Consider the following 115,343-nt stretch of genomic DNA (forward strand, 5'->3'; position numbering starts at 1 on the left):
AGGCGAAGTATCTTCGGCAAAGCCAAAATACGAAAAGCCGAGCGCAATGCCAAATTTATTTGAGCATTGCCGAGGCGAAGTATCTTCGGCAAAGCCAAAATACGAAAAGCCGAGCGCAATGCCAAATTTATTTGAGCATTGCCGAGGCGCGAGTATCTAAAACGCAGAGTACATACTTTCCCGAAAAAACCAAAATCAATCGGTCACAACGAGAATCTGCTGGCGCAAACGGTTGTCGGGACGCAACGGGCTGTCGTCCTCCAACTCGTCGATGAGGACGTCGGCGACCTCGTCGTCGAGGATGGCCCCGCCGTCATATTCGAGCCCCTGGTAATTCTTGAAAATATAATCGCTCGAAGCGAGCCTGTAAACCCTGCCCTCGCGCAGCTCGGGGAACCGCACGTCGAAAGCCCGGTCGGATTCGTCGACGAGGATGGTGTAAGGCGTGGTGAGAATCAAATCGAGCCGGTGCCCCTCGCGGGTGGGCTCGTTATACTTGGTGACGATCATGCGACGAATCTGCCCGGGGGTCATCTTCATGGTGGCGATGCGGGTGCCGAAAGGCTCCAAATCGTAGATACGCGCCCGGCTGACGTCGCCCGCGGGAATGGCGTCGAGCCGCACGCCGCCGACATGGTACACGCCTATGTCGGCGTCGGCCTCGTCGGCAATGGCTTCGGCCATCCAGTTGGCAAGCCCGGCCTTGTCGGCCCTGGCAGCGAAACTGCCGATGGACCTGTTGAGTTCGGCATCGGCGTAATAACCCTCGACTTGGGCAGCGAACGCGGCGTCGGGCGCATAATCGTCCAGCGGCACCACGCGGAAATCGACGCTCTGGACCTTATGCCCCCGCAGCCGGACGGTGGAGACGCCGAGGTTCTTCAGATTCTTGCCGGTCTGGGTGAGCAAAGTACCGTTGATAAGCGTATCGAGAACGACATGGGTATGACCTCCTATAACCAAATCGAACAACTGGGTCTTGCCGAGCAGCTCCATGTCACGGTCGTCGCCCATGTGGGAAAGGAGAATCAGCACATCGACCTTGGGCCGCAGGATAGCGGCATACTTGACGGCTTCGGCCTGCGGGTCGGGAAAGGCGAGCCCGACGAACGACGAACGGTTGCCGGCCGGATGGCCGGGCCCCTCGTAATTGGTGACGGCGCCGATGACCCCGATACGGACCCCGCCGCGCCGGAAAACGGCATAGGGAGCGGGCTGGGGAAAAGTGAGGGTATCGGAGAAGATGTTGGCGCTGACGACCTCGAACTCCATACTGTCGAGCATCCGGCCGAGGTAAACCTGCCCGTGGTCGAACTCGTGGTTGCCGAACGTAGCGACGTCGTAATGCAGGCGGTTCATCAACTCGATGATGGGCTTGCCGGGAGCGGGAACCTTGTCGACGAAAGCGTTGCCGGTCCAACGGTCGCCCGCGTCGACGAGCAAAACCAAATCGGTCGTATCGCGGCATGCCTGGACGGCGGCGGCCAACAACGGGAAACGCTGGATTTTGGCGTGCATGTCGTTGGTAGAGAGGACGACGAGCGTCCGCTCGCGCGGAGCGCAAGCCGCCGCGAAAAAGAAGACCGCGAAAAAACACGAACGGAAGAAATGTCTCATATTTGCAGTATTGTGGTCAATATTGGTTTGCGATGGCCAAAATTACGAAATAATTTCTATCTTTACATGCTGTAACAATGAATAATCCGCACCTACCCATGGCCGACACCATCCGCATAGTCTGCGACAACCTCGGCGGCGAAACCGAAGTCGCGGCGGGCACCCCGCTCTCGGAACTGGCCGCACGCCTCGCCCCGGGCCGCCACCCGTTTCTGGCGGCCGAAGTGAACAACCGCATCAAGGAACTCGACTACCGGATATACACCCCGGTGACGGTGCGGTTCGTAGACGTCACATCGTTCGCAGGCATAAGGGTCTACCAACGCACGGCGTGGTTCATCCTGCAAAAAGCCGTGGGCGACCTCTACCCGGGCCGGACGCTCCACATCCGCCACTCGCTGGGCCGCAGCGGATTCTACTGCGAAATCGAAGGCACGGACGAAATCGGGACGGAAGAAGCCGAAGCACTGCGCCGCCGGATGCACGAAATCGTCAGGGCCGACCTGCCGATACGCCGCACGCGGGCCCTGACGACGGAAGTGCGCAACCGCTATGCCGAATCGGGCTACGCGGACAAAATAGAACTGCTGGACACGCGCCCGCGGCTTTACAGCGAATACTACACGCTGGGCGAAACGGTGGGCTACTTCTACGGAGCGCTGGCCCCCTCGACGGGCTACATAGGCCTGTTCGGGATAGAACCCTACTACAACGGATTCTACCTGGCGCTGCCGCTCCGCACAGCCCCGGACCGCATACACACGGACTACTACCAGGAAAAGATGTTCGGCATATTCCGCGAATACCAATCGTGGGTGGAAATCATGGGCGTGCCGACCGTGGGAGCCGTGAACTCGAAAGTACTGGCGGGCGATGCGGGAGGCATGATCAAACTGGCCGAAGCGTTCCATGAACGCAAATTTGCGTGGGTGGCCGACGAAATCTACGAAGCGAACCTAAGGCGCGGAACGCGGATGGTACTGATTTCGGGCCCCTCGTCGAGCGGCAAGACGACCTCGGCGAAGCGGCTGGGCATCCAATTAGGCGTACTGGGACTAAAGCCGGTGATGATTTCGCTGGACGACTATTTTGTGGAACGCGAAAAGACCCCGCGCGACGAACACGGCGAATACGACTACGAAGCGCTGGAAGCCATCGACCTGGAACTCTTCAACGACCATCTGCGCCGTCTGATGGCGGGCGAGAGCATCGACATCCCGCGCTACGACTTCATCACGGGCAAGCGGACGAAACACGAAACGCCGCTGACGCTGGACGAGAGGTCGATACTGATCATCGAAGGCATACACGGACTGAACCCGCGGCTGACCCCCTCGATACCGGACGCGCAGAAATTCCGCATCTACATCTCGTGCTTCACGTCGGTGGCGATGGACAACCTGACGCGCATATCGACGACGGACAACCGCCTGCTGCGCCGCCTGGTCCGCGACCACGAACAACGCGGCGCCGACGCGCTGGCGACCCTGGGCCGCTGGGCGAGCGTGAGACGCGGCGAAGAAAAACACATATTCCCGTACCAAGAAAACGCGGACGTGATGCTCAACTCGTCGCTGTTCTACGAAATATCGGTCCTGCGCCCCTATGCGGAGAAGATGCTGCGCGAAGTACCGGACACGGTGGCGGAATACGACGAAGCACGGCGGATGCTGAAATTCCTGGACAACTTCATCCCGATACCGCCCGACGAAATCCCGCCGACGTCGATTCTGCGGGAATTCATCGGCGGGAGCAGCTTCAAATACTAAGCGAAACATGCGAAGCGAAAGGTGAAAAGTATGGCAAGCGCCGATGAAAGCCCTCCCACCTTTCACCTTTAACTTTTCACCTTGATTATGACATCAAACCCTTGCTAAAATATGTTCGACAATTTTTCCGCACGCCACATCGGCGTCAGCAATGAAAAGGAACTGAGCGAAATGCTCCGGACCATAGGAGTGAAGACGGTAGACGAACTGATCGGACAGGTCATACCCTCCTCGATCCGCCTGAAGAAACCGCTGGCCCTGCCCGAGGGGATGAGCGAATACGAATTTGCGGCCCACATCCGGGCGCTGGCCGACCGCAACCGCCCGCTGCGCTCGTTCATCGGCATGGGCTACTACCCGACGGCCGTGCCGGCGGCGATAACGCGCAACGTATTCGAGAATCCGGCGTGGTACACCTCGTACACCCCCTATCAAGCGGAAATCTCGCAGGGCCGCCTGGAAGCGCTGCTGAACTTCCAGACCGCGGTCATCTCGCTGACGGGCATGGAAATCGGCAACTGCTCGCTGCTGGACGAAGGCACGGCGGCGGCCGAAGCGATGGCGATGATGTACTCGCTGCGCACGCGCGAAGCGGTGAAAGAAGGCCGCAACCAACTGTTCGTAGACCGCAACATATTCCCGCAGACGCTGGACCTGCTGCTGACGCGCAGCGAACCGTTCGGCATCGAACTGATCGTAGACGACTACGACCAATATGAATTCACGGGCCGCGAATTCGGCGCGATAATACAATACCCTGCGGCTGACGGTTCGCTGCGCGACTACACGGACTTCGCGGCGGCGGCCCATGCCAAGGGAGCACTGGTGACGGCCGTGGCGGACCTGCTGGCGCTGGCGCTGCTGAAAGCTCCGGGCGAATGGGGCGCCGACATCGCGGTGGGCTCGGCCCAGAGACTGGGACTGCCGATGGGGCTGGGCGGCCCGGGTGCGGGCTACATGACCACGCGCGAAGCCTACAAGCGCAACATGCCGGGCCGGATAATCGGCGTATCGGTAGACCGCCTGGGCAACAAGGCCCTGCGCATGGCGCTCCAGATGCGCGAACAGCACATCAAACGCGAACGCGCGACGTCGAACATCTGCACGGCGTCGGCGCTGATGGCCTCGATGGCGGGCTTCTACTGCGTGTACAACGGACCGGAGAGACTGCGCCGAGCGGCGGAAACGGCCCACCGGGCCGCGGTGACGGCAGCCCGGGCGCTGGAAGCGCTGGACTACAAACTGACGTCGCGGGAATTCTTCGACACGCTGGAAACGGAAGCGGAAGCGGCCGTAGTACAATCGCTGGCGCTGGAATGCGGCATCAACTTCTACTATCCGACGGAAGGAACGGTGCGCATGTCGTTCGACGAAGTGACGACGGCGGCGGAAATCGAGGAAGTGGTGCGCATCTTTGCCGCAGCCAAGGGCAAACGGGTCAAGGCGGTAAAACCCGCCACGGATAACGCCCTGCCGCCGACGCTGCGCCGCACGACCGCCTATCTGCAAGAACCCGTCTTCAACAGCTACCGCTCGGAGAGCGCGCTGATGCGCTACATCAAGAAACTGGAACTGCGCGACATATCGCTGGCTAACTCGATGATTTCGCTGGGCTCGTGCACGATGAAACTCAACGCGGCGGCGCTGATGCAACCGCTGTCGCTGGCGGGGTTCCAGAACATGCACCCATTTGCCCCGGCGGACCAAGCCGAGGGCTACATGCAACTGATCCGCGAACTGGAACAAGACCTGGCGACGATAACGGGGCTGGCGGCCTGCTCGCTGCAACCCAACTCGGGCGCGGCAGGCGAATACGCGGGACTGATGGTCATCCGGGCCTACCACCAAAGCCGCGGCCAAGGCTACCGCAACATCGTACTCATACCGGCCTCGGCCCACGGCACGAACCCGGCGTCGGCGGCGATGGCGGGAATGAAAATCGTGACGGTAGCGTGCGACGAAAAAGGCAACATCGACGTAACGGACCTGGAAGCCAAGGCGAAAGAACACGCCTCGGAACTATGCGGCCTGATGGTGACCTACCCCTCGACGCACGGCGTATTCGAGAGCCGCATCCGCGACATCGTGGAAATTGTACACGACGCAGGCGGCCAAGTTTACATGGACGGGGCGAACATGAACGCGCAGGTGGGTCTGACGAACCCGGGCTACATAGGCGCAGACGTGTGCCACCTGAACCTGCACAAGACCTTTGCGATGCCCCACGGCGGCGGCGGACCGGGCGTAGGCCCGATCTGCGTGGCGGAACACCTGCGGACGTTCCTGCCCTCGCACCCGGTGATGCCGACGGGCGGCGAAGAAGGCATCACGGCGGTGGCGTCGGCCCCCTGGGGCTCGGCGATGCTGCTGCCGATCACCTACGGCTACATCCGGATGCTGGGCGGCGAAGGACTGCGCCGTGCGACGGAAATGGCCATCGTGAACGCGAACTACATGTCGTCGGCACTGGCGCCCGAATACCGGACCTACTACACGGGCGAAACGGGCCGTGTGGGCCACGAAATGATCCTTGACCTGACGAACTTCAAGAAAGACTACAACATCGACTGCGGCGACATAGCCCACCGCCTGATGGACTACGGATTCCATGCTCCGACCCTCTCGTTCCCGGTACACGAGACGCTGATGGTGGAACCTACGGAATCGGAACCCAAGGCAGAGATGGACCGCTTCGTGGAAGCGCTGGTACGAATCAAACGCGAATGCGAAGCGGCGGCGGGCGAAGCGGACAACGTAGTGGTGAACGCTCCGCACACGGCCGAAGAACTGGCGGGCGACTGGACCCACCCCTACACGCGCGAAGAAGCGGCCTACCCGCTGGCGTGGGTGCGCGAAGCGAAATTCTATCCCCATGTGACGAAGATAGACAACGGCTACGGAGACCGGAACCTGTGCTGTGTGAATGTGGAATAAATTTTGAAAGCGGAGGAATTTGGACTACCTTTGCGACCTAAAAAACCGAAAAGCAATGAAAGCAGAACAAAACAAGATGGTCGGTGTGGACTACAAACTGACCGTAGACGGACAAATCGCCGACCAGTCGCGCCCGGGACAACCCCTCGAATTCATCTTCGGAACGGGGATGCTGCTGCCGAAATTCGAGGCGGCTATCGAAGGCAAGGAACCGGGCGAGAAAGTGACGTTCACGCTGGAACCCAAGGACGGATACGGCGAATACATGGCCGAAGCGGTGGTGGACCTGCCGAAAAACATATTCATGGTGGACGGAAAGGTAGCCGAAGACATCCTGTTCGAGGGCTCGCAGGTACCGATGAGCGACGCCCAGGGCAACCGCATGATGGGCGTGGTGAAAGAAGTGGGCGACGAAACGGTGAAGATGGACTTCAACCACCCGATGGCGGGCAAGACGCTGAACTTCGAGGTGGAAGTGGTGACCGTGCGCGACGTGACGCCCGAAGACCTGCAAAGCCACTGCTCGTGCGGCTCGTGCGGAGGAGACCACGACTGCGGCGGCGAATGCGGCCATGACGACTGCGGCTGCGGCGGCCACGAACACGACGGCCACTGCAACTGCCACTAAACACACGAAGACGGGCCGGAGCCCGAAAGAAAAAGATGAGAGGAAAAACCTTTCATCTTTTTTTATTGACGACGAATCGCTATATTTGCACGAATCAAACCACACGAATGTCCCGACTGAGAAAGATGACCGCGGCGGAAATCGCGGCAGCGGAAAAAAACGGCACGACGGCCGAAGACTGGTCGCAAATCGCTGTAAGCGAAGGCTTCGACCCGGCGCAAGTAGAACGGAGCCGACTGGAAGGGCGTGTGGAAATCGGAGAGGGAGCCCGCATTGTCCGCTCGCGGGTGAAGAACTACCGGATAGGCCCGGGCACGCTGGTCGAAGACGTGACGGCGCTGGAATGCCGCCGCCGGACGACCTTCGGAAACGGAGTGAAAGCGGCGACGATGAACGAATGCGGCGGCCGGGCGGTAGCCATCTGCGACCGACTGTCGGCGCAAACCGCCTACCTGCTGGCAGTCTACCGCCATCGGCCGAAACTTATAGAAACGCTGGAAAAAATCATCGGCGACTACGCCGAAACCCGGGCGTCGGAGACGGGCGAGACGGGCCGCGACTGCCGCATAAGAGGCGCCCGGTTCATCCGCGAAACCCGGCTGGGCGACGGCGTGGAAATAGACGGGGCGTCGATACTGGAAAACGGGACGCTGTGCGACGGAACGCGGATAGGCCCGGACGTGAAAGCCTACGACTTCATAGCGGCGGAAAACGCGCGAATAGACAACGGAACGACGCTGGAACGCTGCTTTGTGGGCGAAAGCTGCCGTCTCGACAAGGGATTCACGGCGGCGGAATCGCTGTTCTTCGCCAACTGCCACTGCGAAAACGGCGAAGCAGCGTCGATATTCGCAGGCCCCTACACGGTATCGCACCACAAATCGTCGCTGCTGATAGCGGGCATGTTCTCGTTCTTCAACGCGGGCAGCGGCTCGAACCAAAGCAACCACCTGTTCAAGAGCGGAGCCGTACACCAGGCGGTGCACCTGCGCGGCTGCAAATTTGCAAGCGGCGCCTATATCATGTCGCCCGCCATCGAAGGAGCCTTCACGATGGTCAAAGGAAACCACGCCGACCACCACGACACGGCGATATTCCCCTACTCCTACCTGATGGAAAAGGAGGGCCGCTCCCACCTGCTGCCGGGAGCCAACCTGACGAGCTACGGCACGGTGCGCGACCTGGAAAAATGGCCCGCCCGCGACCGCCGGACGGTAGGCCGCGACGTGATAAACTTTGAAGAACACAACCCCTGCGTGACGGGAACGATGCTGCGGGCCGTAGACACGCTCCACATGCTGCGCGACCAAGACCCGGCGGCGGGACAATACGCCTACGGCAAGACGGTGGTCCGCGCGACGGCCCTGCAACGCGGCATCAAACTCTATGACAAAGCCATCGTAGCGGCGCTGGGCGCGATGCTGGACGGCGGAACACCCGACCCCCGCTACGACGGAACGGGCCGCTGGATAGACGTGGCGGGCCAATACATCACCAAACGCGAGACGGAAGCGATAGCGGACGACATAGAAACGGGCGCGCTGCGGACCCTGGAAGAAATCGACAACCGGTTCCGGGTATTCCATGTACACTATGGAACATACGCCCGCAGCTGGGCCGAACAGATCTATGCGTCGCTGCTGGGCCACACCCCCACGGCCGAAGAGATCCGGGAAGCCATCGAAGCGGGCCGCAACGCCCACGCCGCGATGCGCCGCACGACCGACGCCGACCGCGACCGCGACTGCTCCCTGGCGCTGGCGGTGAGCTACGGAGCCGACAGCGAAGACGAAACGGAAATCCGGGCGGACTACCGGGCGGTGAGAGGGCTGAAATAGGAAACGTTTGCGGTACGCGGAGTGCAGAACCGAACCTATTCGGGCTGCCGTGACGGAAAAACCTGCGAAAATCGAACACAAAACAAAACGACGAAAATATGGAACCCGAAAGAATCAAGGTACTGATAATAGGCAGCGGCCCTGCGGGCTACACCGCGGCCATCTACACGTCGCGGGCCAACCTCGGACCGGTGCTCTACGAAGGCATCGAACCGGGCGGCCAACTGACGACGACGACCGAAGTGGAGAACTTCCCGGGCTATCCGGAGGGAGTGGACGGCAACCAGCTGATGGCCGACCTGCGCAAACAAGCCGAACGCTTCGGAACCGAAATCCGCACGGGCACGATAACGACGGCGGACCTGTCGTCGAGGCCGTTCCACATCGTAGTGGACGGGACGAAAGAAATCGAAGCCGAAAGCATCATCATAGCGACGGGCGCGACGGCGAAATACCTGGGGCTCCCCTCGGAGACGAAATACCGCGGCCAAGGGGTGAGCGCCTGCGCCACGTGCGACGGCTTTTTCTACCGCAAGAAAGACGTGGCGGTAGTGGGCGGCGGCGACACGGCCTGCGAAGAAGCGACCTACCTGGCGTCGCTCTGCCGCAAAGTCTACATGATAGTCCGCAAACCCTATCTGCGGGCCTCGAAAGCGATGCAGGAACGGGTATTCAACACCCCCAACATCGAAGTGCTCTTCGAGCACAACACGGCCGAAGTGCTGGGCGACGAAACGGGCGTGACGGGAGCCCTGCTGCGCAAGAACGACGGCACGGAGACGAAGATAGACATAGCGGGATTCTTCCTGGCGATAGGCCACCATCCGAACACGGAACTTTTTGCGGACCAGCTGGAACTGGATACCGAGGGATATATAAAGGTAGAAGCCGGAACGTCGAAGACGAACATCGAAGGAGTATTCGCGGCGGGCGACGTGAAAGACCCCCACTACCGCCAAGCCATCACGGCGGCGGGCTCGGGCTGCGTGGCGGCGCTGGACTGCGAACGGTTTCTGCTGAGATAAATGCGACGGGTGAGCTTCGCAGTCACCATACTGGGGTCGTCGTCGGCCAAACCGACCGCCACGCGCCACCCGTCGGCGCAGGTGGTGAACATACACGAACAGCACTACCTGGTCGATGCGGGCGAAGGGACCCAACAACAGATGGCGCGCGCGGGCATCAACCCGCTGAAACTGCGGGCCGTATTCATATCGCACCTGCACGGCGACCATGTGTACGGACTGTTCCCGCTGCTCTCGACGCTGGGCCTCTACGGCCGCCGCACGCCGCTGCCGATTTATGCCCCGGCGCCGCTGGGCGAAATACTGACCGCCCACCTGCGCTATTTCGACAGCGACCTGCCCTACGAAACGGAGTGGCACGAAGTACGGACGACGGAGCACACGCTGCTGCTGGAAAACCGGACGCTCGAAGTGTGGAGCATTCCGCTGCGCCACCGGATAGCGACGGCGGGCTATCTGTTCCACGAGAAAACACCGCCGCTGAACGTCGACAAATTCAAGATTGCGAAATACGGCCTTACGATTGCGCAGATTGCGGCGGCGAAACGGGGCGAAGCGGTGACGCTCGACACGGGCGAGACGATTCCGAACGAAGAACTGACCTACCTGCCCTACCGGCCGCGAACCTATGCCTATCTGTCGGACACGGCCTACTCGGCCAAGGCGGCGGAACTGGCGGCGGGAGCGGACCTGATGTACCACGAAGCGACCTATGCGGCGGCCGAACGCAAGACGGCCCGGCAACGGGGCCACTCGACGACGGAAGATGCGGCCAAAGCAGCGCTGCGGGCGGGAGCCGGACGACTGATAATCGGCCACTACTCGTCGCGCTACAAGGACGAACAGGTGCTGGTCGACGAAGCCCGCGAACTATTCCCGGAGACCTACCCAGCCGTCGAGGGAAGCACGTTCATGATAGAAAAGAGACGCCCCGACAGCGGGGCTGACAAAAACCGATGACGAAAGCAGAGATACAACTGGTCCGGGCGCTGGCCGACAAACGGGGCCGGACGGAACACGGGCTGTTCGTGGCCGAGGGCGAAAAACTCGTAAGCGAACTGCGCGCCTCACGCCTGCGAATCCGCAAGATATTTGCGCTGGAAGGAGTGTTCGAGGGACCGGAAGTGGAGACGGTAAGCCCGCATGACATGGAACGGCTGTCGCTGCTGAAGACGGCCAACAACTCGCTGGCGCTGGTGGAGATACCCCGCCATGACCTCGGAACGGTACATGCAGACGAAGAACTGGTGCTGGCGCTGGACGAAGTACAGAACCCCGGCAATTTGGGGACCATCGTCCGGCTGGCGGACTGGTTCGGGATAACCGACATCGTCTGCTCGGAAAACTCGGCCGACTGCTTCAACCCCAAGGTGGTGCAGGCGACGATGGGAGCGATTCTGCGGGTACGGGTCCACTACACGAACCTGCCGCAGTTCCTAAGCGAAGCTGCGAAACGGGGCACGGAAATCTACGGCACTTTCCTGGAGGGCGAAAACCTCTACGACACGCCGCTGACGCCGACGGGAATCATTGTGATGGGCAACGAAGGCCGCGGGGTGACGGAAGCGACGGCCCGGACGGTGACCCGCAAACTGTTCATCCCACCCTACCCGGCCGACCGCCGGGGCTCGGAATCGCTCAATGTGGCGATGGCGACGGGAGTGGTATGCGCTGAATTCAGAAGAAGAACCGCGAAACCGAAACAGACTTAGATTCTTCGCTGCACTCAAAATGACACGCACAGGCCAAGGCTGTGCCGGGATGAGAAAACCGACACGAAAACAACCGATAAATTTGGCATTGCGAGCGGGTTATCGTATATTTGTTGAGAAAAACGAACGACCATGTCGGAACACAAACTCAAGATAGGAATCACTCAGGGCGACCCGAACGGAATCGGCTGGGAAATCATACTCAAAGCGCTGGCGGACACCCGCATGACCGAAGTCTGCACTCCGGTCGTCTACGGCTCGGCCAAAGCGGCGGACTACTACCGCAAGACGCTGGCGGAACCGACCGAGACGACGTTTCACGCGGTTACATCGGCCCATGAAGCCCGCCGCGGCAAAATCAGCATAGTGGACTGCGGAGAAACGGAACGCATAGAACCGGGGCAGGCGACGCCCGAAGCAGGCCGGGCAGCAGTGGAAGCACTGCGCCGTGCGATGCAAGACCTCAAGGAGGGCTATCTGGACGCCTTGGTGACAGCACCGTTCGACAAAGAGACGGTACAGAGCGACGAATTCCGCCACACGGGCCACACGGAATATCTGGGTGCCGAACTGGGCGGGGAACCGCTGATGATCATGTGCAGCGAAATACTGCGCATCGGACTGGTGACCAAACACATCCCGGTCTCGGAAATCAGCCGCAACATCACGAAAGAAAAAATCGTCCGCGACCTGGAGACAATGCGCCGCACGCTTATCGAAGATTTCGGGATAGTAGAACCCCGGATAGCGGTCATGGCGCTGAATCCTCATGCGGGAGACGGCGGTCTGCTGGGCACGGAAGAGACGGGAATCATCAAACCGGCGATAGTAGAAGCCTATGGCAAAGGCATATTGGCATTCGGTCCGTTTGCGGCCGACGGTCTGTTTGCGGGAGGCGGCTACACGCGCTATGACGGCATCTTGGCGATGTACCACGACCAAGGGCTGGCGCCGTTCAAGAGCCTGTCGCCGGACGGAGTGAACTTCACGGCGGGCCTTGGAGCGATCCGCACGTCGCCCGACCACGGAACGGCGTTCGACATAGCTGGACAAGACAAAGCCGACCCGCAGTCGATGCGCAACGCGATTTACACGGCCATCGACATCACAGGACACCGCCGAGCCTGGGCTGCCTGGACGGCGAACCCGCTGCCCCATGCGGAACGCGAACGCGGCCACCGCGACAACCCGGGGCGGGAAACAGGCCGGGCGGAACGCGAAGAATAAGACGTTACATGTTCGGGCGATGCTGAGGAGAAAAGCGGCGCGAACATGAACGATTCAAAAAACCGAACCGAATTCAAGCCCTGCCGAGACGAGAAAAAGCGCGCGAACGTGCCCGAAATCGGAAGAATATTATAACTTTGCAACGTAAAAACGGACAACCCAAGGCGTATTCCGTCTCGTAATTGTGGAAGCGCCGACGGCCCGAAACCAAACCGATACGAAAATGATCAAAATCACCTTTCCCGACGGCTCGGCGCGCGAGTACGAAAAGGGAACAACGGCCTACCGAATCGCGGAGAGCATCAGCCCTCGTTTAGCTGCCGACTCTCTGGCCGCCTCGGTAAACGGCGCGACGGTCGACATGACGCGCCCGATCGAAGAAGACGCTTCGGTCCGATTCTACAAATGGGACGACGCCGAAGGCAAACACGCATTCTGGCACACGTCGTCGCACCTGCTGGCCGAAGCGCTGGAAGCCCTCTATCCGGGCATCAAATTCGGCATAGGCCCGGCCATCGAAAACGGCTTCTACTACGACGTGGACAGCCCGGCGCCGATAACGGAAGCCGACCTGGAAAAGATAGAACAAAAGATGCAGGAACTTGCGCGCAACAAGGAAGAACTGGTGCGCCGCGAAGTCCCGAAAGCCGAAGCCCTGAAAAATTTCACGGAAAAAGGCGACCCCTATAAAGTCGAACTGATAACCGACCTGGAAGACGGCACGATTTCGTTCTACACGAACGGCTCGTTCACCGACCTGTGCCGCGGCCCGCACATCCCGAACACGGGCTACATCAAGGCGATAAAACTGACCTCGGTGGCGGGAGCCTACTGGCGCGGAAACGAAAAGAACAAGATGCTGACCCGCATCTACGGCATTGCGTTCCCGAAGAAGTCGATGCTGGACGAATACCTTGCGATGATGGAGGAAGCGAAGAAACGCGACCACCGCAAACTGGGCAAGGACCTGGAACTGTTCACGTTCTCGCAACGGGTGGGCCAAGGCCTGCCGCTGTGGCTGCCGAAAGGAGCCGCCCTGCGCGACCGTCTGGAACAATTCCTGCGCGGAGTACAGAAAGAATACGGCTACCAACAAGTAATCACGCCGCACATCGGAAACAAGGAACTCTATGTGACGTCGGGCCACTACGCAAAATACGGCAAAGACTCGTTCCAACCGATTCATACCCCGATTGAGGGCGAAGAATACCTGCTCAAACCGATGAACTGCCCGCACCACTGCGAAATCTACCGCTCGAAACCCCGCTCGTACAAGGAACTGCCTGTGAGACTGGCGGAATTCGGAACGGTATACCGCTATGAACAATCGGGCGAACTGCACGGACTGACGCGCGTACGCGGATTCACGCAAGACGATGCGCACCTGTTCGTACGGCCGGACCAACTGCTGGAAGAATTCGAGCGCGTAATCGACATTGTACTCTACATCTTCAAGACGCTGAAATTCGACAACTATACGGCACAGATTTCGCTGCGCGACCCGAACAACACGGAAAAGTACATCGGCTCGGACGAAAACTGGGAAAAAGCCGAATCGGCGATCATGCAAGCGACCAAGGAAAAAGGACTGAACACGGTAGTGGAATACGGCGAAGCAGCCTTCTACGGCCCGAAACTGGACTTCATGGTCAAAGACGCCATAGGCCGCAAATGGCAGCTGGGCACGATTCAAGTAGACTACAACCTGCCGGAACGCTTCGACCTGACATACAAGGGAGCGGACGACAAACTACATCGCCCGATTATGATTCACCGTGCGCCGTTCGGCTCGATGGAACGCTTCGTAGCCGTACTGCTGGAACACACGGGCGGCAAATTCCCGCTGTGGCTGTCGCCGGACCAAGTAGTGGTACTGCCGATTTCGGAGAAGTTCAACGACTACGCGCAAAAGGTAACCGACTATCTGAACGCCCACGACATCCGTGCGCAGATAGACGACCGCAACGAGAAAATCGGCCGCAAAATCCGCGACAACGAACTTAAACGAATCCCCTATCTGCTGATTGTAGGCGAAAAAGAAGCGGCGGAAAACCTGGTATCGGTCCGTGCCCAAGGCGAAGGAGACCAAGGCCAGATGCCGCTGGAAACCTTCAAAGACCGCATAACCGACCAGGTGAAAGCGGAAATGGAAGCCAACAAACTGAAGAGAGAATAACGGAAGCGGCGAAAACCGCGGCCCATTGTAACACAAACCAAAAACACATACAACTATCGCAGCACCGAAACCGTTCCCGCCGAGGCCGTTCAACCCCGGGGACAACCGACCGAAACCGGCAATGGGCGGACGCCGTCCGCCTGTCAAGGAAAATCCCCACCGCATCAACTCGGAGATAACAGCCCCCGAAGTACGTGTGGTAGGCGAAAACATCGAACAACCGCAAGTCCTTCCGCTCCGCGAAGCCCTGCGCCTTGCGGACGAAATGGAATTGGACCTGATCGAAATTTCGCCCAAAGCCGACCCTCCCGTCTGCCGGATTGCCGACTATCAGAAATTCCTGTATCAACAAAAAAAGAAAGCCAAGGAACTGAAAGCCAATCAGGTGAAAGTTACGATCAAGGAAATCCGGTTCGGACCCCAAACCGATGACCATGACTACAACTTCAAACTGAAACATGCGACGAACTTTCTGAAAGAAGGCTCGAAAGTCAAGGCCTATGTATTCTTCCGCGGCCGCTCGATCGTATTCAAGGAGCAAGGCGAAATCCTGCTGCTGCGCTTTGCCACCGACCTTGAAGAAGTAGCCAAAGTAGAGATGATGCCCAAACTGGACGGCAAGAAGATGAACATGATGCTTGCCCCGAAAGGAAAGAAATAACCCCCTTTCGACAACCGCAACGTATGAGAAATTCATAATCGGAGAATCGTGCCGATTATGAATTTCTTGTATCTTTGCAAAACGACATACCGCCTGCGCGCTCTACCTGCAAAAACGCTCCGCATGTACACCCCACCGTTCAAAATAACCACCCGAGCCATCAACCTCATTGCCGAAATATCGGCGATGGTGGAACGGTTTGCTATCCGGATGGAACAGGACGATGCACTGCTATTGCGGAAAATCAACCGCATCAAGACGATTCAAGGCTCGCTGGCCATTGAAGGGAACACACTGACGGAAAGCCAGATAACCGACATCATAGACGGGAAACACGTTGTAGCACCGATTCGCGAAATCCAAGAAGTAAGGAACGCCATCAAAACCTACAACCTCTACTCGCAACTCGACCCCTACTCGGTGAAAGACCTACTGCGAGCGCACGGAGTAATGATGGAAGCCCTGGCCGACGATGCGGGGCATTTCCGCAAAAGCGGCGTCGGAGTATTCGCCGGAGCGAAAGCGATTCACATAGCACCGCCTGCAAACCGAGTTCCGACGCTGATTGCCGATCTGTTCGAGTGGCTGAAAAAAGCGGATGACCACCTACTGATTAAAAGCTGCGTATTTCATTACGAATTCGAGTTCATCCACCCGTTCAGCGACGGAAACGGACGAACCGGAAGACTATGGCAATCGCTGATACTGGGCCAACTACATCCCGTATTCGAGCACTTGCCTATCGAAAACATGGTATATGCCAACCAACAAGGCTACTACGATGCCATCAACCGTAGCTCGGCCGAAGCCAACAGCGGAATCTTCATAGACTTCATGCTGGAAGAAATATTCAAGACGCTGAAAAAGAGACAAGGCAAACCCCTGGACGAAACATCGTATCCCGTCGACACCGATATACCCAAATTGGAAGTTCACGATATAGTCCATGAATTCAACCATGATATTCCTATAATAACCAGATACCCCCAAGAAATACCAAGCAACACCCAAGAAACAAAACATATCACCCAAGAAAAAGAAATAAACACCCGAGAAATTAATGACTTCACCCAAGAAAACCCAAGAAACACCCAAGAAAAGATACTGACGGCGATACAAAATAACCCAAGAATAACCCGCCGAGAACTGGCCGTACTACTGAACCGCACCGAAGACAGCATCAAATACCAACTGCTGAAACTCACCCGACAAGGAATCATCAAACACGTCGGAGCAACCAAGGCAGGCGAATGGCAGATTCTAAAAGAAAACCACCGATGAACAACGCGTGCGAAATATTCGACATAAAAACCGAACTGGAATTTGAACGCGCGGCGCTGGAACTATTCCGGAAACAAGCGGAAAAATGCCCGCCCTATCGGGAATATCTGTCGCTGATAGGAGTAAATCCTGAGGAAGTAGACGAATACGGAAAGATACCGCATCTGCCGATAGAACTATTCAAGACCCACGACGTCTACTGCGGAGACGACAAACCGGAGGCGGTTTTCACGTCGAGCGCGACGACGGGAATGACCCCGTCACGCCACCCGATGCACTCGCTGGCCCACTACGAACGAACATTCCGCACGGCATTCCGGACGTTCTATGGCGAACCGTCGCGCTGGAGCCTGTACGCGCTGCTACCGAACTACCTGCGCCGCCAAGGCTCATCGCTGGTCTACATGGCCGACCGATTGATAAGAGAATGCGGCTCGGGCGGCTTCTATTTAGACGACTGCGACCGTCTGCTGCACGACATGGCTACCGACCCGAAACCGAAAATCCTGCTGGGAGTGAGCTATGCACTATGGGACCTTGCCGAAAAATATGCACCGAAACTACCCGACACGATAATTATGGAAACGGGCGGAATGAAAGGCTACCGCGAAGAACTGCCCAAAGAAGAATTCCACAAGATACTCTGCACGGCATTCGGCGTGCAAGAAATCCACTCGGAATACGGGATGGCGGAACTCACCTCGCAAGCCTACTCCGAGGGCGGGAACCGCTTCCACTGTCCGGCATGGATGCGGGTAACGGCCCGCGACATCAACGACCCGCGCGACCTGCTGCCTGCCGGCACTCGCGGAGGACTGAACGTAACCGACCTGGCCAACCGCTGGTCGTGCGCATTTATCGAAACACAGGACGCAGGACGCGTATTTCCCGACAGCTCGTTCGAGGTGGAAGGCCGCATCGACCATGCGGAAATCCGCGGCTGCAACCTGTTAGTACAATAAACCGATGAAAACCGTAGCATTCGTACCCATCCGCCTGAACAGCCAACGTGTCGAGGGCAAGAACCTGCGACGATTAGGCGGCGAACCGCTGATGTGCCACATCCTTGAAACGCTGCTCCGCACGGAACGGATCGACGAAGTGTACGTTTATTGCAGCAACGAAGAAATCCGCCCGCTGCTGCCGGAGGGAGTGAAGTTGCTGCGACGCGCCGAAGAACTGGACCGCGACACGACGCTGGGCCGCGAAATATACGACGCCTTTACGGCCGAAGTGGAAGCCGACTACTATGTACTGGCCCACGCGACCTCGCCTTTCATCCGCCCGAAGACGATAGACGACGCGCTGGAAAAAGTACTTACGGGCACTTTCGATTCGGCATTCAGCGTGGAAAAGATACAGACGTTCGCATGGTACGAAGGCCGACCGCTGAACTACTCGCCGGATAACGTACCCCGCACGCAGACCCTCGAACCGGTCTACATAGAGACGAGCGCGTTTTTCATCTTTCCGCGCGAACTATGGTGCGAACGGCATCGGCGCATAGGCGACCACCCCTACATGGCGGTGGTGGACCGCATCGAAGGGCTGGACATCGACTACCCGGAAGATTTTGCGATGGCCGAAGTAATTGCGGCAGCGAGAGGAATAGATTAGGTAAAAATCAACGGAATGAAACACACGCAGCGGGCCACCTTGGGCGGCAAACTGAGCGCCGTGCTGGTTGCGGCGGGGAGCTCGGTCGGGCTGGGCAACATCTGGCGCTTTCCCTACGTAGCGGGAGACAACGGCGGCGGCGCCTTTCTGGCGATATACATCCTGTGCGTACTGATAATAGGACTGCCGCTGATGATTGCCGAATTCTCGGTAGGCCGCGCGTCGCACAAAAACGCCGTAGGCGCCTATCGTGCACTCGACCGCAAATGGAGCTTCCTGGGCTACAACGGAGTACTGGCGGCATTCCTGATTCTGGGCTTTTATTTTGTGGTCTCGGGCTGGACGGCGGAGTACATGGTCCACTCGGTGACGGGCGAACTGGCTCGCTACACCACGGCCGAAGAATACACGGCCATGTTCGAGCGGTTCATCGGCAACCCGTGGCGACCGCTGCTCTACACATCGGTGTTCATCCTGGCGACCCACTTCATCATCGCGCTGGGAGTACAAAAGGGCATCGAACGCTCGGCCAAGGTACTGATGCCGCTGCTTTTCGTCATCTTGGTTGCGCTGGCCATCCACTCGCTGCTGATGCCCAACGGAGCCGAGGGGCTGAAATTCTTCTTGAAACCCGACTTCTCGAAAATTGGCCCGGCAACCGTACTGACAGCCTTGGGACAAGCGTTCTTCTCGCTTTCCATCGGCATCGGAACGATGGTGACCTATGCGTCGTACTTCAAGCCCGAAACCAACCTGCGGCACACGGCCCTCAACGTGACGATACTGGACACGCTGGTGGCTCTGCTGGCGGGAATCGTCATCTTCCCGGCCGTCTTCAGCGTGGGCATCGAACCCTCGTCGGGGCCGTCGCTGGTATTCATCACCCTGCCGGGAATCTTCAACGGGATGCCGTGGAGCATGGTCTGGTCGTCGGTTTTCTTCCTGCTACTGATCGTAGCGGCCCTCACGTCGACGATTTCGCTGCACGAAGTCATCACGGCTTACATGCACGAAGAATGGCACCTGAGCCGCAAAGCCGCGGCATGGGCCACGACGGGAGCCACGATGGTATTGGCAGCCTTGGCATCGCTGTCGCTGGGCGTGCTGAGCGGCTGGAAAATCTGCGGGCTGAACCTTTTCGATTCGCTGGACTATCTGACGGCCAACATCCTGCTCCCGGCAGGCGGATTCTTTACCTGCATATTTGTCGGCTGGCGGCTCGATCGCAAAGTGCTCGAAGCACAGGTCACCAACGACGGACACTTGCCGTTCCGCATCCGGAAAGTCTTCGTTTTCCTGCTGCGCTATCTCTGCCCGGCGGTACTGCTGCTTGTCTTCCTGGATAACTTGGGAGCATTCTGAGCCGAACACAAAAAAGAGTTGTCTGCTTACAGACAACTCTTTTTTATCGGGGATTCCGGACCGTCTAATTGATGTTGCGGCGGTCGGGCTCGCGGTCGGGCGAAGCGGCATCCATCTCGACCTGCAACTTCACCATATTGATAGCCGTAGCGGCGGCTTCGTCGCCCTTGTTGCCCAAACGACCGCCGCAACGGTCGAGGGCCTGCTGCATGTCGTTGACGGTCAGCACGCCGAACGCGACGGGCATGTTCCACTGCAACTGCAACTGCGTGATGCCCTGCGTGACGCCCTGGCAGATGAAATCGAAATGACGCGTATCGCCCTGCACGACGCACCCGAGCACGATGACGGCATCGACATCGGTATACTCGGCGAAGAACTGGGCACCCAACGCCAGCTCGAACGTACCGGGAACGTACTTGATCTGAATGTTCAGATCGGAACACCCGGCGGCCCGCAAGGTACGCACAGCACCTTCCAGCAAGGCCTCTGTGACCTCGCGGTTCCATTCGGCCACCACGATGCCGAAGCGCATGTCGGCGGCCGACGGCAGCGGAGCGTCGAATTTGGAAAGGTTATGATTCCGGGTTGCCATCCGCAGTTCAGTTTACGCCGCCCAACAGCTTCTCGGCCTGGCTGGCCTCCATGGACATGGGGTAGTCGGCCAAAATACGCTCGCAGAGAGCGGCGGCCTGCGTGCGGTTGCCCGCAGCCTGCTCGGCCAACGCCTGCTTGTAGAGGTACAGGGGTGCCGTCAAATTGTTGTCCGAAGCCTTGGCGGCCTTGGCGAACAGCTTGGCAGCCTTGGCATAGTCCTGCTGCTCGACAGCGACATCGCCCTGCAAACCGAGATTCTGCGCGTTGATGATTTGCCCGGGCAGCCCCTTGACGGGCGAGAACTTGGCCAGGTAAGCGGCGGCGTTCTCCAAATCGCCCATGTGCAGGTAGCAGATACCGGCGTAGTGCTTGGCGAGGTTGCCTGCCGGAGTGGCCCCGTAACGCTCGATGACCTCGAGGAATCCGGCGCCGCTGTCATCGCCCAAAAGCGCCAGCTCGTAATCGGGCGTCTCCTGCTCGAAACGGTTCTGCGCCTCGGCGATCAAGGCCGCTGCCTTCTCGGCACGCGGAGCGACGACAAGCGCCCGGTAACCGAAGACCAGCGCCGCCACGACGAACAGCGCGAGAATCAGATAAGACATCGTCCGGCCGTGCTTCTCGAGGAAGGACTCGGTCCGGTTCATTGCTTCGCCGAGCGATTCCTGCCCGGCAGTCTGCTGATTTGCCATAATGTATGCTATTGTTAGTTCGTAATCCGTGCGAAGCGGCGACGGGCCGCAGCAATCCGGACAAAGATACGAAACTATTCACAATGTACAAGGCCGTGTCGGGGATTTTTTGTAACTTCGCCCCACGAAACACCGCCATTCCCATGCGTCTGAAAAAACTATCGCTGCTCCACTTCAAGAACATCGCCCGGCAGGAACTGGAATTCTGCCGCGGGGTGAACTGCTTAGTGGGCGACAACGGCGCAGGCAAGACCAACGTGATGGATGCGATATACTACCTGTCGATGTGCAAGTCGTCGCTGCCGATGACCGACACGCAGAGCATCCGGCACGGCGAAGAGGGCTTCCTGGTCGAGGGCCAGTACGTCTCGGACGAGGAGAAGAACGAACGCATCGTCTGCTCTTTCACGCGCAAGGGAGGCAAGGTGCTCAAACGCAACGGCAAGGAATACGAACGGCTGGCCGACCATGTGGGGCTGGTGCCCGCGGTCATCGTTTCGCCTGCGGACAACGCGCTTATCAGCGATGCGGCCGAAGAACGGCGCCGCTACCTGAACGCATGCATCTCGCAGCTGGACCGCCCCTACCTGGCGAACGTCATGCGCTATAACGCAGTATTGGCCGAGCGCAACCGACTGCTGAAGATGCAGCCCGACGAAACGATGCTGGCGATTTACGACGACCAGCTGACCGACTACGGCACGAAGATACACGCCGCGCGCCAAGCCTTTGCCGAACGGCTGCAACCCGTGGTGGCGGAGTACTACCGCATCCTCTCGGGCGACCGCGAAGAAGTGGAACTGCACTACAAATCGGAGCTCGGCGAACGGCCTTTCGATGAAATCCTGCGTGCCGCCCGCCAAAAAGACCTGGTGAACGAATACACGACCTCGGGCATCCACCGCGACGACCTGACGCTGCGCATCGGCGGCTATCCGCTGCGCAAATACGGCTCGCAGGGGCAGCAGAAATCGTTTCTTATCACGCTCAAACTGGCCCAATATGCCGTAGTGGCCGAAGCGTGCGGCGAAAAACCGATTCTGCTGCTGGACGACCTGTTCGACAAGCTGGACGCAGGACGGGTGGAACAACTTATCCGCCTGGTGTCGGACGAAGCGTTCGGCCAGATATTCATCACCGACTGCAACCCGACGCGGCTGAAATCCATCCTCGACGAAGCAGGCGGCGAATATGCGCTGTTCACCGTAGCAAACGGCGAAATCGCATCGGAACACGGCCCGACGAACGAAGCTCCCGACGAAGCATGAGACGCACGAAAACCATGCTGATGGGCGACCTGCTGGAAGAATTCTTCCGCCGCCCCCATATAGCGGCCAAGGTAGCCGAGGGAAAACTGCCCGATACCTGGCGCGCCATCGTGGGCGACCGGGCCGCCGACCTGACGACCGAACTGCGGCTCGAAAGGCATATCCTGCATGTGCGCATCCAATCGAGCGTCCTGCGGCAGGAACTGTTCTGCCAACGCGAAGCCCTGCAAGAAGAAATCAACCGCCGCTCAGGCATACGGATTGTCCATGCGGTAATTATCCGCTGACCCGAAAAGGGGCTGTCTGACAAATCGCAGACAGCCCCTTTTTCATAATCCGGCAGCAAGCGGCATCAACCGCACTTGGAATAACCGCACGACATGCAGGTGAGACACCCGTTCTGGTAGGCCATATTCTCCTGCCCGCAGGAAGGACACTTGCCCTTGGACTTGGTACCGTCGGCGATATACTGCTTGATTGCCCGGCAGACGCCCGTTTTCCACGTATTGATGGACTCGCTGTCGAGGTGCAGCGACTCGATGAGCGACACGGTTTTCTCGATGGGCATGCCGTGACGCAGAACCCCCGAAATGAGCTTGGCGTAATTCCAGAACTCCTCGTCGAAGAGACGCGAGATGCCGCCGATGGTGTTGGTGTAACCGTAACGGTCCTTATACTGGAAGTCGTAGCGCTTGGAACCGTCCTCCTCGCGCACCTTGATGATGAAACCCTTGGTAATCTTACGCGGAATGTACATGGCGTCCTCCTCGATCTTGCCGGTGAAGACCTCGTAAGGCCGGCCGTCCTGCAAACCGACGAACGCAATCCAATCCTCGGAACCGTTCTTGAACCGCACGATGTCGGCGGGAATCGACTTGGGACGCTTGGGCGCCTGTCCGGGGTGCTCCTCGCACTTGCGCTTGGACTTGGCCCCTTTCTCAATCAGCACGCCCTCGCGGCATCCGTCGCGGTAGACGGTGACGCCCTTGCAGCCGCACTCCCACGCGGTCCGGTAGACGTCGGCAACCAACGCCTCGGAGACATTGTTGGGCAGGTTGACCGTGACGGAAATCGAATGGTCGACCCACTTCTGGATGGCGCCCTGCATCTTGACCTTGGCCACCCAGTCGATGTCGTTGGCCGTGGCCTTGTGATAAGGCGATGCCTCGACCCACTTCTGCAACTCGCTGTCGGAAATGGAAGCGAGCTTCGAGGTGTCGTAGCCGTTGGCTTCGAGCCACTTGACGAAATTGTGGTGGTAGACGTTGTACTCCTGGAACTTTTCGCCGGTCTCGTCCTCGAAATCGACGTGCGTGTCGTGGTCCGAGGGATTGATCTTGCGGCGCCGCTTGTAGACGGTGCGGAACACGGGCTCGATGCCGGAAGTGGTCTGCGACATGAGCGACGTGGTACCCGTAGGAGCGATGGTCAGCATGGCGATGTTGCGGCGCCCCTTGTCGACCATCTCGGCGTAAAGCCCGGGGTCGGCCTCGCGGATGCGGGCAATCATGGGGTTGTTCTTCTCCTTGGCGGCATCGTAGACGGCGAACGGACCACGCTCTCCGGCCATCTTGACCGATGCGCGGTAAGCCTCGACGGCCAGCGTTTTCTGCACCTCGACGGCAAAGGCGATGGCCTCCTCCGAACCGTAACGCAGACCGAGCGCCGCAAGCATGTCGCCCTCGGCCGTGATGCCCAACCCGGTACGGCGCCCCTTGAGCGCCATGGTGCGGATTTTCTTCCACAGCTCCAGCTCGACGCGGCGCACGTCCTCGTCCTCCGGGTCGGCGGCGATTTTCTCGATGATAAGCTCGACTTTCTCCAACTCCAGGTCGATGATGTCGTCCATCATGCGCATGGCCTTGGCGACATGCTGCCTGAACTTGGCGAAGTTGAACTTAGCCTTCTTGGTGAAAGGCTCGTCGACGTAACTGAGCAGGTTCAGCGCCAACAAACGGCACGAATCGTAGGGACACAACGGAATCTCGCCGCACGGATTGGTCGACACGGTGACGAAACCTTCGTCGGCATAACAATCGGGCACGCTCTCGCGGATGATGGTATCCCAAAACAGCACGCCGGGCTCGGCCGACTTCCATGCGTTGTGGATAATCTTCTCCCACAACTTCCGGGCGTCGATCTGCTGCTCGTAACGGGGCTTCTCGGCGTGGATGGGGAACTGCTGGTGGTACTTCTTCCCGGCGATGGCGGCGCGCATGAACTCGTCGTCGATCTTGATGGAGACGTTGGCGCCCGTGACCTTGCCCGTATCGACCTTGGCGTCGATGAACCGCTCGGCGTCGGGGTGCTTGATGGAAAGCGAAAGCATCAACGCCCCGCGGCGGCCGTCCTGCGCCACCTCGCGCGTGGAGTTGGAATAGCGCTCCATGAAAGGCACGATACCGGTGGAAGTGAGGGCCGAATTGAGCACGGGACTGCCCGTGGGCCGGATGTGCGAGAGGTCGTGGCCCACGCCGCCGCGCCGCTTCATGAGCTGCACCTGCTCCTCGTCCATGCGGAAGATGCCGCCGTAGGAATCAGCGGGATTCTTATGGCCGATGACGAAGCAGTTGGAGAGCGACGCAACCTGGAAATCGTTGCCGATACCGGTCATGGGACCGCCCTGCGGAATGACGTAGCGGAAGTGGTCGAGCAAGGCGAAGACCTCGTCGGCCGACATGGGATTGGGATACTTCTTCTCGATACGCTCGATTTCGCGGGCGATGCGCTCGTGCATCTGCCGGGGCGACTTCTCGTAGATGTTGCCGAACGAATCCTTGAGCGCGTACTTGCTGACCCACACCGTAGCGGCCAAATCGTCGCCGTCGAAATAGACCTTCGATTCGGCGACGGCGTCGTTGTAGTCGACCTTCTGCGGCGTCGGGGACTGAATGTTTTTGGACATGGTATCTATATCAATATTTTAATCGTTTCTTCCGAAAACCCGGTTCTGCAAAGATGGCGCATTGCGGCCGAAAAAACCAATTCCGGCCACCCGAATTATCCACAAAATATCTACAAAATCCGGAACCCGCTGACAGAGACGGCTATCTGACGGCCACGGCGTCGATTTCGACCAAAGCGCCCATCGGAAGCGCGGCAACCTCGAAGCAGATGCGGGCAGGCATCCGCTCGGTGAAGAACTCGGCATAGACGGCATTCATGGCGGCGAAGTCGGAGATATGCTGCAACAGCACGGTAGTCTTCACCACGTCGCCGAATCCGTAACCTGCCTCGGCGAGGATATGGCCCAGGTTCGTGAGCGACTGCCGGGTCTGGGCCGCAATGTCCCCGGCCATCGTACCCGTGGCACCGTCGACGGGCAGCTGCCCCGAAACATAGAGTGCGCCGTTGGCCTCGACGGCCTGCGAATAAGGACCCACGGCTTTGGGCGCCAAAGGCGAAGCAATGATCTTTTTCATAAAGGTATATTGGTTTTTGAACGTTCGGAAAGACACAGAAACAAAGGTATGAAATATTCCGTATATTTGCTGCATAAACGAACGCTGCAACGATGAAAAGAATGCTTGCGCTGGTTCTGCTGGCGTCGCTGGCTGCCGGATGCAGCCACACCAGAGAGTGCCACTGCCACGCCTATCAGAAGAAATACCGCCGCCCGCTGACGGGAACCGCATGGCAGCTGGTCCAACTTTACGGGCAGAACGTACCGCCCGAAAAAGGCGCCTTCACAGTCACGCTGTCGCCCGAAGAGGGGCGGATAAGCGGCTCGGGAGCCTGCAACCGGCTGTCGGGCGACTACGCGACCGACGAAACCCGGGCGCTGAAAATCGGGCCGCTCCGCACAACCCGCATGGCCTGCCCCGGGTTGGAACAAGAACAGAAATTCGTAGAAGCGCTCACAACAACAACCCACTACGACATGGACGGGCCGATGCTGATGCTGCTCTGCAACGGAGAACTGCGGGCGGTGTTGCAGGCCACGGACGAATAGCCGGATTTCCAACCACGAAAAAGCCGCCCTTGCCGGGGCGGCTTTCGTATCTCCGAAGCGGCGGTCCGCTACTTCAGATGGGGATTGACCTTGTGCCACTCGTCGACGGGCGGAATGATACCCATCGAAATGACCTCGTCGCGGAGCTTGCAAAGGTGGTTATAGCTGTCGGTGAGCTTGGCGTGCTCCTCGGGAGTACCCTGCACGTTCTTGTACTCGACCCCCTTGGGACCGATGGAAGTCTCCATGGCCATGAGGATATGCCGGAACTCGTCGTTGTGGACGTAGACCCCGGCGGGATAAGTGAACGCCTTGCCGCCCATGGCCGCGGCAATCATGCAAATCGAAAGGTAAGCCGGGCTCTGGAACGACGAACGGCCGCGCAAGTCGATGATGTGCTTGCCGCCCTGGATGACGCGCTGCTGCAGCTCGTGCCAGTCGTCCTCGGGCATTTCATGACCGATGAGCTCCGACAGCGGACGCCCGGCCACCAACGTGGTGGAAGCGAAGACGGCCATCTGCTCGCCGTGACCGCCGTAAGTGCGGCAGTTGCGGATTTCGTCGGGCGAAATATGGAAGTACTGGGCCAGCTCGGAACGCAGACGCGTGGAATCGAGCGCCGCGAGGGTCGACACCTGCGACGGATGCAGACCGCCGTGAATCAACGCAACGAGACCCGTGATGTCGGCGGGATTGAAGATGATGACCACATGCTTGACGTCGGGACAATAAGTCCGAATGTCCTTACCGAGCTGGGCTGCGATTTCGGCGTTGCCTTTCAAAAGGTCCTCGCGCGTCATGCCGGCCTTGCGGGCGGCACCGCCCGACGAAACGACGTAGGAGGCCCCGGTGAGCGCATCGCCGATGTCGGAGATCCAGGTGAGGTTCACCCCCTCGAACGCGCAGTGGCGCAGCTCCTCGACAACGCCCTCCAACGCGGGCGCAAAAGGGTCGTAAAGACAGATGTTGGGCGTCAGCCGCATCATCAGCGCGGTCTGTGCCATGTTGGAACCGATCATGCCGGCCGCGCCGACGATCGTGAGCTTTTCATTGGTAACGAAATCCATGATACTATATATTATTAAATTAAGATTCTTCGCTAACGCTCAGAATGACACGTTTTATTCTACTTCGCGGCGGTTCAAGAGCGCGTGGGTAATGGTGAGCTCGTCGACATACTCCAGCTCGTCGCCGAAACCGATGCCCCGGGCGATGGACGTGACCTTGACCCCGGGGTAATGCCTCAGGCGGCTCATCAGGTAGAAAAGCGTGGTTTCTCCCTCTACCGAAGTGGAAATGGCCAGAATCACCTCCTTGATTTCCCCCTGCGCGATACGGTCGCACAAGAGGTCGATTTTGAGGTCGGAGGGCGCGATGCCCTGCATGGGCGAAATGACGCCGCCCAACACATGGTACAGCCCTTTGTACTGGTGGGTGTTCTCGATGGAGAGCACGTCGGCGACCTGCTCCACGACGCAGACCGTCGAACGGTCGCGCTCGCGGTCGGCGCAGATAGGGCACACCTCCTCGTCGGAGAGGTTGTTGCAACGGCTGCAATACCGGACCTCGCGCCGGAAACGGTCGATGCTGCGGGTCATGTCGCCCACCGATTCGGGCTCCATGCGCAAGATATGGATGGCCAGCCGCAACGCGGTGCGCCGCCCCACTCCGGGCAGTTTCGACAACTCGCCGACCACGTCCTGCAAGAGCTTCGACATATCAGACGACCTCGATTTTACGGCTTTCCAACCACCCTTTCTTCCCGTCGTCGATGACGACCTCGCACCACTCGCCGAGACGGTCGGCAATCCGCACGACCGTCCCCTCGTGCAAGACGAACAAATCGGTCGCCGACTTGTCGGGCGAACTCTTGACGGCGACCGAAGCGGCCGTCACCACGGCCTGCGAATCGTCGAGCATCTCGCGGCGGTCGGCCGCGGCGAACCACGTAACGCAGACGAACAGCAATCCGGCAACAAGCGTTCCATAGAACCCTGTTTTGCGGAGCGAAAGCCGCGGCGCAAGCAGGTAGAGCAAGAACAACGCAAGCGCGCAGGCCAGCAGCACGAGCGAAAGCACGGTCCACGCCGCACAGCCCATCGTATGGCGCACGCTACGCATCCATCCGACGAAGAAGAATTCGGGAATCCGCTCGATATTGTCTTTCGTGCGGGCCTCGGCGACACTCAGATTGTAGCGGATGTCGTCGTTGCCGGGAGCCAGCCGGAGCGCCCGATGATAAAACAGAATCGCCTTGCCCAACCGGTTTTCCTTGAAATAAGCGTTAGCAAGGTTGTAATAGAGCTTGACGGAGACGAACCCTTGTGCGAGCAGCTGCTCGTAAGCCGTGGCCGCAGCGCGGAAATCGCCGTTGATATAAGCCGTGTTGGCGGCGTCCCACAACTGCTCGGGAGCATCGGCCGCCGCGGGCTCCTGCGCCTGCACGTCGGCCGTCTCCTGCGCCGACACCATGCCGACGCCCGACACCAAAAGGCACAAAACCAATATAATCTGTTTCATACGCATTTCTATCTACGTTTGACCATCGCCTCGATATGCGAAACCAGGTCGACCCCCTCGTCGTAGACGTCGCTCATGCGGGCCGAAGCGGCGGGCGAATACTGCGCCTCGTCGCAACGGGCGATAATGGAGGTGAAACGCTGCGACTGCTCGGCCGGAACCCCGCGCTTGTGCAGCTCCTCGCGCACATTCTCCTTGGTAAGATTGGCCACGGGAATATTGAGCTTGTCGCTGACATAACCCCACAAGGCCCGCAGCATCTCCTCGTAGAAAGCATGGCGGTCCTGCTGCTCCATGTATTTACGGGCAGCCCGGAAACGCTGCACGGCGACTTTGCTGGCCCTCCGGCCCCGCAGGAGCACCGCGTTCTGCGAATCCTTGATACGCTTGCGCAAGGCGAAATAAACCGCTCCGAAGAAAACCAACACGAAAGCGAGCACGCCCCAATAAAGCCCGCTGAAAAGCAACGGCTGCCGATGCGAACGCAGCTGCGCACCGCCCAGCTTGATGAAGCGGATGTCCTGCCCCAACAGCCGGACCTCCTCCTTGGACATGCCGCGGCCCTGCATGACGACGGCATCGCCGCCACCGTTGGCATCGGGCGTGACTTCGAGGGTGAACGGCTTGGATGTCAAGGTCCGGTACTCCATGCGCGAGGGATCGAAATAACTGAACTCGACAGGCTCGATGTCATACGTACCCTCGGCCCGCGCGATGAACGGATAGTCGAACTGCCGGTAACCGGAAATCCCGGCCGCCGACGGGTTGATGGACTCGGTGGTCTTGACGTTGTACTGCTCGAACGAACCGGGCAGCGAGAGCTTGGGCGCCTGCACGAAGGTGAGGTTGCCCGAACCCGAAATCCGGACCTGGCACGTAGCGGCGGAATTGGCCGCCAGCCGCGCGTCGGGGAACTCGGTCTCCATGCTGAAATGACCCACGGCGCCGCTGAAGCTGGCGGGAGCCCCTGCGGGCAAAGGTTTGACAGTCACGCTGACGCGCTGGCTCTGCACCTTGCGCGGCACGTTGTAGATGTCGTGCCCGCCGCCGAAGAAAGGATCGACATGACGGCTCTGAACGACGACTTGCGCCATGGCGGTCAACTCGGCCGGGTCGATGGTGAGCGTCCCAGCTTGCTGGGGGTAGAGCAGGAACTCGCGGGCGACCAACGTTTCGTAAACCTTGCCGTTGAAAGTCTCGCGCTGCCGCCGTGCGTTGTCGGTATTGAGCTCCTGGGCCCAGAACCCGTTGAACGACGGGAACCGGACATCCTGATAACCCACCACGGTGACGCGCTCGTAGAGCTTGAACGTGACGCGCAAAGGCTCGCCCTTGTAAACCGAAGTCCGCGAAACGATGGCCCGCAACAAAATATCGTCCTTGGCAATCTGCTGCCGGGCGGCGCTTTCGGCGCTCTGCTGCGGAGACTGCCGCCCTGCGGAAGCGTCGGCATTGGGCTGTGCCGCGCCGGAACCTCCGCCCGGCTCGCTGACGACCTCGATGGCCAAAGGCCGGGTACGGTAAGCCGTACCGTCGACGGCGATTTCAGCGGGGCCGACGGTGACATTGCCCGCCGACTGCGGCAAGAGAACGAACGTAATGGTGTAATTGACGCTCTTGGTCATCGACCCGTTGACAATCTGGATCGACGACCCTTTCGACACGGCAGGACCCGCCAGCACGTCGAAACCCTCGAACGACGGGGCGACGAACGAATCCTTGTCGGGATTGGCGTTGAGCGCGAACTCCACGCGGAACGCCTCGCCGACGGCCACCGTCAAGGGTGCGGAGACCTCGAACGCGACCTTGTCCGCCCCGAAGACGGGCAGGGCAGCGACCGCGCAGAACGCCGCGCACAGAAACTTAGCAATAAAACCTTTCATCGAAACTTACAACGTGATTTCCACGCGGTTATTATCTCAATGCTTGAAGTCGGCGAAGAAATCGTTGCCCTTGTCATCGACGATGATGAAGGCGGGGAAGTCCTCGACGTAAATCTTGCGCACGGCCTCCATGCCCAGCTCGGGGAAGTCGACCACCTCGACCGACTTGATGGAATTCTTGGCCAGAATAGCCGCGGGACCGCCGATAGAACCGAGGTAGAAGCCGCCGTTGGCCTTGCAAGCGTCGGTGACCTCCTGCGAACGGTTGCCCTTGGCGACCATCACCAACGACCCGCCGTGCTTCTGGAAGAGGTCGACATAGGGGTCCATACGCCCGGCCGTGGTGGGGCCGAACGAACCCGAAGCCATGCCGCTGGGCGTCTTGGCCGGACCGGCGTAGTAGACCGGATGCTTCTTGAAATACTCCGGCATGGGCTTGCCCTCGTCGAGCATCTGCTTGATGCGGGCATGGGCGATGTCGCGGGCGACGATCAGCGTACCCTTGAGGTTCAGGCGCGTCTTGATGGGGTACTTGGTCAGGATGGCGCGCACCTTGTCCATCCCCTCGTCGAGGTCGATGTCCACGGCGGGCGACATGGCCGGAGCCTCCTTGGGCAGGAACCGTGCCGGATTCTTCTCCAGCTCCTCGATGAAGATACCCTCGGGGGTAATCTTGGCCTTGATGTTGCGGTCGGCAGAACAGCTTACGCCGATGGCGACGGGGCACGAAGCGGCATGGCGCGGAGCGCGGATGACCCGCACGTCGTGCACGAGGTACTTGCCGCCGAACTGGGCGCCGACGCCCGACTGACGGCAGATCTTCAGCACCTTCTCCTCCCATTCGAGGTCGCGGAAGCAACGCCCGCCCTCGTTGCCCGAAGTGGGCAGCTCGTCGAGGTAACCCGCCGACGCTTTCTTGACGGTCGAGAGGCACATTTCGGCCGAGGTACCGCCGATGCAAAGGGCCAGGTGATACGGCGGGCATGCCGACGTACCGAGGTCCTTGATATGCTCGGTGATGAACTTGGTGAGCGACTGCTCGTTCAGCAGGGCCTTGGTCTGCTGGTAAAGGAATGTCTTGTTGGCCGAACCGCCGCCCTTGGTGATGAAGAGAAACTCGTACTCCATACCGGGCTTGCCACCGTAGATGTCGATCTGCGCAGGCAGGTTGGTACCGGAATTCTTCTCGTCGGTCATGGTGAAAGGCACGACCTGCGAATAACGCAGATTACGCTCCTTGTAAGTCTCGTAAACCCCGCGGGCGATGCACTCGGCGTCGTCGGCCCCGGTGAAGACGTCCTCGCCCTTGTGGCCGATGCAGATGGCCGTACCGGTATCCTGGCACGTGGGCAGCTCGCCCTCGGCCGAGACGCACTGGTTGAGCAACATGGTGTAAGCCACGAACTTGTCGTTGTCGGTAGCCTCGGGATCGTCGAGGATGTCGCGCAGCTTCTGCAAGTGGGCGGCGCGCAGGTAGAACGACACGTCGCTGTAAGCGGCCTTGGAAAGCAGCTCCAACCCGGCTGGGTCGACCTTGAGGATTTTACGGCCGTCGCACTCGACGACCTTGACGTAATCTTTGGTCAGCAGACGGTACTGCGTCTTGTCCTCCCCGACAGGGAACGGCTCCTGATAGATGAATTCAGCCATAGTCTATTATATTGTTTCGTGTTAGCGCTCGAACCATGCAAAAGTACAAAAAACTATCCGGATTGCACAACAAATCCGGCACTCTGTTATTTTTTTCACAAAAAGCGCCCGAAAAGAAACGTTCTTAAGATTATTTAATTAAATTTGTGCGATTTTTGAGTACGGACCTTATTCTTGCCCAAGCCATACCGGGCCGGGGAAAGGCTCGACGAACAGGAACGATTCACTGCTAAACAATAAACGATTATGGTATCTTACAAGGAACTGGGTCTGGTGAACACCCGCGACATGTTCGCCAAGGCCATCAAGGGCGGCTACGCCATTCCGGCCTTCAACTTCAACAACATGGAGCAGATGCAGGCCATCATCCAGGCATGCGTCGAGACCTCGTCGCCCGTCATCCTGCAGGTGTCGGCAGGCGCGCGCAAGTACGCCAACCAGACACTGCTGCGCTACATGGCACAGGGCGCTGTCGAGTACGCCAAGGAACTGGGCAAGAACATTCCCATCGTACTGCACCTCGACCACGGCAACTCGTTCGAGCTGTGCAAGGACTGCATCGACATGGGTTTCTCGTCGGTGATGATCGACGGTTCGGCACTGCCCTATGACGAAAACGTGGCGCTGACGAAGAAAGTCGTAGACTACGCTCATCAGCACGACGTAACGGTCGAAGGCGAGCTGGGCGTGCTGGCCGGCGTCGAAGACGAAGTGGCTTCCGAGCACTCGCACTACACCGACCCCGCCGACGTGGAAGACTTCGTGAAGAAGACGGGCGTGGATTCGCTGGCCATCTCGATCGGCACCTCGCACGGCGCCAACAAGTTCAAGCCCGAGCAGTGCACGCGCAACGCCGAGGGCATCCTGGTGCCGCCCCCCCTGCGCTTCGACATTCTGAAGGAAATCGAAAAGCGCATCCCGGGCTTCCCCATCGTACTGCACGGCTCGTCGTCGGTACCGCAGGAATATGTGAAGATCATCAACACCCACGGCGGTGCACTGAAAGATGCGGTCGGCATCCCCGAAGAACAACTGCGCGAAGCTGCGAAGAGCGCAGTCTGCAAAATCAACATCGACAGCGACGGCCGTCTGGCCATGACCGCTGCCGTGCGCACCGTATTCGTGGAGCAGCCCGCCGAGTTCGACCCCCGCAAGTACCTGGGTCCGGCCCGCGACGAACTGAAGAAACTCTACATGCACAAGTGCGAAAGCGTCCTCGGTTCGGCCGGCAAGGCTTAATCGAGAGAAGTCTTTCAAGAAAAGGGGCTGTCTGCTTGGCGCAGACAGCCCCTTTTCTTGAAATATGCGTTACCTATTTCTCCAGCGTCACGCTCACGCGGTCGAGCTTGCCGCCCAACGGAGGAGCCAGCTTGGAGACGGTGCAGACGACATGGCGAATCTGCGGAAAAGCCGCCCGGACCGCATCCAGGATATTCATCGCCACCCGCTCGATGGTGCGCTGCGTGACGCGCATCTGCTCGCGGACCACCTCGTAGACGGTCAGATAGTTGACCGCCTTTTCGACACAATCCTCCGCCGCGACGTCGCCCAGCTCGGCCGTAATGGTCAAATCGACCGTGAAACGGTTGCCGACCTTGCGCTCCAGCTCGTAGCAGCCGTGCAGCGCATGGAACTCCATGCGTTCGAGCGTAATGCGGTACTCCATTATTCGACGATGATAAGATAATAGTTCTTCTTGCCTTTCTGCACGAGCAGGTATTTCCCGGCGATAAGGTCCGATTCACCGACCAGACGCATCGGGTCGGCGACTTTCTCCTTGTTGAGCGACACGCCGCCGCCCTGCACCATCTTGCGGCACTCGCCCTTGGAGGGGAATACCTGCGTCTTCTCGGCGGCAAGGTCGACGAACGGCAAACCTAACTCGGCACGTGCGATGCGGAACTGCGGCACCCCCTCGAAAACCTGCAAAAGGGTCGCTTCGTCGAGCTTGCGCAGCGCTTCGGAAGTAGCACCGCCGAAAAGAATGGCCGACGCCTCGACCGCCTTTTCGTACTCCTCCTTAGAATGAATCATCGTGGTAATCTCCTGCGCCAGCCGCTTCTGCAACGCCCGCAGATGGGGCGCGGCATCATGCTCGGCGATAAGCGTTTCGATGGTTTCGCGGTCCAGGAGGGTGAAAATCCGGATATAGCGCTTGGCGTCCTCGTCGCTGACGTTGAGCCAGAACTGATAGAACTTGTAAGGCGACGTATAGCGCGGGTCGAGCCACACGTTGCCGCTCTCGGTCTTACCGAACTTGGTGCCGTCGGCCTTGGTAATCAAGGGGCAGGTGATGGCGAACGCCTCGGCTTCGGGACCCAGCTTGCGGCGGATGAGCTCGGTGCCCGTAGTGATGTTGCCCCACTGGTCGGCACCGCCGAGCTGGATTTTGCAGTTCATGGCCTGGTAGAGGTGCAGAAAGTCGTAGCCCTGCACGAGCTGGTAGGTGAATTCGGTGAACGACATGCCGTCGCCCTCGCCGTTGAAACGCTTCTTGACCGAATCCTTGGCCATCATATAATTGACCGTAATGCACTTGCCGATGTCGCGGATGAAGTCGAGGAACGAAAACTCCTTCATCCAGTCGTAGTTGTTGACCATGACGGCGGCGTTGGGGGCGTCGGACTCAAAATCGAGCAGTTTGGCCAGCTGGCGCTTGATGGCCTCCTGGTTGTGACGCAGAGTCTTCTCGTCGAGCAGGTTGCGCTCCTGCGACTTGCCCGAGGGGTCGCCGATCATGCCCGTAGCGCCCCCGACGAGGGCCAGCGGACGGTGGCCGCACAACTGGAAGTGCTTGAGAATCATCACGCCGACCAGGTGGCCGATATGCAGCGAATCGGCCGTGGGGTCGATGCCCAGATAGGCCGTGGTCATCTCTTTTTCGAGCTGTTCCTTGGCTCCGGGCATGATGGTGTGGATCATCCCGCGCCATTCGAGTTCTTCGATAAAATTCTTTTTCATATCTCTTTTCATTTTATTCCATTTCCAAATCCAGTGCCTTGCGAAGTTCGGCCACCAGCGGATTCTTCTCGGTGAGGAACTTCACCTTGTCCTCCGGCTTGATGGGCCGTGCGGCGCGGATGGCTTCGTTGACCGTCACGTCCAGGTCTATAACGCCCCCGATGCCCGCCAGCTCGGCGATGCGGATAAGCATCGCGGTCTTGTTGCGCAGGATTTCCTCGCGCAGCTCCTCCGTCGGCACACTTACCGCAATGACGTTTTCGCGGAACTGCATCCGCTCGAAGGCCGGAACGAAACGCGGACGCCGGGACTTGATAAGGTTGAGAATCCGCTCGCGGGCGTTTTCCAACTTCTCGGTGCTCCGGGGGTCCACATCGGGGTTGCCTGCCTTTTCGGCCGGACGCTCCCCGTCCGGTTCGGCGGCACCCTCCGGCGAAGCCAGCAGGTCGGCCAGCGAAGCACCCGAAATCAGCGGCTTGCGCGGAGAACGGGGCTGCGAAACCGAAGTTGCGGCCGGCTGTGGTTCCGGCGCAGGTTCGGTCTTCGGAGCAGGGGCCGGCTCGGCAGGAACGGGTTGCGGTGCCGGAATTTCCGTTGCAACGGGTGCAGGAACCGGCTCGGCAACGGGTTGTTCGGCCGGAGCAGATACCGGAACGACGGCGGCAGGCGGCACAACGGATTGTTCTGCCGGAGCTGATGCCGCAGCGGCCGGAGCCGGAACAGCGGGAGCAACAACCGGAACAGCCGGTACCCCAGCACGGGGCTGCAATTCGGGAAGCGGATACTCCTCGACGGAGGTCAAGGTATCATTTTTTTTTTGGCCGAACCCTGCAATCTTCATCAGGCCCAGCTCCACGAGCAGTCGTTGGTTGGAAGACTGCCGTATCTTGCCGTCGAGCTCCGTCAGACAGGCGATGGCCCCGAACAGGAACCCGACTTCGCAGGCGCCCGCCTGCGTCCGGTATCGTTCGAGCAGCGTTCCGGTCATCTCGATGAGCCGCAGCGTTTCGGGCCGCTTGGCCATGAGCAAGTCGCGCATGTGGCGGTTGAGCCCGGCCATGAAGGTCTGGCCCGAGAAGCCCTGCGCGAGCACCTCGTCGAAAGCGACGAGCGCACGGACGTAATCGCCCGCGAGCAACATATCGGTGACGCCGAAATAAGTGTCGTAGTCCAGCACGTTGAGCGTCTGGGCCACATGGCGGTAATCGAGCGTCGTGCCGCAGAACGACACGGCCTTGTCGAACATCGACAACGCGTCGCGCATACCGCCGTCGGCTTTCTGCGCGATGAGGTTCAACGACTCCTCGTCGGCCGTGATACCCTCTGCGGAAGCGATATATTTAAGGTATTCGACCGAATCCTCGACACGGATGCGGTTGAAATCGTAAATCTGGCACCGCGACAGAATCGTCGGGATGATCTTGTGCTTCTCGGTGGTCGCCAGGATGAAAATCGCATGGGCGGGCGGCTCCTCCAACGTCTTGAGGAACGCATTGAACGCCGCGGCCGAGAGCATGTGGACCTCGTCGATGATGAAGACCGAATAACGCCCCACCTGCGGAATGATGCGCACCTGCTCGATGAGGGTGCGGATGTCCTCGACGGAGTTGTTCGATGCGGCGTCGAGCTCGTGGATGTTGAGCGAGCGTCCCTCGTTGAACGAACGGCACGATTCGCACTCATTGCATGCCTCGGCTCCGTCGGGCGAGAGGCAGTTGATGGCCTTGGCGAAGATGCGCGCGCAGGTGGTCTTGCCTACGCCGCGGGGACCGCAGAACAGATAGGCGTGGGCCAGCTGGCCGCGCTCGATGGCGTTCTTGAGGGTGGAGGTGATATGCTTCTGCCCGACGACCGACGAAAAGGTCGCGGGACGGTATTTGCGTGCGCTGACGATGAATTCGCTCATAATAGCGCAAAATTAAGAATTAAAAATTAAGAATTAAAAATTAAGAATTAAAAATATCATTCGCAGGGCCGCGAACGGGAATCGGTCCGACCGCATCGACCTGCTATTATGTCCGCCGGATACCGCAAGTTGGCAGTCCTGCCTGCCGGATTGTCGGCCGGGGCGTGTCGGAAACTGACACAATGACCGGAACCCGCGGAGTGGCAGGTCTTTTGCGGAACAATCCCTGCGAACAACGACACAAAACCTGCAAACCATGAATATCAACACACTGACCATCAAGGCGCAGGAGGCGCTGCAAGCAGCGCTTTCGCTGGCGCGGGAGCGGGGACAGCAAGCCGTCGAACCGCTCCATCTGCTGTCGGTCCTCGTCCGCGAGGACGATTCGCTCGCGGCGTTCCTGCTGGGCCGCGTGGGCGTCAATGTGCGCGGACTGCGCGAAGAAGCCAACCGCGCCGTCGAAGCTCTGCCCCGCGTAGAGGGCGGCAGCGAGCAGTTCTTCTCGCAGGACGCCACGCGCATCATTCAGAAAGCCGTCGACTTCACCAAGAATTTCGGCGACAAATATGCGTCGGTCGAACACCTGCTGCTGGGCCTGGTGGCCGAACGCAGCGCGGCGGCGGACCTGCTGAAACGCAGCGGCGCCACGGAAAAGGAGCTCATCGAAGCCATCCGCACCTTCCGCAAGGGGGCGACGGTCGATTCGCCGACCTCCGAACAGCAGTTCGATGCGCTGGGCAAATACGCCGTCAACCTCAACGAACAGGCCCGGGCGGGCAAGCTCGACCCCGTAATCGGCCGCGACGAGGAAATCCGCCGGGTACTGCAAATCCTCTCGCGCCGCACAAAAAACAATCCCATCCTCGTGGGCGAAGCGGGCGTAGGCAAGACGGCCATCGCCGAGGGAATCGCCCGCCGCATCATCGACGGCGACGTACCGGAGAATCTGAAGAACAAGGTCATCTACTCGCTCGACATGGGAGCGCTGATTGCCGGAGCCAAATATCAGGGCGAATTCGAGGAACGGCTCAAGGCCGTGGTGCAGGAAGTGGTGCAGAGCGAGGGCGAAATCCTGCTCTTCATCGACGAAATCCACACGCTGGTCGGAGCGGGCAAGTCGTCGGGGGCGATGGACGCCGCCAACATCCTCAAACCGGCCCTCGCGCGCGGCGAACTGCGGACCATCGGTGCCACGACGCTCGACGAATTCCAGAAATACTTCGAGCAGGACAAGGCCCTCGAACGCCGCTTCCAGAAAGTCATGGTCGACGAACCCGCACGCGAAGACGCCATTTCGATTCTGCGCGGGCTCAAGGAACGCTACGAGAACCACCACCAGGTGCGCATCAAGGACGAAGCCATCGTGGCGGCCGTCGACCTCTCGACGCGCTACATCACCTCGCGCTTCCTGCCCGACAAGGCCATCGACCTGGTGGACGAAGCGGCCTCGCGCCTGCGGCTGGAGATGAACTCCGTGCCCGAAGAGATCGACACGCTCGACCGCCGGGTGCGCCAGCTCGAAATCGAACGCGAAGCGATCCGCCGCGAAAAGGACGAAGAACGCGTCGGGCAGCTGACCCAGGAAATCGAGGAACTCAAATCGCGCCATGCGGCGATGCGTGCCAAGTGGCAGGGCCAGCGCGACCTGCTGCGCAAGATTCAGGACAACAAGGACCGAATCGAACGGCTCAACGTCGAAGCCCGGCAGGCCGAACGCGAGGGCGACTACGGCCGGGTGGCCGAAATCCGCTACGGCAAAATCCAGCAGGCCGAAAAGGAAATCGAAGCCTTCGAGGAGGAATACAAGCTCACAGCCGCCAATGGCTCGATGATCAAGGAAGAAGTCGACGCCGAGGACGTCGCCGAGGTGGTTTCGCGCTGGACGGGGATTCCCGTGACGCGGATGCTTGCCTCCGAACGCGAAAAACTCCTGCACATGGAAGACGAACTTCACAAACGGGTCGTCGGGCAGGAACAGGCCATCGCGGCGATTTCGGATGCCGTGCGCCGCTCGCGGGCCGGGCTCAACGACCCCCGCAAACCCATCGGCTCGTTCATCTTCCTGGGCACCACGGGCGTGGGCAAGACCGAACTGGCCAAGGCGCTGGCCGAATTCCTCTTCAACGACGACCAGATGCTTACGCGCATCGACATGAGCGAATACCAGGAACGCCACAGCGTGTCGCGGCTGGTCGGAGCCCCTCCGGGATACGTGGGCTACGACGAGGGCGGCCAGCTGACCGAAGCCGTACGGCGCAAGCCCTATTCGGTGGTGCTCCTGGACGAAATCGAAAAGGCCCATCCCGACGTCTTCAACATCCTGCTTCAGGTGCTCGACGACGGCCGTCTGACCGACAACAAGGGCCGCACGGTGGACTTCCGCAACACCATCGTCATCATGACCTCGAACATGGGGGCGCAGATCATTCAGGAGCGTTTCGCGGCGGCGGCCGACGGCAAGAAACTCGACCCGGAACTGGTCGAAGAGACCCGCGACGAAGTGGTCGACCTGCTCAAGCAGCACCTCAAGCCCGAGTTCCTGAACCGCATCGACGAAATCGTCATGTTCGAGCCGCTGACCCGGCGCGACATCGAACGCATCGTCGAAATCCAGCTCGGCATCGTCGGCCGGATGCTCTCCGAAAACGGCATCGTGCTGGAATACACCGACGCGGCCCGCGACTGGATTGCGACGGCGGGATTCGACCCGCTCTACGGAGCGCGGCCCGTCAAACGGACCATCCAGCGCTACGTGGTCAACGACCTCTCCAAGCGGATTCTGGCCGGCGAGGTCGACCGTTCGAAACCCATCCGCATCGACGCCGCGAACGACGCGCTGACGTTCGAGAACTGACACAGCGAAACGCCGGGGTGATTTCCCCGGCGTTTTTTTGTCTCGGACAGCGTGCCGCATGTCGCGAAAAAGCGTTTTCCGGACCGGATTTTCGGCCGCAAGCCGGAAAACCGAAGAATTTTCGTACCTTCGTTTCCTGTAGAATCATCAGCCATGCAAGTCCGCATCATAGATACCGTAGCCCGGGATTCGTTCCACGAGGTGTTCAACGCCGCGCTGCTGGTCATGTGCCTGCGGCTGTGCGGCCGTGCGGAATACCATTGCCACCCCTCGCAGCGCCGATGTCTCGAACAGCTGCTCGAACGCCACGGATACGCCGGAGAACTGCCGCGCGTCGCATTCCGCAGCGTCCGGGTAGTGCGGCGCGAAGGCCCCGCAGGATGGATATGCCGCTACGCGGCGGCCGCCCTGCGGAGCAGCTGGCGGCTTGTCCGCTCCCGGCCCGACGAACTCGTGGTGTTCAACTACAACAACCCGCTGGCGCTACCCTTGCTGAACCTGCTGAACCGCATGCTGCACCGCCGCGTGCTGATCGTCTGCCACGGCGAACTGGAGCTGCTCGCCGGACGGCATCCATGGTGGCGGGCATCGGGCTGGTTCGCGCGGATTCTCCGCCGGACGTTCGGCCGAAAACGGCTCGACCGGAATATGCGGTTCTGCGTGCTGGGACAATCCATTCTGCACAACCTGCGCCCGTATCTCTCCGAAGCGAATGCACCGCTCTTTTTCGCCGTCGACCACCCCGGATTCTTCGACGAAACACCCGCGAGCCCCTCGCCGCACGACACGCTGCAAGTCGGAACGGTGGGCCAGCTCACCCCGGCCAAAGGGCTGGACCGCATACTCAGGCTCTCCCGCCGGATTCCCGTGCCGCTGACCGTTGTGGGACGCACCTATGGATTCCATGACCATGCCCGCTGGCCCGGCGTCCGCTTCGTGGCCGGAACGGAAAACCGCTTCATCCCCCGCGAACGCTTCGAGCAGGAGACCGCCGCGCTCGACTATGTGCTTTTTGCCTACGACCCCGGCAGCTATCGGCTGACGGCGAGCGGTGCCATCCTCGACGCACTCAACCTCGGGCGGCCCGTCATCACGCTGCGCAACGACTATTTCGACGACGTACTGCGATTGCCCGTCGGGTACGTGGTCGACGACATGGAGGAAATGGCCGCCCTGATTCGTCGGCTGGCCGCCGAATACCCCGCAGGCACCGACCCGCAGTTTACGGAGAATATCGCCCGGCTGCGCCGTGAGTTTGCGGTGGAGACGGTCGCCGAACGGCTGCGCGAAGCCCTCGCGGCCTTTGTTCCCGAACTGAAAAATCCGCAACGATGACTTTTTTTGCCAAAACCGACCGCCTGCTGCGCAATCTCTACGAAACCGCATTCTATTTCGCGGCGATGACTACGAAAGAGAATTTCCGCAACTATATCCGCCGGGCAGGCACGGTGGGGACCCCAGCCCCGACGATGGCGATTCTGGGCAACGGTCCGGCGCTGGCCGACGAACTGCCGCGCCTGCTGGAAGAGATGCGGGGGGGGGACCGCGATTTTCTGGCGGTCAACTTCTTCGCCGAAGACGAACGTTTCGCCGAACTGCGCCCAGCCTACTACGTACTCTCCGACCCGATGTTCTTCCGCGACACGGCCGAACGCCAACGGGTCGAAGCACTCTACCGCGCGATGAACGAACGGGTCGCATGGCCCATGAACCTCTACGTACAATATTATAATCCCGAGCGGTTCGACTACCGCGCCGCCCTGCCCAACCCGAACATCCGCATCGTGCCGTTCCACACCCTCACTTACCGCGGATTCCGCCGCCTCGAATTCTGGCTCTACCGCCACGGCCTGGGCAGCGCCAACTTCGGCACCGTGGTGCAGGTGGGCGAATACATTGCGCTGTTGTTGGGATACAAGCGAATCGAACTCTACGGCGTCGACCACACGCTGTTGGAGGGGCTGTGCGTAGACGACGTCAACCGGCTGTGCCGCGCCGACCGCCATTATTATGACGACGGAGCGCCTGCCGCACTGCGGCCGATGTTCCAGAAAGCGCCGCGGAGGCCCTATACGATGGCGGTCTACCTGGCCGAAGTGGCCGAACTTTTCCGCGGCCACGAAGTACTGCGCGACTATGCCCGCTCGCTTGGCGCGCGAATCGTCAACCGCACCCGCGGCTCGATGATCGACGCCTACGAACGGGAAAGATTCTGAAAAGACAGGCGGTTCTCCGAACCGCGCGAGCCGCAGCTTCCCGGCGCGGAGGCTCGCAATCGCTCGCCCCGCAGGCCGCGGCCGCAATCAAAAAAACGACTACTCGATATACTTGCCGACGAAATCCTCCACCCGCCGGGTATACTCCTCGCGGTTGTCGCGGTAGGAAAGCGCATGCGCGGCGCCGGGCACGACCCACAATTCCTTGTCGCCCTGCTGCTTGGCCTCGTAGAGCGGATAGACCATTTCCGTCGGCACAAAATCGTCGGCATCGCCGTGGATGAACAGCATCGGCAGGGTGCTTTTGCGCACCTGCTCCAAGGCCGAAGCCTCGCGGAAGTTCCATCCGTAACGCAAATCGCACAGCCAGCTGGCGACGGGCAGCAACGGAAAGGCGGGCAGATGGAACTGCTCCCGGAGTTCCTTGGCGAACTGGTCGCGGACGCTGGTATAGCCGCAGTCCTCGACGAAACACTTCACATAAGGCTGCTGCTGCTCGCCCGAAACCATCATCGTGGTGGCGGCACCCATCGAGATGCCGTGCACGACCATCTGCGTATGGCCGCCGAAAATTCCGTTGGCGATCTCCATCCACCGCAGCACGTCCAGCCGGTCTTTCCACCCCATGCGGATGGCCCGGCCCTCGCTTCGGCCGTGGAAATAGAGGTCGGGCAACAGGATGTTGTAGCCCAGGTCGCGGTTGTACATGTAGCCGATCATCAGCATACGGACAGCGTTGTCCGTATATCCGTGCACAATGACGGCCGTACGGTCGGTCGGCTTGGGCGCAAAGGCATAGATGGCGTGGAGCCGCTCGCCCTCGGCTCCGACAATCGTCGTATCGCGCAGGGCGCCCGTGGTCTCAAGGCTGTCCAGCCAAGGCTCCAAGAAAGGATATTCGGTAGTCATGACCTCGCGGGCCGCAGCATTGCGTGCACGCATGGTCTTGCGGGGTGTGAGCGAATACGCCAACAGACAGAGACTGCCGCCGGCGACGACACCCACCGCGACGGCCGCAGCCACGGCCGTCCAGCGCAAAGTTTTTTTCATACGGTTCGGAATCGGGTTTTCAGCTCGCGGGCAAGAACCGCGCCGCTATCGAACGGCGAATTTCTGCCGGATGTGCTCCAGCATGTCGTCGGTCATGCGCGAGAGGTCCCATTCGGGTTTCCAGCCCCACTCCTCGCGGGCACAGGTGTCGTCGAGCGAATTGGGCCAGCTCTCGGCGATGGCTTTCTTGACGGGGTCGACGTCGTAGTCCATCGTGAACGATGGCATGCGCTTCTTGATTTCGGCACAGATGATTTCGGGCGTAAAACTCATCGACGCAAGGTTGAAGCTGTTGCGGTGGATGAGCTTCGCGGGGTCGGTCTCCATCAGCTCGACGCACGCACGCAGCGCATCGGGCATATAGATCATGTCCATGTAGACGTCGGCCGGAATCGGGCAGGTGAAGCGCCCCGACTTGACGGCTTCGTAGTAGATTTCCACCGCGTAGTCGGTCGTGCCGCCGCCGGGCAGCGTGACGTTGGAAATGATGCCGGGGAAACGCACCGAACGGGTGTCGACACCGTATTTGTGGTGATAATAGTTGCCCAGCATTTCGCCCGTGTACTTGCAGATGCCGTAGATGGTCGTGGGCTGCATGATGGTGTCCTGCGGCGTACCGTCCTTGGGCGACGAGGGGCCGAACGCACCGATGGACGAGGGGGTGAAGAGGGCGCAATGGTGCTGCCGCGCCACTTCGAGCGAATTGTTCAGCGCACCCATGTTGACGCTCCAGGCCATCTGGGGATTGCGCTCGCCGACGGCCGACAAGAGGGCCACGAGGTTGAAAATGGTGTCGATATGATAGCGTGCCACGACCGACGCCATGGCCGTGGCATCGAGAGCGTTGAGCACCTCGAAAGGCCCTGCCTCGCCCAGCTCGCGGCAATCGCGCATGTCGGTCGCAACCACGTTCGTGTCGCCGTAAATCTTGCGCAGATAGCATGTCAGTTCGGAACCGATCTGACCGCCCGCGCCTACTATCAGGATTTTTTTCATTGATTTAAGTTGTTAACTGCAAGTAAAGGTAGAAATTTTTCGCGAAAATCGTATAATTTTTTTGTCTTTTCATTTTTCTTGTGTACTTTTGCATCACTCTTAAGGAGGGAATGCTGTCTTAGCTCAGTGGTAGAGCACTTCCTTGGTAAGGAAGAGGTCGTGAGTTCAAGTCTCATAGACAGCTCGCAATCGGGAGGCCGCCAGTCGTGGCGGTCTCTTTTTTTTCGCAGCGCCATGACCCACACCGAACCCATCCGTTTGGCCGCCGCCGACAGCCGCCGCCCGCTGGTCATCGCCGGACCGTGCAGCGCCGAGACCGAGGAACAGACCCTCGCCACGGCCCGCCAGCTGGCCAACGAAGGGGTCCGCATCTTCCGCGCGGGGCTCTGGAAACCCCGCACCAAGCCGGGCGGATTCGAGGGGGTAGGAAGCGCAGGCATCGCATGGCTGGAACGCGTCAAGCGCGAAACGGACATGTACGTCGCCACCGAAATCGCTACGCCGCACCACGCTGAGGCGGTCCTCGAAAGCGGCATCGACCTGCTGTGGATCGGCGCCCGGACCACAGCCAACCCGTTCGCCGTGCAGGAAATAGCCGACGCACTCAGCGGCCGCGACATCCCCGTACTCGTCAAGAATCCTGTCAGCCCCGACCTCGAACTCTGGATCGGCGCCGTCGAACGGCTCCGCAACGCCGGAATCCGCCGCATCGGGGTCATCCACCGCGGATTCACCTCCATCGACCGCAGCCGCTACCGCAACCACCCGATGTGGGGCATTCCCATCGAACTGCGCCGCCGTTTTCCGGAGCTGCAGATTTTCTGCGACCCGAGCCACATAGGCGGCGCGCGCGAGCTGGTCGCTCCGCTGGCGCAGCAGGCCATGGACTTAGGTTTCGACGGACTTTTCGTCGAATCGCACTGCCGCCCCGACGAGGCATGGAGCGACAAGGCCCAGCAAATTACGCCGCAGGCGCTCGCCCGAATCGTCCGCCAACTCGTCATCCGCGAAACGGCCACGACCACCGACAACCTCAACGGACTGCGGGCCGAAATCGACAAGCTCGACGACCGGCTGCTGGAACTGCTCGCCGAGCGGATGCGTGTGGCATGCGAAATCGGCCGCTGCAAAAAGGAGCACGGCATGCCCGTTCTTCAGACCCGGCGCTACGAACAACTCCTTTCGCGGCGCACGGAGCAGGCCGCCGAACTGGGCATGGACCGCGAATTCATGCGCAGCGTCCTGCGGGCCATCCACGAAGAATCGGTCCGCCAGCAGATGCGCATCATCGACGAAAAATAGGGACCAGCCGTTATTTTTCCGCACCCCGCACGACAAATCGGTTTTTATTCGTATCTTTGCCCCGGCAAAGGTTTCCTGTACGGTCCCGCCGCGGACCTGGAATCAAAAGGGAACGCAGTGCGAATCTGCGACAATACCCGTTGCTGTGAGTTCCGGCGCTCGCCGAGCGTCCGAAGTTCTGCAATCCGCCACTGGCCCCGCGGCCGGGAAGGCGCAGAACGAAGAACAAGTCAGAAGACCTGCCGATGCCGTAACACAAGGATTTGCTGCCTGCGGGAGTACGGGCGAGAATCGGAACGACGTCGGCGGATTCCTTTCCGCACGGGCAGACCCGGCAGAACGCCCGGTAGAGAGCCGACCGACACTTCCGTTTTTCGTTGCACCGTGTTCCCCGGGGACACGGTCGATTTTTTTATACCTATTTAATTAAATATCGCGCAATGAAAAACCTTTTCAAACTCCTGCCCGTAGCCCTGCTGGGACTGACGCTGGCCAGCTGCAACGACAATGACGACAATCAGGGCCTGCCCCAAACAGCCGTGCTGACGTTCGAGGACAGCGACTACAAAGGTACCGACAACGGCGGCAAGGGCTTCGACGACTGGTCGTCGCTCATCGACGACCCCCAGTACAACGGTCCGCTGCTCTACCCCGACGCCACCGACTGGCTCTACAACTGGAACGACGAGGGCAACACGTTTCTGGCATCGGAGCTGACCAACAACTACGGCGACAACAAGTTCTGGGGTGGCGGCCACGTCGTGTCGAACTATGCGGACACCGACTTTGCGAACTGTGACTTCAAACGCCAGCTGGCCGTCTATGCTGCGGGCGGTCACAACGGCTCGAAAAACTTCTGCGTGCATAACGGCACCGTGGCATCGGGCGACACTTACAGCAAACGCCCGTCGTTCTATTTCAAGGACGGCACCGAACGCATCGTGGACCACATGTGGGTAGCCAACACGACTTATGTAGTGAACGCCATTGTAAACGGCGACGGCCAAAGCCCCGCATTCGGCCAGGGCGACTTTCTGAAAGTCGTGGCCATCGGCATCGACACCGACGGCAAGGAGACCGGGCGCTGCGAAATCTTCCTCGCCAAAGACACCGACTACCTGAAGGAGTGGACCAAATGGAGCCTCGCTTCGCTGGGCAAGGTCGCCCGCATCGAATTCAACGTCGAGGGCTCCAAGATGGGCACCTACGGCCTGAACACTCCGGCCTATTTCGCTTACGACGACGTTCTTGTAGTGCTCTAATCCGTTTTCGTCAGTGAAACGATTCGCTTTTCTGCTCGGTCTGCTCGCGATTGCGCCGTCCTGCAACAGGGACGACGTAATCGTGACCGACCAACCGACCGACCGGGCCGCCTGCAACCGGGTTTGCGAATACCTGCCCGCCCCCGGTCAGTTCATCAACGAAACCCGCACGCTCCGCACCATGGACGAAGCCTGCCACTGGGCCGAGGAACAGCTCGCCAGCCCCTACGGCTGTGTCTCGCTGGGCAGTTTCGGCGGCTGCATCGTCGTGGGATTCGACCACCGCGTCGCCTGCACGGGCGGCTACGACCTGGCCGTCGGCGGCAATCCGCTCGCCTCCTCCTCCGAACCGGGCATCGTGTGGGTCATGCAGGACGAAAACGGCAACGGCCTGCCCGACGACACGTGGTACGAACTCAAGGGCTCGGAATACGGCAAGAACGGGACATGGCAGGATTATGCCGTGACCTACTACCGCCCCGAGGACGACGGCGCGGCAGTCCGCTGGGAAGACAACCGAGGGCAAAGCGGCACCATCGACCGGGTGAAGTACCATCTCCAGCCCTCCTACTATCCCGCATGGGTCGACGCCGCAAGCTACACGCTGCGCGGCACCCGGCTCGAAGCCCGCAACTACTTCGACGAACAGAAAGGCGAGTGGGTCAATCCGCCCTACGAATGGGGCTACGCCGACAATTTCAGCAGCATCGACCGCCTCGCCGGAGAGGGACCCGACGCCAACCGTTTCCGCATCGCCGACGCCGTGCGGGCCGACGGCACGCCTGCCGGGCTGGCATACATCGACTTCGTGAAGATTCAAACGGGCGTCCTCGCCCAAAGCGGCGACCTGGGCGAAACGTCGACCGAAGTATTCTCCGTCCGCGACCTCAACTTCAACGCCGAATAACCATGCGCGCCGTCCGAACGCTCTTTCGACACATCGCCGCCGCCCTGCTGCTTGCCGCTTTCACGGGCTGCATGAAGTGGGACTACGGCCCGACGGAGGAGTTCGCGGCGCCGGACGGCGGGCTGTTCATCCTCAACGAGGGCAATTTCCAATACGGCAACGCCTCGCTGTCGTACTACCACCCTGCAACGCGCCAGACCGAAAACGAATTGTTCCGCCGCGCCAACGGGTTCAAACTGGGAGACGTGGCGCAGTCGATGACCATTCGCAGCGGCGTGGGCTGGGTGGTCGTGAACAACTCGCACGTCATCTTCGCCATCGACCTCCGCACGTTCCGCGAGACGGGCCGCATCACCGACCTGACTTCGCCGCGCTACATCCATTTTCTGTCCGACGAAAAAGCCTACGTCACCCAGCTGTGGGACAACCGCATATTCATAGTGAACCCCAAGCGCTACGAAATCACGGGTTACATCGAGTGCCCCCGCATGACGATGGAGAACGGCTCGACGGAACAGATGGTGCAGCACGGCAAATATCTTTTCGTCAGCTGCTGGTCCTATCAGAACCGGATTCTGAAAATCGACACCGAGACAGACACGGTCGTGGACGAACTGGTCGTCGGGGCGCAGCCCGCATCGCTCGTGATGGACAAGTACGGCAAAATGTGGACCGTGACCGACGGCGGCTACGAAGGCAGCCCCTACGGTTACGAAACGCCCTCGCTCTGCCGCATCGACGCCGAAACGTTCACCCTCGAAAGGGTCTTCCGCTTCGGTCCCGACAGCCAGCCCTCGGAATTGCAGCTCAACGCCGCGGGCGACCGGCTCTACTGGCTCGACAGCGACGTCTGGCAGATGGAGGTGACGGCCGCACAACTGCCCGCAGAGCCGTTTCTCGGATTCCGCGGCACCAAATACTACGGGCTCACTGTCGACCCCTCAAACGGCGACGTCTACGTGGCCGACGCCATCGACTACCAGCAGCCGGGCATTGTCTACCGCTGCTCGGCCGAGGGCGAACCGCTCGACGAATTCCGCGTCGGCATCACCCCGGGCGCATTCTGCTGGAACAACGGACCACGGCCATGAAAACACCGACCGCCCTGCTCCTCGGCCTGCTCGCAGCGCTGCCGCTCACGGCACAAAACGACTGGACGAAATGCACGCACCCGATTGCCGGAGTGACGGTCGTCGGGCAGCGCCCCATCAAGGAGACAGGCGTGCAGCGCACCCGGTTCGATTCCGTGGCGCTTAAGGAGAACATCGCCCTTTCGATGGCCGACGTGCTGACGTTCAACTCCCCGATTTTCGTCAAGAACTACGGCCGTGCGACCCTCTCGACCGTGGCGTTCCGGGGCACTTCGCCCTCGCATACGCAGGTGACGTGGAACGGCATGCGCATCAGCAATCCGATGCTCGGCATGACCGACTTCTCGATGATTCCGTCTTACTTCGTCGACGACGCATCGCTGCTGCACGGCACCTCGTCGGTCAACGAAACGGGCGGCGGACTGGGCGGCGCGGTAAAGCTGGCAACCAAGCCTATTTCGACCCGGGGATTCGGGCTGCAATACGTGCAGGGCGTCGGCTCGTTCCGCACTTTCGACGAGTTTCTGCGGCTGACCTACGGCAACGACCGCTGGCAGTTCTCGACCCGTGCGGTCTGCTCCTCGTCGGCCAACGACTACAAGTACCGCAACCGCGACAAGAAAGAGAACATCTACGACGCCGACAAGAACATCGTCGGCTCCTACTACCCCATAGAGCGCAACCGCAGCGGCGCGTTCCGGGACCTGCACGTTTTGCAAGAAGTCTATTGCAACACCGGGCGCGGCGACCGCTTCGGGCTGAACGCGTGGTACATCCGCTCGAACCGCGAACTGCCGATGCTCTCGACCGACTATGCGTCGGACCTCAGGTTCGAGAACCGCCAGCGCGAGGAGACTTTCCGCGGCATCGTGTCGTGGGACCACCTGCGCCGCAACTGGAAAGTCGCCGCCAAGGCGGGCTATATCCACACCTGGATGGCCTACGACTACCGGCGCGACGTGGGCAACGGCACAATGATGCCCATGACCCGCTCGCGCAGCCGGATCGACACGTTCTACGGGCAGGCCGACGGCGAATACAGCATCGGCGGCAAGTGGCTTTTCACCGCTTCGCTCTCGGTCTACCAACATCTGGTCCGAAGCGCCGACAAAAACATCATTACGCAGGAGGGCAACAAGGCGATAGTCGGCTACGACAAAGGGCGCATCGAACTTTCGGGCAGTCTCTCGGCCAAATGGCGGCCCGTCGAGCGTTTCGGCGTTTCGGTCGTCCTGCGCGAGGAGCTGTTCGGCACGGAGTGGACGCCCCTCATCCCCGCCCTTTTCCTCGACGGCGTACTTTCCGAGCGGGGGAACGTCGTAGCCAAAGCCTCCGTCTCGCGCAACTTCCGCTTCCCCACCCTCAACGACCTCTATTTCCTGCCGGGCGGCAATCCCGACCTGCACAGGGAGAGCGGCTGGACCTACGATGCGGGGATTTCGTTTGCCGTGGGCAAGGCGGAACGCTACAAGCTGAGCGGGTCGGCAACGTGGTTCGATTCGCACGTCGACGACTGGATTATCTGGCTGCCGACGACCAAAGGCTTCTTCTCGCCGCGCAACCTCAAGAAAGTCCATGCCTGCGGCGTCGAACTGCAGGCGAACCTCTCCGTAGCGCTGGCCCGCGACTGGAGACTGGACCTCGACGGCACCTACTCGTGGACCCCGTCGGTCAACGAGGGCGCCCCGACGACCCCGGCCGACCGCTCGGTGGGCAAGCAGCTGCCCTACGTGCCCGAACATTCGGCGACCACAACGGGGCGGCTTTCGTGGCGCCGCTGGTCGCTGCACTACAAGTGGTGCTGGTACAGCCGCCGCTACACCATGTCGAGCAACGACCACACGCTCACAGGCCATCTGCCGCCCTACTACATGAACAACCTCACGCTCGAGAAGGGATTTTCGCTGCGCTGGGCCGACCTGTCGCTCAAAGGCGCCGTCAACAACCTTTTCGACGAGGAATACCTGTCGGTGCTCGCGCGCCCGATGCCGGGCATCCACTTCGAGCTGTTCGTCGGCATCACGCCCAAATGGGGCAGGAAAAAGCCCTGAAACGCCACACCGGGGGCGCGGGGTTTGCAGCGTGCCAAGGCAAATCCCGCTATCATGAAACATATCCTACTGCTGTTCTGCGCGCTTGCACCCGTCGTCTGCCAAGCCCATTCGGGCAAGGCACGCTATCATGTCGTCATCGACACCGACGGCGCGGCCGACGACCTGCGGGCCCTCTGCCTGCTGCTGGGCAACCGCGAAGCCGAAGTGCTGGCCGTCACCACCTCCGACGGTGCACAGCATCCCCGGCGCTCGGCATCCTGCGTCCGCGGACTGCTTCGCACGCTCCACCACGAGGGAATTCCGGTCGGCTGCGGGCGTCCGGCAGGCAGCCTCGCTCCGGCATGGCGCACCCATTCGGAACAGATATGCTGGGGCGAAACCGCCGTTCCGAACCGATACCCCGACGCTCCGGCCCTGCTGGCCGAAACCATCGAAAACGAGGAAGAACCCGTCATCGCGGTCGCATTGGGCGCGCTCACCAATTTCAGCGACCTGCTCGCCGCCCGGCCCGCCCTGAAGAACCGCATCGCCCGCATCGTCTGGTACAACGGCTGCACCCGCCCCCACGAAAGCGCCAACTATTGCGCTGATTCGGACGCCGCTCGCTACGTACTGGCCAGCGGCATCCCGGTGACGATGGTTTCCACCTGCGCCGAATCTCCGGTCGCCGTGACGGCCGCATGGATAGACACCCTCGCCACCGTACCCACGCCCCATGCCCGGAAAATCGTCGCCACGCATCGCACTCCGCCCCTTTCCCGGCTAATCGAGGAACAGCATCTCCAGGCATGGGATGACCTGGCGGCACTCTGTCTCTTCATGCCGGAACTTTTCGAGCACAAGCCGCTCACCCCCACCGTCACGGCCTGCACGCTCCGCAATCCGGAAACTTTCTGCCCCGCGACGGTCGCCCTGCTGCTCGGCAAGCCCGATGCCGAAAGCCGCGTATTCTACGGATTCCCCTGCGACGCCGGATGCTACGCGCAGGACGTCCGGCCCATTATCGAACAGGCCCTCGCCCTCCACGGCCCGAGCGAATGGCGGGCGGGCGTACTGACCAACGAACTCCACGGCCACTTAGGCATCTATGCCATCATCGGCGTCAAGATGGGCATCCGCGCCCGCGAATTCTTCAACATCGGGGTCGACGACATCTTCGTAACCACCTACGCGGGTCACTGTCCGCCCGTCAGCTGCATGAACGACGGCTTGCAGGTGGGGACCGGCGCCACCGTGGGCCACGGCCTGATACGGGTGGCGGAATGCGACACCCCGCGTCCCGAAGCGCTGTTCCGCTTCAAGAACCGGGCAGTCCGCCTGCGGCTCAAACCGCAATACGCCGACCGCATCCGCCGCGATGTCCGGCACGGCATCGAACTGTATGGCGACCTCACGGAGGATTACTGGCAGTATATCCGGCGGCTGGCCCTGCAATACTGGCTCGAATTCGACCGCCACAAGATTTTCGAGGTGCTGGCCGAGGAGCCGGAAATCGGATAGGTTCAGCGGCTTCGGTCAAATTATTAGGCGGCTTCGTTTGCAGATTTCAGAAAGTTTGCCTACTTTTGGACCCGTAATCCGGAGAGGTGCAGGAGTGGTTGAACTGGCCCGCCTGGAAAGCGAGTAAACGTCAAAAGCGTTTCAGGGGTTCGAATCCCCTTCTCTCCGCAAATAACATTAGGTTTCAATCATTTGCAGGATTGGCACCCAAATTTACACCCTAAAATGTAGATTTGGGTGTTTTTCTTTGAAATGGAGCAAGTAGTTTCATTGCCTCAAAAATGCAGGCATTTTAATCGAGCGAATATAGGGGGGGGGCAGGTACGAGCAATTTTTGCGACGGATTTCCATTTTGTACCCGGATTGTATATTAAAAACATTGTTCGCTAACCAAAATTAGGTATTTCCGCCACGATCGGACGATTCAAAATCCCCAAAACAGGCGATTGACTGAAATTCGTGGGGCGGGTAATTTTGCGCTGCAAATCAACCCGTCTCGCAAATGAACATAAAGGGAATCTTAGCCGCGATATGGATCATCGGCTTTCAGTCGGCAGCCGCCCAGCCCCATCGTCCGCATGCCGGACATCACGGCCCGCACGCCTCCGCATGGCTCTCGGGAAAGGTGATGGAGAAAGACAGCACGGCCGTCGCTTTCGCCACCGTCTGTCTGAAAGGCACGAACTACGGCTGCTCCACGGACGATAAGGGGCATTTCCGTTTCAAAGCGCCGGCCGGGAAGCATACGCTGACCGTGTCGGTCATCGGCTACGAACCCGTAGAGAAAAACATAGAGACCGGCCGGGACATGAAAAACCTCACGGTCGTCCTGCAACCGGCAGCGACCGAACTCGAAGAGGTCGTTGTCACGGGCAGCGGCGTAAGCCGCGTGCAGCAGTCGCCGTTCAACGCGGTGGCGGTCGATACGAAAGCCTTGCAGAACACGACCAAGAGCCTGAGCGACGCCCTCTCGAAACTGCCCGGCATGAAGCTCCGCGAATCGGGCGGCGTGGGCTCCGACATGCAGCTGATGCTCGACGGGTTCAGCGGCAAGCACGTCAAGGTCTTCATCGACGGCGTGCCGCAGGAGGGGGCCGGGCAGGCGTTCGACCTGAACAACATTCCGGCGGGCTTCGCCGAGCGCATCGAGGTCTATAAAGGGGTGGTGCCTGTCGGTTTCGGCACCGACGCCATCGGCGGCGTCATCAACATCGTGACGAACAAACAGCGGCGCAACTGGTTCGCCGACGCCTCCTACTCCTACGGTTCGTTCAACACCCACCGTTCGAACCTTCGTTTCGGGCAGACGACCCGAGGCGGCTTCCTATACGAAATCGAAGCTTTCCAGAACTACTCCGACAACGACTATTATATCGACAACTGGGTGCGCGAATTCGAGGTGCTGCCCGACGGTACGGTTCACAAGTTTCCCGTGGACAAGAGCGACGTGAAGCACGTCCGGCGCTTCAACGACGCTTTCCACAACGAGGTCGTGCTCGGCAAACTCGGTCTTGCGGGCAAAAAATGGGCGGACCGCTTCGTGCTGGGCTTCTCCTATTCCAATTTTTACAAGGAGATCCAGACCGGCGTCTATCAGGAAATCGTCTTCGGCCGGAAGCACCGCAAGGGCCATTCGCTCTCCCCGTCGCTGGAGTATGCCAAGCGCAACCTTTTCACCGAAGGGCTCGACCTGCTCGTGACGGCCAATTACAACCGCAACGTCACGCACAACATCGACACCGCGGCCCGCTACTACAACTGGTACGGCCATTACTACGAAAAGGATAGCCGCGGCGAACAATCCTATCAGAACAGCGAATCGCGCAACACGAACTGGAACGCCACGCTGACGCTCAACTACCGCATCGGCGAAATCCACACGCTGACATTCAACCATGTCTTCAGCGATTTCCGCCGCACGAGCCGTTCGCACGTCGGCACCTCGTCGGTGCTCACGGATTTCTCGATTCCCAAACTCACGCGCAAGAACATCGGCGGGCTCTCCTACCGGGTGATTCCGTCGGAGCGGTGGAACGCCTCGGCATTCGTCAAATATTACCTGCAATACAACCGGGGGCCCGTTTCGCGCAGCGCCGACGGCGTGGGCGACTACGTGGAGCTGGGCAGAAGCGTCTCGGCATGGGGCTGCGGTGCGGCCGGGACGTACTACATCCTGAAAGCGTTGCAGGCCAAATGCTCCTACGAACGGGCGTTCCGGCTGCCGACCACCGACGAGCTGTTCGGCGACGAGGACCTCGAAGCGGGGCGCGCCGACCTGCGGCCCGAACGAAGCGACAACTTCAATCTCAATCTCAGCTACGACGGCCGCTTCGGCAAGCACGGTCTCTATGCGGACGTCAGCCTGATTTACCGCAACACGAAAGACTATATCAAGCGCGGACTGGGCAAGCACGGCTCGACGCAGTACGGCATCTACGAAAATCACGGCCACGTCCGCACCAAGGGCTACAACGTCTCATTGCGCTACTCGTTCGCCCGCTGGTTCGACTTCGGCGGCACATGGAACAGCATCGACACCCGCGATTATGAGCGGCGCTGGACGGGGTCGTCGCAGCAGGAGAACATGCACTACAAGGTGCGGCTGCCGAATATTCCCTACCGGTTCGCCAACTTCGACGCCTCGTTCCACTGGCACGACCTTTTCGCCCGAGGAAATACGCTCACGGTCGGTTACGACGGATTCTGGCAGCACGCCTTTCCGCTCAACTGGGAGAACATCGGCGACAAGGATTCAAAAGCCTACGTACCCAGCCAACTGTCGCACAACCTCTCGCTGGCATATAGTCTCAAAGAGGGACGCTACAACCTCGCTTTGGAGTGCCGCAACCTGACCGGCGCACGGCTTTACGACAATTTCAGCCTCCAGAAAGCGGGCCGCGCGTTCTATGTCAAGCTGCGCGTTCATTTCGGCAACTGATTTATAAACACTAAAATAAAAAATCGAATCATGAAAAAAGGCCTTTACACCCGGGCATTCCTTGCCCTTCTGTGCGCCAGCACCGCCGGCATGACGACCTCGTGCAGCGACGACAACTACGCCCCCCAACCGGCACCGGACACCGACGCCGAAACCTCCTACGTCATTGCGGCGCAGGACGACGGCACGAGCTACCTGATCACCGCTCCGTCGCTCGACGAGGGCACGGCCACCGTGCGCGGCACGGGTACGGAGGTGCTCGGCGGCTCCTACTGGGTATTCAAGAACCAGAATTACGTCTTCTCGCTGGTCTATAACAAGGGCGGCGCGGGCACGGGCGCATCCTACTACCTGAATGCTGCGGGCAAACCCACCGAACGCTACCTCTACGAATTCAACCGCATCACCTCCTACGGCACGTGGGGCGACAAGGTGGTGACCGTCTCGACCGGCGACTCGAAGACTACGGACGCCGACGGCAACATCGCGCAGGCGCTGCTGTTCAACTACCTCGACGAGAACACCGGCGGGCAGACCGAAGGGGCTATCGACGCGGAAAACTTCCTCGGCAACGGCGAGAAAGTGACCTTCGCCGGACTGGAAGAGGCGAACGGCAAGCTCTACACCTCGGTCGTGCCGATGGGCATGAGCCGCTACGGCATCGGGCAATGGCCGGACATGGTGACCGACACGGAACTGGTCGCCAAAGCCGACGGCGGCTCGGCCAGCAGCTCCTACACCGCCGGAACGATTCCTTCGACGCAGTATCCCGACCGCGCCTGGGTCGCCATTTACAGCGGTTCGTCGTTCGCCGAGAAGCCCGTGATCGTCTCGACCGACAAAATCGGATTCGCCTGCGGCCGTCACCGTTCGCAATACTACCAGACGATCTGGGCCGCCGACAACGGCGATCTCTACGTCTTCTCGCCCGGCTACGGCCGCACGTTCACCTCGTCGGCCGACCTGAAAAAAGTAACCGGCACCAAACCCTCGGGCGCGGTGCGCATCCGCAAGGACGCGACGGAGTTCGACCCCGACTACTACGTGAATTTCGAGCAGATCGGTACGCAGCATCCTATTTTCCGCTGCTGGCACATTTCAGGCGCACACTTTTTGCTGCAACTCTACTCCGACGGCGTGGAGGGGATGATGCAGGGCAAGGATGCCGTGACCAACGAACTGGCCGTCTTCGATGCCGAAGCGAAAACCGTCGTACCCGTGACCGGGCTGCCGTCGGACCTGGCGGGCTTCGGCGGCGAGCCCTACGGCGAGAACGGAGCCATGTACATCGCCGTGACGGTGACCGGCGGCGACAAGCCGGCATTCTATAAGATCGATGCCGCTACGGGACGTGCGACCAAAGGGCTCGTCATCGACGCGGAATCGGTCGCCACGGCGGGTAAGCTGACCGTCCGGAAATAGGAACCACCCCGGCAGGAGAGCGGCCCGTCATTCTGCGGACCGTTCCCTCGTCCGGACAAAACACCCGATTCATGAAAAAGATATTCGCAAAAATACACCTGTGGCTCTCGCTGCCGCTCGGTATCGTCTTGACCGTCGTCTGTCTGTCGGGCGCCGTGCTCGTCTTCGAGGGCGAGATTACCCGGGCGCTGCATCCGGAACTTTATCGGGTCGCAGCACCCGCCGACGCGCGTCCGCTTCGGCCGTCGCAGCTCGCCGACCGCATCGGCGGGCAGATGCCCGATTCGCTGCATCTGGTTTCGCTGCAACTCTCCGCCCGCAGCGACGAACCCTGCATGGCCGCTTTCCGCGAAACGGGACGCAGGCAGCTGAGCGTCGATCCCTATACGGGCAATGTGAACGGCTGGGCCGAAAGCCCGGCATTCTTCGGCACGGTGCGGAAACTTCACCGCTGGCTGCTCGACCCGCCGCCGTCGAAAGGCGAAAAGTCGGTCGGAAAAGCCATCGTCGGGGTCTCGACGCTGGCGTTGGTGCTGATTCTTGTCAGCGGCTTGATCCTTTGGATTCCCCGCAGCCGCAAGGCGCTGCGCAACCGGCTGAAAGTGTCGTGCACCTATGGTCGCCGCCGTTTCTGGCACGACTGCCATGTCACGCTGGGATTCTATGCAACCCTGCTGTTGCTGGTCATGGCGCTGACGGGGCTTACGTGGTCGTTCGGCTGGTACCGCACGGCGGCCTATTCGCTTTTCGGCGGACCGCAGCAAACCGTTGCCGCGCAGGAAAAACCCTCGCGGAAAGCCGATTCGGGCAACCGTCATGAACGCGAAAGAAGCGGCGAACGGACCGCAGGTCGTGAACAGGGCAAAAGGCAGGCCGAAACCGAAGCTCGCCCGTTCGATTACGCCGTATGGGACGAAGTGCTGGAGCAGCTTACGGCGCATTGCACTGCCTACAAAACCATCGTGCTGACACAAACCGAAGCGCAGGTTGCACGGCAATCGGCGATGCGACGCATCGACCGCGCGACGTTCGACCCCCGCAGCGGCCGTCTCGCCGAGATCACCCGTTATGAAGAGACGCCCCGCCAGCAGCGCCTCCGCGGCTGGTTCTATGCGTTCCACACGGGTACGTGGGGCGGCATCTGGACGAAAATCCTTTATTTCATTGCCGCGCTTATCGGCGCCTCACTTCCCCTGACTGGCTATTGGTTGTGGTGGAAACGGCTTTCAAATAAGAAGCACAGATCGCTTTGAGCGCATATTGAATTTCGACAGGCCATAAACTTGTCTTCGGCTGTCATTATCGTCGAGGACAAGTTTTTTGCATTTTAATTTCGTGTGTAAACAGACGTTTGTTGTACTTTCCCTCTTTGTTGTTCGCATTTGTCCGCTCCTTGTCTGCATTCGAGGGAAAGCAGACAGCAAGCCGTCCTTTCCATAAGCACTTGTTTCAGGGTTGCAAAGACACCGGATCAAGCGCCGTTTGCAAAGATGCGAAACAAATAAAATCAGCAAAATTGTTTTGCGGATACGAACAAAAAAAGCGACCGGAAATTCCAGCCGCTTATCAAACCCAGGAGCGGAAAGAGAGGGATTCGAACCCCCGGAACCTTGCAGTTCAACGGTTTTCAAGACCGCCGCAATCGACCACTCTGCCATCTTTCCGAGGACAAAAGTAACACCGATTTTCGATACTGCCAAATCTTGGCTGCGCTTAATTCGCCGGCTTTCCGGCCCGGCACCGCAGCGAACGGACGGCAGACAGGCGCTCCCCGGTCCGTCCGGACAACGAATCCGCCCGGAGCGGCCCTTTAATTTTCGGCTTTGGGTATTCGGAATCCCAAAATTTACCTAACTTTGCCGATGTTAGTCAGGTGCCACTTTTCACGACCCTACCCTATGAACAAAGCGCAATTCGTCGAAGCCGTCGCTCTCGACACGAACATGACCAAAGTCGAAGCCCGCAAAGTGGTCGACGCCATGATCCGTGCCACTGTCCAGACGCTCCGCGACGGCGACCGGCTCGTGCTCTCGGGGCTGGGTTCGTTCAGCGTCCAGCACAAGAGCGAGCGCATAGGGCGCAATCCCCGCACAGGGGCCGCCGTGAAAATCCCGCCCCGCAAAGTCATCAAATTCCGGCCCTCGGTCGAACTCGACTGACCGCGGCCCAACCGAAGAAACCCGTTCAACCCATGCCCGAAATTTCGCAGCGCGCCGAGCTGATGCCGGCCTCACCCATACGCAAACTCGTTCCGCTGGCCGAAGCGGCCCGCGCCCGAGGCGTCAAAATCTACCATCTCAACATCGGCCAGCCCGACCTGCCCTCGCCGCAGGTGGGGCTCGATGCCTTGAAGAAAATCGACCGTACGATTCTCGAATACAGCCCCAGCGACGGCTACCGTTCGCTGCGCGAGAAACTGGCCGGCTATTACGAGCAGTATCAAATCAAGCTCTCGCCCGACGACATCATCGTCACCACAGGCGGCTCCGAAGCGGTGCTTTTCGCTTTCATGTCGTGCCTCAACCCTGGCGACGAAATCATCGTCCCCGAACCCGCCTACGCCAATTACATGGCATTCGCCATCTCGGCAGGCGCCACCATCCGGCCCGTCGTTTCGTCCATCGAACAGGGGTTCGCCCTGCCCGACGTCGCCGAATTCGAGAAGCTCATCAATCCCCGCACGCGCGGCATTCTGATTTGCAACCCCAACAACCCCACGGGTTACCTCTACTCGCGCCGCGAAATGAACCGCATCCGCGATTTGGTCAAGAAATACGACTTGTTCCTCTTTTCCGACGAGGTTTACCGCGAGTTCATCTACACCGGGTCACCCTATATCTCGGCCTGCCATCTGGAAGGCATCGAGCAGAACGTCGTGCTCATAGATTCGGTGTCGAAGCGCTATTCCGAGTGCGGCATCCGCATCGGGGCGCTCATCACCAAGAACAAAACCCTGCGCAACGCCGTCATGAAGTTCTGCCAGGCCCGTCTCTCGCCCCCGCTCCTGGGACAGCTCGTCGCCGAGGCTTCCATCGACGCACCGAGGTCTTACAGCACCGAGGTCTACGAGGAGTATATCGAGCGGCGCAAATGCCTGATCGACGGGCTCAACCGGATTCCGGGCGTCTATTCGCCCATCCCGATGGGTGCGTTCTACACCGTGGCCCGGCTCCCGGTCGACGACAGCGACAAGTTCTGCGCGTGGTGTCTCTCGGAATTCAGCTACGAAAACGAGACCGTCATGCTGGCCCCCGCTTCGGGTTTCTATTCCGATCCTTCGTGCGGCCGCAACGAAGTGCGCATCGCCTACGTCCTCAAAAAAGAGGACCTCGAACGTGCGCTCTTCATCCTGCGCAAGGCGCTCGAAGCCTACAACGCGCGCTGACAGCCCCACTACATCATCGGGTCAGACGACGGATCCGCAGGTTTCTTGAACGGGATGAACTTCTTGTAATAAGGAGTGAAGCGTCCCCGTTCGAGTAGCCATTGGTTGCGTTCCACGAGTTTGCGGATATAGTTCTGACAGTTCAGATGCCGCATGTACCCGAGATACGAATTGACCGTGGCGACCATCAGCCGCGACGGGCGGTAAACGGCACTGCGCATCTGGCGGTTGATTCTGCGTTTGGTCTTGTTGACCAAATAGCGGCGGTAGGGTTTGATGTTCGCGCCCAGGAAATTCACCCCCTTGGTCACTTCCTGCAAATAAATCTTGTCGGGGTGGAGCATCAGCCCCAGCTCTTCCTTCAGAAAATTACGAATGACGGGAACCAGCTGCATCAGCTTCGCCCGGTCGGTGCCCACGATGAAAAAGTCGTCGACATAGCGGCCATAGTGTTTCACCCGCAGCGTCCGTTTCACGAAGTCGTCCAGCTTCGACAGATAGACGTTGCTGAACAGCTGCGAAGTCAGATTACCGATCGGCAGTCCGCATCCGTCGGGCGTGTGGAACAGGCTTTTCGAGGGCGGCAGACCGACCCACTGCCGTTGCGTGCCGCGCACTTCGCAGTTTTCGGTCGGGTCGTTGAAGACGATTTCGTGCGACAGATAGCGCACCAGGTCGTAGTCGATGACCTGCGACCACGTTTTGCCGTCGTAAGCCTTGCGGTTGGCGAAACGGTCCAGCTTCTGCGTAATGATGTCGAACAGAATCTGCCTGTTGATATTCATAAAATAACCTTGAATGTCCAATTTGAGCAGATAGCACTTCCATTGATAGTTGTTCGAGCACGACCGGATATGATGTTCCAGCCGTCCGATGCCGAAATGGGTGCCCATTCCCTTGCGGCACGAGTAGCTGTCCGTGATGAAGGTCCGCTCGAACAGCGGCCCCACATAATTGCACAGCAGGTGGTGCACGACGCGGTCGCGGAAGTCGGCCGCAAAGATTTCCCGTTTGACCGGGACGTTGGTCATGAAACAGATGCTGCGGCCCACACGGTAGCGCCGTTCGGCGATTTCGTGGTAAAGGTCCATCAGATTCTCTTCGAGGTTCATCTCGAAGCGCAGCTGGCTCAGGGTGTTCCGTTTGTTTTCGCGGGCGTCGTAATATGCCTGGAAAACGTCGGTCAGTAGTTTTTGGCTCATAGTCAGATTGATAGGTAAAGGCACCCGCATGGGATGCACATGGTTGCAAAAAGGTAAAATAACAGCTTCTTAGATGCTGGACGCAGCGCACGGAGAAAGCGTTCGCGCGATTGTTGTTGTTCAACGGGTTCACGTTGCCCGAATTGAAGTACAAGTTGCCCGCGTTGCGGTTGCCTGCGTAGTTGGACGACGAAGACCACACACGGCCCTCCGTGCCGACGCTCGTCAAGGCTCCCGTCGTAACGTGACGGAAGCCCGCAGCAAACATGTAAAGCAATCGCTGGGATGAATGCACCGAAGAAAATGCCCCGGAGCAGACTGGATTGTACAGCCGGAACCTTGCACAGGCATCGCCCGCAGTTCCGGCGGATTGCTGAATCTAAGGACCGCGCTGGCAGGAACCGTAGTCCGCGCCACTCCGGGTCGCAAGCTGTGGGGAAAAACAGAGGATGGAATAAAACAGTTTCCGTGTAGATGCTGGACGCAGCGCACGGAGAGGCCGTTGGCCCGATTCGGGTTGTTCAAGGGGTTCACGGCGCCCGAATTGAAGTTCAGGTCGCCTGCGTTCGGATTGCCCGCGGCGTAGGAAGACGAAGACCAGTAATTGCCGTTCGCGCCGACGTTCGACAAGGCTCCCGTCGAAGTGTTGCGGTAGCCCGTAGCAGGCAATAAGCAATCGCTGGGATGAATGGCGGGAGGAAGCGCCTCCCGGCAGACTGGGTTGCATAGCTGACGGTTTCGCACCGGATGTCCGGCAGGCGCAGTATTCCGTCAGCGGATTGCTGAATCTACTCGGCCGCTCTGACGGGAACCGTAGCCCTCGTCATTCCGGGCCGGAAACTGTTTGGGGGATTAGAACGGAAAGAGAATTCGCATTCCCGGAAAACGATAAAAAACAGCTCCGCATAGATGCTGGACGCAGCGCACGGAGCGCCCGATTGCACGCGTTCCTGTGTTAAGCGGGTTCACGTTGCTTGAGTTGAAGTTCAGTATGCCCGCGTTGTGATTGCCGGCGGTGTAGGACGACGAAGACCAGTATTCGCCGTTCGTGCCGACAACCGCCAAGGCTCCCGACTCACGGGCGCGGACGCCCGCAGCAGGGCCGTGTATAGCGGTCGCTGGAATGGATGCCCCGGAGGAGAACCTGTAGCCCAACTCCGTCGCAAACTGGTGTGTACAACTGAAGAAGCCGTCGGTCGCGTGGACTTCTCCAGCGGACCGCTGAATCTACCGATCGCGCTGGCAGGAACCGTAGCCCCGGCCATTCCGGATCAATGAAGCTGTTGGTACGAAGAATGGCAAGTCGGCCGCCGGAGCGGTTCCGGCGACTTCATAAAGATAAAAAACAGCTCTGTGTAGATGCTGGACGCAGCGCACGGAAAGGCCGTTGGCGCGGTTCGTGTTGTTCAGCGGGTTCACGTTGCCCGAATTGAAGTTCAAGTTGCCCGCGTTGAGATTGCCTGCGTAGGCGGACGACGAAGACCATACGTCGCCTTCCGTGCCGACGTTCGTCAAGGCTCCCGACTCACGGTGGCGGTAGCCCGTAGCAATGGAAAGCAATCGCTGGGATGAATGTCCGGAGGAAGTGCCTCCGGGCAGACTGGGTTGGATAGCTGGCGGTCCGTTCCCGCAGAAATCGGGAAGCGCGTTGTGCCGCCAGCGGATTGCTGAATCTACCCGACCGCACTGACCGAAGCCTTGGCCCCTGCCATTCCGGGTCGTAGATGCTGTTTTTTATCGGGGTCGGGCATGCTCCCGGCATGTCCGGCCAATCGTAAGTGTGGGATAGGAAAGGATATGAGCAGCTCCGGCAGATGCTGGACGCAGCGCACGGGGAAGCCGTTGGCCCGGTTGTTTCCATTCAGCGGGTTCACGTTGCCCGAGTTGAAGTTCAAGTTGCCCGCGTTGAGATTGCCTGCGGCATAGGACGACGACGACCAGGCGTAGCCGTTCGTGCCGACGGCATTCAAGGCTCCCGTCTCACGGTTGCGGTAGCCCGTAGCTTAAGCGTGAGCAGCAATCGCTGGAATGTTTGCCGCGAAGGAGCGCCTCGCAAGGCTGCAACCCCGCAGTAAGCTGGGATGTACAACTGGCGGCGTTTCCGGGCCCGGGGTCCGGGGCACCGCCAGCGGATTGCTGAATCTACCGACCTCTCTGGCTGAAACCGTGGTCCCTGCCACTCCGGGTCGTATGGAGCTGTTCGTATCCGCATGGTTCGGTCGGCATCGGAAATACCCGGCAGATGCTGGACGCAGCGCACGGCGCGCGCGATAGCTCGGTTGCCCCCGTTCAGTGGGTTCACGTTGCCTGAGTTGAAGTTCAACATGCCCGCGTTGTTGTTGCCTGCGTTGTAGGACGACGACGACCAGCAGTAGCCGTTCGTGCCGACGACATCCAAGGCTCCCGTCGCATTGTTGCGGTAGCCCGCAGCAGCATATGAAAGCAATCGCTGGGATGAATTCCGGCAGGGAAAGTCACCCTGCCGCAGACTGGGTTGTATAGCCGGAGCCTCGCGCAGGCATGGCCCGCAGCCCCGGCGGATTGCTGAATCTGCCGGCCTCGCTGACGGAAGCCGTGGCAGGCGCTCCGTCACTCCGGGCCGCAGGTCGTTCCGCAGGTTCCGATCCGAATGTAGTTGAAAAACAGCCCCAGTAGATGCTGGACGCAGCGCACGGAGAAGGCGTTGGCCCGATTGCTGTTGTTCAGCGGGTTCACGTTGCCCGAGTGGAACCACAGATTGCCCGCGTTGTGATTGCCGGCAGCGTAGGACGACGAAGACCACACGATGCCCTCCGCGCCGACGACCGCCAAGGCTCCCGTCTCGCGGTGGCGGTTGCCCGCCAATGAACGGCAATCGCTGGATTGAATGCTCCGGAGAAAAGCCCCGGCGCAAACTGGGATGTACAGCTGGCGGTTTGCGCAACGTCTCCGTCGGGGCCGGGAACAAAGTCGGTCCGGTTCTGCCGACACGGAAAAGTTGCATGAAGTTCAAACGTTTTAGCACGCATGTCAAAACGTTTTAGCTTCGGGGTACCGTCAGCGGATTGCTGAATCTACCGACCGCGCTGGCTCGAACCGTGGTCCGTGCCACTCCGGGTCGCCAAGAGCTGTTTTTGTCTCTTGATTGAAAAGTAAAAAGCTGAATGCTCGATTATGATTGCAGAGTGTCAAAGAGCCCCGAACGACAGAAAAACAGCCGCAGATGCTGGACGCAGCGCACGGAGAAACCGTTGGCGCGGTTGTTCCAATTGAGCGGGTTCACGTTGCCTGAGTTGAAGTTCAAGTTGCCCGCGTTGTTGTCGCCTGCCAGACGCGACGACGACGACCAATAGTAGCCGTTCGTGCCGACGTTCGCCAAGGCTCCCGTCTCCCGGTTGCGGAGGCCCGCAGCCCGGCAGTTTCGGAGCAATCGCTGGAAAGAATACTTCGGAGGAGCGCTCCTCGGGGAAGGAGCCCAACTCCGAAGCAGCTGGGATGAACAACTGACGGCCTCACGACCGGAGCCTCGCTCCGGCACCGGAGTATGCCGCCAGCGGATTGCTGAATCTACTGATCGCGCTGGCAGGAACCGTGACCCCTGCCATTCCGGATCAAAAAAACTGTTTCTTATCGCTCGCCAATGGACCTTTCCCCGACCTTGGGCGGAACGCAAGCGGATTCAAGGTTCTGCTCCCGGTTTATCGAAAAGTCATTGTCGCGCCTTTTCTTGCCCTGGCGTCGCTCCAACGGACCTGACTCGGCCTCGGGCGGTCGAAAAGATTGTTATTCCTTGTCGGCGGCTTCGGGTTCCGCGGCGCAGGAATCGGTTTGCTCGGACTTGTTTTTCGAGGACTTCTTCTTGTCCTTCTGCGTGTATTTCTGCCATGCGCTCAACTGCTTGGTAATCGTATCGAGATGCTCGCACAACATGGCGTATTGTTTCGTCGACAACTGCTGCGTATCGTGCAACAGACGTATCAGCAGCTTGATAGGCACCAGCTTCTCGCACGCCTCCTCGATCAGCGGACCCTTTTCCGCCGTCAGATTGGCCCGGTAGATGCAGACGCACAAACCGATGATCTCTTTCTTGAGCGATTCACCCATCGTGTAGCGGGCATCGCGCCGGATATGAACCGAAAGTTTCACCACCTGCAACAGCAGGTCGTAAGTCGCCTTGAAAACCGGCAAATTGTCATAAATAGCCATCTAACTCTTTTTTCAAGTCTGCTACGAATAAAAGACATTCCACAGGTGTAGCTGCTTCCAGGCGGAATTCGCGAATCATCCGCACCACGCGTTCGGCCTTGGGATTCGCCACGGCGGCCGTACGCAGAGCCGTCGCCGCAGTTTGTCCGTAAGGGGCGGCCGGACCAGGTGCTGTCGCCACGGAGCCGGGAACACCGGATATCGGAACCTTGGCCCCAACCATCGAACCGCAAGGAACGGAAGCAGGCGCTTCGGGCGACGAACCAGCCAAAGGTGCGAACAGCGGCCGGGTGCATTCCTCCGCAGGAGGTGCCGCCACGTAGGCCATTCTGCCAGCGCTTCCGCGGGGCTGCCGTTCCTTGAGCGGCAGCGAGGCCTTCCATACCTCGCAGGCCCCGGGGTCGATCCGGTCGGTCAGAGCTATCACCACGCGGCCGTCTGCCAGGGGACGCGGCGCCGAAGGGAAATATTTCGACAGCACCGCGGCCGGAAATCCGACCGAAACCATGTCGCGTGCGCAATACTTGATGTGCTTCTTCGAGGGCCTGAAAGGCGACACCCTGCTGACGCAGGCGAATGCCGACCGCTCATAAGCCTTGTAGAACAAGCCTTCGGGATAGAGTACAATCTCGTAGAGGTTGCGGTCCTCCCGCGCGGCGATCTCTTCAAAAAAGCGCATAACTCCGTTTTTGCCCGAAACTACAATCCGGCCTTTCCGTGCGGACTTCCGTGGTTTTCCATCCTAATGTCTTCTCAACTCACCGTTCACAGAAGAACACAGGGTAACACATAATAGCCGTGCAAGATAACACAAGATAAAAGCTGTTCGCCTTATTGCCTGCGCGCCTGCTGGCATCATGTTCAAAAACCGGAAAGAACGTCCGAAAAGGGTCCGAATCTATTGTAACCCGTAGTTTACAATAACAAAAATAGGCTTTTTTCTGAAACAATCCAAATAAAAAGCGCCTTTTTCGTTGAAAAATTTTTTTTTTGCCGCCTTAAAGGCGGCATTTCAAAACAGGAGCGCCCGAAAGCGCTCCTGTTGATGTTGAGACACGTTCGTCTCGCTTTGCTCGCTCACTGTTAATTCTGGACGCAGCGCACGGAGAGGGCCGCGGCCCGACTGGCGCTGCCCAGCGGGTTCACGCCGCCCGAGCCGAAGCTCAAGTAGCCCGCGTAGCGGTCGCCTGCGGCATAGGACGACGAGGAGTAGACGTAGCCGCCCGTGCCGACGCTCGTCAAGGCTCCCGTCTCGCGGTGGCGGTAGCCCGTAGCAGGGTAAAATGCTTCACTGCCCGTCTTATCAGGACCAGCATAGATAAAATTCCAACCGTAATTAAACGAACCTTTCACGTTGAACTCGGAAGCAGTAGAAGTGTTGTAACCGTGCGTCGTGAAACGCGTCCACGTATCCTGCGGAGCAACACGCCATCCCGGAGGACACGGGTCGTAAATCGACTTGCTACCACGAGCGGTATTAGGCGTCTTGGTAGTCGTATTGGGATTGCCCCAAAGGTTATCGCGCTGATTGGCATAGGTATCGCCCACCCAGTCGTACTGCGTAGTATTCCGCTGCAAATAGAACGTAGTCGGATTAGCAATGGCAGAAATAATATTGGCTTCGGATGCACCCGTAAGCGTTTTTACATGACTGGCATCGCCCCATTTCTGTCCCATAGTACTCGTAGCGAAAGTCGTTGTACCCGAAGCATTCGACGAAGCACCGACAAACGGATCCTTACGCCCCCACTGATACAACAGACCGAACGCCTTGGCATCTGCTTCCAAGTTGTTGGCCGCTCCCAAATTACGGGTCATAACTTTCTCGTTCCTCTGAGCCACGCTATTATAACTCGTATTACTGATTTGTCGAGTTACATACGTGCGATAATCCGCATCCGGATTGTATGAAGTCGACCAAATATGCCAGCTCCAATGCACATTCGTTTCGTTTCCGACTGTCGGCGTACTATAAACCGCAATCAAAGCATTGGCCTCCACTACAGGAGCAGTGCTTTCGAGATTACCTGCCGTAGTAAAATAAACATAACCGTCGAACAATTTTACCGCACGGATAACAGCTCCTTTCGTAGCAGTACCGGTTTCCCACAACACTTGAACCGACTTGGGGGATAAAGTTTTATCATTAGGGAATGCGGGAGCAGTCTGACTAACGGTGCCATTCGAGCATGTCGACGCAGCAGTCGTAGCTCCGTTGCCCTTGACCGTAGCCTTGAACATGTAATTACCCAACGGATTGGCGGCCATATAACAATTTGCTGTTTCACCTTTCGACAAATCAACGCACGCACCGCCAAAAACCACGCGCAAATCGTTCGGGTTGATGCCCTTGATAGTGGGATTAATCGTATAAACCGTATTTCGCTTTATATCGAAATTAACCGTAGAATTCGCACCCGGAAAAATCGTATACACCAAATCGTAGGTCTTCTTGGAACCGACGTTGGCCGTGTAAGTACCGGAAATTACAATATGGGTAGCGTAATCCGGAGCATTCCACCAACTTTTCTGCGAAGCTTTCAAACCAGCTACATCCCCTCTCAGATTCTCAGGCACATACCAAACAAAAGGCTCCGAAGCGGAATACGTCTGTAAACCATAAGAACCATCAAAGGTGGATTTAAGCGTCGATTCAGTAGGAGCCACGACTGCAACACTATCGAGAACAGATTTGAGTTCGGCCGACTTAATGGTGAAAGTACCCAAACCGGTCTGCATAGCAACGGTTGGTGTCGATACGATTTTAGCCACCAGGAAAGAGAGCTTGACGGTAGCCGCAGCATCCGTGAAATCAGCCGACGTAACAGAACCCATCATCGGCAGACCTGTGGTCGTCAACTTGGAAGCATCGATTACGGACATGCCGATTTTGGCCTTTTTGAAGGCCGCCAAAGTCATATCGCTGGTGAACTTGTCGGCTGCGGTCTTGGCGATATTGGCGATAGCGTAAACCGTAGTCTTCTCGTACTCATTAAGAGGAACACTCAACGTATTTTTGTCGGTAATATCGGCCTTCGTAAAGTACTTATTCAAAGTCAACTTAGCAGCATCGGTCTCCCCGTCGAACTGCAAGATGCAAACCGAAACCAAAGTCTTTTCATCGGCGGAAGCCGGCACGGTAGCGCGGGTGGCGGGCTGCAAACCGAACGAAATAGCCTCGTCGGAATCCTCAGCGACCGGTGCGGAAGCGAGCTGAACAGCCGCAGACGGCGCACTCATGTCCGAAGGAGCCAAACTGAAAGTCACGGTCGTGGTCGGACCTTCGGGTCCCTCATTGGGGCCAGCCGGATTGACCGGGTCCGAATCCAAATCCTTGCTGCAAGCCGCGAACATCGCACCGACGAAAGCGACCAACATCAATCGTTTCAAGATTTTCATAATCATTTTAATTTAATACTATCTGATTTTCAAATATCCTAATCTTTCAGAACCGCTACCGGAATCGAAACTCCGATAACAACTCACTACTATTCAACACCCAAATCGAGGTTCCAATTGAAAGAAGAAGTCCAATCGCCGACACCGATGGTGGGGAACGTATTACCGCCCATGTCGGTATCCCAACTCTCGACAACGTCCCATTGACCGACCTCGACGGAAGCCTCGGGCCAACCGCCGACGCTGCTGTTGTCCCAATCGTCGGCAAGGTTCCAATCACCGACATCGAGGGTCAACGTAAAACTGTTCCCTTTCAAGGTAATGGTAAAAATATAATGCTTGTTGGGCTGGAAAGCCAACACATCCTGATACTCGGCCTTATCGGTAGTAATGGAAGCCGGAGTGAGGTCCGTATCGTCTTTCGAGTCGTTGAAATTAGCGGTAACTTCCAACTGGTAGCTGGCGGACGATTTGGGCAACACCTCGTCGAAACAAGCGAACGTAGTAGGATCGCCCGTATCGGGAAAAGTATACACACCGACGGGGAACCCATCGTAAGAACCGTCGTTCGCCCCGATAGACAAAGCCTCGCAGAGCTTAGCCGTAGCGGGCGAATGGGCGATCTTGGAAAGTTTGACCTTCTTGATTTCGATTTTCTTAATGCTGCTGCTCTCCGACTTGCGCTTGAAGACGAAACTTACCTTGGCGCACTTGCGCATCAACATACCGAGGTCGACCTCCTGCTTATAAGGGTCGGGACGGCTTGTATTGGGAGCGATGGCAACGTCGGTCACCACACAGGATGCGTGGTCGACACCGTGGTTGACAGAAACCTCCCAAGGCGACGCGATGGCTGTAGCGGGCGTGAGAGCATAGAAATCGTACTTGTCGGCCCGCAGACGAATCTGAGCGGGATCAGCCGTATTGGCATTGTCGACAGCCCCCGTAGCGGGATTGACATTGCAAGCCTCCAAGACCCGCACCTTGGTACCGTCGTCTTTCGTGTTCTCGACGACGACATAGGTAGCCTCGGCGACAAACTTATCGGCAGTAATATCGGCCGAAACAGCCCCCGCAGCCCGCTGGAAAGCCAAGACGCGGACCGTCGTACCGACGGCCAACTCCTCGGCGACAGGCGCATCGGCCCTGGACGCGGGCTTGGCGGAAACAGAAACCCCGCCCAAAGCGAATCCTACCGCAACCCGGTCGCCCTCGGGCTCGGGCGCGACGAACTCGCTTTTCTTATGGCATCCGGTCGCTGCTGCCAACAACAAGATGAATAACGCTTTTTTCATAATCTCAAAAACTACAAAAACATGAACGAAACACCGTCGGCCCGACCCGTACGCGACCTGCTCCCTCCCGCACCGAGCCCGAACCGCAAGGCAGGAACCCGGGGGAAGACACGAAACACGCCGTGTGAAGCTACGCGCCCGGCCGAACGGGCAGTATTACATTTCGATATTGACGTTACCGCCGGTCTGCCACTCGCTGATGGCAGCCTTGGGCTCGATGGTAATAGCCGAGAAACGCAAGTAGATATTATAAGCGAAACCAGCCTTGAACCCATCGGCAGGCAAGGAAACCGCGATATTGTCGCGCTCACCGCCTTTCTCGGTCTCGATAATCAACGTGAGCTTACCACCCGCGGCGATAGGAGCGACCATGGCATAACCGCACTCCGTAGCGCTCTTTTCACGATTGGCCTGCTCGTCCCCATCGGCGGCAACCGACGAATCGAACAAAAACTCCAAGCCATCGGTACCGTAATCAATATTGGCATCGCCGGAAGCCTTTTTCTTGACCAAAGCCAAATGGGCGGCCGTACCGGTGAAAGCGACCGTGGCGGGCAACGTAATCTCACACGTGGGCAACTGCTCCTTGAGCTTGATGGACTTGATTTTACCCCAAACCCCGGGTGCAGCGGCGTCGACGCCATAGGCGAAGAACCGCAACTGGGTGAGCTGATGGCTGAAGTGGAAAATCCGGTTGCCGGCGTCTCCATCGCTCACGTAAGTACCGAAACGCTTGTCCTTGCTACCCTCCAACTCCTCAGTCAACATGATGTCGTTCGAGCCGTTGACAGCAATCTCGATCACGCCGTTCGAGCCGCTCTTGAAAGCAGTCTGCGGATACCAACCGACCAACTTGGTGCTATTGTTGGACGCACGCGAAAGGTAGAACTTGGGGTCGTAGAACTTGATAGCGGTAGCACTACCGTCGGCCGACGCCAAAGTACCCTTCCACGAAGCGACGAAAGCCGAATCGACGTCCGAATAATCGGCGGGATACTTACCCGTAGTCTCGTCCTGGTCGATACGCGCGAAGCTAACGAACAACGGACCTGCGGAACCCTTGTCGACGACGCCACGCGAAAGCCCGGCCTTGACCTTAGCGGTAGAAGCCACTTCGGCACCGAGGGTGATTTCGACCCTCTCGCCGACAGGCGCAACGGGCGTGTCCAAGCTGGCCTTGGAACAACCGGCCAACGCCATGGCCGAAAGACCCATCGCCGAAAGAACGGCTTGTCTAACAAACGTTTTCATTGTCATATACTTTATTGAGTTATTTCCTTGGTGACTGTAAGGGGACATTCAACCCCTTACAGCCTGTATACACGTTCCGAAGCACTAAGTGCGTCTCGCGGAACGGAAAGCAGAACTACTGGATGTCGGCACCGCCGTTACCGCCGTTCTCCCATGCGGCAACGGTAGCTTGAGCCTGAATCTCGGTAGCCTTGAAAGTCAGCGTGATCTCGAAGTACTTACCCTTCGTCGACAGAGCGTAATCAGCATTGGTAGCATCCAACAAATTGATCTTAACCTCGTAAGCGGTCGTGTGATTCTTGGTCTTTACCTCGATAGTGAAATCATCTTTCGAGGTATTCGGAGTGCTCAGAGGAGCAACCAGCACATAAGCTACGTTGGTAGCGGTAGTCGTCAAATCAACACCGGGCGTCAGGCCATTGAAAGCGGTATCAGTATACTCAGGGGTAGCGGTCATATCCATCTGATAGAAATCGAACGGATCCACACTACCACCGCTGATGCCATAGGTAGCAGTCAGCGGAGTGCTGGCAACACCATCTACACACTCAACGGTCATCTGATTGCGGAGACCACCAGCAGCACCCGTCAGCGTGATGTCCGTGATAGCACCCCAAGCGTCGATGGCAGCCTGGTCGTTAGCCTTAACCTTTACGATAAGTTTGGTCAGCATGTGCTCGAAAGCCAGGGTAGGATACTCCGGAGTTGCCTGCTGATGCTTCGACTTGCTAGCCACTACCTGACGGGCAACCATAATGTCCGACTTACCGTCGATAAGCGTCTGAGCCGAGGTCTGCTGAGAAGTAGTCGAAGCAGTCCACACCAGATCATAAGGATAGAGACCGAACAGATAAACCTCGTCAGCATCTGCGGGGAAATACATCGGGGATACGGTAGCATCGAAACCAACTTTGTTGGCATCGACGAAAGTCATCTTGTCGGTATTTTTGAAGCTAGCATTGTAAGAAGGAACATGGCTACCAGTTGTAGAACTACCCGTGTAATCGCCTTTCGATTTGGTTGCCCAAACCTTAGCCACCAAATTGTGGGTAGCGTCGATGGTGCTGCCCTCGAAAGGAGCACGCGTCGAAATGCTCAGCGCGGTCGACTTGGCCAGAATTTCTACGTCGCCACCGTCAATGTTGGGACGCTCTGCCAATTCGCTCTTCGAGCAACTTGCCATAGCTGCTACGGCAAGCAGAGAGAAAAACAGTTTTTTCATAATAAAAAGATTGATAAAGAAGTTAATAAATGATTTTCCGTGTTACTATAATATGGTTTTAAGGTTCGTTCTGCTATTGGATGACGGCCGAGCCGGTTCCGGCGAGCTCCCAGGGGATAACCACCACCTTGGCGAAGACCTCCACCTTCTCGTTGAAAGTCAGCGTAATCTTGTACGAGTGTCCGGCGGCAAACGCGAGCTCTCCCGTAGGCTTGATTTCCACATCGGGATAGGCATGGCCTGCAATTTCAAGCCGGATTTTGAACGACGCCAAGCCGGGCTGCAACATGATTCCATCGCCCGCAGCCAACGGGTTCTTGTCGACGAGCGTGATATTCTTGCCCTCGATGCCGGGAACTTTCAGTTCGGCCGGCGTCGACCACTCTCCGAAAGCACCCGATTCGATATTCATCGACGAAACGGTATTCGCATTCTGGATGACGATATTTTCGATAGTCTTGCCCGTAAGCGCCTCGTTCACATCCTGAATCTCGAACTTGAGCTGCGTGAGCGCATGGCTGAAAACCAAAGACAGAGGAGTAGTATTGTCACGACTGCCCACCACGGGCGCCGAGTACAGAATATCGTCGGAACCATTCAGCGTGAAACGCAGGACCGGAGCCTTTCCGGTGGCCGGAGCATCGAGAGAAAACCGAACGCCGTCGGCATACGGATAGTAGGCACAAAACTTAACGTAATGCGCAGGGTCGGCGGGATAATAATAGATACCGTCCCATGAGATTGCACCCGACGCCTCGACCGCAGTCGACCGGACGTTGTCCATCGACAGCGCATTGCCCCAGCCCGAAGCAGTCGTGTTGGGCAACTGTACGCCATAGATGCCGATATTGTTGCCAAGGTCGGTCGCCGTCTGGACTTCGGCCCTGGTGACCTTACCGACCCCGAGCCGGATCACGCCGTCCGTCTCGCGCAGTTCCAGCTCCTGTCTGGAACAGGAAGCCAGCAGCCCGCAGAAGGCGATAACGAACAAGGAATTTCTAAGCATATCTGTAACTTTTTTATACTCCACAAACATACAGCCCTCTACTGGACCTCATTTTCGACCGGATCGCCGATCGTACCGCCTCCGGTACCCGGAATCCAATCCGTCACTTGGGCCGTCAATACGCCCCCGATCTTCTTGAGTTCGATACCGACTTCCACAGGTATCGTCACGGGAATGGTTCCGCCGTTGTCCTTGAAGAACTGGTCGACAACCTTGGTGACGTCGGCCGTGACGGTATAGGGATCGCCTCCGTTGGGAACCACGTTGAGCCGGACCGTATGGGTGCCGAAACCGCTGTTCGGCTTGATAAGGTCGAGTACCGATATTTCGGCCTTGTAATTATAGCCGCTGTTGTCGGTAACCCGGTCGGTCGGGAAGTTCACGCTTTCGGAGGTCGTGGCGCACTTGGCCGTCGCACAATGGTGCGAGGGCGAAACACCCGAGAACGTACCGCCGTCCAGCGCAATCAGATCGTCGCCCTCCACCTTGAAGCGGAGAATGACCGTCTTGACACATGCCTTGGGCTGGGCTTTCACCTCTATCCGTTCGCGGAACTGAACGGTCACCACGTCGATTCGCTGGCCGTCGGCCGGATTATGGACGCAGTTGGCCACAAACAGATTCTTCGGCTGAGTGATGCACTCCTTGGCACGCGCCGCATTCTTTCCGGCCGCCGCAAGTTCGGATTCGGTCATCACATGGAACGTCGCCTTGTCATAGTCATCCTCGCCACGCAATATCAGATTTTCCGTATCGCTGTTATAAACAAGCACCTTATAGGAACCCACAGGCACTCTGCCGTGGAATCCGTCGGCCGGACACTCGAAACTCTGATAGGTAAGAACCTGCTCCCCCTCAGCAGCAGCCACGGCTTTGCCATCGGCAGCGACAGGATAGAAGAGGACCCGGGTGCCCTTGGGTGCGGCACCCTCCGGCCACGCCAGCTCGATGTCCACGAAACCCTCGTTCTTATAGTGATCCAGAGTTTCCTTGGTGCAACCTGTCTCTGCCGCCAGTGCGAAGAACAGGGCGCCGAACAGCATGTATGTAAACAATCTTTTCATAATAACGCTTTATCTACTAACGGCCCGTTGCAGGGACGAACGGATATTCTCGTTTTAGCTCTCTGCGGCTTGCCGCGCGCCCCTTATATACGGGCCGCGGCCGCCTTTTATTGTGTTCCGCTACCGCCGTCCGCGGCCGAAGCGGTATACGATATTCAGTCTCACGCCCGTAAGTCCGAATTCATTTTTCTTGCCGGCTTCGTCATCGTAATTATAGATGCCGTCGGTCTCGAAGGTGCGGGTGTATTTGTTGTAGGAGGCGCTCCGGTAACCGCCGCGCAGGCTCAGCTCAGCGCACCAATGCTTGCCCAACGGCAACATGTAGCCTACCGAAATACCTGCATGCCAGTAGTCGCCCGTAAAGTTGGAACTGGTGTTTACGCCCTCTTCGCGGCCCTCCTGTTTGTTGAAGTCGCCGAATTCGCCGTAGACACCGAAATAGACGCCACGGAACAGGCGGTCGCCCTTGATCCAGATGCGCGGTTCAAGGCTGTAAGCCGAAAGGCCCCAGAATTTCTTGCCGCCGTCATACGCCCAGTTCGAGTAGAGCCCCGAACCCGAAAGCGAGAAACGCTTGCCAAGGTAGAGTTCGCCCTCGAGGTTGGGCATGAAAGTCGTCATGTTGAAGCTGGCGGCACCCGACGGCACGAATCCGGCCCATGCCACCAAGTTGGTTTTCAGCGCAAAGATAGGACGGAGCTTGCGGCTCTCCTTTTTCTTGCGGCGGGCTTCTTCGGCTGCCTTGCGGGCCGCTTCGATGCGGGCTTCTTCCTCGGCCCGTTTGGCTGCTTCCAACCGGGCCTGTTCAGCGGCGGCACGTTCAGCCTGGATGCGGGCTTCCTCCTGCGCTATACGCAGAGCTTCCAGCCGTTCGGCTTCGCGGGCCTGCCGTTCGGCTTCCAGACGCGCGGATTCCTCCATCCGGGCCAGTTCGGCCAGACGGCGCTCCTCGGCCAAAGCCTCCTCGCGCTCCTTGGCCAGCGCGGCCTCGAATTCTTCCTGCGAAAGTTTCGTATGCAGTTTCTCCTCAAGGATGCGGCGGAGGTCGTAGTTCACGGTAATTTCCACACGGCGCAGTCCCGGGAAGAAATGTTTGGACATGTATCTGTAAGGAACGCCGTTGTCCAGGTCCATCAGTCGTTTCTCGCGGCCCTGGAAAACACCTACGTTCTCAATCAGATAAATCACCTCGTCGCGCTTGGGCATGTCCGAATCCTCGACGAGCTTGAGCAGTTCGTCCCAGTCCTCGGCCACCCAATTGACACGGATGGGATAACGCTGCGACAGGTCGTATTCGTTGTCGAGATAGTTTTTGAAGCCCATTACACGGGTCTTGGCCAACCGTTCGTTCACGCCGTACGAACCCTCGATGGAGCAGTAGCCGCTCAGACGAATCGAGTCGACGTAGATAAGGCTGTCACGGAATACCTGGCGGATGAAATCGTCGAGTTTGCGCAGCTCGCTGGAGTTGTTCTCGAAATCGGGAATGATCTTGGCGCTTCCCTGCGGATAGTTCAGGTAGCAGCTCAGACTTTTGGAACCCTCCGTAATAACCTGGCGATAAGTCGAATCGCTGATCGAAAGCTGGGAATTTTCGCCCGGAGGCACAGGAGCACCGCCGGCCCGCAGGACCGACGTCATCGACAAGACGCATAACAGCACCGGCATCCACCGGAAAAATTTGGGAGTGTTATTCACTATCTTCATAACTTATCTTAGTTACTGCCCAAGCACACAGCCGTCCCCGCCAGGAAGCCCTCGTTCAGCGGAACCATCCTTTTGAACAAGCGCCGCGAAAAGCCGGACAGCCATGCCACTATTTTATTTCTAAAATTCCTTTCATTCCGTTCCGGTGCCTTGCCCTGCATGCTCCGAATCCGATAATTCCGAGTGTTGGCAATCCGACCGGGGCTGTAACTCCGGTCTAAGCAAAGCGCAACCGGCTTTGTCTACTTCTATATGCTGCATATCAGATACTTGTGCGCCTCAATCCACTAAGCGGCATCCTTTCGCCGGCTCGGAAAAATGTCCGAATAAGCGATAAAATCCTCCATTCAGAACACCCGGAATCAAGGCTTCCACAAACATCTCACGCCGCAAATATATGAAAAAAATTCCCCCCCCCCCACAAATTTTTAACATATTTTTTTACTTTCTCCGAAGAAAATCGTATTTTCAGCATCGGTTCCGCCACAAACGGACACGATAAAGCCAACAATGCCCTCCGGAGCCGTTCTGATAGCGAATTCTTTAGAAAGACGCTCATCGCGGCCGACTTCGCCCGCCTGCCGAAAATATTTTTTCCGGCCGTGCGGCAGGCAGTTTTCCGCTCAAAGAGGAGTTGCTCCGAAACCACATTATTATAAATAGGTACGGGTCGCCCTTCCGGTTTTCCGGAATGCGAAGCCGCTTCCACCACCTGCACACAACGTGCCACACAGCCCTCTCCGGAACCCGCTTTTTCCGGCCGAAACTACGTTGTACAGCTCTCCGGGCGGGACGAGCCCGATTTGTCCGGCTTGCTCCAGCCGCATCCATCCGGCAGTTAGAGGAGACGACAAGCTGCCGTTTCCTGCCGCCGCTCGACCGTGGTATGTTCCCCGCCCATCTCCTTTCGTGCAGCATAGGGGCCTACACTTTGCCGGAGCTGGGACCGCCCCTCCGCCAGGCACCGTGCCCGCAAGGCTCAAATAAATTTGGTATTGCGCTCGGCTTGCGCTATCTTTGCGCAGTCTTCCGTTTTTCAAGGCTCCATAGTTCAAGGGATAGAACGAGGGTTTCCTAAACCCTAAATTCGCGTTCGAGTCGCGGTGGGGCTACTTCTTTCCCGCATGGAATCGCTCAGAGAATTATTCAAAATCGGCAACGGCCCCTCCAGCAGTCATACGATGGGGCCCAAAAAGGCCGCCGAACTCTTTCTGCGGCACTGCCCCGGCGCCGAATCGTACCGCGTGACGCTCTACGGTTCGCTCGCCGCCACAGGCCGGGGCCACCTTACCGACCAAGCCATCCTCGCGTCGATGACGCCCCACGCCCCTACCGAAATCGTCTGGCGCCCCGACATCGTCCCGGCGTTCCACCCCAACGGCATGTTGTTCGAGGGACTGCGCGGCGAGGAAGTCATCGACAGCTGGACCATTTACAGCATCGGCGGCGGAGCGCTGGCCAACGAAACCACCCGCCAGGAGCCTCCCCAAAGCGTCTACCCGCTTTCCACCATCTCCGAAATCAAGGAGTGGTGCTACCGCGAGGGCAAAACCTATTGGGAATACGTCAACGACTGCGAGGGTCCCGAAATCTGGGATTACCTCGACACGGTCTGGACCACCATGTGCGAAACCATCCGGCAGGGGCTCAACAACGACGGCGTTCTGCCCGGCGGGCTCAAGGTCGCCCGCAAGGCCGCCACTTACTTCGTCAAGTCGAAAAGCTATTCCGACTCGCTCTCCTCGCGGGCCAAAATCTACGCCTATGCCCTCGCCACTTCCGAGGAGAACGCCTCTGGCGGTGTGGTCGTCACGGCACCCACCTGCGGGTCCAGCGGCGTTGTTCCCGCCGTACTCTACCATTTGGCCACTTCGCGCGATTTCCTCCGCATCCGTATCCTGCGGGCGTTGGCTACCGCCGGGTTGTTCGGCAACGTCGCCAAAACCAATTCTTCGATTTCGGGCGCCGAGGTCGGTTGCCAAGGCGAAGTGGGCGTCGCCTGCGCCATGGCCGCCGCCGCTGCGTGCCAGCTCTTCGGCGGCACCCCCTCGCAAATCGAGTACGCCGCCGAAATGGGGCTGGAGCACCACCTCGGGCTCACGTGCGACCCCGTGTGCGGGCTGGTGCAGGTGCCTTGCATCGAGCGCAACGCCATCGCCGCCGCCCGGGCCCTCGACGCCAATATCTACGCCACACTCTCCGACGGCGCCCATCTCGTTTCTTTCGACAAGGTCGTCGAAGTCATGAACGAGACCGGGCACAACCTCCCCTCCCTTTACCGCGAAACCGCCGAGGGAGGTCTGGCCAAGCGCGTCGAACGGAAATAACGCATCGGGGGAGGGCATTATTCCGAACGTCAGCGGGAAATCTCTTTCACCCGCATTCCCAGCCCAACAAAATCCCGATAAACCCGGTATTTCTTGCACAAAAAACCCGTCCCTTGCTTCAAGGGACGGGTTTTCAATATGGCTGTGGCGATTATTGCGCCTGCCGGATTTCTTCCAGTTCGGCTTTCGAGCCGACCACCAAGTTGTCGTAGTCGCGCAGACCCGTTCCGCCCGGAATCAGGTGACCGCAGATTACGTTCTCCTTGAGGTTCTCCAGCGGATCGACCTTGGCCTGGATGGCCGCCTCGTTGAGCACCTTGGTCGTCTCCTGGAACGATGCCGCCGAAATGAAGCTCGAAGTCTGAAGTGCGGCGCGGGTAATACCTTGCAGCACCTGCGTCGAGGTAGCCGGAACAATGTCGCGGACCTGCACCGGACGCTGGTCGCGGCGCTTGAGGCTCGAATTCTCGTCGCGCAGTTTGCGCAGCGAAACAATCTGCCCCGGCTGCAGGTTCGTCGAATCGCCTGCGTCGGTGACCACCACCTTGTCGTAGAGCTCGTCGTTCACATCCATGAACTCCCACTTGTCGATGATCTGATCCTCGAAGAAACGGGTGTCTCCCGGGTCTTCGATCCTGACTTTCGACATCATCTGGCGCACGATCACCTCGAAATGCTTGTCGTTGATCTTCACGCCCTGCATGCGGTAGACCTCCTGCACCTCGTTGACAATGTACTCCTGCACCTTCGTCGGACCCAGGATGTTCAGGATGTCCGTCGGCGTAATCGCACCGTCCGAAAGCGGACTGCCGGCTTTCACGAAGTCGTTCTCCTGGACGATAATCTGACGCGACAGCGGCACCAGGTAGCGCTTCTGTTCGCCCTCTTTCGAGGTGATGACGATTTCGCGGTTACCGCGCTTGATTTTGCCGAACGTCACTTCGCCGTCGATTTCCGATACGATGGCCGGGTTCGACGGGTTGCGGGCCTCGAAGAGCTCGGTCACACGCGGCAGACCGCCGGTGATGTCGCCGCCCGACTTGCCCACCGCACGCGGTATCTTGATAAGGATGTCGCCGGCCTTGATTTTGGCGTTGTCCTTCACTACCACATGGGCGCCTACCGGCAGGTTGTATTGCTTCACCTCCTCGCCCGACTTGTCCACAATCCGAATAACCGGGTTCTTGGTCTTGTCCTTCGATTCGATGACCACCTTTTCCGACAGGCCCGTCTGTTCGTCGCGTTCGTCGCGGTACGTAATACCCTCCAATACGCTCTCGTAAACGGCCTTGCCCTCGGTCTCCGAAATGATGACCGCGTTGTAGGGGTCCCATTCGCAAATCAGATCGCCTTTCTTGACCCCGGCTCCGTCCGCCATGAAAAGCGTGGCGCCATAGGGCAGGTTGTGCGTGTAAAGTACGATTTCGGTCTTCGGATCCACAATGCGGAATTCCGACTGGCGCGAAACCACGATGTTGATGGCTTCGCCTGCGGCGTTCTTGCCTTTGACCGTGCGCAGTTCGTCGATTTCGAGACGACCTTCGTACTTCGACACCACATTGGTCTCCACGGCCGTGCCTCCGGCCACACCACCGACGTGGAACGTACGGAGCGTCAGCTGCGTACCCGGCTCGCCGATGGACTGGGCCGCAATCACGCCGACCACTTCGCCCTTCTGCACCATGCGGGCCGTCGCCAGGTTGCGTCCGTAGCACTTTGCGCAGACGCCGCGGCGGGCTTCGCACGTAAGTACCGAACGGATTTCGACCGATTCCAGCGGCGATTTCTCGATGGCTTCGGCAATGGCTTCCGTGATTTCCTCACCCGCCTTGCAGAGCACCTCGCCCGTCAGCGGGTGGATTACGTCGTTCAGCGCCACACGGCCCAGGATGCGGTCGTAGAGCGTCTGCACCACATCGTCGTTGCGCTTGATGGCCGTAGCCGTCAAACCGCGCAGCGTGCCGCAGTCTTCTTCGTTGATGATGACGTCCTGTGCCACGTCGACCAGACGGCGCGTCAGGTAACCGGCGTCGGCCGTCTTCAGTGCGGTATCGGCCAGACCCTTGCGGGCACCGTGGGTCGAAATGAAGTACTCCAGCACCGAAAGACCCTCCTTGAAGTTCGAGAGAATCGGGTTCTCGATAACCTGCTGGCCACCCTCGACGCCCGATTTCTGCGGTTTCGCCATCAGACCGCGCATACCGCTCAGCTGACGGATCTGCTCCTTCGAGCCGCGGGCTCCCGAATCCAGCATCATGTAGACCGGATTGAAGCCGTCTTCGTCTTTCACCAGCGTGTCGATTACCGCCTTGGTCAACTTCGAGTTGATGTTGGTCCACACGTCGATAATCTGGTTGTATCGTTCGTTGTTGGTGATAAGACCCATGTTGTAGTCTTCCATGATGGCGTCCGAGCGTTCGTAGCCCTCCTGCACCAGCTTCTCCTTTTCTTCGGGGATGATGACCGCATCGAGGTTGAACGACAGACCGCCCTGGAATGCCATCCGGTAACCGAGGTTCTTGATGTCGTCGAGGAACGCGGCCACCTTGTCGGCACCGGCTTTCTTCATCACCACGGCAATGATGTCACGCAGAGAACGTTTCGTCAGCACCTCGTTGATATAGCCAACTTCCTGCGGCACGACCTGGTTGAACAGGATGCGGCCGATGGTCGTCTCCTTGATAACGCGCACGGGGTTGCCGTTCTCATCGAGGTCGTCCACCAGACACTTCACAATGGCATGCAGGTCGGCTTTCTTCTCGTTATAGGCGATAATCGCCTCTTCCGGACCGTAGAACGTGTGGCCCTCGCCTTTCACGCCCTTGCGGGGTTTGGTGATGTAGTAGAGACCCAACACCATGTCCTGCGACGGCACCGTGATAGGCGCACCGTTCGCAGGGTTCAGCACGTTGTGCGAACCCAGCATCAGCAGCTGTGCCTCCAGGATGGCGGCGTTGCCCAGCGGCAGGTGCACGGCCATCTGGTCGCCGTCGAAGTCGGCGTTGAACGCCGTACATGCCAGCGGGTGGAGCTGCATGGCCTTGCCCTCGATGAGTTTGGGCTGGAACGCCTGGATACCCAGTCGGTGCAGCGTCGGGGCACGGTTCATCAGCACAGGGTGACCCTTGATAACGTTCTCCAGGATGCCCCAGATGACCGGGTCCTTGCGGTCGATGATTTTCTTGGCCGACTTCACCGTCTTCACGATTCCGCGCTCGATGAGCTTGCGGATGACGAACGGCTTGTAGAGTTCGGCGGCCATATCCTTGGGGATACCCATTTCGTGCATCTTCAGCTCGGGACCCACCACGATGACCGAACGGGCCGAGTAGTCCACACGCTTACCCAAGAGGTTCTGACGGAAGCGGCCCTGCTTGCCCTTGAGCGAATCCGACAGCGATTTCAGCGGGCGGTTCGATTCGTTCTTCACCGCGTTCGACTTGCGCGAGTTGTCGAAAAGCGAGTCGACAGCTTCCTGCAACATACGCTTCTCGTTGCGCAGGATGACTTCCGGAGCCTTGATCTCGATCAGTCGCTTCAGTCGGTTGTTGCGGATGATGACACGACGGTAAAGGTCGTTCAGGTCCGACGTCGCAAAGCGGCCGCCGTCCAGCGGCACCAGCGGGCGCAGTTCGGGCGGGATGACCGGGATGACGCTCAGCACCATCCATTCGGGTTTGTTCTTGCCCTCCGAAGCGCGGAACGATTCGATGACGTTCAGGCACTTCAGCGCTTCCGACTTGCGCTGCTGCGAAGTCTCGGTCGACGCCTTATGACGCAGAGCGTAAGACATCGAGTCGAGGTCCACCTGCTTCAGCAGCGTGTAAATCGCCTCGGCGCCCATCATCGCCACGAACTTGTTCGGGTCGCTGTCGTCGAGCGACTGGTTGCCTTTCGGCAGCGCCGCCAGCACGTCGAGGTATTCCTTTTCTGCGAGGGTCGCCAGCCGTTCGATGCCCTGTTCGGCAGCGGCACCCGGGTTGATGACCACATAGCGTTCGTAGTAGATGATCGCTTCGAGTTTCTTCGACGGGATACCCAGCAGGTAGCCGATTTTCGACGGGAGCGAGCGGAAATACCAGATATGCACCACCGGCACCACCAGCGAAATATGGCCCATGCGTTCGCGGCGCACCTTCTTCTCGGTCACTTCCACACCGCAGCGGTCGCAGACGATGCCTTTGTAGCGGATGCGCTTGTACTTTCCGCAGTGGCATTCGTAGTCCTTCACGGGGCCGAAGATGCGTTCGCAGAACAGACCGTCGCGCTCGGGCTTGTAGGTGCGGTAGTTGATGGTCTCGGGCTTGAGCACTTCACCGCTCGACTGGGCCAGAATCTCCTCCGGAGAGGCCAGTCCGATGGCTATGCGGTTGTACCCGTTGCCGCCCTTGTTGTCTTTGGACATTGACATATTGCTTTCTTCTTTTTTATCGTCCCAAAAATTCTTACTCCAGTTTGACCGACAGGGCCAGACCGCGCAGTTCGTGCAGCAGCACGTTCATCGCCTCCGGAATTCCCGGTTTGGGCAGGTTCTCGCCCTTGACGATGGCTTCGTAGGCCTTGGCGCGTCCCATCACGTCGTCCGACTTGATGGTCAGAATCTCCTGCAGGATGTTGGCGGCGCCGAAGCCTTCGAGCGCCCATACCTCCATCTCACCGAATCGCTGACCGCCGAACTGCGCCTTACCGCCCAGCGGCTGCTGCGTGATAAGCGAGTACGGACCTATCGAGCGGGCGTGCATCTTGTCGTCGATCATGTGGCCCAGCTTGAGCATGTAAATCACGCCCACCGTCGCCGGCTGGTCGAACATTTCGCCCGTGCCGCCGTCGTACAGATAGGTGCGGCCGCTGTGCGGCAGACCCGCTTGCGCCGTGTACTCGTTGATTTGGTCCAGCGAGGCTCCGTCGAAAATCGGCGTCGCGAACTTCAGACCCAGTTCACGGCCGGCCCATCCGAGCACGGTTTCGTAAATCTGGCCGAGGTTCATTCGCGAGGGCACGCCCAGCGGGTTCAGACAGATGTCGACAATCGTTCCGTCTTCCAGGAACGGCATGTCTTCGTCGCGGACCACCTTGGCTACAATACCCTTGTTTCCGTGACGGCCCGCCATCTTATCGCCCACCTTGAGCTTGCGTTTCTTGGCGATGTAGACCTTCGCCATCTGGATGACGCCCGTCTGCGGCAGTTCGTCGCCGTTGGTGAAGTTGTACTTCTCGCGCTTGATGGCCGCGTCGGCTTTCTTCCACTCGATGGAGTAGTTGTTCACCGTCGCCTCGATCAGCGCGTCGATGCGGGCGTCGCCCGTCCACTTGCACGAGCCGAGGTTCAGATAGCCCGACACCACGCCCGTCTTCTCGTCGGTCGACTTGCGGGCAATTTCTTCCAGCATCTTCAGCGTGAATTTCGTACCCGCCGGGTAGAGTTCCGCGCCGAAGTAGTCGGTGATGCCCGTCGTGGTCTTGCCCTGAAGCAGAGACCACAATTTCCCGGTCAGCCGCTTGGTCAGCTCGGCAATCTGCGTTGCAAATTGTTCGTCGAGCTGTTCAAGCTGTGCTTTCTCTGCATTCTTGCCTTTCTTGTTGTCCTTGTTGGCACGGCTGTACAACGTTGTACCAATAACGACACCGTGAAGCGACGGCTGCGCCTTGAGCGAAGCATCTTTCACATCGCCCGCCTTGTCACCGAAGATTGCACGAAGCAGTTTTTCTTCAGGCGACGGGTCGCTTTCGCCTTTAGGCGTGATTTTACCAATCAGAATGTCGCCCGGATGAACGTTGGCACCCACACGGATAATACCGTTGCTGTCCAAGTCTTTCGTGGCGTCTTCCGAGACGTTGGGAATATCCGACGTCAACTCCTCGACACCGCGTTTCGTGTCGCGGACTTCCATGATATATTCGTCAACATGCACGGAAGTGAATATGTCTTCGCGCTGGATGCGCTCCGAGATCACGATGGCGTCCTCGAAGTTGTAACCTTTCCACGGCATGAATGCAACCTTGAGATTGCGGCCCAATGCCAATTCGCCTTGCTGTGTCGAGTAACCCTCCGTGATAATCTGTCCTTTCTTTACCTTGTCGCCCGTGAGCACAATGGGTTTCAGCGTGACAGACGTATTCTGATTGGTACGACGGTAGCGCGGAAGTTCGTAGGTCGTCACCTCCGGTGCGAACGAAGCGAGTATTTCGTCTTCCGAACGCTGGTACTTGATCTGAATCTTCGTCGCGTCGGCAAACACCACTTCGCCGTCGCCCTCGGCCACAATCTGAATGCGGCTGTCGGAAATCATCTCCTTTTCGATGCCCGTGCCGACAATCGGCGCCTCCGAAGTTACCAGAGGCACAGCCTGACGCATCATGTTCGAGCCCATCAGTGCACGGTTGGCGTCGTCGTGCTCCAGGAACGGAATCAAGCTCGCCGCAATCGACGCAATCTGGTTGGGGGCCACGTCCATCAGGTTCACTTCCTTGGCCGTCACCACCGGGAAATCGGCGCCCTGGCGGGCCTTGATGCGCTCCGGCTGGAGGAAATTGCCCTTGTCGTCGATAGGGATATTGGACTGCGCCACAATCTTACCCTCTTCCTCTTCGGCCGAGTAGTAACGGATGTGGGAGTTGTCCATGTCGATCTTGCCGTTTTCCACCGTGCGGTAGGGCGTCTCGATGAAGCCCATCGGCGAAATCTTGGCATAGACGCACAGCGACGAAATCAGACCGATGTTCGGACCTTCCGGCGATTCGATGGGGCACAAACGGCCGTAGTGCGTATAGTGTACGTCTCGCACCTCGAATCCCGCACGGTCACGCGACAGACCGCCGGGGCCGAGGGCCGACAGACGGCGTTTGTGCGTGATTTCGGCCAGCGGGTTTATCTGGTCCATGAACTGCGAGAGCTGCGAGGTTCCGAAGAACGAGTTGATGACCGACGACAGCGTCTTGGCGTTGATAAGGTCCACAGGCGTGAACACTTCGTTGTCGCGCACGTTCATGCGTTCGCGAATGGTACGCGCCATACGTACGAAGCCCACCGAGAACTGGTTCGACAGCTGTTCGCCCACCGTGCGGACACGACGGTTCGACAGGTGGTCGATGTCGTCCACGTCCGCTTTCGAGTTGATCAGCTGAATCAGATACTTGATGATGGCTATGATGTCTTCGCGCGTCAGCGTCCGCACGGCGGGGTCGATGTCCAGGTCCAGCTTCTTGTTGATGCGGTAGCGGCCTACGTCGCCCAGGTCGTAGCGTTTGTCCGAGAAGAAAAGTTTCTCGATTACGTCGCGTGCCGTCGCCTCATCGGGCGGTTCCGAAGCGCGCAGCTGCCGGTAGATGTACACGACAGCTTCCTTTTCGGAGTTGCAGGGGTCTTTCTGCAGCGTATTGTAAATAATCGAGAAGTCGATGCCCGACTGATTCTCCTTGTGCAGCAGAATCGTCTTGGCTCCGCTCTCGATGATTTGGTCGATATGTTCTTCTTCGAGTACCGTCTCGCGGTCCACGATTACGTTGTTTCGTTCAATCGACACCACTTCGCCCGTATCTTCGTCCACGAAGTCCTCGACCCACGTCGAGAGTACACGGGCGGCCAATTTGCGTCCTACGGCTTTCTTCAGATTGGCTTTCGACACCTTCACTTCGTCGGCCAGGTCGAAGATTTCCAGAATCTGCTGGTCCGCTTCATAGCCGATGGCGCGCAACAGCGTCGTCACGGGCAATTTCTTCTTGCGGTCGATGTAGGCGTACATCACGTTGTTGATGTCCGTGGCGAATTCGATCCACGAGCCTTTGAACGGAATGATACGCGCCGAATAGAGTTTGGTGCCGTTCGTGTGCATGCTCTGGCCGAAGAACACGCCCGGCGAGCGGTGCAGCTGCGATACGATGACACGCTCCGCTCCGTTGATGACGAACGTTCCGCGTTCGGTCATATAAGGAATCGTCCCGAAATACACGTCCTGCACCACGACGCCGAAATCTTCGTGTTCGTCGTCCGTGCAATAGAGCTTCAGCTTGGCTTTCAGCGGGACACTGTACGTAAGGCCGCGTTCCAGGCACTCTTCGATCGAGTAGCGCGGCGGGTCGATATAGTAGTCTATGAACTCCAGTACGAAGTTGTTCCGGGTGTCCGTGATGGGGAAGTTTTCCTGAAACACCTTGTAGAGGCCTTCGTTCTTGCGATTTTCGGCCGTGGTGTCCATCTGGAAAAAGTCCCGGAATGATTTGAGCTGTACCTCCAGCAAATCCGGATAGGGTACCCGGTTCTTCACTGTCGAGAAGCTGATTCTTTGTTGTGTTTTAGCTGTGGACATCGTATGATCCAAATTAGTTGAAGTGTAAATCGGAGACGGTTTCCGTTTCCGAAGAACAATCTTTCACAAAGGGTTGCGGAATAGTTGCTTCGTCGTTGTATAGTGCGTGTTACTTCATCGTGTGCGTAGACCGGACTTGCGTTGCATGTTACCTTGCGCATCGCGTATTGGTCACCACTTCATCGTGCTTAAACCGTACTCACACTTTGTCTTGCTCATGCGTTACGTTACCACTCCGTCGTGGTTAAGGCTCACACTTCACATGTCGCATCGTACTTCGCCATGCTTGTGTATCATGCCACCATTTCCTCACGTTTCCGCTCATCCGTCAGTGCGCTTTCATACGTCACTTCTTACCCGTTGAGCGTCTTCGTACGTGGCACCTTGCCCGTTCCATTGTCGCGTCAGTTGCTGTTTCGTCACCACAATCGCATCTCAGCGTCATTACCTGCTGCCACATCTTTCCGGTTCCGATTCAAGCATTCAGCCCACAATTCCGTTTCACACGTTTCGTCGGTCCGCACTCGCCGGTCGGTCCTCTGATATTCGTAGATTCCCGCCCGGTCCGGTCGGTTTCGGCTCCGCCGTTCTTCCTTTCCCTTTCGGCTCCCGTCTCGCGGCCCCGGGTGCCATGCGCCGCTCATCGCCGCGCGCTCCTTTCCGGCAGGCCCGCTGTTTATCCCGCCGAAGCCCCCGTTTGCAGGCGTCCGCAATTGCGCCCCGGGAGCATTTCTTCCTCGGACCGGGCACAGCACATGCGGCACTCCCGATCTTTAGACCAAGAAAAGGCATAGAGCCTACACGCCGGTAAGCCCTATACCTGGATTCATTTTGTGTGAATCTTAAGCAGCAAAGCTACTTAAGCTCAACTTCAGCACCTGCTTCCTCGAGCTGGCTCTTGATCTGCTCAGCCTCTTCCTTGGAAACACCTTCTTTCACAGCCTTGGGAGCACCGTCCACGAGTGCCTTGGCGTCGCCCAGCGAGAGACCTGCGAGGTCCTTCACTACCTTGATTACCTGGAGCTTGGCCTGACCGCCGCTCTTCAGAATCACGTCGAAGGTCGACTTCTCGGCAGCAGCGGCTTCACCGGCGCCGGCAGCGGGTGCTGCAACGGCAACAGCGGCAGCAGCCGGTTCGATGCCATATTCCTCCTTGAGGATCTGTGCGAGTTCGTTTACCTCGGTTACCTTGAGGTTTACCAGTTCTTCAGCAAGTTTCTTTACGTCTGCCATAGTTGTAAGCGTATTAAATTTTGTTTTTTACTTGTTGTGATTAGTTGTTTCGCGATTCGAGCGTCTTCACGATGCCCGCAATCTTCTGGCCTGCACCGGCTTGCAGTGCAGAGATAACATTCTTCGCAGGAGACTGCAGCAGCGTGATGATGTCGCCGATGAGTTCTTCCTTCGACTTGATGTTGCAGAGAGCGTCGATCTGGTTGTCGCCCACGTATACGCACCCTTCGGCGAACGCCGCCTTGAGTACGGGCTTGTCAGAACCTTTGCGGAATTCCTTGATAAGGGCCGCAGGGGCTTTGGCTACGTTGGCGAACATGACCGAGGTCGGGCCTTCCAGTACTTTCACCAGTTCAGCGTCGGCCTTCTCCACCTTCTCCAGAGCCTTGGTCAGCAGTGTGTTCTTCACTACGACCAGCTTGATCTCTTTCTCGAAGCACTTGCGGCGCAGCGATGCGGTTTGCTCGGCGTTCAGCGCTTCGATGTCGGTGATGTAGAAGTGAGGATAGGTCCGGAGCTGTTCGGCGAGGCTGTCTATAACAACCAGTTTTTCTTCCTTCGTCATTTCTTCGGTCCTCCTTCTATTTGGTTTCTACTGATTTGGAATCGATCTGCAGACCCGGGCTCATCGTGGTCGAGAGATAGATGCTCTTCACATAGGAGCCTTTCGCTGCGGCAGGCTTGAGTTTCATGATCATGCCCAGCACTTCTTTCGCGTTGTCCGCGATTTGCTCGGCCGTGAACGAAATCTTGCCTACCGAGGTGTGGATGATACCGAACTTGTCGACCTTGAAGTCGATTTTGCCCGATTTCACTTCCTGGATGGCTTTGCCTACTTCCATCGTCACCGTGCCGGTCTTGGGGTTCGGCATCAGACCGCGGGGACCCAAAATGCGGCCCAGCGCGCCCACCTTGCCCATTACGTTGGGGGTGCAGATGATTACGTCGACGTCGGTCCAGCCGGACTTGATTTTGTCAACGTATTCGTCCAATCCTACGTAGTCGGCTCCTGCGGCTTGTGCTTCGGCTTCCTTCTCAGGAGTACAAAGCACCAGGACACGCACTTGCTTGCCCGTGCCGTGAGGCAGCGTAACCACACCGCGGACCATCTGATTGGCCTTGCGGGGGTCTACGCCCAAACGCACGTCGATATCTACCGAAGCGTCGAATTTCGTGAACGTAATCTCTTTCAGAAGAGCGGCGGCCTCCGAAAGTTTGTAGGCCTTGTCGGCCTCCACTTTCGCGTAGGCGACTTTTTGATTTTTTGTCAACTTACTCATCTTCTTCGATTACATGTTAGGAAATTCACCAACGACACTGATACCCATGCTGCGGGCAGTACCGGCAACCATGCGCATGGCCGATTCCAGCGTGAAGCAGTTCATGTCAGGCATCTTGTCCTGTGCAATGGCGCGTACCTGTTCCCACGTCACCTGTCCCACCTTGTCGCGGTTGGGCTGTGCGGAACCTTTCTGCACCTTCGCTGCTTCTTTCAGCTGTACAGCTACGGGCGGCTGTTTCACGACGAAGTCGAACGACTTGTCGCTGTAAACCGTGATGATTACCGGAAGAACCTTTCCAGCCTTGTCCTGCGTACGGGCATTGAACTGCTTGCAGAAGTCCATGATATTGACTCCCTTGGAGCCCAATGCGGGACCAACCGGGGGCGAAGGATTGGCGGCACCGCCTTTTATCTGCAATTTAATAAATGCAGCAACCTCTTTTGCCATAGTTTTCCTTGGTTTTTATTCTTTTTCTACTTGGGTGAAACTCAACTCCATAGGAGTTTTGCGCCCGAATATCTTCACCGATACCGTGAGTTTCTTGCGCTCGTTGTCGACGGCTTCGATGGTTCCCTGGAAGCTTGAGAAAGGGCCATCGGTGACCTTTACGGTCTCGCCGGCGAAGAACGGTATTTCGTTTTCCTCCTCCATGGCGTTCATTTCGTCGACACGGCCCAAGATGCGCGCCACCTCCTGTGGACGGAGGGGTGTCGCGTGCATCGAGCGGCTGTCTTCTTTCGTATCGCCGAGAAATCCCAGCACATTGGGAGTATTACGAATCAATATGGGAATCTGCCCCACGAATGCGGCCTCCACCAACACATAACCCGGGTAGGAGACTTTTTCCTTGGAGACTTTCTTGCCGTTGCGGATCGTGTAGACTTTTTCGGTCGGGATAAGTACCTGGGATATGTAGTCTTCCAGGTGGTTGTGGCGAATTTCGGCCTCCAGATATTCCTTGACCTTGTTCTCCTTTCCGCCGATCGCGCGGACAACGTACCACTGTTTCTGTATTTCGCTCATCTTGCAGCTTGCCGTTTAGCGACCCAGATTTCCCAGTGTCTTGTAGATGGCACCCATCAGGTTCTCGAACGAGAGGTCCATCGCCAATACAACGACCGCAAAGATGACCGAGGCCACCATCACCACTACCGTCGAGCTTTGCAGCTGCTGGAACGTGGGCCACGTCACTTTGTTCACAAGTTCGTTGTACGCTTCTTTGAAATAGTTGAACATATCTTGCTCTTCTTTATTCTTTGCAGGAGCAGAGAGATTCGAACTCCCATCAACGGTTTTGGAGACCGCTATTCTACCCTTGAACTATGCTCCTAAGTCGGGAACGGCCCGAAGCCGCTCCCTTTTATCCGATGCGTGAATTACTTCACGATCTTCAGAATCTGACCGGCACCTACCGTGCGGCCGCCTTCGCGGATCGCGAAACGCAGACCCTCGTTCAGGGCTACCGGGTAGATCAGCTTCACGTTGATGGTCACGTGGTCGCCGGGCATCACCATGTCCACGCCTGCGGGCAGGTGTACCTCACCCGTTACGTCCATCGTACGCAGGTAGAACTGGGGACGATAGTTGTTGTGGAACGGCGTGTGGCGGCCGCCTTCTTCTTTCTTCAGAATGTAGACCTCGGCCTCGAATTCGGTGTGCGGGGTGATCGAGCCCGGCTTGGCTACTACCATACCGCGCTTAACCTCCTTCTTGTCGATACCGCGGAGCAGCAGACCTACGTTGTCGCCGGCCTCACCTTCGTCGAGCAGCTTGCGGAACATTTCCACACCCGTGCAGGTCGACGTCAGCGTCTTCTCCTCCAGACCGATGATTTCTACGGGATCGCCTACGTGGATCACACCCGTTTCGATACGGCCCGTTACTACGGTACCGCGGCCCGTGATCGAGAATACGTCCTCGACAGGCATCAGGAACGGCTTCTCGTTCTCACGCTGCGGGATGGGGATGTATTCGTCGACAGCATTCATCAGCTCCATGATCTTGTCTTCCCACTGAGCTTCGCCGTTCAGACCACCGAGGGCCGAGCCACGGATGATGGGAGCGTTGTCGCCGTCGTATTCGTACTTCGACAGCAGGTCGCGTACTTCCATTTCAACGAGGTCGAGCATCTCGGCGTCGTCTACCATATCGCACTTGTTCAGGAACACTACGATACGCGGTACGTTCACCTGGCGGGCGAGCAGTACGTGTTCGTTGGTCTGGGGCATCGGACCGTCCGTAGCGGCTACTACCAGGATGGCACCGTCCATCTGAGCGGCACCCGTTACCATGTTCTTCACATAGTCGGCGTGACCCGGGCAGTCTACGTGAGCATAGTGGCGGTTGGCCGTCTGATACTCTACGTGCGAGGTGTTGATCGTGATACCGCGTTCCTTCTCTTCGGGTGCGTTGTCGATCGAGTCGAACGAGCGCAGTTCCGACAGACCTTTCTTAGCAAGAACGGTCGTAATTGCAGCGGTAAGGGTCGTCTTACCGTGGTCTACGTGACCGATGGTACCGATGTTGACATGCGGTTTCGAGCGGTCGAATTTTTCTTTTGCCATAGTGTTTAAGTATTAAGTTCTGTTAAAAGTTTCAAAGTTCCGAAATCCATTTCGCGCCATAGGCGGCAACGCCCCGTCCCCTCTCCCGAAAGGATTTCCGGCACTGCCCGCCCTCAGAGCGGAAGACGAGGCTCAAACTCGCGACCCTCAGCTTGGAAGGCTGATGCTCTATCAACTGAGCTACTTCCGCAAATTCCGCTTCTCCGTGCCCCGCAGGGCCGTATCCGCAAAAATATACCGTATCGGAGCAACTCCCCTTGCGCGCCGTCGCTTCGCAGCGACATCCGAAGGTTTTGCAACTCCAACCGGTTTTCTCAAGTGGGAAGTGATGGATTCGAACCACCGTAGGCGTACGCCAGCAGATTTACAGTCTGCCCCATTTGACCGCTCTGGTAACTTCCCTTTTTTCTCCTCCGAGGAGGTGTCGTCCCGCCGGGCCTTTCAGACCAAGGCTCCGTCTTCATCGCCGATTCCGCTTTCAAGAGTTCCGAAGCTCATTCGCCCCTCCTCTTTTCCGGCCCCGGATTCCCGGCCTCGGGCCTCTCAGTCCTCCGACTCTTTCGCCCGGTTTCCTCTCGGCCCCCTCGCGTCGGCTTTCCGAGCCGATGGAGGGATTCGAACCCCCGACCAGCTGATTACAAATCAGCTGCTCTGGCCAACTGAGCTACATCGGCAGAATCAACCGTTTTGGATTGCAAAAGTAGGTATAAAAAATTGATTGCGCAAATATTCAATGAATTTTTTTCTACTTTTTCATCTTTCTCAAAGAACCTCGTCGCGGTCCGTCCGTTACGGGACGAAACCGGGTGCAAAGGTAGAAATTTTTTTGAATTCCGCAACAGATTGCCCGAAAAATATCATCGGCTCCTTTTCTGTCCGCTCCCAGTCTTCCGTCCTCGTCCTCCGCTTCCGTCCATACCTTATATTATAGGCAGGCTCTTGGTCGTTCCGTCCGGTTTCGTTATCTTTGACTTTGTCTTAGATACTTCGTCTCGGCATAAACAAGCTATCGCTTGCTTTTGCTCTCGACTTTACCTATCTTTGTCAAAAGTCTCCGCCATGATTCCCCTTTTCGGTCCTTACGCGCTCCGGCCCTTGCAGCCCGGCGACACATCCGATATTTTCCGCGCTATCGACACCCAGCGTCCTTACCTCGGATTGTGGCTGCCGTTCGTCGCCCTCACTTTGCGCGAGGAGGATACCCGCGCATTCGTCGGGTCCGCGCTCGCCGATACCGCCAACCCCGTCTATACCATCCGCGCCGGCACTCTTTTCGCCGGGCTCATCGGGTTCAAGTCCGCCGACCACGTCACCCGTACCATCGAAATCGGTTATTGGCTTTGCGAGGAGTACCAGCACCGGGGTATCGTCACCGCCGCCGTCCGTGCGCTCCGGCACATCGCTTTCGGGGAGTTCGGCATGCGGCGCATCGAGATTCGTTGCGCCACAGGCAACCTCCCCAGCAACCGCATCCCTCTGCGGCTCGGAATGTCGCTCGACAGGGTCGAGCCGCACGCTGAGCAGCTTTCGTCCGGTCAATGGGTCGACCTCAACGTCTACGTTTCCGACAAATAGCCGCCCCGCCAACCCCGTCTATACCATCCGCGCCTAAAGCCCTCCCGGCAATATCCACCCACAAAAAAGCCCCCGCCGAAGCAGGGGCCGTTCCAAAGCGCATCATTTTATTTACCACTTATTATCAGCACTTTCGACGATTCCCAGAACCGTTCCGGATCGTTGACTCGCAGTTTCTCCACCCGTTTGTCCGGTCCCGTCACCAGTTCGTAGCTGTCCCGCGGGTGCGTCGTCACAACGGTCGCTTTCTTCCACCCCACCGGGATTTCCGTCAGCAGCCGCGCGTCGGCCTGCGTGAAGCTATCCATCGCGCCGTTGCGGTTCACGGTCAGCGTGCGGCCGATAAAGCCCTCTTTGTTAAGAATCTGCGCATCGAGCAGTTCTCTTTCCGCGCCCACTATATAGTAAACGGTGTTCAGCCGGTTTTCCAGCGACGTGTTTTCTTCCCCGAGCTTTGCTGCCACGGCTTCGCCTTCGGCCAGGCGACCCAGCAGTTGTTCCACCTCCCGTTCGCGTTCGGTCAGTTCTCCGCGCAGGGCTTCCACTTCGGCCGTCTTCTTCGACAGCTGGTCTTCCATATCGACGATTATCTTCTCCAGAGCCCCTACCTTGATGTTCGATTTCCGGAGCTGTCCGGCCGCATTCTGCAGCGACGCTATCTTCGTCCGGTTTTCTTCCAGCAGTCGGTCTATCGCCGCTATATCGCTGTTTATCTGTTGAATCGGACGGGTTCCGCCTTCGCCGTCTTCCGGTATCGTTATCAGATTCTCGCGCATCTTGATTTCCGCCAGATTGCCCGCTATGGCGTGTATGTCTTCAAATACAAGGCTTATCAGCGAATCTTTTTCGCTCACCACGCCCGACAGCGAGTCGCATTGCCCCGCCATGTCGAGCACCACCCGTTTGCGCACGCACGACGTCAGTGCGCACAGCAACAGCGCCGTTACAATCAGATACTTTTTCATCTTTTCCTTTTTTTGCTTAGTCTTCGCAAAGATATGGATTATTGTTCGATGTTGTTCAAAAATCGTTTCGTCCGGACAAGTTCCGGCTTTGTCTGTCCTCGTCGGGCATCATTCGGATTTTATGTCGTATCTTTGACCGAAACAATCATTTCCCGCCATGCCTTATATCTCCATCGAGTGCGGTCCGTTGACCGCCGCGCAGAAACAAGCCCTCATCGAAAAGGTCACTTTCGCCGCAGCCGAAGCCACTTCCATTCCGCAGCAGTTCTTCATGGTCTCCGTCAAGGAGTTGCCCGATAGTTCGTTCACCATCGGCGGCCGGACCATCGACCGCATCAAGGCCGAATTCGGCGAGCGCTAAATAAGCAACGCGCCCCCAAGCCCCCTCAGCCCCCTTGGCAGGCCCCTGAATACAGAACGGGCCGCAACTCCGTGCGGCCCGTCCGTTCTCTCATTCGCGAGTTTTTCTTACTTCGCGTTCTTCTTATCGTAGCGTTTTGCGTAGCGGCTCATAAACTTATCGACGCGACCGGCGGTGTCTACCAACTTCATCTTGCCCGTGTAAAACGGGTGCGAGGTGTTGGAAATTTCCATCTTATACACGGGATAGGTTTCGCCGTTCACTTCGATGGTCTCTTTTGTCGAAACGGCGGACCGACACAAAAACACGTGGTCGTTGGACATGTCCTTGAACGCCACCAAACGATAATTTTCCGGATGAATACCCTTTTTCATTTGTCGTTTTTGTTTTTTTGGTTTGTGCTTTCGCGCCACAAAGGTAATAAAAATTCGCGATTCCCATCCACAATCCGCATTTATTTTCGTCTGCCCGTCTAAATAACGGGACCACCTTGCTCCCCATAGGGTTACACCCCAATCGAATCCCCGTCGCCAACCCCTCCTATGTTCCGGCTTCCGCACGTTCTTTTTTCGGCGCTCCGTATTTGCGCATTCCGGATTGTTTTTCTATCTTTGCAGCCGTCTTCGGGCGGTCTTCCGCCCGTCCGGGCCCATAGCTCAGTCGGTCAGAGCAGCGGACTCATAATCCGAAGGTCGTGGGATCATGCCCCTCTGGGCCCACCAGGCAAAAGCCGGTATCTTGATAAGATACCGGCTTTTGTTCAATCGCCGCCAATCCTACCACCAGCTCAATACCGTAGTATAATATACCGGACGGTTCGCTTCCGCCGCTGCTATTTCTTTGGCAGCCTGCATCGCCGTTTGCGCCAGCGCAGCCTCTTCCCGGTTTTGCTTCACTTGTTCCGTCCATTCCCGGTCCGCCAATTCCTTTACCCGCGATTTCATTTCGCTTTGGAGTTTCGCCGCTCCCGGTGCCGACGAAGACAAGGGGTGTACTCCGGCAAGCCATTCGCCCGCTTCGGTTGCCCCCGTTGCATCGGGCGATGCCGCCCAGGCTCCCGTCGCCCGCGCCAGAGCCTCAGCCGATTCCTGGTCTATCTTCCTTTGATAGACGGTTCCTACATGTTTCATCGCCCGCGCATGCGCATCCGCACACACGGTCGGAACCCCCATCAGCAGTGCCAGCGCCCGCTCATGCTCCCCTTTTCCGCTCAAGGCATCCGCTTCCTTGATTATGAAGTCGATATGGGTATTATAATAGGCTATGATCTTCTCTTTTCCGTCTCCAACGAATTTCGCGAAATCAGGATTGTTCAGATTGATGTTTTTCAGCGCTTGCATGTAGGACTTCTCTTCATTCTGCCCCACTCCCTTGACCGCAGGCAGGGTCAGCGACGCAAACAGCGTTCCGTCGCTCAAGTCTCCAATATAGAACGTAGGCGACAGCACCGTGGCTACCATCGGCGGGGCCGTCGGTGTAATTTCCCGGCTCACAACGTCTGCGTTCAAGGTCAGTATAAAGCGCCCGCAGGCCGAGGTTCCCAGCCCCATGCGGGTTACGGCCGCACGCATTTTCGATCGCATAAGGTTGGACGACGCCGTCGGTATGTTCGAGTTCTCGGCAATGAACGGGGTCAAAGCCACCCGGCCTACATCATCCGTTTTGCCCGCATTGTTCTGCGCCGAAACCGCTCCCGCCAGCAGGAGCAGCACAGGAATCACAAGTATTCGAGTCAGTTTCATGGTTCTTTATTCTTATTTGCCTCCTATGACAAGCGTCGCCTGCCCCAGTCCTTTGGTCATCAGTTTGGTTTCTATCCCGTATTCCCGCCGCAACATCCCTTGGAGACCCCGGGCGAACGACCGGGCATCCAGCGCACGGCCTTTTTCATTGACCATCGGGATACGCACTTCTTCAAAAAACATCATGTCCGCCGTAGCATCCGTCGTATTGAAGCGTCCGCCTGCGCAATGTTCCGCCAGCCAGTCTTCAACCAACACGCCCAGTTCTTCTTCTTCCGGACCGAGTGCCGACTCGAAATCATATTCGCATTCGTCGAAACGTTTCATCCGCAGCGTTATTTCGCGACCGTTTTCAAACCAGTCGTTGAACTTGCCAAGCAGCTGTTCATTGAATGTGTCGATATGTTGTATGACCGCTTCGGCCAGCAATACGGCTACGTCGGCCCCCATGGAGGGTTGTCCGGTTCCTTGTCCGTTGGCAATCTGCTTGTCCGTATAGGCATCTACGCCCGAGATGTTGAACGTCACTTCGCTGCGGGGCCCCATCGAAGCCGTGCGCCAATAGACATACATCAGTATATCTGCTTTCGCCGTCTTTTTAAGTTTGTCAAGCGGTGTTTCCGACAATTCGCTCCCGGTCTTGGAGGTCAGCATCGCATCTTCAGCTGCTTCGGCGTCCAGCGTTCTGAGCGCCTGTTCCAGCAGCTTCAGATCGAAACCGCGTTCGGACATCATCTGGCCGATTTTCGCAATCACCAGTGAAAGATCGGCATCGCCTTGCAGCGCAGCTTTGTAGTCCGGAAGCGAACGCACGGCCCCCATATCGTCGAAATCCATCATATAGCCGCGTTCCCGACACCATACGTCCGAAGGCAAGACCATCAGCGTCGGTTTTTTCGCCTGCCCGAATGCCAGGCAGACATTCAGCGCCAGAAGCGCCAGCAAAAGTGTTTTCTTAAGCATATTAAGTCCATTTGTTTTTTAGAATCCGGTATTCAGGGCGCGAATCATGCCCGCATCTTCAAGATACCGACGCAAGGCAGGAACATTGACCACCACACGTACACTAATCTTGTATTCCTTGCCGAGTTTGATCGTCTCGTTCAGTCCGGCGTTCGTTTCCGTTACAAAACGCATGAAGTCTCCGCCCGTTTCAAAAAATCCAGCGAAGAATTTTTCTTGTTCGGGCGTAAGCGTCGACGAGGGGAACAGCGCTTTGATGCCAGGCGTGCGGCCGTCCTGTGCAGCCGGTATCCCTTTGAATACGGTCGTATGTACCGCGTTTTTCTTGCATTGTTCCATCGCCACGACCGGTTTCTTCGAGAAACTCGATATTTTCAGTTCATACGATTTGTCGGCTTTCTTGGCTACGGTCTCTATCTCGTAACGCCACTCCTGAGTTTGTTTGTCGGCTTTCTTTCTTGCCGCTTTCTGTGCGGATGCATTGAAAATGCACCCGCAGCAGAAAAGAGACAGGATGAAAGTCAGTAAGCTGAATTTCATTGCCATGTAGGTATTTATTTCGTAGTTTGACGAAGCAGCATGCCGGGATACAGGTTCTTGGCCTTTCCCTTGAAGGTCGTTCGGGTCGCTGCATCCTCCCCGACTTCTTCGCTCCCGTCCGTAATGTTGTTGCCTACGGTTTCCACTTCAAGCAACGCTTTGCGTTTGTAGTCTACCTTGTTCGTCTTGGGATTGATAGTCTTCTCCAGCACTTCGTACTTGTCTCCTTTTTCAACGCATTCTTTCGTGCCGATGTCGGCCGTCAGCGGGTCGACACCCGTCAGCGGGGTCTTCGTCCGGAACACTTCGTATTTGCGTTCAAGTTTGGCCAGCACCTTTTCCATCGCACGGTTGGTCGCCAGTCGGATGGCTTCTTCTTTCGCGAATTTGTTGCCCAATACGTTGGCATAGGCGTTTTCGCTGCCGATATACTTCAGGCGGAAGCAGTCCAGCGAGTTGAATCCGTCGACGTTCCAATTCGATTCTACGGCTTGCTGCACTTCGTCGTCCCATACCAGTTGATAAAGATAGGTCGTGGTGTAAATCACATAGCCGTCCCCGATCACCTGTTTCGCCGCAATCGCTGCCGCAGTCGCCGCGGTCATTGCTGCCGTAAAGGCCTGCGCCGGCAGATATTGGGCTACTATCTCCGTGTCTTCTATAATTTCGTCATACATGTCCTGACCGTTCATATAGCGGAATCGCGTAACTACGGCAAACGTATTGTTCAGCAGTTCGTAGCCAGCATCGTCCGCAATCTGATTGAAAACGCCCCTGCTGCTCCCTTCGGCCGCAACTTTCTCGGTCTGGGTCGCGTTGAAGTTGGCGCGTTCGCGCAACAGATCGACCGATAGCTCGTCCGGTGTCTGGGGATTTACAAACCACTTCGCGAACATCTCTTTCGCCATTCCGCTTTGGTTCAGATATTTCCACGCGGCAACCGGCGAATTCTTCTTTGTCGGGCCGAATTGCTTGAATTCGGTCGTCGTGCCGCCCATCAGTCCGCCCAGTGCCTTGCCGAAGCCTCCGTTTTTTTTCTTGGTGCCGGTAGCCGTGGCGTAGGCTTCATGATCTGCATCGGTTATTTCCATCGAATTAAGCGTGAACGAGCGAAGTTCGGCCGCTACATTGTGGTCGTTGTACTTGACAGGAACGGTCATTTCCGTGAATGCCTGCCGGAATATCGAAGTTATCTCCGCATCGCCTTCCGACACGTCCAGCATGATGAAATTGAGCGAATTGCGGCGGTATTCCGGAATTTCCGTCCCTTTCGGAGCCGACGCCGCATTCGCCACGCTGCACATCAGACACATGGCAGCACTGAAAAACAGAGTTTTTTTCATAAACGTAAATTGTTTGGGTGCATCCCCGGTTCCTGCGATGCGTTTTTCCGAATACAGAAAGTGTGGAGCCGGATTTCGTCTATCCAACGGAAGGTTGTGGAATGACCCGAATTGAAATAAACGACGCAATGCCCCACACTCGAATAGATATGGGGCATAGGGGCACAGAGATGCCCGCCGCATGATCTAAACAAGAAATGAGTGCTGTTCGTCTATCCTTCAATTCTGAAAACTTCCACATTTTCCGTCGAGGACAGTGCGAAAACACTTTCCGATATGTCGCTGCACCCGCGGCACAGCATCACAAAGATAGTAAAGTTTTCGCAAAGAGCAACACGCATTTCCGGGGACATTGCGTCAATCGGGCCGAAAATAGTATTTTCGGTCATTCGTTCGATTCGCGTTGTCTTCGTCAAACATATCGGGAAAAATGCGGACTTCGTTTGGTTTTCCGCTTGCCTTGCGCTACCTTTGCAGAAAATAAATCTGCAAGACTATGGAATTTGAAGGAACCGTTTACAAAATAATGCCCGTCACCAAGGGCACTTCGGCCCGCGGCGAATGGCAGCGGCAGGACGTCGTCTTCGAGTACAACGACGGCGGGCAGTTCTCGCGCAAGATTTGCGTCACGTTCTTCAACCGACCCGACGATGCCGCCAAGCTGCGCGAGGGCGCCGCTTACAGCGTCTCCGTCAATATCGAGTCGCGCGAATACAACGGGCGTTGGTATACCGACATCCGGGCTTGGCGGCTCCAGCCCAAGCAGGCCGAGGCGCCCGCCGCGCCGATGCCCGACATGCCGCCCATCCCCGAGGAGCCGTCTTTCGCTTCGGCACCCGCCGCCGAGGTCGACGACCTCCCGTTCTGATACGGCCCCGCAAAGCGTATGACTTCGGTCCGAACTGGACCGAAGTTTTTTTTGTCTCCGTTAAAAGTCGGCATAATAATGGCGGGGCTTTTCTTAAAACGCCATTCATGAAAACGCATTACCTCGGGTTGGAGCTCTCCTCTCCGGTCATCGTCGCCAGTTCGCCATATACCGCCACTTCCGCCAACATCCAGAAGTGCGCCGCTTTCGGAGCCGGGGCCGTCGTGCTCAAGTCCATCTTCGAGGAGCAGGTGCTGCGGCAGGCCGCCGCTTCCGATTTCGAGCCGCAGGGTATGGGCGATTCGGGCGAATACCTCGAGCGTTATCTCGACGACGCGTACAAACTCGAATTCCTCCGGCTGATAAGCGACGCCCGCCGGACCGGACTTCCGGTCATCGCCAGCATCAATTGCATGTCGGCCGGAGCTGCGTGGACCGATTACGCCGTGGCCATGGTCGACGCCGGGGCTTCCGCCTTGGAGCTGAACATCTTTTTGCAGCCCGCCGACCCTTGCCGTCCCGCACAGGAAATCGAGTGCGAATACGCCGGCATCGTCCGGCAGGTGACCGCCGCGGTCTCCGTTCCCGTTTCCGTCAAGCTGCCCATGCGGCTCACCAACGTCTTGGCCATGGCCGAGACCCTGCGACATTGCGGGGCCCGGGGCGTGGTCCTGTTCAACCGCTTCTTCGAGCCCGACATCGACATCGAGCACCTTCGCTTCGTCGCCAGCGATCCTTTCAGCGCGCCCTCGGAGTTTCGCAACGTCCTGCGCAGCGCAGCGCTTTGTTCTTCCATGATTCCCGAATTGGATTTGTCCGTTTCGACCGGGGTCCACAATGGCGAAGCCGCCGTCAAAGCGCTTTTATGCGGTGCCCGCGCCGTCCAGGTCTGCACCGCCATCCACCTCTGCGGTTACGAGGTCATCGAGGCCATCGGCCGGTTCATCGACGAGTGGGCGGAGCGCCACGGTTTTTCGTCGCTCGACCAGTTTTACGGCAAGCTGAATTACGGCCAGATCGGCAACGCGCTTTTCCAGCGGGTGCAGTATATGAAGTACTTCCCTTCCAAGGTCGAATAGGCGTCTTACCGTCCCGTTTCTTCTTCGTATATCGCGGCGAACCGTGCGCGCAGAGCCGTCGCATCGCCCATCAGCGCCCGCAGTTCTTCAAGCCGCCGGGCATTTTCCGAATGGGGAATCCAAAGTTGCAGATAGCCGCCGTCGCCATATTTTCGCCACAGGTGTTCACAGCAACGGGCGTATTGTCCTTCGCGGTCCAGTTCCGGATAGTGTTCCAGCCCGTATTGAACCGTCCGCCGCAGTACCGTCCCGATTTCGATGCAGCGGTCCGCTTCGGCCACTATGCGGCCATAAATCGTGCGGGGCGCATGGTCCGACGACGCCCGGTGGTCTTCCACCGCATCGCACATGACGGTTATTTGCTCCTCCGAGAACCAGCGGCGCAGGTTCCGGTCCGCTGCAAGCAATTCGCCCGACCGAAGGTGGTGGCGCTCCCGTCCGTCCGCCAGCCCAAGGTCATGATAGGCCGCCACCGTGTAAACCATCTCCGCATCCACTTCATAGTGAGTGGCCAGTTCAAGGCTTCGGGCGATTACCATTCGGACGTGGTCCGTCCGATGGGCCGCATCGAATGCCTCGTAGCGAGGCAGGATTTCGGTTTCAATATAGGTGTGCAGGTCCATATTCATGCGGCAAAGTTACGAAAGATGCGACAAAAAAAGTCCGCCTTTCTCTCAAGGCGGACTTTGCATTCGGAGCGTCGGCGCTTAGGCTGCGGCGTTGCCCCATTTGTTGGCTTCGGCCTGCGAGGGCTGGCACCACCAGTAAATCAGCAGGATGGCTCCCACCAACGGGATCAGGCTGATCAGATAGAACCAGCCGCTCTTGCCCATGTCGTGCAGACGGCGGACACCGATACCCAGCATCGGGCACAGGATGGCCAGGCCGAACAGGCCCGAAAGAAGTCGCATGCCGATAATGCCGTCGATGATTCCCAGCACGATGTTGATTACAAAGGCAACCAGCACGAATTTCCAGAAATCGGCTACGTTCGTGCGGCCCTTGAAGTCAAAATACTGGCCTTTCACAGCGTTCAGAAATACGTTGAAAGCGGACTTGATAAAATCCATAATACAAAATGTTTGAGTTAAACAATTAATCAGTACCTACTCTTTTGCGGATTTTCGGTTGCTTCCGATATTTTCTTTTTGGCGATCCTGGTCGGTACCCGCTTATTTCGCGTACGACACCGCCCGTGTTTCCCGGATGACCGTTATCTTCACCTGACCCGGATAGGTCATTTCATCCTGGATTTTCTTGGCTATGTCGTGCGACAGACTCTCCGACTCCAGGTCGGTCAGTTTGTCGGCACCTACAATCACGCGCAGTTCGCGGCCCGCCTGAATCGCATAGGTCTTCACCACTCCCGGGTACGACAGCGCGATGTCCTCCATCTCTTTCAGCCGCTTGATGTAGCTCTCCACCACTTCGCGGCGGGCTCCCGGCCGGGCTCCCGATATGGCGTCGCACACCTGGATGATCGGGGCTATGAGCGAGGTCATCTCCACTTCGTCGTGGTGGGCTCCGATGGCGTTGCAGACTTCGGGTTTTTCCTTGAATTTCTCGGCCAGCTTCATGCCGATGATTGCGTGCGGCAGTTCGGGTTCGTCGTCGGGCACCTTGCCTATGTCATGCAGCAGTCCCGCACGGCGGGCGATTTTGGGGTTCAGCCCCAGTTCCGACGCCATGATTCCCGCCAGGTTCGCCGTCTCGCGGGCGTGTTGCAGCAGGTTCTGGCCGTACGACGAGCGGTATTTCATCTTGCCTATCATGCGGATGAGTTCCGGATGCAGACCGTGTATTCCCAAGTCGATGGTCGTGCGTTTGCCCACCTCCACAATCTCTTCTTCGATTTGTTTCTGCACCTTGGAGACCACTTCTTCGATGCGGGCCGGATGAATGCGGCCGTCGGTCACCAGCTGGTGCAGCGACAGGCGGGCGATTTCGCGGCGTACCGGGTCGAATCCGCTGAGGATGATAGCCTCCGGCGTGTCGTCCACAATGATTTCGATGCCCGTCGCAGCTTCCAGCGCACGGATATTGCGGCCCTCGCGGCCTATGATGCGGCCTTTCACTTCGTCGCTTTCGATGTTGAAGACCGTCACCGCGTTTTCGATGGCTGTCTCCGTCGCCACGCGTTGTATCGACGCCACGATGATTCGCTTGGCTTCCTTGGCCGCGGTCATCTTGGCTTCTTCGATGGTTTCGTTCACATAGGCCGCCGCTTCGCTCTTAGCTTCGGCCTTCATGTTTTCCACCAGGATGTTCTTCGCATCTTCCGAGCTGATGCCCGAAATCTGTTCCAGACGCAGGTTCTGCTCGCGGTGCAGGCGGTCGATCTCTTCCCGTTTGTGGTCGAGCAGCTGCATCTGGTTCTGCATCTGTTCCTTGAGTTCGTCGTTCGCACGCAGCTTCGCTTCCAGTTCGCGCTGCTGGTTCTGTATGTTTTGTTCAATGCGGCGGATTTCCTGTTCGGTCTGCACAATCTTCTGATTGCGTTCGTTGAACTGGCGGTCATGCTCGCTCTTGAGCTGCATGAACTTTTCCTTGGCCTGAAGGATTCGTTCCTTCTTGATCATTTCGGCTTCGGCTTCGGCTTCCCGGAGGGCTGTTTCGCGACGCTTGCGGATCGAGGTCCGGGCCACCATGTTGGTGACCGCGGCATAGACCGCCACAGCGCCGACAGCCGAGACGACTGCCCAGATAATGGTATCCATCGAGTATCTTCTGCTTTAGTTGGTTAAAAATATTGTCGGGTTCTCCCGCGCTGTCCCCTTGCGGGTGGGCGCGGAGTTCCCGGTGTATCAAAAAATCCGCATAGGATTCCTTAGTCTTGTTTGACGAATCTGCAAGATAAGTCATGTGCGGAGGCTCCGACAATCGCAACCTTCCACCGGCACGCCGGAGCGTGCTCCCCTTGCGGGTACGAGGCCTGATTTTGAAGCGTCGCGAGTTGCTCCGATGTAAGAAGTGTTCAGTTTCGCAAAGCTGTAAGGAATCTATGCGGGTAGATTCTTCCGTATGGTAAAGAACGTCACTCCCCCGGGGAGTTCAGGTACGCGTCCAGTTCGTCGTCCAGCCGTTCCAGCCGGCCGAGGTCGTCCGCATCCGGTTCGCGGTCCAGGCGCGTCTTCACATTGGCTATGGCAAATTTCAGCGCCGCCATCGCAAGGTAGTCCTGTTCCGACCAGTTGCGGATTTTCTGTTGCTTTATCAGCGCCAGATAGTTGTTCACCTCGCGTTCGGCCAGCCGGTAGGCTTCTTCCTTGCCGCTCTCGATGGTGAACGGGTAGTTCTTGCCCGCTATTTTGAGCGTTATCGCCTGTTTGGCCATCGCTTTCTGCGTTTTGTCTCTCTTCTCCCGGCTCCCGGTCCGCTAAGGTCCCGGCCTCTCTTCCCGGTTTTCATCCGGCCCCGGACTTCCGGTTCTCGCCGACTTTTCCTCCGGGCTGTCCGATTCCGGGTCTTTCTCCCGTTCCCGTGCCGGTTCCTGTTCGTTTTTTGGTTCCGGCGCCAAGTCATCCCGTACTACGCCCCGGTCATTCGTTTCCCCGGTCCGGGTCCACGTCGGGGCGTTCGAGCAGCGCTATGCACTTGTCCACCTCCCGCATCAGTCGGTTGACGCGTGCCCGCGCCTTGTCCCGGTTCGTACTCCCGCCAGCCAGCCCTTCAGTCAGCTGCATCCGGGCCACTTCGGCGTCCAGCTCACGGTTGCGTTCTTCCAGCGCGCGGTTTTCCTTGCGCAGGGCGTCGCGTTCGGCGGTCAGTTCGGCACAGATTCCGCTGAGCCGCCGGTGTTCGCCGATCAGTTGCCGGACACGGGCCTCGATGTTCTGTATGACGCTTTTGTCGGCCATGGCTTGCGGTAGGGTGTTCCGTGTTCTGTCTTCAAAGGTACAATAAAAACGGGAATCCGCAAAATTTATTTCACCGCAGGTTCGCCGTAGAGGTCATAGTCCGCCGCCGCGGTTATTTTCACGTCATAGAAGCGTCCGCGCAGAAGACGCCGTCCGGCCGCCGGAATCAGTATCTCCTGGTCCACTTCCGGCGAATCGTATTGCGTGCGGCCTACATAGTGGTCGCCTTGCCGCGAGTCCACCACCACCCGTTCCGTGCGGCCCACCCGGCGGCGGTTGTTTTCCAGCGATATGTCGCGTTGGAGCGCCATGATGCGTTCCACCCGTTCCTGTTTCACCTCCTCCGGCACGTCATCGCGCAGATGCAACGCCGAATGGGTCCCTTCTTCTTCCGAATACGCGAATACCCCCAGCCGCTCGAAGCGCACCTCGCGCACGAACGCTTCCAGCTCCGCAAAGTCCGCTTCGCTCTCGCCCGGATAGCCTACCAGCAGCGTCGTGCGCAGCGCCAGGTCCGGAATGGCCCGCCGCAGACGCCCTATCAGTTCCATCGCATCGGCTTTGGTGTGGCGTCGCAGCATCGCCGAGAGTTGGTTGTCGGCTATGTGTTGGAACGGGATGTCCAGATACTTGCAGATTTTCGGTTCGGCGGCCATCGTCTCGATTACGTCGTCGGGAAACCCCGTCGGATAGGCATAGTGGAGCCGCACCCATTCGATACCCCCGATGCGGCACAGCCGGCGCAGCAGTTCCGCCAGCATCCGCTTCCCATACAGGTCCACCCCGTAGTAGGTCGTGTCCTGCGCTATGACAATCAGTTCGCGCACTCCCTGCTCCGCCAGCTTCCGGGCTTCTTCTTCCAGCACTTCCATCGGCACCGACACATGGGGGCCGCGGATGAGCGGGATGGCGCAGTAGCCGCATTTCCAGTTGCAGCCCTCCGAAATCTTCAGATAGGCATAGTGGCCCGGCGTCGTCAGATGACGGCTGGTCGCCAGCTCCGGATTTTCGGCAGCGCCCAGCGCGCGGACGATGCCGTCCCAGTCACGGGCGCCGAAATAGTCGTCCGCTTCGGGGATTTCAGCCCGCAGTTCGTCCGCGTAGCGTTCCGAAAGACAGCCTATGACGAACAGCCGCTCGATACGGCCCGCTTTCTTGGCTTCCGCGGCGCGGAGTATCATGTCGATGGATTCCTGTTTGGCGTCGCCGATGAATCCGCAGGTGTTGATTACCACCGTCTTGGCGTCCGTGCGGTCGCTGTCCCAGAGTACTTCGTAGCCAGCCGCCGCCAGCCGCGCCATCAGATGTTCGCTGTCGACCGTGTTCTTGGAGCAGCCAAGAGTGACAACGTTAATCTTTTTCATGGCCGAACAGAGCGTTGACGAATTCGCGGCGGTCGAACATCTTCAGTTGGTCGATGCCCTCGCCGATGCCGATATAGCGCACCGGAATGCGGAACTGGTCGCTGATGCCGATTACCACGCCTCCTTTGGCCGTGCCGTCGAGTTTGGTGATGGCCAGCGAGGTCACCTGCGTCGATTGCGTGAATTGCCGCGCCTGCTCGAACGCGTTCTGACCCGTCGAGCCGTCAAGCACCAGCATCACCTCGTGCGGCGCTCCCGGAATGACCTTGGCCATGACGTTGCGTATCTTCGTCAGTTCGTTCATCAACCCCACTTTGTTGTGAAGCCGGCCCGCCGTGTCTATCAGCACCACATCGGCTCCGTTGGCCTTGGCCGAGGTCAGAGTGTCGAACGCCACCGACGCCGGGTCCGAGCCCATTTCCTGCCGGATCATCGTGGCGCCCGCACGGTCGGCCCATACCTTGAGCTGGTCGATGGCGGCCGCACGGAACGTATCGGCGGCACCTATCCACACCTTGCGGCCCGCCTTGGTGAGTTGCGCCGCCAGCTTTCCGATGGTCGTGGTTTTGCCCGCACCGTTCACACCAACCACCATCACCACATAGGGTTCGCCGGGCCGGGCATCCAGCCCGAAATTGTCGGTCGTGCCATGGGCTTGTTCCAGCAGGACGGTTATCTCTTCGCGCAGGATGTTTTGCAGTTCCGACGCATTCATGTATTTGTCGCGGGCAGCCCGTTCTTCGATGCGGCGGATAATCTTGACGGTCGTCTCCACCCCCACGTCGGAGGTCACAAGCACTTCTTCCAGGTCGTCCAGCACTTCCGCGTCGATAGTCGAACGTCCCGCCACGGCACGGGTCAGTTTGCTGAACAGCCCGGCCTTGGTCTTCTCCAGCCCCGCATCGAGTTCTTTCTGACCCGCAGCGGATGTTTCCCGACCGTCGCGGCCGCCTTCGTCGAGCCGGGCCGGGTCACCGGATTTCTTTTTGAAAATATCGAAAATCGCCATATTCGCACGAATTGTCCCCAAGGGGAATCTGTTTGGCAAAGATACGAATAAATAAGGTAAAAGTTGAAAGGTGAAAAGTGAAAGGTATTTTTCACCCCCCCCCCATGTGCAGGACAAAGTATCTTCGGCATCGTTAAAGATAACGAAAAAAATTCCTTACCTTTGTTTATATATAGCCATTCCTCAACCATGAAAAAGACATTTCTTTTTGTTTGGGCCGCTTTGGGGGTTCTCGCATCTGCGTCGGCGCAGGACCTCATCGTCCGGCGCGATTCGGCGCGCATCGAAGCCCGGGTCACCGAAATATCTCCGACCGAAATCCGTTACAAGCGCGCTTCCAACCCCGACGGACCCACTTACGTCCTGCCGCTCGGCGACGTCCGGTCGATCCGTTATGCCAACGGCGAAGAAGAGGTCTTCGCCCCGGCCGCAGCACTCCATCCCGCAGAAGCTCTGGCAGAAGCACCTGCAAAAACTCCGGACGAAGCACCCGAGAGCATCCCTCCGACTGCACCGACCGCTCCAGCAGAAACTTCCGTACCCACACTGCCCGAGCCAACGGCTTCCATCCCCGACGGACCGCTCCGTGTCGGCGACTATTACAACCGCAACGGCGTGCAGGGCATCGTATGTTACGTCGAAGCGAACGGACGGCACGGGCTTGTCATTTCACTCGACGAGGCGATGTTACCGTGGAGCATCTTCCGCAAGCCCGATTTGCGCACCGTCGGCACCGCCAGCGCCAACGACGGTCTGGAAAACATGGCGACTTTAGAGCGTTATATCGAAGCCAACAACCTTTCGTGGGACGACTTCCCCGCTTTCAAGTGGTGCCGCAGCCACGGCGGCGGGTGGTACCTGCCCGCTATCGACGAGCTGCTCGCCATCGGCCACGGTTACCACGGCGGGTCGCGGGTCCGCAGCAGCCGGCAGGCCCGCAACCGGTTCAACGACGCCTTGCGTTCGCACGGCGGCAAGCGTATGGACCGAATGGTCTATTACTTTTCGTCCACCGAAAAGAACGACAGGGAGGCCCTCACTTCGCACCTCGACCTCCAGCCTCCCTACCTGGTCGAGATTCCCAAATCCAGCAAGTTCCTCGTCCGGGCCGTGCACCGGTTCTAATCAATAATGAATAATTAATAGTTAATAATTACAGGCAACCCGAAAAAAACAATTATTCACTATTCATTCAAAATACAAAGGGCATCCCGAGGGATGCCCTTTGTATTTAAGAGACTTGCTCCTAAAATACTTATTTCTTCTCTTCTGCGAAGAAATCCTTGACCTGTTCGTTGGGAACGATACCTTCCTTGAACATGTAGGCTCCGGTCTTCTCCGACTTGACCATCTTGATGCACTTGGTGAAGTTCTTGCCCGTGCCGGTCTTCAGTGTAGCGACTACTTTCTTTGCCATGGGGTTCTATGTTATTTGATTTCGCGGTGAAGGGTGACACGCTTGAGGAACGGGTTGTACTTGCGGCGTTCCAGACGGTCGGGAGTGTTCTTCTTGTTCTTGGTGGTGATGTAGCGGGACATTCCGGCCACACCGCTCTCGCGTTGTTCGGTGCATTCCAGGATTACCTGCACGCGGTTGCCTTTCTTAGCCATTGTGACGGTGATTTTTTAGTAGACTTTCTTCGGAGCCACGGCTTCGCGCAGAGCGACCTCGAGCCCTTTCTTGTTGATGGTTTTCATGCCGGCGGCGGTTACCTTGAGGGTGATCCAACGGCCGTCCTGTTCCGACCAGAAGCGCTTGGTTTTCAGATTGGGGCTGAATTTGCGCTTGGTCTTGTGGTGCGAGTGGGAGACGTTGTTGCCCACGATCGCCACCTTGCCTGTGATTTCGCAAACTTTCATTTGTCGTTCGGTTTATTTGAGTTGTTCCCGCACAAAACGGGTTGCAAATATACGATTTTTTTCACAAACGGCCAAATCCGGGATTAAAAAACCGGACCGACCCTCAGGGTTCCGAGATGCCCGATTCTCAATTCTTGATTTTCACGATTTCTTCCCGCAGCAGCGCTATGGCCTGCGACGACGCGCGGTCGATGATTTGTCCGCGGTCCGTACCGCATTGCCTGCACACAGCAACGGTGCCGCGGGGCGTGGCTACGGCCATCCATACCGTGCCCACAGGTTTTTCGTCCGTGCCTCCCGTCGGGCCCGCAATTCCCGTCGTCGCCACCGCAAAGTCCGCCCCCGACATCCGGCGGGCCCCTTCGGCCATCTCGCGGGCCGTCGCTTCGCTCACCGCGCCATGGCGTTCGAGGGTTCCGGGGTCAACGCCCAGCACCTTTATTTTCGATTCGTTGCTGTAACTCACCACTCCGCAAAGGAAATAGGCCGACGCACCGGGCATCGCCGTGAAGCGCGCCGCAATGGTCCCGCCCGTACAGCTCTCCGCCACAGCCAGGGTCCGGCCCGATTCGGTCAGCATGGCGTGGATGAGTTCCTGCACCGTCGCCGTTTCGTAGCCCACCACATGTTCCGGAATCAGCGCCCGCAGTTCCTCGAAACGACCTTCGATTTCGCGCACTGTGCTTTCACCATCCACTTCGTAAGCCGACAGTCGCAGCCGCACCGCCCCCGGATTGGGCAGGTAGGCCAGCTTGAGGTAGGGCGGCAGGGCGTTTTCCCACGCTTCGATGCGCGCGGCCAGCATGGATTCGGCCAGCCCCGTGGTAATCAGCGTGCGGTGGACGATCTGTTTCAGCGCAAAGCGCGCCTTGAGCCGCGGCATCACTTCGTCCTGCATCAGGTGTTCCATCTCGAACGGCACTCCGGGCAGCGAAACCACGACGCGCCCTTCCTGCTCGAACCACATCCCCGGCGCCGTACCATGGGCATTGAAAAGCACCGTGCAGCAGGCAGGGACCAGCGCCTGCGAGCGGTTCAGCGCGTTGAATTCGATGCCCCTTTCGGTCAGCATCCGTTCCACATGGGCCGCCACCGCCGGGTCGCAGACCAGTTCGCTGCCGAACATTTCGGCCAAAGTCTTCTTCGTGATGTCGTCCTTGGTGGGCCCCAGCCCGCCCGTGACGATAACCACCTGCGATTCGGTCAGCGCATGCCGGAGCGTCTCCACGATTTGCGTGCGGTCGTCGCCGATGGATATTTTTTCGCGGACCGCAATTCCTGCCGCATTGAGATGGCGGGCTATCGAGACCGAATTGGTGTCGACTATCTGGCCGATGAGAATTTCATCGCCTATCGTCAGAATCGTAGCGTTCATAAGGGTGAATTCAGTTTTCGGATACCGGGGTGTCGGGCGTCTCCGCAGCCGTCGTATTCTCGGCAACTTCGGACGCCGCCGTGTTCGCAGCCGCTTCCGCATCGGCTATCAGTGCCCGGCAGATGTCGCGGACCAGCCGGGGGCCTTCGTACACCAGTCCCGTACAGACCTGCACCAAGTCGGCTCCTGCGGCGAACATGGCCCGGGCGTCGTCGGCGCTCATCACTCCGCCCACACCGATAATCGGGTAGTTGCCGCCCGAGCGGGTATGGATGCGGCGCACGATTTCCACGGCCCGCCGGGTCAGCGGCGCACCGCTCAGCCGGCCGCTTCCGGCCTTGCCCACAGCCGCACGGCTCGTCTTCAGCCCGTCGCGGCCGAGAGTTCCGTCCGTGGCTACGATGCCGTCCAACGGGGTTTCTATCAGAATATCGGTCACTACGTCGACCGTTTCGTCCGACATGTCGGGCGAGACCTTGAGCATGATAGGGCGGTATTGGTTCTGCCCGCGGCGGAAGTCGAAAAGCGGGTCCAGAATGCGCAGTATCTCCTTGCGCACCTCTTCCAGCGACGGTTCCTGCTCCACCGGATTGTCGCAGCAGATGTGGACCGTAAAATAATCGGCGTATTGATACAGGTTGCGGAAGAGCTTGAGGTAGTCCGACGGCCCGTTCTCGGGGAGCGTCGAGGTGTTCCGGCCGATGTTGCATCCGACCACCACCCCCTTGCGCGGGCGGCGCAGATGGCGGATCGCCGCTTCGAGCCCGCGGTTGGGCAGTCCCGTGCGGTGAATCATCGCGTCGTCCTTGGGCAGCCGATAGATGCGGGGGCGCGGGTTGCCCGGCTGGGGACGCGGCGTGAGGGTCCCCACTTCAACGAATCCGAATCCGGCGGCACCCCACCCGGCGATGGCTTCGCCGCTGCGGTCGACACCCGCCGCCAGCCCCACCGGATTATCGAAATGCAGCCCGAAGACTTCGCGGCCGAGCGCCGGATGGCGGATGGCGAAACAGCGCGACAGCAGCCAAAGGCCGCCAGGCAGCCATCCCACCAGGCGCAGCAGCCACACCACGGTGCGGTGCGCCCGCTCGATGTGGAGTGCGAAAAGAATAGGTCTGATGACGCTGCGATACATAACGGCGCAAAAGTACGAATTTTTCCCTAAAAGTATTCCCGACGGTAGGCGTAAGCATCGCGGATACGCTCGAAATCCCCTGGACAGGCTTTCAGGCGGCGGGTTTCGGCCTCCACGTCGAACGCGCTGCCGATGGAACCGCAAAGTTCCGGCCAGCCCACGGGCCGCGGCACCGACGGAGCGGCCGCAGGCGGGTACCAGCCGCCGAGCGGCAGGCCGAACGTCCGGGCAACAGCCTGCACAGCCATGGCGGTGGCGGTCGCCTTGCCCTGCTCGGAATAGCCTGCGATATGAGAAGTAGCGAGTTCTGCGTGGGCGAGCAGCCCCGCATCAAGGTGCGGTTCGTGTTCCCAAACGTCGAGCGCGCAGGCCAGACCGCAGGCCAGCAAGGCCATGCCGTCGACCACCTCGCCGCGCGACGAGTTAATGACCACGGCCCCGGGCTTCATGATGCGGAAAAGCGCGGCATCGGCCATGTGGCGGGTCGTGTCGTCCAGCGGCACGTGGAACGTAAGCAGGTCGGCCTGGCGGGCGACTTCTTCGAGCGGCAGGAACCCGCAATGTTCACGGGCTTCGCGCGGCGGGTCGCAGCACACGACCCGGAATCCCCAGCTTTCGGCATACGCCTTTACGAGCGCCCCCACGTGCCCCACACCGACGACTCCCAAACACTTTTCGGCGGGCTGCCACCCCTGCCTGCGGGCGAAATGCACCAGCACGGCAGCGACCCATTGAAGCACTCCGCGGGCGTTGCACCCGGCAGCCGTCTCCACCCGGACGCCATTAGCAGCGCACCAGTCCATGTCGATATGGTCGAATCCGATGGTCGCCGTCGCCACGAGCCGCACGCGCGACCCGCCCAGCAGCGCTTCGTCGCAGCGGGTCCGGGTCCGGACAATCAGCGCATCGGCATCGGCCACGTCCGCGGCGGTTATTGCGGCTCCGGGCAGACGGCGCACCTCGGCCCACGGCTCCAGCACCCCTTCCAGAAAGGGTATCGCGCTGTCGGCAACGACGGTTATTTTGGGGACAGAATTTTCCATTGCTCCGCCAAAGGTAGAAAAAAAACAAAAAATGCGTACCTTTGACCGCGGAAACAAATACCTGACCTAATATATTAATACGATGGCGGAAACTGCGGATACACAATCTTTCGATCCGGACGGTGTGGGCGTGGACAACGGCACCTATTTCGGGATGCCGTTCGCCCCGGACAATGCGGCGCTGGTGCTCGTCTCGGCACCGTGGGACGTCACAGTCTCCTACGGCGCCGGCACGGCCTACGGCCCCGACGCCATCATCGAAGCCTCGACGCAGCTCGACTTCTACGACCCGCTGTCGCCCGACGCATGGCGCCGCGGCATCGCCACGGCCGACGTCGACTACACCCTCCAGGAGGCATCGCAGCGCCTGCGCAGCGACGCCGAAAAGGTCATCCGCCACCTGGAAGAGGGCGGTTCGCCCGACGACGACAGCATCGCCCGCAAGGTCCGCCGCGTCAACGAGGGCAGCGCAGCCATGAACGCCAACATCGCCGCACAGGCCCGCCATTGGCTCGGCCAGGGCAAAATCGTAGGGCTCGTCGGCGGCGACCACTCCGCCCCTTACGGGTTGCTCCAAGCGCTGGCCGAACGCCACGAGCGGTTCGGCATCCTCCATATCGACGCCCACTGCGACCTGCGCGAAGCCTACGAGGGATTCGAGTTCTCGCACGCGTCAATTATGTATAACGTACTGCGCGACATTCCGCAGGCCGCCAAAATCGTGCAGGTGGCTGTCCGCGATTTCAGCCGCCGCGAGTTCGAGTTCGCCGCCGCTTCGGAGCGGGTCGAGCAGTTCGGCGACCTCTCGCTCGCCGAGGCGGAGTTCCGCGGCGAAACGTGGGACCAGCAATGCCGCCGCATGGTCGAACGGCTGCCGCAGGAAGTCTACGTCAGCTTCGACATCGACGGCCTTTCGCCGGAAAACTGCCCCCATACGGGTACGCCCGTGCCGGGCGGGCTGAGTTTCAACCGCGCGCTGTGGCTCATCAAAACGCTCGTCCGCTCGGGCCGCCGCATCATCGGGTTCGACGTCGTGGAGGTCTCCCCCTCGCCCGCCGACCGGACCGACGCCATCGTAGGCGCCCGGGTTTTGTGGAAGCTCTGCGGCCTGACCCTCAAATCGAATGACAAGCAATAAAAACAAATAGCTATGCGTCTGTTTTCAATGTATCGCTGGGTGCGCAACAGCCACAAGCTGTCGCTGCGCAGCCGGGGTTTCACGGAAGCCCCCTGGGCTGGCGGCGTCGTGCTGCTGGCCTGCGTCTTCGTGGCCATGCTGCTGGCCAACCTCCCCGTAGTCAAGGACTATTACCACAACTTGCTGGAGACCGACCTCTCGCTGGTGGTCCATTCGCCGGGCGGACTGATCGACTGGGCGTTTCCGCAGGGGATGACCGTCGAAAAATTCATCAACGACTGTCTGATGGTCATCTTCTTCTTCACCGTCGGGCTCGAAATCAAGCGCGAGGTCGTCCACGGCCAGCTCTCGTCGGTGCGCAAGGCCATCCTTCCGGTCGTCGCCGCGGCTGGCGGCATGATGGCTCCGGCGATGATTTTCGCACTTTTCAACCACGGCACGCTCGCGGCCAACGGTTGGGGAATCCCCACCGCCACCGACATCGCGTTCGCCGTCGGCATCCTCTCGATGCTGGGCGACCGGGTGCCCGTCTCACTCAAGATTTTTCTGACGGCGCTGGCCATCGCCGACGACCTCGGGGCCATCCTGGTCATCGCACTTTTCTACGGCGGCGAACTGCAAACGGAACTGCTGCTCTTGGCGCTGCTAATCATGGCGGGCGTCTACATCGCTTACCGAATGGGCGAAAAACGGATGATTTTCTACCTGCTGCCCGCTATCGCCGTTTGGGGGCTGTTCTACTATTCGGGCGTTCATGCGACCCTCTCGGGCGTGGCAATGGCCATGCTGATTCCGATGGAGCCGCGCTACAGCAAGGAATATTTCATCCACA

97 protein-coding genes, 9 tRNA genes and 1 riboswitch (1 of these 107 running past the window's edge) are annotated in these 115,343 nt (G+C 58.6%); of the genes, 44 read left to right on the plus strand and 62 right to left on the minus strand.

What is annotated here, in order from left to right:
* Positions 1-195: 195 nt before the first annotated feature.
* Complete coding sequence (locus NFR47_RS02395; RefSeq protein WP_251213990.1) at positions 196-1,617, minus strand: bifunctional metallophosphatase/5'-nucleotidase; 1,422 nt, start codon at positions 1,615-1,617, stop codon at positions 196-198.
* Between the two features lie 98 nt (positions 1,618-1,715).
* On the opposite strand from NFR47_RS02395, the gene NFR47_RS02400 reads away from it, so the two are divergent.
* The 14 genes from NFR47_RS02400 (at position 1,716) to NFR47_RS02465 (ending at position 19,847) form a co-directional block, all read left to right on the plus strand.
* Positions 1,716-3,386: a nucleoside kinase gene (locus tag NFR47_RS02400; protein WP_251213991.1), complete on the plus strand. Its 1,671-nt coding sequence runs from the start codon at positions 1,716-1,718 to the stop codon at positions 3,384-3,386.
* Between the two features lie 111 nt (positions 3,387-3,497).
* The gene (gcvP, locus tag NFR47_RS02405) at positions 3,498-6,320 is read left to right on the plus strand and encodes an aminomethyl-transferring glycine dehydrogenase (RefSeq protein WP_251213992.1); all 2,823 of its coding nucleotides are present in this window, start codon (positions 3,498-3,500) and stop codon (positions 6,318-6,320) included.
* Positions 6,321-6,375: 55 nt separating this feature from the next.
* Positions 6,376-6,948 (plus strand): FKBP-type peptidyl-prolyl cis-trans isomerase, encoded by a 573-nt coding sequence (locus NFR47_RS02410; RefSeq protein ID WP_251213993.1) that lies wholly within the window; start codon positions 6,376-6,378, stop codon positions 6,946-6,948.
* A 107-nt stretch (positions 6,949-7,055) separates the two neighbouring features.
* On the plus strand, positions 7,056-8,786 hold the full coding sequence (locus NFR47_RS02415; protein ID WP_251213994.1) for a DUF4954 family protein: 1,731 nt from the start codon (positions 7,056-7,058) through the stop codon (positions 8,784-8,786).
* A gap of 98 nt (positions 8,787-8,884) precedes the next feature.
* Complete coding sequence (trxB, locus tag NFR47_RS02420) at positions 8,885-9,811, plus strand: thioredoxin-disulfide reductase (RefSeq protein WP_251213995.1); 927 nt, start codon at positions 8,885-8,887, stop codon at positions 9,809-9,811.
* Positions 9,812-9,820: 9 nt separating this feature from the next.
* A complete protein-coding gene (locus NFR47_RS02425) occupies positions 9,821-10,771 on the plus strand; it encodes a ribonuclease Z (RefSeq protein ID WP_251213996.1) in 951 nt (316 codons plus the stop codon).
* Positions 10,768-11,523, plus strand: coding sequence for a TrmH family RNA methyltransferase (locus NFR47_RS02430; RefSeq protein WP_251213997.1), 756 nt, complete (start codon positions 10,768-10,770; stop codon positions 11,521-11,523). Before NFR47_RS02425 ends, NFR47_RS02430 begins: the two co-directional genes overlap by 4 nt.
* Positions 11,524-11,655: 132 nt before the next feature.
* Positions 11,656-12,750 (plus strand): 4-hydroxythreonine-4-phosphate dehydrogenase PdxA, encoded by a 1,095-nt coding sequence (gene pdxA / locus NFR47_RS02435; protein ID WP_251213998.1) that lies wholly within the window; start codon positions 11,656-11,658, stop codon positions 12,748-12,750.
* Positions 12,751-12,973: 223 nt separating this feature from the next.
* Complete coding sequence (gene thrS / locus NFR47_RS02440) at positions 12,974-14,926, plus strand: threonine--tRNA ligase (protein WP_251213999.1); 1,953 nt, start codon at positions 12,974-12,976, stop codon at positions 14,924-14,926.
* A gap of 121 nt (positions 14,927-15,047) precedes the next feature.
* Positions 15,048-15,587: a translation initiation factor IF-3 gene (gene infC / locus NFR47_RS02445; protein WP_251214000.1), complete on the plus strand. Its 540-nt coding sequence runs from the start codon at positions 15,048-15,050 to the stop codon at positions 15,585-15,587.
* Positions 15,588-15,710: 123 nt separating this feature from the next.
* Complete coding sequence (locus tag NFR47_RS02450) at positions 15,711-16,868, plus strand: Fic family protein (RefSeq protein WP_251214138.1); 1,158 nt, start codon at positions 15,711-15,713, stop codon at positions 16,866-16,868.
* Positions 16,865-17,830: a long-chain-fatty-acid--protein ligase gene (locus NFR47_RS02455; RefSeq protein WP_251214001.1), complete on the plus strand. Its 966-nt coding sequence runs from the start codon at positions 16,865-16,867 to the stop codon at positions 17,828-17,830. The genes NFR47_RS02450 and NFR47_RS02455 overlap by 4 nt, the downstream gene beginning before the upstream one ends.
* 4 nt (positions 17,831-17,834) lie before the next feature.
* Positions 17,835-18,485, plus strand: coding sequence for an acylneuraminate cytidylyltransferase family protein (locus NFR47_RS02460; RefSeq protein WP_251214002.1), 651 nt, complete (start codon positions 17,835-17,837; stop codon positions 18,483-18,485).
* Positions 18,486-18,500: 15 nt separating this feature from the next.
* On the plus strand, positions 18,501-19,847 hold the full coding sequence (locus tag NFR47_RS02465) for a sodium-dependent transporter (protein WP_251214003.1): 1,347 nt from the start codon (positions 18,501-18,503) through the stop codon (positions 19,845-19,847).
* A 64-nt stretch (positions 19,848-19,911) separates the two neighbouring features.
* Here NFR47_RS02465 and ribH read toward each other — a convergent pair whose 3' ends face one another.
* Together ribH and NFR47_RS02475 are read right to left on the minus strand one after the other, a co-directional pair.
* The gene (gene ribH, locus NFR47_RS02470; protein ID WP_251214004.1) at positions 19,912-20,442 is read right to left on the minus strand and encodes a 6,7-dimethyl-8-ribityllumazine synthase; all 531 of its coding nucleotides are present in this window, start codon (positions 20,440-20,442) and stop codon (positions 19,912-19,914) included.
* 7 nt (positions 20,443-20,449) lie between these two features.
* The gene (locus tag NFR47_RS02475) at positions 20,450-21,133 is read right to left on the minus strand and encodes a tetratricopeptide repeat protein (protein WP_251214005.1); all 684 of its coding nucleotides are present in this window, start codon (positions 21,131-21,133) and stop codon (positions 20,450-20,452) included.
* A gap of 143 nt (positions 21,134-21,276) precedes the next feature.
* Here NFR47_RS02475 and recF point away from each other — a divergent pair, with 143 nt between their 5' ends.
* The gene (recF, locus tag NFR47_RS02480) at positions 21,277-22,401 is read left to right on the plus strand and encodes a DNA replication/repair protein RecF (RefSeq protein ID WP_251214006.1); all 1,125 of its coding nucleotides are present in this window, start codon (positions 21,277-21,279) and stop codon (positions 22,399-22,401) included.
* A 14-nt stretch (positions 22,402-22,415) separates the two neighbouring features.
* Complete coding sequence (locus NFR47_RS02485) at positions 22,416-22,688, plus strand: DciA family protein (RefSeq protein WP_338022839.1); 273 nt, start codon at positions 22,416-22,418, stop codon at positions 22,686-22,688.
* Between the two features lie 65 nt (positions 22,689-22,753).
* On the opposite strand, the gene NFR47_RS02490 is transcribed toward NFR47_RS02485, so the two are convergent.
* Positions 22,754-25,306, minus strand: a complete 2,553-nt coding sequence (locus NFR47_RS02490) for an adenosylcobalamin-dependent ribonucleoside-diphosphate reductase (protein ID WP_251214008.1) — start codon at positions 25,304-25,306, stop codon at positions 22,754-22,756.
* A 142-nt stretch (positions 25,307-25,448) separates the two neighbouring features.
* A complete protein-coding gene (locus tag NFR47_RS02495; protein ID WP_251214009.1) occupies positions 25,449-25,823 on the minus strand; it encodes a RidA family protein in 375 nt (124 codons plus the stop codon).
* Between the two features lie 92 nt (positions 25,824-25,915).
* Here NFR47_RS02495 and NFR47_RS02500 point away from each other — a divergent pair, with 92 nt between their 5' ends.
* Entirely contained in the window at positions 25,916-26,353 is a 438-nt protein-coding gene (locus tag NFR47_RS02500) for an META domain-containing protein (RefSeq protein WP_251214010.1), read from the plus strand.
* Positions 26,354-26,421: 68 nt separating this feature from the next.
* Here NFR47_RS02500 and NFR47_RS02505 read toward each other — a convergent pair whose 3' ends face one another.
* The 5 genes from NFR47_RS02505 to NFR47_RS02525 are packed head-to-tail and all read right to left on the minus strand — an operon-like array spanning position 26,422 to position 32,406.
* On the minus strand, positions 26,422-27,420 hold the full coding sequence (locus tag NFR47_RS02505; RefSeq protein WP_251214011.1) for a malate dehydrogenase: 999 nt from the start codon (positions 27,418-27,420) through the stop codon (positions 26,422-26,424).
* 54 nt (positions 27,421-27,474) lie between these two features.
* A complete protein-coding gene (recR, locus tag NFR47_RS02510) occupies positions 27,475-28,071 on the minus strand; it encodes a recombination mediator RecR (RefSeq protein ID WP_251214012.1) in 597 nt (198 codons plus the stop codon).
* Between the two features lies 1 nt (position 28,072).
* Positions 28,073-28,873, minus strand: coding sequence for a tetratricopeptide repeat protein (locus tag NFR47_RS02515; protein WP_251214013.1), 801 nt, complete (start codon positions 28,871-28,873; stop codon positions 28,073-28,075).
* An 8-nt stretch (positions 28,874-28,881) separates the two neighbouring features.
* Positions 28,882-30,756, minus strand: coding sequence for a BatD family protein (locus NFR47_RS02520; protein ID WP_251214014.1), 1,875 nt, complete (start codon positions 30,754-30,756; stop codon positions 28,882-28,884).
* Between the two features lie 36 nt (positions 30,757-30,792).
* The gene (locus NFR47_RS02525) at positions 30,793-32,406 is read right to left on the minus strand and encodes a fumarate hydratase (protein ID WP_251214015.1); all 1,614 of its coding nucleotides are present in this window, start codon (positions 32,404-32,406) and stop codon (positions 30,793-30,795) included.
* Positions 32,407-32,652: 246 nt separating this feature from the next.
* Here NFR47_RS02525 and NFR47_RS02530 point away from each other — a divergent pair, with 246 nt between their 5' ends.
* Positions 32,653-33,645: a class II fructose-bisphosphate aldolase gene (locus NFR47_RS02530; protein ID WP_251214016.1), complete on the plus strand. Its 993-nt coding sequence runs from the start codon at positions 32,653-32,655 to the stop codon at positions 33,643-33,645.
* 73 nt (positions 33,646-33,718) lie between these two features.
* On the opposite strand, the gene folB is transcribed toward NFR47_RS02530, so the two are convergent.
* Genes folB through dnaX form a run of 3 tightly spaced genes read right to left on the minus strand, consistent with a single transcriptional unit; the run spans position 33,719 to position 37,273 of the window.
* Positions 33,719-34,072 (minus strand): dihydroneopterin aldolase, encoded by a 354-nt coding sequence (gene folB / locus NFR47_RS02535; protein ID WP_251214017.1) that lies wholly within the window; start codon positions 34,070-34,072, stop codon positions 33,719-33,721.
* Positions 34,072-35,367, minus strand: a complete 1,296-nt coding sequence (tyrS, locus tag NFR47_RS02540) for a tyrosine--tRNA ligase (protein WP_251214018.1) — start codon at positions 35,365-35,367, stop codon at positions 34,072-34,074. The genes folB and tyrS overlap by 1 nt, the downstream gene beginning before the upstream one ends.
* A gap of 13 nt (positions 35,368-35,380) precedes the next feature.
* On the minus strand, positions 35,381-37,273 hold the full coding sequence (gene dnaX / locus NFR47_RS02545; RefSeq protein ID WP_251214019.1) for a DNA polymerase III subunit gamma/tau: 1,893 nt from the start codon (positions 37,271-37,273) through the stop codon (positions 35,381-35,383).
* 256 nt (positions 37,274-37,529) lie between these two features.
* Between dnaX and clpB the strand changes: the two genes are divergently transcribed.
* The 3 genes from clpB to NFR47_RS02560 all read left to right on the plus strand — a co-directional run bounded on the left by clpB (position 37,530) and on the right by NFR47_RS02560 (position 42,343).
* Positions 37,530-40,127, plus strand: a complete 2,598-nt coding sequence (gene clpB / locus NFR47_RS02550) for an ATP-dependent chaperone ClpB (protein ID WP_251214020.1) — start codon at positions 37,530-37,532, stop codon at positions 40,125-40,127.
* Positions 40,128-40,280: 153 nt separating this feature from the next.
* Positions 40,281-41,462, plus strand: coding sequence for a glycosyltransferase family protein (locus NFR47_RS02555; protein WP_251214021.1), 1,182 nt, complete (start codon positions 40,281-40,283; stop codon positions 41,460-41,462).
* The gene (locus NFR47_RS02560; protein ID WP_251214022.1) at positions 41,459-42,343 is read left to right on the plus strand and encodes a hypothetical protein; all 885 of its coding nucleotides are present in this window, start codon (positions 41,459-41,461) and stop codon (positions 42,341-42,343) included. The genes NFR47_RS02555 and NFR47_RS02560 overlap by 4 nt, the downstream gene beginning before the upstream one ends.
* A gap of 99 nt (positions 42,344-42,442) precedes the next feature.
* Here the strand turns inward: NFR47_RS02560 and NFR47_RS02565 are convergent, their stop codons facing one another.
* The gene (locus NFR47_RS02565) at positions 42,443-43,393 is read right to left on the minus strand and encodes an alpha/beta hydrolase (protein ID WP_251214023.1); all 951 of its coding nucleotides are present in this window, start codon (positions 43,391-43,393) and stop codon (positions 42,443-42,445) included.
* Positions 43,394-43,438: 45 nt separating this feature from the next.
* Complete coding sequence (locus NFR47_RS02570; RefSeq protein ID WP_251214024.1) at positions 43,439-44,389, minus strand: NAD-dependent epimerase/dehydratase family protein; 951 nt, start codon at positions 44,387-44,389, stop codon at positions 43,439-43,441.
* A 112-nt stretch (positions 44,390-44,501) separates the two neighbouring features.
* Here NFR47_RS02570 and NFR47_RS02575 point away from each other — a divergent pair.
* The 11 genes from NFR47_RS02575 (at position 44,502) to NFR47_RS02625 (ending at position 58,118) form a co-directional block, all read left to right on the plus strand.
* A tRNA-Thr gene (locus tag NFR47_RS02575) sits at positions 44,502-44,573 on the plus strand.
* Positions 44,574-44,623: 50 nt separating this feature from the next.
* Positions 44,624-45,691, plus strand: coding sequence for a bifunctional 3-deoxy-7-phosphoheptulonate synthase/chorismate mutase type II (locus NFR47_RS02580; RefSeq protein ID WP_251214025.1), 1,068 nt, complete (start codon positions 44,624-44,626; stop codon positions 45,689-45,691).
* A gap of 51 nt (positions 45,692-45,742) precedes the next feature.
* Positions 45,743-45,952: riboswitch (cobalamin riboswitch) on the plus strand.
* 179 nt (positions 45,953-46,131) lie between these two features.
* Complete coding sequence (locus NFR47_RS02585) at positions 46,132-46,953, plus strand: DUF4465 domain-containing protein (RefSeq protein ID WP_251214026.1); 822 nt, start codon at positions 46,132-46,134, stop codon at positions 46,951-46,953.
* A 13-nt stretch (positions 46,954-46,966) separates the two neighbouring features.
* Positions 46,967-47,860 (plus strand): hypothetical protein, encoded by an 894-nt coding sequence (locus NFR47_RS02590; RefSeq protein WP_251214027.1) that lies wholly within the window; start codon positions 46,967-46,969, stop codon positions 47,858-47,860.
* A gap of 71 nt (positions 47,861-47,931) precedes the next feature.
* Positions 47,932-48,951: a YncE family protein gene (locus tag NFR47_RS02595; protein ID WP_251214139.1), complete on the plus strand. Its 1,020-nt coding sequence runs from the start codon at positions 47,932-47,934 to the stop codon at positions 48,949-48,951.
* Positions 48,948-51,002 carry a TonB-dependent receptor gene (locus NFR47_RS02600; RefSeq protein WP_251214028.1) on the plus strand — a complete coding sequence of 685 codons (2,055 nt, stop codon included), beginning with the start codon at positions 48,948-48,950 and terminating at the stop codon, positions 51,000-51,002. Before NFR47_RS02595 ends, NFR47_RS02600 begins: the two co-directional genes overlap by 4 nt.
* A gap of 54 nt (positions 51,003-51,056) precedes the next feature.
* Positions 51,057-52,505 (plus strand): nucleoside hydrolase, encoded by a 1,449-nt coding sequence (locus NFR47_RS02605; protein WP_251214029.1) that lies wholly within the window; start codon positions 51,057-51,059, stop codon positions 52,503-52,505.
* 80 nt (positions 52,506-52,585) lie between these two features.
* Positions 52,586-52,673 (plus strand) — tRNA-Ser (locus tag NFR47_RS02610).
* Positions 52,674-53,007: 334 nt separating this feature from the next.
* Complete coding sequence (locus tag NFR47_RS02615; RefSeq protein WP_275556994.1) at positions 53,008-55,443, plus strand: TonB-dependent receptor; 2,436 nt, start codon at positions 53,008-53,010, stop codon at positions 55,441-55,443.
* 30 nt (positions 55,444-55,473) lie between these two features.
* Positions 55,474-56,865, plus strand: coding sequence for a DUF4374 domain-containing protein (locus tag NFR47_RS02620; protein WP_420838548.1), 1,392 nt, complete (start codon positions 55,474-55,476; stop codon positions 56,863-56,865).
* A 71-nt stretch (positions 56,866-56,936) separates the two neighbouring features.
* A complete protein-coding gene (locus NFR47_RS02625) occupies positions 56,937-58,118 on the plus strand; it encodes a PepSY-associated TM helix domain-containing protein (RefSeq protein ID WP_251214030.1) in 1,182 nt (393 codons plus the stop codon).
* Between the two features lie 326 nt (positions 58,119-58,444).
* On the opposite strand, the gene NFR47_RS02630 is transcribed toward NFR47_RS02625, so the two are convergent.
* A tRNA-Ser gene (locus NFR47_RS02630) sits at positions 58,445-58,529 on the minus strand.
* A 234-nt stretch (positions 58,530-58,763) separates the two neighbouring features.
* Here NFR47_RS02630 and NFR47_RS02635 point away from each other — a divergent pair.
* Positions 58,764-59,024 carry an HU family DNA-binding protein gene (locus NFR47_RS02635; RefSeq protein WP_251214031.1) on the plus strand — a complete coding sequence of 87 codons (261 nt, stop codon included), beginning with the start codon at positions 58,764-58,766 and terminating at the stop codon, positions 59,022-59,024.
* A gap of 32 nt (positions 59,025-59,056) precedes the next feature.
* Positions 59,057-60,250, plus strand: a complete 1,194-nt coding sequence (locus NFR47_RS02640) for a pyridoxal phosphate-dependent aminotransferase (protein WP_251214032.1) — start codon at positions 59,057-59,059, stop codon at positions 60,248-60,250.
* Positions 60,251-60,258: 8 nt separating this feature from the next.
* Here the strand turns inward: NFR47_RS02640 and NFR47_RS02645 are convergent, their stop codons facing one another.
* The 14 genes from NFR47_RS02645 to NFR47_RS02710 all read right to left on the minus strand — a co-directional run bounded on the left by NFR47_RS02645 (position 60,259) and on the right by NFR47_RS02710 (position 76,542).
* Positions 60,259-61,452 carry an RNA-directed DNA polymerase gene (locus NFR47_RS02645; RefSeq protein ID WP_251214033.1) on the minus strand — a complete coding sequence of 398 codons (1,194 nt, stop codon included), beginning with the start codon at positions 61,450-61,452 and terminating at the stop codon, positions 60,259-60,261.
* Between the two features lie 1,227 nt (positions 61,453-62,679).
* A complete protein-coding gene (locus NFR47_RS02650) occupies positions 62,680-62,967 on the minus strand; it encodes a fibrobacter succinogenes major paralogous domain-containing protein (RefSeq protein WP_251214034.1) in 288 nt (95 codons plus the stop codon).
* 158 nt (positions 62,968-63,125) lie between these two features.
* The gene (locus tag NFR47_RS02655; RefSeq protein WP_251214035.1) at positions 63,126-63,422 is read right to left on the minus strand and encodes a fibrobacter succinogenes major paralogous domain-containing protein; all 297 of its coding nucleotides are present in this window, start codon (positions 63,420-63,422) and stop codon (positions 63,126-63,128) included.
* Between the two features lie 619 nt (positions 63,423-64,041).
* Positions 64,042-64,296 carry a fibrobacter succinogenes major paralogous domain-containing protein gene (locus tag NFR47_RS02660; protein ID WP_251214036.1) on the minus strand — a complete coding sequence of 85 codons (255 nt, stop codon included), beginning with the start codon at positions 64,294-64,296 and terminating at the stop codon, positions 64,042-64,044.
* 307 nt (positions 64,297-64,603) lie between these two features.
* Positions 64,604-64,810 carry a fibrobacter succinogenes major paralogous domain-containing protein gene (locus NFR47_RS02665; protein WP_251214037.1) on the minus strand — a complete coding sequence of 69 codons (207 nt, stop codon included), beginning with the start codon at positions 64,808-64,810 and terminating at the stop codon, positions 64,604-64,606.
* Positions 64,811-65,214: 404 nt separating this feature from the next.
* On the minus strand, positions 65,215-65,637 hold the full coding sequence (locus NFR47_RS02670) for a four helix bundle protein (RefSeq protein ID WP_251214038.1): 423 nt from the start codon (positions 65,635-65,637) through the stop codon (positions 65,215-65,217).
* Positions 65,624-66,316: a hypothetical protein gene (locus NFR47_RS02675; RefSeq protein WP_251214039.1), complete on the minus strand. Its 693-nt coding sequence runs from the start codon at positions 66,314-66,316 to the stop codon at positions 65,624-65,626. The genes NFR47_RS02670 and NFR47_RS02675 overlap by 14 nt, the downstream gene beginning before the upstream one ends.
* Before the next feature lie 404 nt (positions 66,317-66,720).
* The gene (locus tag NFR47_RS02680) at positions 66,721-69,036 is read right to left on the minus strand and encodes a DUF4906 domain-containing protein (RefSeq protein ID WP_251214040.1); all 2,316 of its coding nucleotides are present in this window, start codon (positions 69,034-69,036) and stop codon (positions 66,721-66,723) included.
* 89 nt (positions 69,037-69,125) lie between these two features.
* Positions 69,126-70,331, minus strand: coding sequence for a BF2992 family fimbrillin-A clan protein (locus NFR47_RS02685; RefSeq protein WP_251214041.1), 1,206 nt, complete (start codon positions 70,329-70,331; stop codon positions 69,126-69,128).
* A 156-nt stretch (positions 70,332-70,487) separates the two neighbouring features.
* A complete protein-coding gene (locus NFR47_RS02690; protein ID WP_251214042.1) occupies positions 70,488-71,582 on the minus strand; it encodes a hypothetical protein in 1,095 nt (364 codons plus the stop codon).
* Positions 71,583-71,697: 115 nt separating this feature from the next.
* A complete protein-coding gene (locus tag NFR47_RS02695) occupies positions 71,698-72,804 on the minus strand; it encodes a fimbrillin family protein (RefSeq protein WP_251214043.1) in 1,107 nt (368 codons plus the stop codon).
* Between the two features lie 73 nt (positions 72,805-72,877).
* Positions 72,878-73,810, minus strand: a complete 933-nt coding sequence (locus NFR47_RS02700; RefSeq protein WP_251214044.1) for a fimbrillin family protein — start codon at positions 73,808-73,810, stop codon at positions 72,878-72,880.
* Between the two features lie 38 nt (positions 73,811-73,848).
* A complete protein-coding gene (locus NFR47_RS02705) occupies positions 73,849-74,874 on the minus strand; it encodes a DUF5119 domain-containing protein (protein WP_251214045.1) in 1,026 nt (341 codons plus the stop codon).
* 120 nt (positions 74,875-74,994) lie between these two features.
* Complete coding sequence (locus NFR47_RS02710) at positions 74,995-76,542, minus strand: DUF3575 domain-containing protein (protein ID WP_251214046.1); 1,548 nt, start codon at positions 76,540-76,542, stop codon at positions 74,995-74,997.
* Between the two features lie 1,079 nt (positions 76,543-77,621).
* On the opposite strand from NFR47_RS02710, the gene NFR47_RS02715 reads away from it, so the two are divergent.
* Positions 77,622-77,693: transfer RNA gene (locus NFR47_RS02715), tRNA-Arg, on the plus strand.
* Between the two features lie 12 nt (positions 77,694-77,705).
* Positions 77,706-78,908 (plus strand): L-serine ammonia-lyase, iron-sulfur-dependent, subunit alpha, encoded by a 1,203-nt coding sequence (locus tag NFR47_RS02720; protein ID WP_251214047.1) that lies wholly within the window; start codon positions 77,706-77,708, stop codon positions 78,906-78,908.
* A 151-nt stretch (positions 78,909-79,059) separates the two neighbouring features.
* On the opposite strand, the gene rpoC is transcribed toward NFR47_RS02720, so the two are convergent.
* From rpoC to NFR47_RS02785, 13 genes are all read right to left on the minus strand, one after another.
* Positions 79,060-83,319: a DNA-directed RNA polymerase subunit beta' gene (rpoC, locus tag NFR47_RS02725; protein WP_251214048.1), complete on the minus strand. Its 4,260-nt coding sequence runs from the start codon at positions 83,317-83,319 to the stop codon at positions 79,060-79,062.
* A 34-nt stretch (positions 83,320-83,353) separates the two neighbouring features.
* Positions 83,354-87,214, minus strand: coding sequence for a DNA-directed RNA polymerase subunit beta (rpoB, locus tag NFR47_RS02730; protein ID WP_251214049.1), 3,861 nt, complete (start codon positions 87,212-87,214; stop codon positions 83,354-83,356).
* Positions 87,215-88,069: 855 nt separating this feature from the next.
* Positions 88,070-88,447, minus strand: a complete 378-nt coding sequence (gene rplL / locus NFR47_RS02735) for a 50S ribosomal protein L7/L12 (protein WP_251214050.1) — start codon at positions 88,445-88,447, stop codon at positions 88,070-88,072.
* 40 nt (positions 88,448-88,487) lie between these two features.
* Positions 88,488-89,012 (minus strand): 50S ribosomal protein L10, encoded by a 525-nt coding sequence (gene rplJ / locus NFR47_RS02740; protein ID WP_251214051.1) that lies wholly within the window; start codon positions 89,010-89,012, stop codon positions 88,488-88,490.
* 16 nt (positions 89,013-89,028) lie between these two features.
* On the minus strand, positions 89,029-89,727 hold the full coding sequence (rplA, locus tag NFR47_RS02745) for a 50S ribosomal protein L1 (protein ID WP_251214052.1): 699 nt from the start codon (positions 89,725-89,727) through the stop codon (positions 89,029-89,031).
* A gap of 9 nt (positions 89,728-89,736) precedes the next feature.
* Positions 89,737-90,177, minus strand: a complete 441-nt coding sequence (gene rplK, locus NFR47_RS02750; RefSeq protein ID WP_251214053.1) for a 50S ribosomal protein L11 — start codon at positions 90,175-90,177, stop codon at positions 89,737-89,739.
* Positions 90,178-90,192: 15 nt separating this feature from the next.
* Complete coding sequence (nusG, locus tag NFR47_RS02755) at positions 90,193-90,753, minus strand: transcription termination/antitermination protein NusG (protein ID WP_251214054.1); 561 nt, start codon at positions 90,751-90,753, stop codon at positions 90,193-90,195.
* Positions 90,754-90,768: 15 nt separating this feature from the next.
* Positions 90,769-90,966, minus strand: a complete 198-nt coding sequence (secE, locus tag NFR47_RS02760; protein WP_251214055.1) for a preprotein translocase subunit SecE — start codon at positions 90,964-90,966, stop codon at positions 90,769-90,771.
* A 23-nt stretch (positions 90,967-90,989) separates the two neighbouring features.
* Positions 90,990-91,060, minus strand: a tRNA-Trp gene (locus NFR47_RS02765).
* Positions 91,061-91,106: 46 nt separating this feature from the next.
* Positions 91,107-92,294: an elongation factor Tu gene (gene tuf, locus NFR47_RS02770; RefSeq protein WP_251214056.1), complete on the minus strand. Its 1,188-nt coding sequence runs from the start codon at positions 92,292-92,294 to the stop codon at positions 91,107-91,109.
* Positions 92,295-92,411: 117 nt separating this feature from the next.
* Positions 92,412-92,484, minus strand: a tRNA-Gly gene (locus NFR47_RS02775).
* Between the two features lie 129 nt (positions 92,485-92,613).
* Positions 92,614-92,696 (minus strand) — tRNA-Tyr (locus tag NFR47_RS02780).
* 198 nt (positions 92,697-92,894) lie between these two features.
* Positions 92,895-92,968, minus strand: a tRNA-Thr gene (locus NFR47_RS02785).
* 385 nt (positions 92,969-93,353) lie between these two features.
* Here NFR47_RS02785 and NFR47_RS02790 point away from each other — a divergent pair.
* On the plus strand, positions 93,354-93,869 hold the full coding sequence (locus NFR47_RS02790) for a GNAT family N-acetyltransferase (protein WP_251214057.1): 516 nt from the start codon (positions 93,354-93,356) through the stop codon (positions 93,867-93,869).
* Positions 93,870-93,976: 107 nt separating this feature from the next.
* On the opposite strand, the gene NFR47_RS02795 is transcribed toward NFR47_RS02790, so the two are convergent.
* Entirely contained in the window at positions 93,977-94,834 is an 858-nt protein-coding gene (locus NFR47_RS02795; protein WP_251214058.1) for a Cbp1 family collagen-binding glycoprotein adhesin, read from the minus strand.
* A 157-nt stretch (positions 94,835-94,991) separates the two neighbouring features.
* Here NFR47_RS02795 and NFR47_RS02800 point away from each other — a divergent pair, with 157 nt between their 5' ends.
* Complete coding sequence (locus NFR47_RS02800; RefSeq protein ID WP_251214059.1) at positions 94,992-95,195, plus strand: tautomerase family protein; 204 nt, start codon at positions 94,992-94,994, stop codon at positions 95,193-95,195.
* Between the two features lie 107 nt (positions 95,196-95,302).
* On the opposite strand, the gene NFR47_RS02805 is transcribed toward NFR47_RS02800, so the two are convergent.
* A complete protein-coding gene (locus NFR47_RS02805) occupies positions 95,303-95,569 on the minus strand; it encodes a type B 50S ribosomal protein L31 (protein WP_019149403.1) in 267 nt (88 codons plus the stop codon).
* A 271-nt stretch (positions 95,570-95,840) separates the two neighbouring features.
* Between NFR47_RS02805 and NFR47_RS02810 the strand changes: the two genes are divergently transcribed.
* Positions 95,841-95,917, plus strand: a tRNA-Ile gene (locus NFR47_RS02810).
* Between the two features lie 54 nt (positions 95,918-95,971).
* On the opposite strand, the gene NFR47_RS02815 is transcribed toward NFR47_RS02810, so the two are convergent.
* From NFR47_RS02815 to NFR47_RS02830, 4 genes are read right to left on the minus strand one after another with little or no spacing between them, the layout of a single operon-like run.
* The gene (locus tag NFR47_RS02815; RefSeq protein WP_251214060.1) at positions 95,972-96,937 is read right to left on the minus strand and encodes a hypothetical protein; all 966 of its coding nucleotides are present in this window, start codon (positions 96,935-96,937) and stop codon (positions 95,972-95,974) included.
* A 12-nt stretch (positions 96,938-96,949) separates the two neighbouring features.
* On the minus strand, positions 96,950-97,900 hold the full coding sequence (locus tag NFR47_RS02820) for a DUF6175 family protein (protein WP_251214061.1): 951 nt from the start codon (positions 97,898-97,900) through the stop codon (positions 96,950-96,952).
* An 18-nt stretch (positions 97,901-97,918) separates the two neighbouring features.
* The gene (locus tag NFR47_RS02825) at positions 97,919-98,446 is read right to left on the minus strand and encodes a hypothetical protein (protein ID WP_251214062.1); all 528 of its coding nucleotides are present in this window, start codon (positions 98,444-98,446) and stop codon (positions 97,919-97,921) included.
* An 8-nt stretch (positions 98,447-98,454) separates the two neighbouring features.
* Complete coding sequence (locus tag NFR47_RS02830) at positions 98,455-99,783, minus strand: hypothetical protein (protein WP_251214063.1); 1,329 nt, start codon at positions 99,781-99,783, stop codon at positions 98,455-98,457.
* Between the two features lie 496 nt (positions 99,784-100,279).
* On the opposite strand from NFR47_RS02830, the gene NFR47_RS02835 reads away from it, so the two are divergent.
* Both NFR47_RS02835 and NFR47_RS02840 read left to right on the plus strand, forming a co-directional pair.
* Positions 100,280-100,651: a DUF3127 domain-containing protein gene (locus tag NFR47_RS02835; protein WP_251214064.1), complete on the plus strand. Its 372-nt coding sequence runs from the start codon at positions 100,280-100,282 to the stop codon at positions 100,649-100,651.
* A gap of 107 nt (positions 100,652-100,758) precedes the next feature.
* Positions 100,759-101,730 carry a dihydroorotate dehydrogenase-like protein gene (locus NFR47_RS02840; protein WP_251214065.1) on the plus strand — a complete coding sequence of 324 codons (972 nt, stop codon included), beginning with the start codon at positions 100,759-100,761 and terminating at the stop codon, positions 101,728-101,730.
* 5 nt (positions 101,731-101,735) lie between these two features.
* Here the strand turns inward: NFR47_RS02840 and NFR47_RS02845 are convergent, their stop codons facing one another.
* The 7 genes from NFR47_RS02845 to ftsY form a co-directional block, all read right to left on the minus strand.
* Positions 101,736-102,359 carry an HD domain-containing protein gene (locus NFR47_RS02845; RefSeq protein WP_251214066.1) on the minus strand — a complete coding sequence of 208 codons (624 nt, stop codon included), beginning with the start codon at positions 102,357-102,359 and terminating at the stop codon, positions 101,736-101,738.
* A gap of 78 nt (positions 102,360-102,437) precedes the next feature.
* On the minus strand, positions 102,438-102,800 hold the full coding sequence (locus tag NFR47_RS02850) for a DUF805 domain-containing protein (RefSeq protein ID WP_251214067.1): 363 nt from the start codon (positions 102,798-102,800) through the stop codon (positions 102,438-102,440).
* A 102-nt stretch (positions 102,801-102,902) separates the two neighbouring features.
* Positions 102,903-104,447, minus strand: a complete 1,545-nt coding sequence (gene rny / locus NFR47_RS02855; protein ID WP_251214068.1) for a ribonuclease Y — start codon at positions 104,445-104,447, stop codon at positions 102,903-102,905.
* Positions 104,448-104,764: 317 nt separating this feature from the next.
* Positions 104,765-105,064, minus strand: coding sequence for a cell division protein ZapA (locus NFR47_RS02860; RefSeq protein WP_251214069.1), 300 nt, complete (start codon positions 105,062-105,064; stop codon positions 104,765-104,767).
* Between the two features lie 205 nt (positions 105,065-105,269).
* Positions 105,270-105,587, minus strand: a complete 318-nt coding sequence (locus NFR47_RS02865) for a hypothetical protein (protein ID WP_251214070.1) — start codon at positions 105,585-105,587, stop codon at positions 105,270-105,272.
* Positions 105,588-105,652: 65 nt separating this feature from the next.
* Positions 105,653-106,951, minus strand: coding sequence for a 30S ribosomal protein S12 methylthiotransferase RimO (gene rimO, locus NFR47_RS02870; protein WP_251214071.1), 1,299 nt, complete (start codon positions 106,949-106,951; stop codon positions 105,653-105,655).
* Positions 106,938-107,960, minus strand: coding sequence for a signal recognition particle-docking protein FtsY (gene ftsY / locus NFR47_RS02875; protein WP_251214072.1), 1,023 nt, complete (start codon positions 107,958-107,960; stop codon positions 106,938-106,940). Before ftsY ends, rimO begins: the two co-directional genes overlap by 14 nt.
* Positions 107,961-108,149: 189 nt before the next feature.
* Here ftsY and NFR47_RS02880 point away from each other — a divergent pair, with 189 nt between their 5' ends.
* Positions 108,150-109,085, plus strand: a complete 936-nt coding sequence (locus NFR47_RS02880; protein ID WP_251214073.1) for a hypothetical protein — start codon at positions 108,150-108,152, stop codon at positions 109,083-109,085.
* Between the two features lie 130 nt (positions 109,086-109,215).
* Here the strand turns inward: NFR47_RS02880 and NFR47_RS02885 are convergent, their stop codons facing one another.
* The 6 genes from NFR47_RS02885 to NFR47_RS02910 all read right to left on the minus strand — a co-directional run bounded on the left by NFR47_RS02885 (position 109,216) and on the right by NFR47_RS02910 (position 113,352).
* Positions 109,216-109,377 (minus strand): DUF4295 domain-containing protein, encoded by a 162-nt coding sequence (locus NFR47_RS02885; RefSeq protein ID WP_251214074.1) that lies wholly within the window; start codon positions 109,375-109,377, stop codon positions 109,216-109,218.
* An 11-nt stretch (positions 109,378-109,388) separates the two neighbouring features.
* Positions 109,389-109,571 carry a 50S ribosomal protein L33 gene (rpmG, locus tag NFR47_RS02890; RefSeq protein ID WP_251214075.1) on the minus strand — a complete coding sequence of 61 codons (183 nt, stop codon included), beginning with the start codon at positions 109,569-109,571 and terminating at the stop codon, positions 109,389-109,391.
* A 15-nt stretch (positions 109,572-109,586) separates the two neighbouring features.
* Complete coding sequence (rpmB, locus tag NFR47_RS02895) at positions 109,587-109,820, minus strand: 50S ribosomal protein L28 (RefSeq protein WP_251214076.1); 234 nt, start codon at positions 109,818-109,820, stop codon at positions 109,587-109,589.
* A 127-nt stretch (positions 109,821-109,947) separates the two neighbouring features.
* On the minus strand, positions 109,948-111,195 hold the full coding sequence (locus NFR47_RS02900; RefSeq protein ID WP_251214077.1) for a competence/damage-inducible protein A: 1,248 nt from the start codon (positions 111,193-111,195) through the stop codon (positions 109,948-109,950).
* A gap of 10 nt (positions 111,196-111,205) precedes the next feature.
* Positions 111,206-112,330 carry a quinone-dependent dihydroorotate dehydrogenase gene (locus NFR47_RS02905; protein WP_251214078.1) on the minus strand — a complete coding sequence of 375 codons (1,125 nt, stop codon included), beginning with the start codon at positions 112,328-112,330 and terminating at the stop codon, positions 111,206-111,208.
* A gap of 26 nt (positions 112,331-112,356) precedes the next feature.
* Positions 112,357-113,352: a 4-phosphoerythronate dehydrogenase gene (locus tag NFR47_RS02910; protein ID WP_251214142.1), complete on the minus strand. Its 996-nt coding sequence runs from the start codon at positions 113,350-113,352 to the stop codon at positions 112,357-112,359.
* Positions 113,353-113,455: 103 nt separating this feature from the next.
* Here NFR47_RS02910 and NFR47_RS02915 point away from each other — a divergent pair, with 103 nt between their 5' ends.
* Positions 113,456-114,511 (plus strand): agmatinase family protein, encoded by a 1,056-nt coding sequence (locus NFR47_RS02915; protein ID WP_251214079.1) that lies wholly within the window; start codon positions 113,456-113,458, stop codon positions 114,509-114,511.
* Between the two features lie 12 nt (positions 114,512-114,523).
* Positions 114,524-115,343, plus strand: the 5' portion of a protein-coding gene (gene nhaA, locus NFR47_RS02920; protein WP_251214080.1) for a Na+/H+ antiporter NhaA. 563 nt of this gene lie beyond the right edge of the window; the window shows 820 of its 1,383 coding nt (coding positions 1-820); it begins with the start codon at positions 114,524-114,526; the stop codon falls past the right edge of the window.

This window comes from Alistipes muris, from assembly GCF_943193205.1.
GTDB lineage: Bacteria > Bacteroidota > Bacteroidia > Bacteroidales > Rikenellaceae > Alistipes > Alistipes muris.

Coding starts and splice junctions, on each gene's coding strand:
- NFR47_RS02395 (WP_251213990.1), bottom strand. CDS start 1,617: ATGAGACATTTCTTCCGTTCGTGTTTTTTCGCGGTCTTCTTTTTCGCG.
- NFR47_RS02400 (WP_251213991.1), top strand. CDS start 1,716: ATGGCCGACACCATCCGCATAGTCTGCGACAACCTCGGCGGCGAAACC.
- gcvP (WP_251213992.1), top strand. CDS start 3,498: ATGTTCGACAATTTTTCCGCACGCCACATCGGCGTCAGCAATGAAAAG.
- NFR47_RS02410 (WP_251213993.1), top strand. CDS start 6,376: ATGAAAGCAGAACAAAACAAGATGGTCGGTGTGGACTACAAACTGACC.
- NFR47_RS02415 (WP_251213994.1), top strand. CDS start 7,056: ATGTCCCGACTGAGAAAGATGACCGCGGCGGAAATCGCGGCAGCGGAA.
- trxB (WP_251213995.1), top strand. CDS start 8,885: ATGGAACCCGAAAGAATCAAGGTACTGATAATAGGCAGCGGCCCTGCG.
- NFR47_RS02430 (WP_251213997.1), top strand. CDS start 10,768: ATGACGAAAGCAGAGATACAACTGGTCCGGGCGCTGGCCGACAAACGG.
- pdxA (WP_251213998.1), top strand. CDS start 11,656: ATGTCGGAACACAAACTCAAGATAGGAATCACTCAGGGCGACCCGAAC.
- thrS (WP_251213999.1), top strand. CDS start 12,974: ATGATCAAAATCACCTTTCCCGACGGCTCGGCGCGCGAGTACGAAAAG.
- infC (WP_251214000.1), top strand. CDS start 15,048: ATGGGCGGACGCCGTCCGCCTGTCAAGGAAAATCCCCACCGCATCAAC.
- NFR47_RS02450 (WP_251214138.1), top strand. CDS start 15,711: ATGTACACCCCACCGTTCAAAATAACCACCCGAGCCATCAACCTCATT.
- NFR47_RS02455 (WP_251214001.1), top strand. CDS start 16,865: ATGAACAACGCGTGCGAAATATTCGACATAAAAACCGAACTGGAATTT.
- NFR47_RS02460 (WP_251214002.1), top strand. CDS start 17,835: ATGAAAACCGTAGCATTCGTACCCATCCGCCTGAACAGCCAACGTGTC.
- NFR47_RS02465 (WP_251214003.1), top strand. CDS start 18,501: ATGAAACACACGCAGCGGGCCACCTTGGGCGGCAAACTGAGCGCCGTG.
- ribH (WP_251214004.1), bottom strand. CDS start 20,442: ATGGCAACCCGGAATCATAACCTTTCCAAATTCGACGCTCCGCTGCCG.
- NFR47_RS02475 (WP_251214005.1), bottom strand. CDS start 21,133: ATGGCAAATCAGCAGACTGCCGGGCAGGAATCGCTCGGCGAAGCAATG.
- recF (WP_251214006.1), top strand. CDS start 21,277: ATGCGTCTGAAAAAACTATCGCTGCTCCACTTCAAGAACATCGCCCGG.
- NFR47_RS02485 (WP_338022839.1), top strand. CDS start 22,416: ATGCTGATGGGCGACCTGCTGGAAGAATTCTTCCGCCGCCCCCATATA.
- NFR47_RS02490 (WP_251214008.1), bottom strand. CDS start 25,306: ATGTCCAAAAACATTCAGTCCCCGACGCCGCAGAAGGTCGACTACAAC.
- NFR47_RS02495 (WP_251214009.1), bottom strand. CDS start 25,823: ATGAAAAAGATCATTGCTTCGCCTTTGGCGCCCAAAGCCGTGGGTCCT.
- NFR47_RS02500 (WP_251214010.1), top strand. CDS start 25,916: ATGAAAAGAATGCTTGCGCTGGTTCTGCTGGCGTCGCTGGCTGCCGGA.
- NFR47_RS02505 (WP_251214011.1), bottom strand. CDS start 27,420: ATGGATTTCGTTACCAATGAAAAGCTCACGATCGTCGGCGCGGCCGGC.
- recR (WP_251214012.1), bottom strand. CDS start 28,071: ATGTCGAAGCTCTTGCAGGACGTGGTCGGCGAGTTGTCGAAACTGCCC.
- NFR47_RS02515 (WP_251214013.1), bottom strand. CDS start 28,873: ATGAAACAGATTATATTGGTTTTGTGCCTTTTGGTGTCGGGCGTCGGC.
- NFR47_RS02520 (WP_251214014.1), bottom strand. CDS start 30,756: ATGAAAGGTTTTATTGCTAAGTTTCTGTGCGCGGCGTTCTGCGCGGTC.
- NFR47_RS02525 (WP_251214015.1), bottom strand. CDS start 32,406: ATGGCTGAATTCATCTATCAGGAGCCGTTCCCTGTCGGGGAGGACAAG.
- NFR47_RS02530 (WP_251214016.1), top strand. CDS start 32,653: ATGGTATCTTACAAGGAACTGGGTCTGGTGAACACCCGCGACATGTTC.
- folB (WP_251214017.1), bottom strand. CDS start 34,072: ATGGAGTACCGCATTACGCTCGAACGCATGGAGTTCCATGCGCTGCAC.
- tyrS (WP_251214018.1), bottom strand. CDS start 35,367: ATGAAAAAGAATTTTATCGAAGAACTCGAATGGCGCGGGATGATCCAC.
- dnaX (WP_251214019.1), bottom strand. CDS start 37,273: ATGAGCGAATTCATCGTCAGCGCACGCAAATACCGTCCCGCGACCTTT.
- clpB (WP_251214020.1), top strand. CDS start 37,530: ATGAATATCAACACACTGACCATCAAGGCGCAGGAGGCGCTGCAAGCA.
- NFR47_RS02555 (WP_251214021.1), top strand. CDS start 40,281: ATGCAAGTCCGCATCATAGATACCGTAGCCCGGGATTCGTTCCACGAG.
- NFR47_RS02560 (WP_251214022.1), top strand. CDS start 41,459: ATGACTTTTTTTGCCAAAACCGACCGCCTGCTGCGCAATCTCTACGAA.
- NFR47_RS02565 (WP_251214023.1), bottom strand. CDS start 43,393: ATGAAAAAAACTTTGCGCTGGACGGCCGTGGCTGCGGCCGTCGCGGTG.
- NFR47_RS02570 (WP_251214024.1), bottom strand. CDS start 44,389: ATGAAAAAAATCCTGATAGTAGGCGCGGGCGGTCAGATCGGTTCCGAA.
- NFR47_RS02580 (WP_251214025.1), top strand. CDS start 44,624: ATGACCCACACCGAACCCATCCGTTTGGCCGCCGCCGACAGCCGCCGC.
- NFR47_RS02585 (WP_251214026.1), top strand. CDS start 46,132: ATGAAAAACCTTTTCAAACTCCTGCCCGTAGCCCTGCTGGGACTGACG.
- NFR47_RS02595 (WP_251214139.1), top strand. CDS start 47,932: ATGAAGTGGGACTACGGCCCGACGGAGGAGTTCGCGGCGCCGGACGGC.
- NFR47_RS02600 (WP_251214028.1), top strand. CDS start 48,948: ATGAAAACACCGACCGCCCTGCTCCTCGGCCTGCTCGCAGCGCTGCCG.
- NFR47_RS02605 (WP_251214029.1), top strand. CDS start 51,057: ATGAAACATATCCTACTGCTGTTCTGCGCGCTTGCACCCGTCGTCTGC.
- NFR47_RS02615 (WP_275556994.1), top strand. CDS start 53,008: ATGAACATAAAGGGAATCTTAGCCGCGATATGGATCATCGGCTTTCAG.
- NFR47_RS02620 (WP_420838548.1), top strand. CDS start 55,474: ATGAAAAAAGGCCTTTACACCCGGGCATTCCTTGCCCTTCTGTGCGCC.
- NFR47_RS02625 (WP_251214030.1), top strand. CDS start 56,937: ATGAAAAAGATATTCGCAAAAATACACCTGTGGCTCTCGCTGCCGCTC.
- NFR47_RS02635 (WP_251214031.1), top strand. CDS start 58,764: ATGAACAAAGCGCAATTCGTCGAAGCCGTCGCTCTCGACACGAACATG.
- NFR47_RS02640 (WP_251214032.1), top strand. CDS start 59,057: ATGCCCGAAATTTCGCAGCGCGCCGAGCTGATGCCGGCCTCACCCATA.
- NFR47_RS02645 (WP_251214033.1), bottom strand. CDS start 61,452: ATGAGCCAAAAACTACTGACCGACGTTTTCCAGGCATATTACGACGCC.
- NFR47_RS02670 (WP_251214038.1), bottom strand. CDS start 65,637: ATGGCTATTTATGACAATTTGCCGGTTTTCAAGGCGACTTACGACCTG.
- NFR47_RS02675 (WP_251214039.1), bottom strand. CDS start 66,316: ATGCGCTTTTTTGAAGAGATCGCCGCGCGGGAGGACCGCAACCTCTAC.
- NFR47_RS02680 (WP_251214040.1), bottom strand. CDS start 69,036: ATGAAAATCTTGAAACGATTGATGTTGGTCGCTTTCGTCGGTGCGATG.
- NFR47_RS02685 (WP_251214041.1), bottom strand. CDS start 70,331: ATGAAAAAAGCGTTATTCATCTTGTTGTTGGCAGCAGCGACCGGATGC.
- NFR47_RS02690 (WP_251214042.1), bottom strand. CDS start 71,582: ATGAAAACGTTTGTTAGACAAGCCGTTCTTTCGGCGATGGGTCTTTCG.
- NFR47_RS02695 (WP_251214043.1), bottom strand. CDS start 72,804: ATGAAAAAACTGTTTTTCTCTCTGCTTGCCGTAGCAGCTATGGCAAGT.
- NFR47_RS02700 (WP_251214044.1), bottom strand. CDS start 73,810: ATGCTTAGAAATTCCTTGTTCGTTATCGCCTTCTGCGGGCTGCTGGCT.
- NFR47_RS02705 (WP_251214045.1), bottom strand. CDS start 74,874: ATGAAAAGATTGTTTACATACATGCTGTTCGGCGCCCTGTTCTTCGCA.
- NFR47_RS02710 (WP_251214046.1), bottom strand. CDS start 76,542: ATGCCGGTGCTGTTATGCGTCTTGTCGATGACGTCGGTCCTGCGGGCC.
- NFR47_RS02720 (WP_251214047.1), top strand. CDS start 77,706: ATGGAATCGCTCAGAGAATTATTCAAAATCGGCAACGGCCCCTCCAGC.
- rpoC (WP_251214048.1), bottom strand. CDS start 83,319: ATGTCAATGTCCAAAGACAACAAGGGCGGCAACGGGTACAACCGCATA.
- rpoB (WP_251214049.1), bottom strand. CDS start 87,214: ATGTCCACAGCTAAAACACAACAAAGAATCAGCTTCTCGACAGTGAAG.
- rplL (WP_251214050.1), bottom strand. CDS start 88,447: ATGGCAGACGTAAAGAAACTTGCTGAAGAACTGGTAAACCTCAAGGTA.
- rplJ (WP_251214051.1), bottom strand. CDS start 89,012: ATGACGAAGGAAGAAAAACTGGTTGTTATAGACAGCCTCGCCGAACAG.
- rplA (WP_251214052.1), bottom strand. CDS start 89,727: ATGAGTAAGTTGACAAAAAATCAAAAAGTCGCCTACGCGAAAGTGGAG.
- rplK (WP_251214053.1), bottom strand. CDS start 90,177: ATGGCAAAAGAGGTTGCTGCATTTATTAAATTGCAGATAAAAGGCGGT.
- nusG (WP_251214054.1), bottom strand. CDS start 90,753: ATGAGCGAAATACAGAAACAGTGGTACGTTGTCCGCGCGATCGGCGGA.
- secE (WP_251214055.1), bottom strand. CDS start 90,966: ATGTTCAACTATTTCAAAGAAGCGTACAACGAACTTGTGAACAAAGTG.
- tuf (WP_251214056.1), bottom strand. CDS start 92,294: ATGGCAAAAGAAAAATTCGACCGCTCGAAACCGCATGTCAACATCGGT.
- NFR47_RS02790 (WP_251214057.1), top strand. CDS start 93,354: ATGATTCCCCTTTTCGGTCCTTACGCGCTCCGGCCCTTGCAGCCCGGC.
- NFR47_RS02795 (WP_251214058.1), bottom strand. CDS start 94,834: ATGAAAAAGTATCTGATTGTAACGGCGCTGTTGCTGTGCGCACTGACG.
- NFR47_RS02800 (WP_251214059.1), top strand. CDS start 94,992: ATGCCTTATATCTCCATCGAGTGCGGTCCGTTGACCGCCGCGCAGAAA.
- NFR47_RS02805 (WP_019149403.1), bottom strand. CDS start 95,569: ATGAAAAAGGGTATTCATCCGGAAAATTATCGTTTGGTGGCGTTCAAG.
- NFR47_RS02815 (WP_251214060.1), bottom strand. CDS start 96,937: ATGAAACTGACTCGAATACTTGTGATTCCTGTGCTGCTCCTGCTGGCG.
- NFR47_RS02820 (WP_251214061.1), bottom strand. CDS start 97,900: ATGCTTAAGAAAACACTTTTGCTGGCGCTTCTGGCGCTGAATGTCTGC.
- NFR47_RS02825 (WP_251214062.1), bottom strand. CDS start 98,446: ATGGCAATGAAATTCAGCTTACTGACTTTCATCCTGTCTCTTTTCTGC.
- NFR47_RS02830 (WP_251214063.1), bottom strand. CDS start 99,783: ATGAAAAAAACTCTGTTTTTCAGTGCTGCCATGTGTCTGATGTGCAGC.
- NFR47_RS02835 (WP_251214064.1), top strand. CDS start 100,280: ATGGAATTTGAAGGAACCGTTTACAAAATAATGCCCGTCACCAAGGGC.
- NFR47_RS02840 (WP_251214065.1), top strand. CDS start 100,759: ATGAAAACGCATTACCTCGGGTTGGAGCTCTCCTCTCCGGTCATCGTC.
- NFR47_RS02845 (WP_251214066.1), bottom strand. CDS start 102,359: ATGAATATGGACCTGCACACCTATATTGAAACCGAAATCCTGCCTCGC.
- NFR47_RS02850 (WP_251214067.1), bottom strand. CDS start 102,800: ATGGATTTTATCAAGTCCGCTTTCAACGTATTTCTGAACGCTGTGAAA.
- rny (WP_251214068.1), bottom strand. CDS start 104,447: ATGGATACCATTATCTGGGCAGTCGTCTCGGCTGTCGGCGCTGTGGCG.
- NFR47_RS02860 (WP_251214069.1), bottom strand. CDS start 105,064: ATGGCCAAACAGGCGATAACGCTCAAAATAGCGGGCAAGAACTACCCG.
- NFR47_RS02865 (WP_251214070.1), bottom strand. CDS start 105,587: ATGGCCGACAAAAGCGTCATACAGAACATCGAGGCCCGTGTCCGGCAA.
- rimO (WP_251214071.1), bottom strand. CDS start 106,951: ATGAAAAAGATTAACGTTGTCACTCTTGGCTGCTCCAAGAACACGGTC.
- ftsY (WP_251214072.1), bottom strand. CDS start 107,960: ATGGCGATTTTCGATATTTTCAAAAAGAAATCCGGTGACCCGGCCCGG.
- NFR47_RS02880 (WP_251214073.1), top strand. CDS start 108,150: ATGAAAAAGACATTTCTTTTTGTTTGGGCCGCTTTGGGGGTTCTCGCA.
- NFR47_RS02885 (WP_251214074.1), bottom strand. CDS start 109,377: ATGGCAAAGAAAGTAGTCGCTACACTGAAGACCGGCACGGGCAAGAAC.
- rpmG (WP_251214075.1), bottom strand. CDS start 109,571: ATGGCTAAGAAAGGCAACCGCGTGCAGGTAATCCTGGAATGCACCGAA.
- rpmB (WP_251214076.1), bottom strand. CDS start 109,820: ATGAAAGTTTGCGAAATCACAGGCAAGGTGGCGATCGTGGGCAACAAC.
- NFR47_RS02900 (WP_251214077.1), bottom strand. CDS start 111,195: ATGAACGCTACGATTCTGACGATAGGCGATGAAATTCTCATCGGCCAG.
- NFR47_RS02905 (WP_251214078.1), bottom strand. CDS start 112,330: ATGTATCGCAGCGTCATCAGACCTATTCTTTTCGCACTCCACATCGAG.
- NFR47_RS02915 (WP_251214079.1), top strand. CDS start 113,456: ATGGCGGAAACTGCGGATACACAATCTTTCGATCCGGACGGTGTGGGC.